Origin of the sequence: Pseudomonas nitroreducens, assembly GCF_024170165.1 — a bacterium.
GTDB classification, from domain to species: domain Bacteria; phylum Pseudomonadota; class Gammaproteobacteria; order Pseudomonadales; family Pseudomonadaceae; genus Pseudomonas; species Pseudomonas nitroreducens_C.
The window spans coordinates 1-109,559 of the sequence record NZ_JALJXP010000018.1; the positions used below are offsets into that span (position 1 = coordinate 1).

Annotated in this window: 110 protein-coding genes and 4 riboswitches; of the genes, 43 read left to right on the plus strand and 67 right to left on the minus strand. The window is 67.2% G+C overall.

Annotated elements, in window-relative coordinates; genetic code table 11:
- Positions 1-454: 454 nt before the first annotated feature.
- Positions 455-658, plus strand: coding sequence for a DUF2788 domain-containing protein (locus J2T47_RS26855; RefSeq protein WP_015475469.1), 204 nt, complete (start codon positions 455-457; stop codon positions 656-658).
- Between the two features lie 15 nt (positions 659-673).
- Here J2T47_RS26855 and J2T47_RS26860 read toward each other — a convergent pair whose 3' ends face one another.
- Positions 674-1,240: a pseudouridine synthase gene (locus J2T47_RS26860; protein WP_253453470.1), complete on the minus strand. Its 567-nt coding sequence runs from the start codon at positions 1,238-1,240 to the stop codon at positions 674-676.
- Between the two features lie 151 nt (positions 1,241-1,391).
- On the opposite strand from J2T47_RS26860, the gene J2T47_RS26865 reads away from it, so the two are divergent.
- Positions 1,392-2,444 carry an MBL fold metallo-hydrolase gene (locus J2T47_RS26865; RefSeq protein WP_253453472.1) on the plus strand — a complete coding sequence of 351 codons (1,053 nt, stop codon included), beginning with the start codon at positions 1,392-1,394 and terminating at the stop codon, positions 2,442-2,444.
- 230 nt (positions 2,445-2,674) lie between these two features.
- Here J2T47_RS26865 and J2T47_RS26870 read toward each other — a convergent pair whose 3' ends face one another.
- The 19 genes from J2T47_RS26870 to J2T47_RS26960 form a co-directional block, all read right to left on the minus strand.
- Positions 2,675-3,238, minus strand: a complete 564-nt coding sequence (locus J2T47_RS26870) for a hypothetical protein (RefSeq protein ID WP_253453474.1) — start codon at positions 3,236-3,238, stop codon at positions 2,675-2,677.
- A 116-nt stretch (positions 3,239-3,354) separates the two neighbouring features.
- On the minus strand, positions 3,355-4,131 hold the full coding sequence (gene deoC / locus J2T47_RS26875) for a deoxyribose-phosphate aldolase (protein ID WP_253453475.1): 777 nt from the start codon (positions 4,129-4,131) through the stop codon (positions 3,355-3,357).
- A gap of 176 nt (positions 4,132-4,307) precedes the next feature.
- On the minus strand, positions 4,308-5,783 hold the full coding sequence (amn, locus tag J2T47_RS26880) for an AMP nucleosidase (RefSeq protein ID WP_138212040.1): 1,476 nt from the start codon (positions 5,781-5,783) through the stop codon (positions 4,308-4,310).
- Positions 5,784-6,016: 233 nt separating this feature from the next.
- On the minus strand, positions 6,017-6,358 hold the full coding sequence (locus J2T47_RS26885) for a type II toxin-antitoxin system HicB family antitoxin (protein WP_253453477.1): 342 nt from the start codon (positions 6,356-6,358) through the stop codon (positions 6,017-6,019).
- A complete protein-coding gene (locus J2T47_RS26890; RefSeq protein ID WP_253453479.1) occupies positions 6,355-6,606 on the minus strand; it encodes a type II toxin-antitoxin system HicA family toxin in 252 nt (83 codons plus the stop codon). Before J2T47_RS26890 ends, J2T47_RS26885 begins: the two co-directional genes overlap by 4 nt.
- A gap of 183 nt (positions 6,607-6,789) precedes the next feature.
- Entirely contained in the window at positions 6,790-8,439 is a 1,650-nt protein-coding gene (locus J2T47_RS26895) for an acyl-CoA dehydrogenase family protein (protein ID WP_253453481.1), read from the minus strand.
- Complete coding sequence (locus J2T47_RS26900) at positions 8,436-9,119, minus strand: TetR/AcrR family transcriptional regulator (RefSeq protein ID WP_253453483.1); 684 nt, start codon at positions 9,117-9,119, stop codon at positions 8,436-8,438. The genes J2T47_RS26895 and J2T47_RS26900 overlap by 4 nt, the downstream gene beginning before the upstream one ends.
- A gap of 135 nt (positions 9,120-9,254) precedes the next feature.
- The gene (locus J2T47_RS26905) at positions 9,255-10,505 is read right to left on the minus strand and encodes an OprD family porin (protein WP_253453485.1); all 1,251 of its coding nucleotides are present in this window, start codon (positions 10,503-10,505) and stop codon (positions 9,255-9,257) included.
- Between the two features lie 248 nt (positions 10,506-10,753).
- Entirely contained in the window at positions 10,754-11,728 is a 975-nt protein-coding gene (locus J2T47_RS26910) for an NADH:ubiquinone reductase (RefSeq protein ID WP_253453487.1), read from the minus strand.
- A gap of 19 nt (positions 11,729-11,747) precedes the next feature.
- Complete coding sequence (locus tag J2T47_RS26915) at positions 11,748-12,665, minus strand: SDR family NAD(P)-dependent oxidoreductase (protein WP_253453489.1); 918 nt, start codon at positions 12,663-12,665, stop codon at positions 11,748-11,750.
- 49 nt (positions 12,666-12,714) lie between these two features.
- Positions 12,715-13,860, minus strand: a complete 1,146-nt coding sequence (locus tag J2T47_RS26920) for an acyl-CoA dehydrogenase family protein (RefSeq protein WP_253453492.1) — start codon at positions 13,858-13,860, stop codon at positions 12,715-12,717.
- Between the two features lie 16 nt (positions 13,861-13,876).
- Positions 13,877-14,632: an enoyl-CoA hydratase/isomerase family protein gene (locus J2T47_RS26925; protein WP_253453703.1), complete on the minus strand. Its 756-nt coding sequence runs from the start codon at positions 14,630-14,632 to the stop codon at positions 13,877-13,879.
- 8 nt (positions 14,633-14,640) lie between these two features.
- Positions 14,641-15,699 (minus strand): acyl-CoA dehydrogenase family protein, encoded by a 1,059-nt coding sequence (locus J2T47_RS26930; protein WP_253453495.1) that lies wholly within the window; start codon positions 15,697-15,699, stop codon positions 14,641-14,643.
- A gap of 4 nt (positions 15,700-15,703) precedes the next feature.
- Positions 15,704-16,108: a PaaI family thioesterase gene (locus J2T47_RS26935; protein ID WP_253453706.1), complete on the minus strand. Its 405-nt coding sequence runs from the start codon at positions 16,106-16,108 to the stop codon at positions 15,704-15,706.
- A 47-nt stretch (positions 16,109-16,155) separates the two neighbouring features.
- Complete coding sequence (locus tag J2T47_RS26940) at positions 16,156-17,514, minus strand: MFS transporter (protein ID WP_253453497.1); 1,359 nt, start codon at positions 17,512-17,514, stop codon at positions 16,156-16,158.
- Positions 17,515-17,553: 39 nt separating this feature from the next.
- Entirely contained in the window at positions 17,554-18,435 is an 882-nt protein-coding gene (locus tag J2T47_RS26945; protein ID WP_253453499.1) for a MaoC/PaaZ C-terminal domain-containing protein, read from the minus strand.
- The gene (locus J2T47_RS26950; RefSeq protein ID WP_253453502.1) at positions 18,419-20,554 is read right to left on the minus strand and encodes an acetate--CoA ligase family protein; all 2,136 of its coding nucleotides are present in this window, start codon (positions 20,552-20,554) and stop codon (positions 18,419-18,421) included. Before J2T47_RS26950 ends, J2T47_RS26945 begins: the two co-directional genes overlap by 17 nt.
- A gap of 111 nt (positions 20,555-20,665) precedes the next feature.
- Positions 20,666-21,817 carry a thiolase gene (locus tag J2T47_RS26955; RefSeq protein ID WP_253453504.1) on the minus strand — a complete coding sequence of 384 codons (1,152 nt, stop codon included), beginning with the start codon at positions 21,815-21,817 and terminating at the stop codon, positions 20,666-20,668.
- Complete coding sequence (locus tag J2T47_RS26960) at positions 21,814-22,200, minus strand: Zn-ribbon domain-containing OB-fold protein (RefSeq protein ID WP_253453506.1); 387 nt, start codon at positions 22,198-22,200, stop codon at positions 21,814-21,816. The genes J2T47_RS26955 and J2T47_RS26960 overlap by 4 nt, the downstream gene beginning before the upstream one ends.
- 141 nt (positions 22,201-22,341) lie before the next feature.
- Here J2T47_RS26960 and J2T47_RS26965 point away from each other — a divergent pair, with 141 nt between their 5' ends.
- Positions 22,342-23,157, plus strand: coding sequence for an IclR family transcriptional regulator (locus tag J2T47_RS26965; RefSeq protein ID WP_253453508.1), 816 nt, complete (start codon positions 22,342-22,344; stop codon positions 23,155-23,157).
- A gap of 373 nt (positions 23,158-23,530) precedes the next feature.
- The gene (locus tag J2T47_RS26970; protein ID WP_253453510.1) at positions 23,531-24,550 is read left to right on the plus strand and encodes a branched-chain amino acid aminotransferase; all 1,020 of its coding nucleotides are present in this window, start codon (positions 23,531-23,533) and stop codon (positions 24,548-24,550) included.
- A 258-nt stretch (positions 24,551-24,808) separates the two neighbouring features.
- Here J2T47_RS26970 and J2T47_RS26975 read toward each other — a convergent pair whose 3' ends face one another.
- Positions 24,809-27,199, minus strand: a complete 2,391-nt coding sequence (locus tag J2T47_RS26975; protein ID WP_253453512.1) for a hybrid sensor histidine kinase/response regulator — start codon at positions 27,197-27,199, stop codon at positions 24,809-24,811.
- A gap of 208 nt (positions 27,200-27,407) precedes the next feature.
- On the opposite strand from J2T47_RS26975, the gene J2T47_RS26980 reads away from it, so the two are divergent.
- From J2T47_RS26980 to J2T47_RS26995, 4 genes are all read left to right on the plus strand, one after another.
- Positions 27,408-28,205 (plus strand): hydroxymethylpyrimidine/phosphomethylpyrimidine kinase, encoded by a 798-nt coding sequence (locus tag J2T47_RS26980; protein ID WP_253453514.1) that lies wholly within the window; start codon positions 27,408-27,410, stop codon positions 28,203-28,205.
- Positions 28,206-28,250: 45 nt separating this feature from the next.
- Positions 28,251-28,880: a thiamine phosphate synthase gene (thiE, locus tag J2T47_RS26985; RefSeq protein ID WP_253453516.1), complete on the plus strand. Its 630-nt coding sequence runs from the start codon at positions 28,251-28,253 to the stop codon at positions 28,878-28,880.
- Positions 28,881-28,922: 42 nt separating this feature from the next.
- The gene (gene hemL / locus J2T47_RS26990) at positions 28,923-30,209 is read left to right on the plus strand and encodes a glutamate-1-semialdehyde 2,1-aminomutase (RefSeq protein ID WP_253453518.1); all 1,287 of its coding nucleotides are present in this window, start codon (positions 28,923-28,925) and stop codon (positions 30,207-30,209) included.
- A gap of 239 nt (positions 30,210-30,448) precedes the next feature.
- Entirely contained in the window at positions 30,449-30,991 is a 543-nt protein-coding gene (locus tag J2T47_RS26995; RefSeq protein WP_017521798.1) for a tetratricopeptide repeat protein, read from the plus strand.
- A gap of 116 nt (positions 30,992-31,107) precedes the next feature.
- On the opposite strand, the gene J2T47_RS27000 is transcribed toward J2T47_RS26995, so the two are convergent.
- Positions 31,108-31,440: a DUF1820 family protein gene (locus tag J2T47_RS27000; protein WP_138520119.1), complete on the minus strand. Its 333-nt coding sequence runs from the start codon at positions 31,438-31,440 to the stop codon at positions 31,108-31,110.
- 135 nt (positions 31,441-31,575) lie between these two features.
- Between J2T47_RS27000 and miaB the strand changes: the two genes are divergently transcribed.
- The 5 genes from miaB (at position 31,576) to lnt (ending at position 37,112) form a co-directional block, all read left to right on the plus strand.
- Positions 31,576-32,913, plus strand: a complete 1,338-nt coding sequence (miaB, locus tag J2T47_RS27005) for a tRNA (N6-isopentenyl adenosine(37)-C2)-methylthiotransferase MiaB (RefSeq protein ID WP_253453520.1) — start codon at positions 31,576-31,578, stop codon at positions 32,911-32,913.
- Positions 32,914-33,038: 125 nt separating this feature from the next.
- On the plus strand, positions 33,039-34,040 hold the full coding sequence (locus J2T47_RS27010) for a PhoH family protein (protein WP_253453522.1): 1,002 nt from the start codon (positions 33,039-33,041) through the stop codon (positions 34,038-34,040).
- A complete protein-coding gene (ybeY, locus tag J2T47_RS27015) occupies positions 34,033-34,494 on the plus strand; it encodes an rRNA maturation RNase YbeY (RefSeq protein ID WP_253453524.1) in 462 nt (153 codons plus the stop codon). Before J2T47_RS27010 ends, ybeY begins: the two co-directional genes overlap by 8 nt.
- Positions 34,495-34,515: 21 nt before the next feature.
- Positions 34,516-35,355 (plus strand): HlyC/CorC family transporter, encoded by an 840-nt coding sequence (locus tag J2T47_RS27020; RefSeq protein WP_253453526.1) that lies wholly within the window; start codon positions 34,516-34,518, stop codon positions 35,353-35,355.
- A gap of 224 nt (positions 35,356-35,579) precedes the next feature.
- Positions 35,580-37,112: an apolipoprotein N-acyltransferase gene (gene lnt, locus J2T47_RS27025; protein ID WP_253453528.1), complete on the plus strand. Its 1,533-nt coding sequence runs from the start codon at positions 35,580-35,582 to the stop codon at positions 37,110-37,112.
- Positions 37,113-37,266: 154 nt separating this feature from the next.
- On the opposite strand, the gene J2T47_RS27030 is transcribed toward lnt, so the two are convergent.
- Both J2T47_RS27030 and J2T47_RS27035 read right to left on the minus strand, forming a co-directional pair.
- The gene (locus tag J2T47_RS27030) at positions 37,267-38,028 is read right to left on the minus strand and encodes a YdcF family protein (protein ID WP_253453530.1); all 762 of its coding nucleotides are present in this window, start codon (positions 38,026-38,028) and stop codon (positions 37,267-37,269) included.
- Positions 38,029-38,074: 46 nt separating this feature from the next.
- Complete coding sequence (locus J2T47_RS27035) at positions 38,075-38,506, minus strand: hypothetical protein (RefSeq protein WP_253453532.1); 432 nt, start codon at positions 38,504-38,506, stop codon at positions 38,075-38,077.
- Positions 38,507-38,742: 236 nt separating this feature from the next.
- Here J2T47_RS27035 and leuS point away from each other — a divergent pair, with 236 nt between their 5' ends.
- From leuS to holA, 3 genes are all read left to right on the plus strand, one after another.
- Positions 38,743-41,364, plus strand: a complete 2,622-nt coding sequence (gene leuS / locus J2T47_RS27040; RefSeq protein ID WP_253453534.1) for a leucine--tRNA ligase — start codon at positions 38,743-38,745, stop codon at positions 41,362-41,364.
- An 80-nt stretch (positions 41,365-41,444) separates the two neighbouring features.
- Positions 41,445-42,059 (plus strand): LPS-assembly lipoprotein LptE, encoded by a 615-nt coding sequence (gene lptE, locus J2T47_RS27045; protein WP_253453536.1) that lies wholly within the window; start codon positions 41,445-41,447, stop codon positions 42,057-42,059.
- 37 nt (positions 42,060-42,096) lie between these two features.
- Complete coding sequence (holA, locus tag J2T47_RS27050) at positions 42,097-43,134, plus strand: DNA polymerase III subunit delta (RefSeq protein ID WP_253453538.1); 1,038 nt, start codon at positions 42,097-42,099, stop codon at positions 43,132-43,134.
- A gap of 133 nt (positions 43,135-43,267) precedes the next feature.
- On the opposite strand, the gene J2T47_RS27055 is transcribed toward holA, so the two are convergent.
- Entirely contained in the window at positions 43,268-43,618 is a 351-nt protein-coding gene (locus J2T47_RS27055) for a YciI family protein (RefSeq protein WP_253453540.1), read from the minus strand.
- Between the two features lie 178 nt (positions 43,619-43,796).
- Here J2T47_RS27055 and arfA point away from each other — a divergent pair, with 178 nt between their 5' ends.
- The 3 genes from arfA to J2T47_RS27070 all read left to right on the plus strand — a co-directional run bounded on the left by arfA (position 43,797) and on the right by J2T47_RS27070 (position 45,799).
- Entirely contained in the window at positions 43,797-43,949 is a 153-nt protein-coding gene (arfA, locus tag J2T47_RS27060; protein ID WP_253453709.1) for an alternative ribosome rescue factor ArfA, read from the plus strand.
- A 70-nt stretch (positions 43,950-44,019) separates the two neighbouring features.
- On the plus strand, positions 44,020-44,319 hold the full coding sequence (locus J2T47_RS27065; RefSeq protein ID WP_253453542.1) for a hypothetical protein: 300 nt from the start codon (positions 44,020-44,022) through the stop codon (positions 44,317-44,319).
- A 217-nt stretch (positions 44,320-44,536) separates the two neighbouring features.
- Complete coding sequence (locus J2T47_RS27070; protein WP_253453544.1) at positions 44,537-45,799, plus strand: lytic murein transglycosylase; 1,263 nt, start codon at positions 44,537-44,539, stop codon at positions 45,797-45,799.
- A gap of 54 nt (positions 45,800-45,853) precedes the next feature.
- Here J2T47_RS27070 and lipA read toward each other — a convergent pair whose 3' ends face one another.
- The 12 genes from lipA to J2T47_RS27130 form a co-directional block, all read right to left on the minus strand.
- Complete coding sequence (gene lipA, locus J2T47_RS27075) at positions 45,854-46,849, minus strand: lipoyl synthase (protein WP_084358015.1); 996 nt, start codon at positions 46,847-46,849, stop codon at positions 45,854-45,856.
- The gene (lipB, locus tag J2T47_RS27080) at positions 46,846-47,499 is read right to left on the minus strand and encodes a lipoyl(octanoyl) transferase LipB (RefSeq protein WP_045215121.1); all 654 of its coding nucleotides are present in this window, start codon (positions 47,497-47,499) and stop codon (positions 46,846-46,848) included. The genes lipA and lipB overlap by 4 nt, the downstream gene beginning before the upstream one ends.
- Positions 47,499-47,798 (minus strand): DUF493 domain-containing protein, encoded by a 300-nt coding sequence (locus J2T47_RS27085; protein ID WP_045215124.1) that lies wholly within the window; start codon positions 47,796-47,798, stop codon positions 47,499-47,501. Before J2T47_RS27085 ends, lipB begins: the two co-directional genes overlap by 1 nt.
- A gap of 189 nt (positions 47,799-47,987) precedes the next feature.
- Positions 47,988-49,145, minus strand: a complete 1,158-nt coding sequence (locus J2T47_RS27090; RefSeq protein ID WP_253453546.1) for a D-alanyl-D-alanine carboxypeptidase family protein — start codon at positions 49,143-49,145, stop codon at positions 47,988-47,990.
- 96 nt (positions 49,146-49,241) lie between these two features.
- Positions 49,242-50,264: a septal ring lytic transglycosylase RlpA family protein gene (locus J2T47_RS27095; protein ID WP_253453548.1), complete on the minus strand. Its 1,023-nt coding sequence runs from the start codon at positions 50,262-50,264 to the stop codon at positions 49,242-49,244.
- Entirely contained in the window at positions 50,261-51,283 is a 1,023-nt protein-coding gene (gene mltB, locus J2T47_RS27100; protein WP_138216917.1) for a lytic murein transglycosylase B, read from the minus strand. Before mltB ends, J2T47_RS27095 begins: the two co-directional genes overlap by 4 nt.
- A gap of 8 nt (positions 51,284-51,291) precedes the next feature.
- Positions 51,292-52,395: a rod shape-determining protein RodA gene (rodA, locus tag J2T47_RS27105; RefSeq protein WP_138216950.1), complete on the minus strand. Its 1,104-nt coding sequence runs from the start codon at positions 52,393-52,395 to the stop codon at positions 51,292-51,294.
- Positions 52,396-52,439: 44 nt separating this feature from the next.
- Entirely contained in the window at positions 52,440-54,329 is a 1,890-nt protein-coding gene (gene mrdA / locus J2T47_RS27110) for a penicillin-binding protein 2 (protein WP_253453550.1), read from the minus strand.
- A 15-nt stretch (positions 54,330-54,344) separates the two neighbouring features.
- Entirely contained in the window at positions 54,345-54,812 is a 468-nt protein-coding gene (gene rlmH / locus J2T47_RS27115) for a 23S rRNA (pseudouridine(1915)-N(3))-methyltransferase RlmH (RefSeq protein WP_015475414.1), read from the minus strand.
- A gap of 7 nt (positions 54,813-54,819) precedes the next feature.
- On the minus strand, positions 54,820-55,173 hold the full coding sequence (gene rsfS / locus J2T47_RS27120; protein WP_236172426.1) for a ribosome silencing factor: 354 nt from the start codon (positions 55,171-55,173) through the stop codon (positions 54,820-54,822).
- A 19-nt stretch (positions 55,174-55,192) separates the two neighbouring features.
- Positions 55,193-55,849 carry a nicotinate-nucleotide adenylyltransferase gene (nadD, locus tag J2T47_RS27125; protein WP_253453552.1) on the minus strand — a complete coding sequence of 219 codons (657 nt, stop codon included), beginning with the start codon at positions 55,847-55,849 and terminating at the stop codon, positions 55,193-55,195.
- Positions 55,849-57,114 carry a glutamate-5-semialdehyde dehydrogenase gene (locus J2T47_RS27130; RefSeq protein WP_253453554.1) on the minus strand — a complete coding sequence of 422 codons (1,266 nt, stop codon included), beginning with the start codon at positions 57,112-57,114 and terminating at the stop codon, positions 55,849-55,851. The genes nadD and J2T47_RS27130 overlap by 1 nt, the downstream gene beginning before the upstream one ends.
- Positions 57,115-57,460: 346 nt before the next feature.
- Between J2T47_RS27130 and J2T47_RS27135 the strand changes: the two genes are divergently transcribed.
- Positions 57,461-58,687 carry an alpha/beta fold hydrolase gene (locus J2T47_RS27135; protein ID WP_253453556.1) on the plus strand — a complete coding sequence of 409 codons (1,227 nt, stop codon included), beginning with the start codon at positions 57,461-57,463 and terminating at the stop codon, positions 58,685-58,687.
- Positions 58,688-58,984: 297 nt separating this feature from the next.
- On the opposite strand, the gene J2T47_RS27140 is transcribed toward J2T47_RS27135, so the two are convergent.
- Entirely contained in the window at positions 58,985-59,839 is an 855-nt protein-coding gene (locus tag J2T47_RS27140; protein ID WP_253453558.1) for a class I SAM-dependent methyltransferase, read from the minus strand.
- 63 nt (positions 59,840-59,902) lie between these two features.
- Between J2T47_RS27140 and J2T47_RS27145 the strand changes: the two genes are divergently transcribed.
- Both J2T47_RS27145 and J2T47_RS27150 read left to right on the plus strand, forming a co-directional pair.
- The gene (locus J2T47_RS27145) at positions 59,903-60,622 is read left to right on the plus strand and encodes a DNA-3-methyladenine glycosylase (protein ID WP_253453560.1); all 720 of its coding nucleotides are present in this window, start codon (positions 59,903-59,905) and stop codon (positions 60,620-60,622) included.
- Positions 60,619-61,935, plus strand: a complete 1,317-nt coding sequence (locus tag J2T47_RS27150; protein ID WP_253453562.1) for a bifunctional DedA family/phosphatase PAP2 family protein — start codon at positions 60,619-60,621, stop codon at positions 61,933-61,935. Before J2T47_RS27145 ends, J2T47_RS27150 begins: the two co-directional genes overlap by 4 nt.
- A 7-nt stretch (positions 61,936-61,942) precedes the next feature.
- Here the strand turns inward: J2T47_RS27150 and J2T47_RS27155 are convergent, their stop codons facing one another.
- Entirely contained in the window at positions 61,943-62,857 is a 915-nt protein-coding gene (locus tag J2T47_RS27155) for a LysR family transcriptional regulator (RefSeq protein WP_253453564.1), read from the minus strand.
- A gap of 111 nt (positions 62,858-62,968) precedes the next feature.
- Between J2T47_RS27155 and J2T47_RS27160 the strand changes: the two genes are divergently transcribed.
- Complete coding sequence (locus J2T47_RS27160; RefSeq protein WP_253453566.1) at positions 62,969-63,256, plus strand: putative quinol monooxygenase; 288 nt, start codon at positions 62,969-62,971, stop codon at positions 63,254-63,256.
- A 25-nt stretch (positions 63,257-63,281) separates the two neighbouring features.
- Positions 63,282-64,295 carry a zinc-binding alcohol dehydrogenase family protein gene (locus J2T47_RS27165; RefSeq protein WP_253453568.1) on the plus strand — a complete coding sequence of 338 codons (1,014 nt, stop codon included), beginning with the start codon at positions 63,282-63,284 and terminating at the stop codon, positions 64,293-64,295.
- Between the two features lie 102 nt (positions 64,296-64,397).
- Here J2T47_RS27165 and J2T47_RS27170 read toward each other — a convergent pair whose 3' ends face one another.
- The 13 genes from J2T47_RS27170 to nrdR form a co-directional block, all read right to left on the minus strand.
- Positions 64,398-65,198: a cobalamin-binding protein gene (locus tag J2T47_RS27170; protein ID WP_253453570.1), complete on the minus strand. Its 801-nt coding sequence runs from the start codon at positions 65,196-65,198 to the stop codon at positions 64,398-64,400.
- On the minus strand, positions 65,198-65,614 hold the full coding sequence (locus J2T47_RS27175; protein ID WP_253453572.1) for an MFS transporter: 417 nt from the start codon (positions 65,612-65,614) through the stop codon (positions 65,198-65,200). Before J2T47_RS27175 ends, J2T47_RS27170 begins: the two co-directional genes overlap by 1 nt.
- Complete coding sequence (gene ribA, locus J2T47_RS27180; RefSeq protein WP_081517131.1) at positions 65,611-66,240, minus strand: GTP cyclohydrolase II; 630 nt, start codon at positions 66,238-66,240, stop codon at positions 65,611-65,613. The genes J2T47_RS27175 and ribA overlap by 4 nt, the downstream gene beginning before the upstream one ends.
- 137 nt (positions 66,241-66,377) lie before the next feature.
- A complete protein-coding gene (locus J2T47_RS27185) occupies positions 66,378-67,022 on the minus strand; it encodes a retropepsin-like aspartic protease family protein (RefSeq protein WP_253453573.1) in 645 nt (214 codons plus the stop codon).
- Positions 67,023-67,027: 5 nt separating this feature from the next.
- A complete protein-coding gene (locus tag J2T47_RS27190; protein ID WP_253453576.1) occupies positions 67,028-67,813 on the minus strand; it encodes a substrate-binding periplasmic protein in 786 nt (261 codons plus the stop codon).
- A 9-nt stretch (positions 67,814-67,822) separates the two neighbouring features.
- Positions 67,823-68,338 (minus strand): phosphatidylglycerophosphatase A family protein, encoded by a 516-nt coding sequence (locus J2T47_RS27195; protein WP_081517128.1) that lies wholly within the window; start codon positions 68,336-68,338, stop codon positions 67,823-67,825.
- Between the two features lie 2 nt (positions 68,339-68,340).
- Complete coding sequence (gene thiL / locus J2T47_RS27200) at positions 68,341-69,300, minus strand: thiamine-phosphate kinase (RefSeq protein ID WP_253453579.1); 960 nt, start codon at positions 69,298-69,300, stop codon at positions 68,341-68,343.
- A gap of 3 nt (positions 69,301-69,303) precedes the next feature.
- Positions 69,304-69,786 carry a transcription antitermination factor NusB gene (gene nusB / locus J2T47_RS27205; protein WP_253453582.1) on the minus strand — a complete coding sequence of 161 codons (483 nt, stop codon included), beginning with the start codon at positions 69,784-69,786 and terminating at the stop codon, positions 69,304-69,306.
- A complete protein-coding gene (gene ribH, locus J2T47_RS27210; protein WP_015475395.1) occupies positions 69,783-70,259 on the minus strand; it encodes a 6,7-dimethyl-8-ribityllumazine synthase in 477 nt (158 codons plus the stop codon). The genes nusB and ribH overlap by 4 nt, the downstream gene beginning before the upstream one ends.
- A 97-nt stretch (positions 70,260-70,356) precedes the next feature.
- Positions 70,357-71,454: a bifunctional 3,4-dihydroxy-2-butanone-4-phosphate synthase/GTP cyclohydrolase II gene (ribBA, locus tag J2T47_RS27215; protein ID WP_253453585.1), complete on the minus strand. Its 1,098-nt coding sequence runs from the start codon at positions 71,452-71,454 to the stop codon at positions 70,357-70,359.
- A 16-nt stretch (positions 71,455-71,470) separates the two neighbouring features.
- Complete coding sequence (locus J2T47_RS27220) at positions 71,471-72,139, minus strand: riboflavin synthase (RefSeq protein WP_081517123.1); 669 nt, start codon at positions 72,137-72,139, stop codon at positions 71,471-71,473.
- A 154-nt stretch (positions 72,140-72,293) separates the two neighbouring features.
- A riboswitch (FMN riboswitch) is annotated at positions 72,294-72,456 on the minus strand.
- A gap of 122 nt (positions 72,457-72,578) precedes the next feature.
- On the minus strand, positions 72,579-73,679 hold the full coding sequence (ribD, locus tag J2T47_RS27225) for a bifunctional diaminohydroxyphosphoribosylaminopyrimidine deaminase/5-amino-6-(5-phosphoribosylamino)uracil reductase RibD (RefSeq protein WP_253453588.1): 1,101 nt from the start codon (positions 73,677-73,679) through the stop codon (positions 72,579-72,581).
- Positions 73,676-74,140: a transcriptional regulator NrdR gene (gene nrdR, locus J2T47_RS27230; protein WP_017521848.1), complete on the minus strand. Its 465-nt coding sequence runs from the start codon at positions 74,138-74,140 to the stop codon at positions 73,676-73,678. The genes ribD and nrdR overlap by 4 nt, the downstream gene beginning before the upstream one ends.
- Positions 74,141-74,269: 129 nt before the next feature.
- Here nrdR and J2T47_RS27235 point away from each other — a divergent pair, with 129 nt between their 5' ends.
- The 3 genes from J2T47_RS27235 to trxA all read left to right on the plus strand — a co-directional run bounded on the left by J2T47_RS27235 (position 74,270) and on the right by trxA (position 76,462).
- Complete coding sequence (locus J2T47_RS27235; protein WP_253453591.1) at positions 74,270-74,737, plus strand: YbaY family lipoprotein; 468 nt, start codon at positions 74,270-74,272, stop codon at positions 74,735-74,737.
- Positions 74,734-75,390: a class I SAM-dependent methyltransferase gene (locus J2T47_RS27240; RefSeq protein WP_253453594.1), complete on the plus strand. Its 657-nt coding sequence runs from the start codon at positions 74,734-74,736 to the stop codon at positions 75,388-75,390. Before J2T47_RS27235 ends, J2T47_RS27240 begins: the two co-directional genes overlap by 4 nt.
- Before the next feature lie 202 nt (positions 75,391-75,592).
- Complete coding sequence (gene trxA, locus J2T47_RS27245; RefSeq protein ID WP_253453597.1) at positions 75,593-76,462, plus strand: thioredoxin; 870 nt, start codon at positions 75,593-75,595, stop codon at positions 76,460-76,462.
- A gap of 81 nt (positions 76,463-76,543) precedes the next feature.
- Here trxA and J2T47_RS27250 read toward each other — a convergent pair whose 3' ends face one another.
- A complete protein-coding gene (locus J2T47_RS27250; protein ID WP_253453600.1) occupies positions 76,544-76,906 on the minus strand; it encodes a hypothetical protein in 363 nt (120 codons plus the stop codon).
- Positions 76,907-77,035: 129 nt separating this feature from the next.
- Between J2T47_RS27250 and J2T47_RS27255 the strand changes: the two genes are divergently transcribed.
- The 6 genes from J2T47_RS27255 (at position 77,036) to J2T47_RS27280 (ending at position 81,425) form a co-directional block, all read left to right on the plus strand.
- Complete coding sequence (locus J2T47_RS27255; RefSeq protein ID WP_253453603.1) at positions 77,036-77,620, plus strand: DUF2796 domain-containing protein; 585 nt, start codon at positions 77,036-77,038, stop codon at positions 77,618-77,620.
- A gap of 15 nt (positions 77,621-77,635) precedes the next feature.
- Entirely contained in the window at positions 77,636-78,343 is a 708-nt protein-coding gene (locus J2T47_RS27260; RefSeq protein WP_253453604.1) for an ABC transporter ATP-binding protein, read from the plus strand.
- Between the two features lie 2 nt (positions 78,344-78,345).
- The gene (locus tag J2T47_RS27265; RefSeq protein WP_253453607.1) at positions 78,346-79,611 is read left to right on the plus strand and encodes an ABC transporter permease; all 1,266 of its coding nucleotides are present in this window, start codon (positions 78,346-78,348) and stop codon (positions 79,609-79,611) included.
- A 9-nt stretch (positions 79,612-79,620) separates the two neighbouring features.
- The gene (locus tag J2T47_RS27270) at positions 79,621-80,154 is read left to right on the plus strand and encodes a DUF3299 domain-containing protein (protein WP_253453610.1); all 534 of its coding nucleotides are present in this window, start codon (positions 79,621-79,623) and stop codon (positions 80,152-80,154) included.
- A 137-nt stretch (positions 80,155-80,291) separates the two neighbouring features.
- Entirely contained in the window at positions 80,292-81,011 is a 720-nt protein-coding gene (locus tag J2T47_RS27275; RefSeq protein WP_253453614.1) for an OmpW/AlkL family protein, read from the plus strand.
- Positions 81,012-81,068: 57 nt separating this feature from the next.
- On the plus strand, positions 81,069-81,425 hold the full coding sequence (locus tag J2T47_RS27280) for a SirB2 family protein (RefSeq protein ID WP_253453617.1): 357 nt from the start codon (positions 81,069-81,071) through the stop codon (positions 81,423-81,425).
- Here J2T47_RS27280 and J2T47_RS27285 read toward each other — a convergent pair.
- The 4 genes from J2T47_RS27285 to J2T47_RS27300 all read right to left on the minus strand — a co-directional run bounded on the left by J2T47_RS27285 (position 81,406) and on the right by J2T47_RS27300 (position 85,520).
- Positions 81,406-82,353 (minus strand): NAD-dependent epimerase/dehydratase family protein, encoded by a 948-nt coding sequence (locus tag J2T47_RS27285; RefSeq protein WP_253453620.1) that lies wholly within the window; start codon positions 82,351-82,353, stop codon positions 81,406-81,408. The two genes, J2T47_RS27280 and J2T47_RS27285, sit on opposite strands and share 20 nt — an antisense overlap.
- Entirely contained in the window at positions 82,346-83,230 is an 885-nt protein-coding gene (locus tag J2T47_RS27290) for a sugar nucleotide-binding protein (RefSeq protein ID WP_253453623.1), read from the minus strand. Before J2T47_RS27290 ends, J2T47_RS27285 begins: the two co-directional genes overlap by 8 nt.
- Before the next feature lie 140 nt (positions 83,231-83,370).
- A complete protein-coding gene (locus tag J2T47_RS27295) occupies positions 83,371-83,859 on the minus strand; it encodes a DUF934 domain-containing protein (protein WP_253453626.1) in 489 nt (162 codons plus the stop codon).
- A complete protein-coding gene (locus J2T47_RS27300) occupies positions 83,856-85,520 on the minus strand; it encodes a nitrite/sulfite reductase (protein ID WP_253453629.1) in 1,665 nt (554 codons plus the stop codon). The genes J2T47_RS27295 and J2T47_RS27300 overlap by 4 nt, the downstream gene beginning before the upstream one ends.
- 345 nt (positions 85,521-85,865) lie before the next feature.
- Here J2T47_RS27300 and ccoG point away from each other — a divergent pair, with 345 nt between their 5' ends.
- Both ccoG and mapR read left to right on the plus strand, forming a co-directional pair.
- Positions 85,866-87,275: a cytochrome c oxidase accessory protein CcoG gene (gene ccoG / locus J2T47_RS27305; RefSeq protein WP_253453632.1), complete on the plus strand. Its 1,410-nt coding sequence runs from the start codon at positions 85,866-85,868 to the stop codon at positions 87,273-87,275.
- Between the two features lie 86 nt (positions 87,276-87,361).
- Positions 87,362-88,771, plus strand: coding sequence for a GntR family transcriptional regulator MpaR (mapR, locus tag J2T47_RS27310; protein WP_253453712.1), 1,410 nt, complete (start codon positions 87,362-87,364; stop codon positions 88,769-88,771).
- Between the two features lie 335 nt (positions 88,772-89,106).
- Here mapR and cobM read toward each other — a convergent pair whose 3' ends face one another.
- The 4 genes from cobM to J2T47_RS27330 form a co-directional block, all read right to left on the minus strand.
- Positions 89,107-89,853: a precorrin-4 C(11)-methyltransferase gene (gene cobM / locus J2T47_RS27315; RefSeq protein ID WP_253453635.1), complete on the minus strand. Its 747-nt coding sequence runs from the start codon at positions 89,851-89,853 to the stop codon at positions 89,107-89,109.
- Positions 89,850-90,266, minus strand: coding sequence for a cobalamin biosynthesis protein (locus J2T47_RS27320; RefSeq protein WP_253453638.1), 417 nt, complete (start codon positions 90,264-90,266; stop codon positions 89,850-89,852). Before J2T47_RS27320 ends, cobM begins: the two co-directional genes overlap by 4 nt.
- Before the next feature lie 76 nt (positions 90,267-90,342).
- Positions 90,343-91,053 (minus strand): CbtA family protein, encoded by a 711-nt coding sequence (locus J2T47_RS27325; RefSeq protein WP_253453642.1) that lies wholly within the window; start codon positions 91,051-91,053, stop codon positions 90,343-90,345.
- Positions 91,054-91,217: 164 nt separating this feature from the next.
- Positions 91,218-91,406: a CbtB domain-containing protein gene (locus J2T47_RS27330; RefSeq protein WP_138216880.1), complete on the minus strand. Its 189-nt coding sequence runs from the start codon at positions 91,404-91,406 to the stop codon at positions 91,218-91,220.
- A 100-nt stretch (positions 91,407-91,506) separates the two neighbouring features.
- A riboswitch (cobalamin riboswitch) is annotated at positions 91,507-91,725 on the minus strand.
- 71 nt (positions 91,726-91,796) lie between these two features.
- Positions 91,797-91,991, plus strand: a riboswitch (cobalamin riboswitch).
- Positions 91,992-92,226: 235 nt separating this feature from the next.
- Here J2T47_RS27330 and cobW point away from each other — a divergent pair.
- Entirely contained in the window at positions 92,227-93,279 is a 1,053-nt protein-coding gene (cobW, locus tag J2T47_RS27335; protein ID WP_253453645.1) for a cobalamin biosynthesis protein CobW, read from the plus strand.
- Between the two features lie 93 nt (positions 93,280-93,372).
- A complete protein-coding gene (gene cobN / locus J2T47_RS27340) occupies positions 93,373-97,119 on the plus strand; it encodes a cobaltochelatase subunit CobN (RefSeq protein WP_253453648.1) in 3,747 nt (1,248 codons plus the stop codon).
- Positions 97,120-97,319: 200 nt separating this feature from the next.
- Here the strand turns inward: cobN and J2T47_RS27345 are convergent, their stop codons facing one another.
- Together J2T47_RS27345 and J2T47_RS29290 are read right to left on the minus strand one after the other, a co-directional pair.
- Positions 97,320-98,417, minus strand: a complete 1,098-nt coding sequence (locus tag J2T47_RS27345; protein WP_253453651.1) for a 3-deoxy-7-phosphoheptulonate synthase — start codon at positions 98,415-98,417, stop codon at positions 97,320-97,322.
- Positions 98,418-98,728: 311 nt separating this feature from the next.
- The gene (locus J2T47_RS29290; RefSeq protein WP_301295705.1) at positions 98,729-98,863 is read right to left on the minus strand and encodes a hypothetical protein; all 135 of its coding nucleotides are present in this window, start codon (positions 98,861-98,863) and stop codon (positions 98,729-98,731) included.
- 143 nt (positions 98,864-99,006) lie between these two features.
- Between J2T47_RS29290 and J2T47_RS27350 the strand changes: the two genes are divergently transcribed.
- Entirely contained in the window at positions 99,007-100,014 is a 1,008-nt protein-coding gene (locus J2T47_RS27350; protein WP_253453654.1) for an ATP-binding protein, read from the plus strand.
- Positions 99,996-100,685 carry a vWA domain-containing protein gene (locus J2T47_RS27355; protein WP_253453715.1) on the plus strand — a complete coding sequence of 230 codons (690 nt, stop codon included), beginning with the start codon at positions 99,996-99,998 and terminating at the stop codon, positions 100,683-100,685. The genes J2T47_RS27350 and J2T47_RS27355 overlap by 19 nt, the downstream gene beginning before the upstream one ends.
- A 55-nt stretch (positions 100,686-100,740) precedes the next feature.
- Here the strand turns inward: J2T47_RS27355 and J2T47_RS27360 are convergent, their stop codons facing one another.
- From J2T47_RS27360 to cbiE, 4 genes are all read right to left on the minus strand, one after another.
- Positions 100,741-101,364, minus strand: coding sequence for a glutathione S-transferase family protein (locus tag J2T47_RS27360; RefSeq protein ID WP_253453657.1), 624 nt, complete (start codon positions 101,362-101,364; stop codon positions 100,741-100,743).
- 135 nt (positions 101,365-101,499) lie between these two features.
- Positions 101,500-102,228 carry a cobalt-precorrin-6A reductase gene (locus J2T47_RS27365; protein ID WP_253453660.1) on the minus strand — a complete coding sequence of 243 codons (729 nt, stop codon included), beginning with the start codon at positions 102,226-102,228 and terminating at the stop codon, positions 101,500-101,502.
- A complete protein-coding gene (locus J2T47_RS27370) occupies positions 102,225-103,322 on the minus strand; it encodes a cobalt-precorrin-5B (C(1))-methyltransferase (RefSeq protein ID WP_253453662.1) in 1,098 nt (365 codons plus the stop codon). Before J2T47_RS27370 ends, J2T47_RS27365 begins: the two co-directional genes overlap by 4 nt.
- Before the next feature lie 99 nt (positions 103,323-103,421).
- The gene (cbiE, locus tag J2T47_RS27375) at positions 103,422-104,624 is read right to left on the minus strand and encodes a precorrin-6y C5,15-methyltransferase (decarboxylating) subunit CbiE (RefSeq protein WP_253453665.1); all 1,203 of its coding nucleotides are present in this window, start codon (positions 104,622-104,624) and stop codon (positions 103,422-103,424) included.
- 67 nt (positions 104,625-104,691) lie between these two features.
- Positions 104,692-104,931, plus strand: a riboswitch (cobalamin riboswitch).
- Between the two features lie 78 nt (positions 104,932-105,009).
- Between cbiE and cobG the strand changes: the two genes are divergently transcribed.
- The 4 genes from cobG to cobJ are packed head-to-tail and all read left to right on the plus strand — an operon-like array spanning position 105,010 to position 109,373.
- Positions 105,010-106,365, plus strand: a complete 1,356-nt coding sequence (gene cobG, locus J2T47_RS27380) for a precorrin-3B synthase (protein WP_253453669.1) — start codon at positions 105,010-105,012, stop codon at positions 106,363-106,365.
- Positions 106,358-106,984: a precorrin-8X methylmutase gene (locus J2T47_RS27385; protein ID WP_253453672.1), complete on the plus strand. Its 627-nt coding sequence runs from the start codon at positions 106,358-106,360 to the stop codon at positions 106,982-106,984. Before cobG ends, J2T47_RS27385 begins: the two co-directional genes overlap by 8 nt.
- On the plus strand, positions 106,981-107,724 hold the full coding sequence (locus J2T47_RS27390) for a precorrin-2 C(20)-methyltransferase (protein WP_253453675.1): 744 nt from the start codon (positions 106,981-106,983) through the stop codon (positions 107,722-107,724). Before J2T47_RS27385 ends, J2T47_RS27390 begins: the two co-directional genes overlap by 4 nt.
- Positions 107,724-109,373 (plus strand): precorrin-3B C(17)-methyltransferase, encoded by a 1,650-nt coding sequence (cobJ, locus tag J2T47_RS27395; protein ID WP_253453678.1) that lies wholly within the window; start codon positions 107,724-107,726, stop codon positions 109,371-109,373. The genes J2T47_RS27390 and cobJ overlap by 1 nt, the downstream gene beginning before the upstream one ends.
- Positions 109,374-109,559 lie beyond the last annotated feature (186 nt).

Genomic DNA, 109,559 nt, shown 5'->3' on the forward strand with positions numbered 1-109,559 from the left:
CGTGAGGTGACCCCTGCAGGTTAGAAACTGTTACCCATGTGCCTGAACAAAACTGTCACCTATGTGGGTGAGTCGTACCGGGGCAAGACCTTTGCCTTCTTTGGGTCGTTTGCCAAAGAAGGTCGCCCGAGGGGGCGAAACAAAAAGTCTGCGCGCACGCCGAAGCGACGCAGTACACCCAGACAGAGCGCAGCCCCCGCTTTGGCGAAAACACCTCCTGCGACACAGCACCGCACCCTGCCTCCCGCCAAACGAAATCGATACCGCAGATTTCCCCCGCCAGCCGCCGCGCCACGGCAATTTCCGGGGCGATCCGTCCATCCCGCAGCAGGAACTGATCATTTTATGAACGGCTCTGAACGACACAGCGCCGCATGCGTATAATGCGCGCCTTCTTCACCACCACCGCGCCCCGGCGTCCCTCGGACACCCTCCGCACCGGGCAGGAGCTGTAATGAACGAAAGTTTCGAAGACTGGATGATGTATGGCCTGGTGACCGGCCTGATCCTGTTCATGGCCTTCATCGTCTGGGACCTCGCCAAGAAGTCCAAGGCCGGCCGCATGGGCACCATGGTGCTGTTCTTCGCACTGGGCCTGGGCGTCCTCGGCTTCCTGATCAAGTCCGTGGTCGTCGCCGGGCTCGAAGGCGGCTTCTGACACCTGCCCCGGGCCTCAGAGCTCGGGGCTGACTTCCCGCCACTGCCCCGGCTGCAACCCGTCCAGCTGCCACGGCCCGATGCGCACGCGCACCAGGCGCAGCGTGGGCAGGCCGACTGCCGCCGTCATCCGCCGCACCTGGCGGTTGCGACCCTCGCGGATCACCAGCTCCAGCCAGGCTGTCGGCACCGACTTGCGGAAGCGCACCGGCGGGTCGCGCTCCCACAGCTGCGGCTCCTCCAGCCGCCGCGCCTCGGCCGGCAGGGTCGGGCCGTCATTGAGCTGCACCCCCTTGCGCAGCTGGTCGAGCTGTTCGTCGCTCGGCTCACCCTCCACCTGCACCCAGTACGTCTTCGGCAGCTTGTGCTTCGGATCGGCGATGCGCGCCTGCAGGCGGCCGTCGTTGGTCAGCAGCAACAGGCCTTCACTGTCACGGTCCAGCCGACCGGCCGGGTAGACGCCGGGCACATCGACGAAATCCTTCAGCGTGGCGCGGCCGTCGCTGTCGTTGAACTGCGTCAGCACGTCGAACGGCTTGTTCAGCAGGATCAGCTTCGGTTGCGCCGGCGGCGCCTTGGCCACGCGGCGAGGCGCGGGACGAGAGGCGGGGCGGCGATTGGCAGGGCGCGGAGGACGGGGCATGGCGAAAAGACTGGTAACCGAGGGCTAGGGGTACGGCGAATCCCGGCATGCTAGGTTGTGCCGAGTACTCATCGCAAGAGCGCGCACGAGCATGCCCATGAGCCACCCCACCTGGCTGATCACCTTGCAGAACCTCAGCGGCCGCCTCGGCGCCCGCTACCGCGGCCCGCAGACTGCACACTTCGACGGCATCCGCTTCCACAACCTCGACCGCCAGCCGCACAACGGCCTGCGCGCCTTCCTCAAATGGCAGCGCGAGCGCGGCCGCCAGCCGGAGTGGCTGGCCCAGCCCGGCCCCGACTCCCGCCCGGAAACGCCGGCTCGCGTCGAAGGCGACGAACTGCGCATCACCTACATCAACCACGCCACCCTGCTCATCCAGCACCGCGGTCTGAACATCCTGACCGATCCGCTGTGGTGCGAGCGCACCAGTCCGTTCAGCTTCGTCGGCCCCAAGCGCGTGCATCCGCCGGGCCTGGCGCTGGACCAGCTGCCGCCGATCAACCTGATCCTGGTCAGCCACAACCACTACGACCACCTGGATATCCACAGCCTGCGCGAGCTGGCGCGGCGCTTCCCGTTGGCGAAGGTGGTGACCGGGCTGGGCAATGGCGAGCTGATCCGCGCCTGCGGCTTCACCGACATCGCCGAGCTGGACTGGTGGCAGAGCCTGCCGATGCCCGAAGGCATGCTGCTCACCGGGGTGCCGGCGCAGCACTGGTCGGCACGCTCGCGGCGCGACACCAACCGCACACTGTGGATGGGCTTCGTGCTGGAGTCGCCGGACGGCCCGCTGCTGTTCCCCGGCGATACCGGGCTGGGCGAGGAGTTCGGCCTGATGCATCAGCGCTTCGGCCCGATGCGCTTCGCCGCCCTGCCCATCGGTGCCTACGAGCCGCGCTGGTTCATGCGCCACCACCACATGAACCCCGACGACGCGGTGCAGGCGCACCAGCACCTCGACTCGCAGTGCAGCATGGCGATCCATTTCGGCACCTTCCGCCTGAGTGACGAAGGACAGTTCACCCCCGTCAGTGACCTGGCGGCGGCGCTGCAGCAGCGCGGCGTGGCAGCGGAGCGCTTCTGCGCGCCGAAGCCGGGGGAGCAATGGCTCGTTCCACCGATGCCGGACAGTTCCCTGTAGGAGCGCGCCCTGCGCGCGATCGCGGGCATGGCCCTACATGAAATCCTGCGCGTGGGCTTGCCCTCTCCCTAACCCTCTCCCTGAAGGGAGAGGGGACCGTTTGGTGCAGGTTGAAGCCGAAGTGTCAGCCTGCACGGACAGCTCCCTCTCCCTTCAGGGAGAGGGCGGGGGAGAGGGGAACCCAGGCACGGATTTTCAGAAGAAGACAGTTGCTCCTACAAGGGTAGGTATCAGTTCTCCCGCACCCGCTTGCTGCAGCAGTTGCGATAGCGCTTGCCGCTGTTGCACGGGCACGGCTTGTCGCCGCAGCCACCCAGCTCCAGCCAGCTTTCCAGGCGCTGGTGCATGGATTCGCGGACTTCCCGGCGTTCGTCGTCCAGCTGCGGTTTGCTCAGCTCGCGGCTGAGCCAGAGGTAATCCTCCAGCAGCTCGTCCCGTTCCAGCGCATGCAGTTGCTCGGCCAGCGGCACGCCTTCGTAGCGGCGCTTCGGGTCCGGCAGGAAGGCGATGGCTTCACCGCCCGGCAGTACGTTCCACAGGCGGCCCTGGGCGTCGCGCCAGCAGGCGCTGAAACGGGCGCGCAGGGCCAGGCCCGGCCACTCCTCCAGGCACCAGCCATCCACGCGCTCGCCGCCCAAGCCTGCCACCGCCTTGCCCACGGAGAACCAGGGCTCGCCGGCGATGCTGTCGGGCAGAGGGAGCGGCGCGGCCACTTCGGGCGTGCCGTTCTCCACCAGTCGGCGGGCGAAACGGCGCAGTGGGTTGGTGAGGTGCGAAGGGGCGCGGAACGGCATGGGATCACCAGCGAAAAAGGTCGGCGAGGGTCCGACCGGAGGGACGCGCCACGGTTCCCCGCTGCGCGAAAGGCGAGCATTCTAGGCTCGCCCTCGGCGGCGTCAACGCGGTGCGATCAATAGCTCCGCGTGGAGACCGGCTCCGCTGAGCCACTCAACTCGCGCAGCAGGTCATCGAGCAGCGCGGACGCACCAAAACGCAGGTGCTCCGGCTTGATCCAGGCGGCGCCGAAGCGCTCCTCCACCAGCTTCTGGTAGACCTGCGCATCAGCCAGCGTGCGCAGCCCGCCAGAGACTTTCAGACCGACCTTGCCGCCCTCCTCCGCGATGCTTTCGAGCATCACCCGCACGGCTTCGGGCGTGGCGTGCAGCGTCGCCTTGCCGGTGCTGGTCTTGAGGTAGTCGGCGCCGCCGGCGATGGCTTCGCGGCAGGCCGTGCGGATCAGTTCCGGGTCGGCCAGTTCGCCGGTCTCCAGAATCACCTTGAGCCGATGGTACGGCCCGCACAACGTCTTGCAGGCACGGATCAGCGCCACCGCACCGGTCTCCTGGCCGGCCTTGAGCTTGCGCCAGGGGTAGACCAGGTCGATTTCGTCGGCGCCCTCGGCGAGGGTCTTGCGCACCTCCTCCACCACGTCGGCCAGCGGCGCGTCGCCGGTGGGGAAGTTGCACACGCTGGCGACCCGCACATCGCGGCCGCCCAGGGTATTGAGCGTACGCCGGGCGACGTGCGTCAGCTTCGGCCACACGCACACCGCCGCCACTTCGCCGTAGGGCGTCAGCGCTCGGCGGCAGAGGTCCACGGTGCTTTGCAGGTCATCGCCGGCATTCAGCGAGGTCAGGTCCAGCAGGGCGAGCACACGGCCCGCCGGGGTCTTGCGAGGATCGGTCATCGGCAACGCTCTCCATCGGCTTTCTTCAGCAGCGTAGGGCGCATAACCTGGGACAGGTTATCCGCCGCAACCTCCACGGCGGATAACGCTGGCGCGTTATGCGCCCTGCGCTGCTTTCGTGATGCAGCTAAGACGACCACCATCTCCCTGGTGGCCGCTCCGCGCCCTGTCACAGATCAGCGGAACGGCGGCTCGTCGAAGCTGCGCAGCTTGCGCGAGTGCAGCGAGTTGAGCTGGGTGCGCAGCAGGTCGACGGCGGCAACGCCGATGGACAGGTGCTGGCTCACCGCGCGCTGGTAGAAGGCGGTGGCCGCGCCGGGCAGCTTGATCTCGCTGTGCAGTGGCTTGTCCGAGACGCACAACAGCGTGCCGTAAGGCACCCGCAGGCGGTAACCCTGCGCGGCGATGGTGCCGCTTTCCATGTCCACCGCGATGGCCCGCGCCAGGTTGATCAGCGGGCGCTCCTGGGCCCAGTGCAGCTCCCAGTTGCGGTCGTCGTAGGTGAGCACGGTGCCGGTGCGCAGACGACGCTTGAGCTGGTCACCGCGTTCGCCAGTGACCAGCGCCGCGGCTTCCTGCAGCGCCAGCTGCACTTCGGCCAGCGCCGGGATCGGAATATGCGGCGGCAGCACACGGTCGAGGATGCCATCGCGACGCATATAGGCGTGGGCCAGCACGTAGTCGCCGATGGTCTGCGACTGCCGCAGGCCGCCGCAGTGGCCGACCATCAGCCAGCAGTGCGGACGCAGCACAGCGAGGTGATCGGTGATGTTCTTCGCGTTGGAGGGGCCGACGCCGATGTTCACCAGGGTCACGCCGTCGCCGTCCTCGGCGATCAGGTGGTAGGCCGGCATCTGGAAGCGGTGCCATTCGACGCTGGCGACGATGGCGTTGGCCTCGCCCTCGTCCGTGCCGCGCTCGATGATCACGTTGCCCGGCAGGACCATGCGCACGAAGCGCGGGTCGTCGCGCAGGCGCTCCAGGCCCAGGTGGATGAACTGGTCGACGTAGCGGTGGTAGTTGGTCAGCAGAATCCACGGCTGCACGTGGCGCCAGTCGCTGCCGGTGTAATGCACCATGCGGCGCAGGGAAAAGTCGGTGCGCGCGGCATCGAACAGCGCCAGCGGCATCGGGTCGGCGTTCTCCCATTCGTACAGGCCATCCGCCACGCCATCAGACGTAGCTGACAGATCGGTACTGGGGAACACCCGCGCCAGCTCGGCAGCGGTCACGCCCGAACCACCCAGCTCGTCACCGCCCTCCACCACGTAGGGGTAAGGAATGTTCTGCGCACTGACGCCGACTTCCACGCGCACGGTGAAGTCTTCCATCAGCGGGCGCAGCTGCTCCAGCAGGTATTTGCGGAAGGCCTTGGGCTGGGTGATGGTCACCGCGTAGGTGCCGGGCACCTGGACCTTGGCGTAGGCGCGGGTGGTCGAGGGCACTTCGCCCTGGCACAGGTAGGTCACCCGCAGCAGCGGGTAGCGGAATTGTTCGCGCTGCTGCGCGTCGGGGACTTCGCGGTCCTTCAGGTACCGCTTGAGCGCCTGGTTCAGGGCGCCGGTGGCGCGCTCGTGGAGCACGGCCAGTCGATCGACGGCCTCTTCGGCGGTCTGCGCGACGAAGAACTCGTCGCCAGTCGTAAGACTCATGGTGGGCATCCTGTCTGAACGATCAGCTCCATCTTGCCTGCTTCCGTCACAGAAAGGGATGACAGATTCCGTGTCGGCAGGATGAGCGGAAGGGTTGAAGAAAGCCTATGACAGAATCCGCGACCGCGAGTGCGGATGACAGCCGAAAGGAATCGACTGCATTCCATTTTCGTACATCGCCTGTCGGGGCGTCCCAAGCGTGTGGCACGTCCTGCAAAACCTGCAAGTAACGGTCAGGCGTGCTGCTCGATGTACTCACTCAGCGCGCGGCGCGTCAGGTCGTTCAACGTGATGTTCTGCTGGATGGCGGCGATACTCGCCGCCATGTGCAGTTCGTGGCCCACGCGTACGTTGAAGGAGCCCTTGCAGGGAATCTCCGGATCAACACTGCGCGTAGCACAGCCCGCCAGGTAGTCGTCGACCGCAGCCCTGAACGAGCCAGCCAGCTCGGCGACGGTTTCGCCTTCGTAATTGACCAGGGCGCGGATGAACAGCAGTTTGCCAAAAAGGCAGTTGTCTTCCGGGCTGGCCTCGATGGACCCGTAGTAGCCCCGGTGCTGCAGCAGATTGTTCATCGGATCAGTCCTCCGCTTTTCAGGTGCTCGATCACCTGGCGCCTGGCATAGGCCTTCAATTCATTGCCTGGATGAGGTTTGTGCAGGTTGATCATCGCGCGAGGGTCGCCGTTGTCGAACTTGACCCGGCCTCCCTCACCTTCGAGCTTGCGATAACCCAGCCCGCACAGCAGCGCTACCAACTCCTGCCAGGTGAACACGACCTGCCTGTTCAGCAGTTTGGCCAGCAGCTTCTCGTGCTGAGACATTCCCCTCTCCCAGCTGCAACTAATTTTAGTTGCAGCCATAGACCAAGGCAATCTCAGCACTGAGCTGCCCGTACCGAAATGAAGACCTGCGAGGCTCATCCCGGCACCGGCGAAGAACACTCCTCCTGCAACCTATTGATCGGCTAGCGACGGTTCAACCCGAAAACTTCTACCGAAATTTCCTCACACCAGATGCGGCGTAGCCCGCGCCACCAGCGCTTCCACATCTACCCCGCGCGGCAGGGTGCCGTAGACGCGGCCGCCGTCGTCCAGGCGGCTGGCGATGAAGGCGTCGGAGACCACCGAATTGCCCGCTTCCAGCAGCAGCTTGGCCTGCAGGGCGATGGCGACGTTTTCGGTGAGCTGGCGGGCGCGGTACTGGATGTCCTGGGTGTCGGCGAAGGAAGCCTTGAGGTTGCCGATGAACGACGCCAGGCGCGCGTCGCCGTGGCCGTCGCCCAGTTCGCTGAACAGTGCGTCGAGTACGCCCGGCTCCTTCGACAGGGCACGCAGCACATCCAGGCACTGCACGTTGCCCGAGCCTTCCCAGGTGGAGTTGACCGGTGCTTCGCGGTACAGGCGCGGGAGGATGGTGTCCTCGACGTAGCCGGCGCCGCCCAGGCATTCGGCGGCCTCGTTGATCATCGCGGGAGCGCGTTTGCAGATCCAGTACTTGCCGACGGCGGTGACCAGGCGGGCGAACTTGTCTTCCTGTTCGTCGTGCAGATTGTCCAGCGCGCGGCCCATGCGCATGGTCAGGGCCAGCGCGGCTTCGCTTTCCAGGGCGAGGTCGGCCAGCACGTTCTGCATCAGCGGCTGCTCGGCCAGCACGCGGCCGCCAACCTGGCGGTAGGCGCAGTGGTGCGCGGCCTGGGTCAGCGCCTGGCGCATCAGCGAGCTGGAGCCGACCATGCAGTCGAAGCGGGTCATGGCGACCATCTCGATGATGGTGGGCACGCCTCGACCTTCCTCACCGACCATCCAGGCCAGCGCGCCGCGGTATTCCACTTCGCTGGAGGCGTTGGACCAGTTGCCCAGCTTGTTCTTCAGGCGCTGGATGTAGAACTCGTTGCGGCTGCCGTCCGGGCGGTGGCGCGGCAGCAGGAAGCAGGTCAGCCCCTTGTCGGTGTAGGCCAGGGTAAGGAAGGCGTCGCACATCGGCGCCGAGCAGAACCATTTGTGCCCGACCAGTTCGTAGGCCTGGCCCGGGCCGGGGATGCCCACCGGGTAGGCGCGGGTGGTGTTGGCGCGCACGTCGGTGCCGCCCTGCTTCTCGGTCATGGCCATGCCGATGGTGGCGCCGGTCTTCTGCTCGATGGGCAGGTTGCGCGGGTCGTACTCGGTGGAGAGGATCTTCGGCAGCCACTTCTCGGCGAGATCCGGCTGCAGGCGCAGGGCGGGCACGCTGGCGAAGGTCATGGTCAGCGGGCAGCCGCTGCCAGCCTCGGCCTGGCTGTGCAGGTAGCTCAGGCCGGCGCGGGCGACATGGGCGCCCGCGCGTGGGTCGGTCCAGGGCATGGACGGCAGGCCGGCCTCGATGGCCGCACGCATCAGCTCGTGGTAGGCCGGGTGGAACTCCACCAGGTCGACGCGGTGGCCGAAGCGGTCGTGGGACTTGAACACCGGCTTGTTCTCGTTGGCCAGGAAGCCCGCTGCCATCAGCGGTCCGCCGGCCAGCGCGCCATAGGCATCGAGCTTCTGCTCGGCCCAGCCGCCGCCGTAGCGGCGCACCCACTCCTGCAGCGGCACGTCGACGCGATAGAGGTTGGCGCCGTCCAGCGGCGGTACCTGGTTGGTCACTTCGTGGGTTTCGGCGAGTTGGTGCGGGATCATGGCTGGTCCTCCATAACAGGCGTGGGCGAGGCAGTGGTGGGCAAGGCTGGGGTGGACGCGCCGACGGCGCGCAGGCAGAAGCTGGCGAGGGCGTCGCTGACGTCCTCCAGGGAAACGCTGGACTGGCCGGCATCCCGCGCGGCGCGGGCAGGCGGCGAAAGCGGGCCGATCAGGGCTTCGGCGATGGCGCCGACCAGGCAGGCGGCGGTCAGCTGCACCGGCTGGGGCTGGAACTCGCCGGCGGCGATGCCCTGCTCCAGCAAGGTGACGAACAGTGCAGCGTAGGCTTCGCGGTAGATCAGGCGCTGCTCGTCGACCTCCGGATCGACCGGCTCGGCGATCAGCGCGAAGGCCAATTGCCGGCTGCCCCAGGCGCGCGCGGCAAACTGCTGCAGGCCAAGGTTCAGGCGTTCGGAGGCGTTACCGGGAGCTTTCAGCAGCTCGCCGAGGGTATCGACTTCGTGCTGGCTGGCGCGGGCGAACACTTCGGCGGCCAACGAACCCTTGCCGCTGAAATGCCGGTACAGGCTACCGGTGGCGATACCGGCGTCGTCCGCCAGGCCCTGCATGGTCAGGGCGGCGAAACCACCGTCGGCCACCCGCGCCAGCGCCAGTTCGAGGATGCGCTCACGCAGTTCGCCGTCTTTTTGCAGCCGCGCTGGGGAGTGTCGGTAAGCCATGATCTGAATCCGGATTCACTGCATGAAATTCAGTGAATCACGGTTCAGACCTTTGCCGAAAGGGACATTCCCGCCACGGACGGAGCGATTCTGGCCAAACCGCCACCCCCCGCACGATGCAATAACAGCGGCGGTTTACCAGAGCGGCATCTGGTAGCTGACGATCACCCGCGTCTCGTCGATGTCGTTGCCGAAGTCGCTGCGGAAGGCGCCGTTGCGTACCTTGAAGCCGAGGTTCTTCAGCGGGCCGTTCTGCACCACGTAGCCGATGTCGGTGTCGCGCTCCCATTCCTTGCCGCGCCCCTGGCCGTTCAGCAGGTCGATGTGGTCGCCCTGCAGGTAGCGGGTCATGAAGGTCAGGCCGGGCAGGCCGAGCCCGGCGAAGTCGTAGTCGTAGCGCGCCTGCCAGGAGCGTTCGTCCTTGTTGGCGAAGTCGCCGATCTGCACGAAGTTGGTCAGGTACGGGTCGGTGCCGCTGAGGTAGGCGAAGCCGGTGTCGCCGGACATGCGCTGGTAGCCGACGCCGAAGCCGCTGCCGCCGATGCGGTAGGTGAACAGCGCGTTGAGTGCGCGGTTGTCGACATTGCTGCCGCCGTCATCGGTGGAGCGCGCCCAGCGGATATCCGACTTGAGCGACTGGCCGTCGGCGATCGGCAGGGTGTGCACCACGCTCAGGTAGTGCTGGCGATAGAAGTTTTCCAGGCCGCCGTAGTGGTAGCTGGTGCTGAGGCTGTCGGTCCAGCGGTAGGTGCCGCCGGCGAGGTTGAAGCGGTCGCTGCTGGTGTGGCTGCCGAGCACGATGTTGCGCTTGTTGCCACGGGTCATCGACAGGTCTTCGTCGTTGGTCGAGTCGCGCTGTTTCACCTGGCGCAGCTGGCCGAGCTGCGCGCTGAGGCCGTCGATCTCGTTGACCTCGGCAAGGCCGCCCTGGAAGGTCTGCGGGGCCAGGCGGGTGTCGTTGTACTGCACCACCGGCAGCTTGGGCAGCAGGGTGCCGACCTTCAGCGTGCTCTTCGAGGCGCGCAGCTTGGCGGTCAGGCCGAGGGAGCTGTAGTCGTCGGCAGCGCGCTTGTCGCTGGCCGAGTACGGCAGCAGGCCGGAGCCGGTGCGGTCGGGGCTGGAGTCCAGCTTGATCCCCAGCAGGCCGAGGGCATCGACGCCCACCCCCACCGTGCCTTCGGTGTAGCCCGACTCGAAGCGCAGCAGGAAACCCTGCGCCCACTCCTCGGATTTCGACTGCGCCGCATTGCTCTGGCGGTAGTCGCGGTTGAAGTAGAAATTGCGCAGTTCCAGGTTGGCCTTGCTGTCCGCGATGAAGTCCGCGTGGGCGAACAGGGGCAGGCAGGCGATGCTCGAAACGAGCGCCCGTACGGGAAGATTTTTCATTGTTGTTGTCTCTTCGTCAGGTGAGGTGAAGGCGGCGGCGCTGTGCCTGAAAGTCTGCGCCTGGGCCTGCCCTCTCCCCCGCCCTCTCCCTGAAGGGAGAGGGAGCTGTCCGTGCCGGCTGATGCAGTGGTTTCAGCCTTCACCGAACGGTCCCCTCTCCCTTCAGGGAGAGGGCTAGGGAGAGGGAGAGCCGCGGCACAGTCCCCCAGAAGTTCGCGCTTGCTCCCACGCCGCCACATTGAGAATCACTAGGTGAGCAGCCCCTCCAGTCGCTGGCGGATCAGCTGGCGCGCCTGTTCGACGATGTCGCGCAGCAGCTCCTCGCAGCCGGGTTCGTCATCGATCAGGCCCTGAACCATGCCCGCCGACCAGATTCCCAGGTCGGTGTCGCCCTGTTCGTAGACGGTGCGCCCGCGCAGGCCGCTGACCAGCGTGGCGATGTCGGCGTAGGTGGCATTGCCGCGCGCCTCGATGGCCAGCACTTCCTGGCTGATGGCGTTGCGCGCGACCCGCGCGCTGTTGCGCAGCGAACGCATGATCACGTCCGTGGAGCGCTCGTCCGCCGCGCGGATGGCCGCCTTGACCTGCGGGTGGACCGGGCACTCGCGGGTGCTGAGGAAACGTGTGCCCATGTTGATCGCATCGGCCCCCAGCGCCAGCGCCGCCACCAGCCCGCGACCGTCGGCAAAGCCACCGGAAGCGATGATCGGCACGCGCAGCCGGTTGGCCGCCGCCGGCAGCAGGACCAGGCCGGGAATGTCATCCTCGCCCGGATGGCCGGCGCACTCGAAGCCGTCGATGGACACCGCGTCCACCCCCAGTTGCTCGGCCTTGAGCGCATGGCGCACGGCGGTGCATTTGTGGATCACCTTGATGCCGTGCTGGCGGAACTCGGCGATGTGCTCGCCGGGGTTGTTGCCAGCGGTTTCGACCACGCCGATACCGCCCTCGATGATCGCCGCGCGGTACTCCGCGTAGGGGATCGGCTTCTGCGTCGGCAGCAGCGTGAGGTTGACGCCGAAAGGCTTGTCGGTGAGCTCGCGACAACGCGCGATCTCGTCGGCCAGCGCCTGCGGGGTCGGCTGGGTCAGCGCCGAGAGCGTCGCCAGCCCGCCAGCGTTGGCCACTGCCGCGGTCATCTCGGCGCGCCCCACCCACTGCATGCCGCCCTGCATGATCGGGTGTTCGACGCCGAAGGTTTCGGTGAATCGGGTCTTGAACATGCGCCTGCCCTCCGCCGAGTCAGATCGGGTCCCAGGAGAACACGTCCGGGCTGCGCGCCAGGTCCATGAAGCTGCCGGTCAGCGCGGGCATGCCGTGCTCGGCGATGCTCTGCGCAGTCCAGCCGTTCTCGCTGTGCACACTGCGCAGCGGGCGGCTCTGGCTCATCAGGAAGATCTCGTGGTTGCGCGCGGCGAACACCTGGCCGTTGACCGCACAGGCGGCGTCGGAAGCGAGGTAGACGGCCAGCGGCGCGTTCTTGTCCGGGGTCATGCGCTGCAGCTTCTCCACCCGCGCCTTCTGCTCCGGCGTCTCGGCCGGGATCGAGTCGGTCATGCGGCTCCAGGCGAAGGGCGCGATGCAGTTGGAGCGCACGTTGTAGCGCTGCATGTCGAGGGCGATGGACTTGCTCAGGGCGACGATGCCGAGCTTGGCCGCCGAGTAGTTGGCCTGGCCGAAGTTGCCGATCAGCCCCGAGGTGCTGGTCATGTGCACGAAGGCGCCGCTGTTCTGCGCGCGGAAGTGCTCGGCGGCGGCGCGGCTGACGAAGAAGCTGCCGTTGAGGTGCACGTTGATCACCGACAGCCAGTCCTCGGCGCTCATCTTGTGGAAGATGGTGTCGCGCAGGATGCCGGCGTTGTTCACCACGATGTCGACGCGGCCGAAGGCGTCGATGGCGCTGGCGACGATGCGCCGGGCGCTGTCCCAGTCCGACACGCTGTCGGTGTTGATGGCGCCGTCGCCGCCGCGCTGGCGGATCAGCCCGAGGGTTTCCTCGGCCGGGGACGCCGAGCCGCCCTCGCCCTGCAGGGACACGCCGATATCGTTGATCAGTACCCGCGCGCCGCTGTCGGCCAGGGCCAGGGCGATCTCGCGGCCGATGCCGCCACCGGCGCCGGTGACGATCGCTACCTTGCCTTCGTTGAGTCGTTGGGTCATTGCTGATTCCTTACTGTTCGTTCGATCGGGGAGTTCGTTGCGCGCACGATCAGCTCGGCAGGCCGAGCACGGCCTTGGCCAGGATGTTGCGCTGGATTTCGTTGGTGCCGCCGTAGATGGTGGTCGGCCGCGACTGGATGAAGATGCCCGCCGGGTGCAGCTCGGCATCGTCGGCGAAGGGGTTGAGCAGCGCCGAATCCGCCCCGGCGATCTCCAGTCCCAGCTCGCTGATGCGCTGGTACAGCTCGGACTGGTGGATCTTCAGCAGGGAAACGTCCGCGCCGAGTTCCTCGCCGCGCCGCAGGCGTTCGGCGAAGCGCTCGTAGAGCGCCTTGTGGCAGTCCAGGTCCATGCTCAGTGCGGCGAAGCGCTGGGCGAACACCGGGTCGCCCCACAGGCCCTGGTGACGGGCCAGGCGCACCAGGCGCTCGAGGGCGAAGGTGGCCTGCTTTGGGGAGCCCAGGAAGATGCGCTCGAAGCCGAGCAGCGCCTTGGCCATGCCCCAGCCGTGGTTGACCGCGCCGACGAGGTTCTCTTCCGGCACGCGCACGTCGTTGAAGAACACCTCGCAGAACTCGCCCTGCAGTTCCAGGTTGAGGATCGGCCGCACCTCGACGCCCGGGCTGTCCATCGGCACCAGCAGGAAGCTGATGCCCTGCTGCGCCTTGGCGCTGCGCTCGGTGCGCGCCAGCACGAAGATCCAGTTGGCCTCGGTGCCCATGGTGGTCCAGGTCTTCTGGCCATTGATGACCCACTCGCCGTCGCGCAGCAGCGCCTCGGTGCGCAAGCTGGCGAGGTCGGAGCCGGCATTGGGTTCGCTGTAGCCCTGGCACCAGATGTCCTCGCCGCTGAGGATGCGCGGCAGGAAGCGCTCGCGCTGGGCATCGCTGCCGTAACGGATCAGCAGCGGGCCGAGCATGGTGATGCCGCTGTCGGGCAGGCGCGCGCAGCCGTAGTTTTCCATCTCCTCGATCATGATCAGCTGCTTGCCGGCGGCGAGGCCCATGCCACCGAACTGCACCGGCCAGCCGGGGCACAGCCAGCCCTGTTTCGACAGCGCCTGGTACCACTCCCAGGTGTCGTCGCGGCCCAGGCGGTGGGCCGGGTTGCGGATGCGCTGCGGGTAGTTGGCGGCGACCCAGTCGCGCACCTGAAGGCGGAATTCGTCGTCGCTCAGGGCGTTGTAATCGGTCATGTCACGGCTCTCTGGATTACTGGCCCCGAAAATTCGGGGAACGTTTGTCGAGGAAGGCCGCCTTGCCTTCGGCATGGTCGGCGCTGAGGAACAGCTGGCTCTGGAAATCGCCTTCGCGTTCGAGCAGCAGCTCCAGGCCATCGGCCAGCAGGGCCTTGGTCAGGGCCAGCGGCAGGGGCGCCTGCTGCTCCACCTTCGCGGCCAGCGCGAGGGCCGCGTCCAGCGCAGCGCCCGGTGCGCAGAGCTGGTCGACAAGACCGATGCGCAGCGCTTCCTCGGCCTCGATGACCTGGCCGAACATCAGCACCTGCCGCGCGCGGCCGACACCGATACGCGCCGGCAGGGTGTGCAGCTGGCCCAGGTCAGCGATCAGTCCGACCTTGCCGAACCCGGCTGCGAAGCGCGCCGTGCCACCGCATACCAGGCTGTCGCAGGCCAGCGCCACCGACAGCCCGGCGCCCACCGCCCAGCCTTCGATGGCGGCGATGATCGGCTTGCCCATGCGCAGCATCTGGCGGATCAGGTCGGCGTTTTTCTGCATGCGTACGCGGCCGGCGTTGAGGTCAGTGACGTGCATGTCACTGAGGTCGCCGCCAGCGCTGAAGACTTCCGCGGAACCGGTGAGGACCACGCTGCGCACGGCGGGATCGGCATCCGCTTCCCGTATCGCTTCGAGCAGCTCGGCGCGCAGCGCGGGGGACAGCGCATTGCGCCGCGTCGGATTGTTGAAGCGCAGCAGGCGCACCGAGCCGAGCGTTTCCTGCAAAAGCATCTCGCTCATCACGCCACCTCCCCGTGCAGCAGGCCGATATAGCGCGACCGGTGGAAGGCCAGCGAACCCTGGCTGTTGAGCAGCACCATGGCGCGGCGCAGGAACAGGCCGATGTCGGCCTCGTCGGTGTAACCGATGCCGCCGTGCAGCTGGATCGCCTGGCGGGTCACCAGCATGGCCGCTTCGGCGGCGCGCACCTTGGCGGTGGACACCAGGCGCTGCACCTGTGCGGCCGGCGCGCCTTCGTCCAGCGCGGTGGCCGCTTCGCCGACGATGGCGCGGGCCAGTTCGATCTGCAGTTTCAGGTCGACCATGCGGTGCTGCAGCGACTGGAAGCTGCCGATCTCGCGGCCGAACTGGCGGCGTACACCGAGGTAGTCGCGGGTCTGTTCGAAGGCTGCGTCCATCAGCCCGACCAGATAGGCCGCGCAAGCCAGTGCCGATTCGTCGAGGGCAGCGGGAGAGGCTTCGACCAGTTGCGCCGGCGAGCCGTCGAAGCGCAGGCGCGCCAGGTGGCCGCCGTCTTGAGTCGGCTCCTGGTGAACACTCAGGCCCTCGGCATTGCGCTGCACCAGGGCGAGGCCCGCATTGCATGCCACCAGCCAGGCATCAGCGGCAGCGCCCAGTGCCACATGAGCGATCTCGCCGCGCAGCTGGCCGTCATGCAGCACCGGCAAGGCAGCGCCAGCTTCATAGCCAATGCCAGCGGGCAGGATCAGCCGCTCGCCAGCCAGCAGCGCATCGCGCTCTTCAGCGGGCAGCAAGGGAGCGACCAGGCTCGCCTCGATCAGCGGTTCGGGCAGCAGGCCGCGGCCGAGTTCTTCCAGCAGCGCCGTGTACTCGCCCATGCCCAGCCCACTGCCGCCCAGCTCTTCGGCGAGGCGCAGGCCCGGCCAACCCATGGCGCAGACTTCGGCCCAGGCGTCGCGGTCGAGGCCCTGCTGCTGGAAGCGCAGGCGGCGCACCCGGCCCAGGTCGCCGCCACGCGGCACCAGGGAGGCGGCGCTGTCACGGATCATCCGCAGGCGCTCTTCGCGCTCCTCGGCCATCGCGGTGTTGTCGGTCATTTCGTCATTCCCGTGTCGGTTGAACAGTGCCGGCCGCAGCGGGCCGGTACTTGAAACTGCCGGTGGCGCTGGCAATCAGCTCGCCGGCCTCGTCGAAGATTTCCGCCGCGCAGAAGCACAGCGTGCGGGTCCGTCGCAGCACCCGGCCGACGGCGTTGATCTCGCCGCTGGTGCTGCCCATGAAATGGGTGGCCATGTCGATGGTGACCATCGAGCAACCCGGCATCTGCGCGCGGATCGCCCCGGCCATGGCGGCGTCGAGCACACTCATCAGCACCCCGCCGTGGAAGCTGCCGATGTAGTTCATCAGCTCCGGGCGGTGAGGCAGGCGCACCCGCACCACGTCGCCATCGATCCAGCGCTCCAGGCCAAGGAATTCCTGGAAGGTGAAGCGGTCGCTGGGGAACATCTCCAGTCCGCTCTCCACAGGTGGAGTGGCGGTGGCAGTCAGATCGGTCATCGAACGCTTTCCTCCGTGACGGGTTGGCCCAGAGGACGGGCGGCTCCCTGCACCGCCGTGCGCACCGGGGCGGCGGCGGGTTGCGGGCTGCGCGCCTCGCGGTTCGGGTCATACAGGCGGTTGGGGATCATCAGCGCGGGGATCAGGCCGGTGATGACGTAGGTGATGCCCATCACCAGGAAGCCCGCGCCGATGGACACGTGGGAGGCCAGCAGGCCGATGGCCGCCGGGGCCACCGCCGCGCCGATGCGGCCGAGGTTGTAGGAGGTGCCCACGGCGGCGCCGCGCACCTGGGTGGAGAAGCTCTCGGTCATGTAGGTGGCCAGCACACCCACCGGCACGCCGTAGATGAAGCCGAACAGCGCGAGGATCCAGACGATGTTGTCCGGCGTGTGCCAGAACACGATCACCGGCATGAAGATGGCGGTGCCGATGGCGCCGGCGGCGAAAGTGGCGCGGCGGCCGAAGCGGTCCGAGGCGATGCCGGCGAGCACCTTGCCGAGGATCATCGCGGTGTAGGTGCCGACCATGTAGCCGGTCATGGACTTGAAGTTCATGCCCAGCTCGCTCTCCAGGTACGAGGGCATCCAGTTGTTGGTGCCGTAGTAGCCGAACAGCAGGAAGCACGAGGTGATGCTCCAGAGCAGGAACATGCGCCGCGTCGACGGATCGACCAGCAGCTGGCGCATGCCGCCGCTGGGGGCACTCTGCTGGCGACTGCTGGCCTGCTTCGCCCGTTGCGCACGGGCCGCCAGCCAGGACGGCGACTCCGGCACCCAGGGGCGCAGCGCCAGGCAGATCAGCGCCGCGCCGATGGCGGTGAAGAACAGCGCGCGCCAGCCGTAGTCCGGGATGATCTGCCCGGCGAGGATGGTCGCCACCAGGTAACCCACGGTCCAGCCGGCCTGCATGGTCGCCAGGATGGTGGTGCGGTACTTGGCGGTGACGAACTCGGACATCAGGATGTTGCAGGCCACGAACAGCGAGCCCAGGCCCAGCGAGGAGACGAAGCGGATCAGCGCGAAGGCCCAGAAGTTGTGGGCCATCCCCAGCAGCGCGGTGCCCACGGAGAACACCAGGATGGTCCAGGTGACCACGCGCACCCGGCCGAAGCGGTCGCACGCCCAGCCGCCGTAGATACCGCCGATGGCCATGCCGGCCAGGGTGATGCTGCCCAGCGAACCGGCCTCGAAGTTGGACAGGCCGAACTCGGCCTTGAGGCTGTTCAGGCTGTAGGCGAGGAACATCAGGTCAGCGCCGTCGGCGAGCAGACCCAGGAAGCAGAAGAAGAAGGCGATCACCAGGGTCCGCCGCGGTATCGCGGCGCTCTGGGCCAAGCTGTCGGGTGCGTTCATTGTTGTTGTTCTCGCAGGTTGGTTGAGGTCGTCGTCGCGCTAGGCCCGCCCGGCTGGTTCTCCAATCTCCGGGGTCAGGCTGACGCGGCCGTTGTCCAGCACCACCACGTCGCGCTCGACGACGCGGGTGCGGAAGGAGCCGTCATTCCAGATTTCCGTACGCAGGGTTTCGCCCGGGAACACCGGCGCCGAGAAGCGCACCTGCAGGTGCGCGAAGCGCTCCGCGCGGTAGTCGGCGAAGCCGCGCAGCAGCGCGTGGAAGGCCACGCCGAGGGTGCACAGGCCATGCAGGATCGGCCGCGGGAAACCACCGCGAGCGGCCGCCGTCGGGCTGGCATGGATGGGGTTGTCGTCGCCGTTCAAGCGATAGTGCAACGCCTGTTCCGGACGGGTCGGCAGGTCGATGACCAGGTCCGGCGCCTGCTCGGGCAGGCGGTGCGGCTGGCTCAGCGACTGGCTGTCGCCGCCGAAGCCGCCGTCGCCGCGCAGGAAGGTGGTGCCGCGGGCAATCGCCAGCACCTCGCCGCTCTGCGCGTCGCTGACGACTTTCTCGCTGTAAAGCAGCGCGCCCTTGCCGGCGCCCTTGTCGACCAGGCCGGTGACGCGGGTGCGGCCAATCACTTCGCCCTCCACCGGCAGTGGCTTCAGCCACTCGATGCTCTGCTCGCCGTGGACCAGGCGCAGGGCGTCGACGCCGGTGTCCGGGTTGCCCAGCCAGAAGCCGGGATGGCCGAGCACCACAGCCATGCAGGGCAGCGCCTGGAGGTCGCGGTTGGCGTCGACGAAGGTCAGCTGGTGCTCGTCCATCGGGTCGGCGCCGAGGCCCACCGACAGCGCGTAGAAGGCGCTGTCGTGGCGGCTGAAACGCTGCCGCACTTCGGGGATCGGGTAGTTCAGCAGGTGCTCAGGATTCAGCGCCATGGGCCACCTCCTCCACTTCCAGCACCGCGTCGGCGGCCCACGCGCCCTGCCCCTCGGGCATGGCGAAGACCGGGTTGAGGTCCACCGAACGCAGGCGCGGGCCGGCCTCGGCAGCGAATTGCGAGAGCTGCGCGAGCACCCGCGACAGCGCCTTGATGTCGGTCACCGGACGACCACGGGCACCCAGCAGCAGCGGTGCCCCCTTGATGCTGCGGATCATCTGCTCGGCCTCGTCGACGCCGAACGGACAGCGGCGGAACACCACGTCCTTGAGTACTTCGACGAAGATGCCGCCGAGACCGAACACCGCCACCGGGCCGAACTGCGGGTCGCGCTGGATGCCCATGAAGCACTCGACGCCGCCCTGCAGCTGACGGGCCACCAGCACACCATCCAGACGGGCCTTCGGCGCATGGTCGGCCGCGCGTTGCAGCAGCAACTCATAGCCCTCGCGCACGGCCTGGGCACTGTCAACGTTGAGCAGCACGCCGCCGATTTCCGACTTGTGCAGGATGTCCGCCGAGGCGATTTTCAGCACCACCGGGAAGCCGATCTGCGCGGCGAAATCAGCAGCTTCCGCCGCGCTTTGCAGCACTCGCTCGGGCGCCGATTCGATACCTGCGCGCGCCAGCAACTGCTTGGCTTCGGCCTCACCGGGCGTGCTGGCCGGCAGCTCGACGCCGCCGGGTACGGGAATCTTGCGCAGCGGGCGAGCGAACGCCTCGCCCAGCTGACCCATGGCCTGGATCGCGCGCACCGCGCGAGTCGGGTCCTCGAACAGGGCGAAGCCGGCTTTCTGGTACGGCGCCAGCTCCTCGCCCTCGCCCATCACCGAGACGACGAACAGGCGGTCCGGGTGATCGGCCTTGATCCGCGCGAACTGCTCGGCCAGGCGCGGGCCGATGGAGGCGGCGGTGCCGGCCTGGGTGAAGAAGGCGATCAGCGAGCGGTAGCCGCCGTCCACCACCATGGATTCGGTGAAGTCGTGCACCAGGCTCAGGTCGTTGAGCGCCTGGGCGGTGCAGTCCACCGGGTTGAGCGGCGAGGCGTAGTGCAGGCGCTGCTTCAGGCGTACCTGGGCCGCTTCGGGCATCGGCGGCATGGCCAGGCCGACGTCCTCGGCGGCGTCGCTGACGATGATCCCGGCGCCGCCGCTGACGGTGATCATCCCCAGGCTGTTGTTCACCGGGTAGATGCGCTGGGTGGCGAGGTAGGCGATGTCCACCAGCTCCTCGGTGGTGCGCGCGCGGACCACCGCGTAGTCGGCCAGCACAGCGTCGAGCACCTTGTCATCGCCGGCCAGGGAAGCGGTGTGCGACATGGCCGCGCGACCGCCCAGCTCGCTGCGCCCGACCTTGTGCAGGATCACCGGCTTGCCAGCGCGATGGGCCGCTTCGAGGGCGGCGAGGAAGCTGTCGACGTTGCGGATGGATTCGGCGTAGGCCATCACCACGTCGATCTCCGGCGACTCCACCAGCCAGCCGATGGCATCGCCCAGGGTGACGTCGGCCTCGTTGCCGGTGGCGACGCAGATCGGCGTGCCCAGCCCGCGCTGCCGCGACAGGCCGAGCAGGTGCGCCCCGTAGGCGCCGGACTGGGTAGCGATGCCGACCCGCCCGGCCAGCGGAATGCCGCGCTCCAGGCTGGTGGAGAAGAAGGCGTAGTAGCCCAGGTTGGCGTTGAACACGCCCAGTGCGTTCGGCCCCAGCAGGCGCATGTTCGCCGCGCGGGCGGCTTCGACGATGGCGTCCTGCATGGCCACGCCTTCCTCGCCGACTTCGCTGAAGCCGGAGGAAAACACGATGGCGCTGCGCGCACCCTTGCGGCCCAGCGCCTGCACGGTCTCCAGCACCTGCGGCGCCGGCACAGCGATGATCGCCACATCCGGTGCCTCGGGCAGCGCGTCGACGCTGGCGAAGGCGGGCAGGCCCTGGATCTCGGTGCGGTTGGGGTTCACCGGCAGGATGCGCCCGGAAAAGCCGTTGCGCAGCATGTAGGCAATGGGCCGGCCGCCAATGCGGTGCGGGTCGCTGGAGGCGCCGACCACGGCCACCGAGCGCGGCTGCACCAGGGGGGTGAGGCTGGAGAAAACGGTGTGTTGCAAGTGACTCACTGACATGACGTTCCACCTGAACAAATTGCGGGTGCCGGGCGCTTGTGGCCGGCGCGAGGGCGAGCGCGTCCACGGCGGGCTGCGCGAAGCAGCCACCGGGAGCGTGGTGCCCGAATGTCAAAGCACCGCTTGGGTGCCGAGCAGTGCCGTAACCTGGCTGGACAAGGTGCCGCCGTTGCCGTGCAGCAGCGCCACGTCGGCCTTTTTCAACTGGCGATCACCGGCCTGGCGGCGCAACTGGGTGACTGCCTCGATGATCAGGAACATGCCGTACATGCCCGGATGCACGCAGGACAACCCGCCGCCGTTGGTGTTCACCGCCAGCTCGCCGCCGGGGGCGATGCGCCCGCCCTGGACGAAGCGGCCGCCCTCGCCCTTCGGGCAGAAGCCGAGGTCTTCGAGGAACAGGAGGGTGTTGATGGTGAAGGCGTCGTAGACCATCACCAGGTCGATGTCCGCGTGCGTCACACCGGCCATCTGCATGGCCCGCGGGCCACTCTCGGAAGCGGCGGTGACGGTGAGATCGGGCATCGCGACGATGGAGCGGTGCCACTGCGCGCCGGCGGCGCCGAGGAAGTAGATCGGCGCCTTGGGCAGGTCGCGCGCACGGTCGGCGCGGACCATCACGCAGGCGCCGCCGCCATCGGTGACCAGGCAGCAGTCGGCCTTGCTCAGCGGGTCGCTGACCATCCGTGCGGCGAGCACGTCATCGATGCTCAGCGGGCCACGGGCAAAGGCCTCGGGGTTGAGGTTGGCCCAGCCGCGCGCGGCCACGGCCACTTCGGCCAGGTGCTCGCGGGTGGTGCCGTACTGATGCATGTGGCGGCTGGCGGCGAGGGCGTAGGCGGTGATCGGGTGGCGCGGCTGGTAGGGCGTCTCGTGCCACTGCGGCTCGCTCATCGACACCAGCTTGCCGCCAGCGGTGCGCTGGTTGGAGCCATAGCAGATCAGCGCCGCGTCACACAGGCCGGCCTCCAGGGCCAGGGTCGCCTGCAGCAGGTGCAGCTCGAAGCTGGAGCCACCGACATTGGTGCCGTCGACGAACTTCGGCTTGATACCCAGGTATTCGCAGACCGAGAGGGTCGGGAAGGCATGAGAACTGGTGGCCGAGAACACCGCGTCGATGTCCGAGAGCTTCAGCCCGGCATCGGCGATGGCCTTCATCGAAGCCTGGCCGAGCAATTCCATGGCGCTGTAGCCGTGGGCTTCACCGATACCGGCGCTGCCGATGCCGACGATGGCGGTCCTGCCGCGCAGGACCTGGCTCATGACTGTGCCTCCGTCAGGGGCTCGAAGACGACGGCGGGGCCGCTGTCCTGCCGGGCGATGCGCGCCTTGACGCGGGTGCCGATGGGCAGGCTGAGGTGACCTTCGATGCGCGACATCATGCGCACGCCTTCGTCGAGGTCGATCAGGGCAATGTTGTAGTCACCGCTGCGGGCGCGGTTGACCGTCAGGGCATAAAGGGTGCCCAGGCCACTGGCGGGAACCCATTCCAGGTCCGTTTCGCCGCTGCCGGGCACCTGGGTGCGCGGGTAGAACACGTGCCGGCCGGTGGAGGCGCTGCGCTGCAACATGAAGCGGCCCTGGGCAAGGAAGGCGAGGTACTGCGCCTCTGGCCCTGGCATGTTGCGGTCGGGGAAATCCACCATCGAGGTTTCTCCTTTGTTCTTGTTCTGCCTTTGTTGCAAAGTGCGTTACCGCCCATGCCAAGCCAGCTTCACGGAAGCCGTTGCAGGCGTCGCAGGGTCAGAATACATTCACGATACTGAATGTCAATCAGAATACAGAATATGACCACTGAAAAGACCGTCGAAGAAGCCAGCAGCAAACGCACCGGCAGCGCCAAGGATGTCGGCGCCGTGGTGAACGCCATCCAGATCCTCCGCCACCTGGCCAACGCCGAAGGCCCCGAGGGCGCGACCGCCATCGCCCGCGCCACCGGCATCAGCCCGAGCACCACCTTCAATATCCTGCGCACGCTGAGCAACGAGCAGCTGACCTCATTCGACAACGAGACCAAGACCTACCGCCTGGGCCTGGGCCTGTCGGAGCTGGCGGTGAGCTTCATCGGCCGCAGTTACGCCGACCTGATCCAGCCGGAACTGGAGCGCCTGAGCACCAGCCATCACATCCTGATCAGCCTCTGGCAGGTCACCGACGATGCGCACATCCGCGTGATCGCCGTGTCCGCGCCGACCGTGGCGCATGTCAACGTCGCCGTGGGCTCGCGCCTGCCGGAGCTGGTAGGCGCCGCCGGGCGCTGCATCGCCGGGCTGCGCAACCTTCCCGAGGATGAACTGCGACGCCGCCTGACCCGCGTGCGCTGGGAGAATCCGCCGAGCTTCGAGGAGTACCGCCGCGACGCCGCCGCCACCCTGGAGCGCGGCTGGGCCATCGACCAGGACCACCTGTATCGCGGTGTCAGCATGGTTGCCAGCGCGATCATCGACCACGACCGCCAGCCACGCTTCATCATTTCCGGCATCGGCATCAGCGCCCAGCACGACCGCGAGAAGCTGGAGCAGATCGGGACCAGCCTGCATGAAACCGCGCGCTTCATCAGCCGCTCACTGTTCCCACAGAGCGCCACCAGCCCGGCGAAATAACCTGAAGATAATTCATCATATGAAATGACATTCATGTGAATGGATGATTTCAACGAAAACGGCAGCCCCGGCGCGAAACCGCACAGCGGCACCCCGCGCGCCGGCGCCCGTGTCGCTGCATTCCCGATGCGACTGATGGCAGCGATATTCGCCGGCAGGGGCCCACAGCCGCGCCTATCGCCGGTATCATGGCAAGTCTTGATGGAGTCCTGGCGGTGACCATCCCGCGGAGAACGATCGTTCCCGCCGCACGCCCGAATCCCTTTGCGATTCAGGCAGCCCGCCGCCAGAGCCCGCCAAACCTTCTGCCCGGATGTTCGCCGGCCTCGCAGGCTCGCGACAGCCGCAGGTAATCCCATTGAATGAGGCAACCATGGAACAGAAAGACATCGATTGGGCCACGCTCGGATTCGATTACATCAAGACCGACTTCCGCTACATCTCCCACTGGCGCGATGGTCTGTGGGACGACGGCAAGCTGACCGAAGACAACACCCTGCACATCAGCGAGGGCTCCTCCGCCCTGCACTACGGCCAGCAGTGCTTCGAAGGCCTGAAGGCCTACCGCTGCAAGGACGGCTCGATCAACCTGTTCCGCCCGGACCAGAACGCCGCGCGCATGGCCCGCAGCTGCGCCCGCGTGCTGATGCCGCAGGTGTCCGAAGAGCAGTTCATCGAAGCCTGCAAGCAGGTCGTGCGCGCCAACGAGCGCTTCATCCCCCCTTACGGCTCCGGCGGCGCGCTGTACCTGCGCCCGTTCGTGATCGGCGTGGGCGACAACATCGGCGTGCGCCCGGCTCCGGAATTCATCTTCTCGGTGTTCTGCATCCCGGTCGGCGCCTACTTCAAGGGCGGCATGAAGCCCCATGACTTCGTGATCTCCACCTACGACCGCGCCGCCCCCAACGGCACCGGCGCCGCCAAGGTCGGCGGCAACTACGCCGCCAGCCTGATGCCGGGCGCCCAGGCCAAGAAAGAAGGCTTCGCCGACTGCATCTACCTCGACCCGGCCACCCACAGCCGCATCGAGGAAGTGGGCTCGGCCAACTTCTTCGCCATCACCCACGACAACGAGTTCGTCACCCCGCGCTCCAGCTCCGTACTGCCGGGCATCACCCGCCTGTCGCTGATGCAGCTGGCCGAACAGCGCCTGGGTCTGAAAGTGGTCGAAGGCGACGTGCAGATCGACGACCTGGCCCGCTTCAAGGAAGCCGGCGCCTGCGGTACCGCAGCGGTGATCACCCCGATCGGCGGCATCCAGTACAAGGACAACCTGCACGTATTCTTCAGCCGCGAAGACGTCGGCCCGGTGACCCGTCGCCTCTACGAAGAGCTGACCGGCATCCAGAAGGGTGACGTGGAAGGCCCGCAAGGCTGGGTCGTCAAGGTCTGACCTGACAGCCCGCTAAAGAACAAACGCCGCGCTACCGGAAGGTAGCGCGGCGTTTTCATTTGGGCCGATAGAGGGGCTGCCCGCTACTACGGATACCTCTACGCTCGGGCAGGCCCTCTCCCCCACCCTCTCCCTGAAGGGAGAGGGAGCTATTCGGCGCAAAAGGATAGGACCGCGTCAGCCGGTGAATGCAGGACTATTCGCTCACTCCGAACTGTCCCCTCTCCCTTCAGGGAGAGGGGCTCTTGATCTGTCGCGTCAGGCGGGACTGGGCAGCGCCGGCTGGCACAGCAGCCAATCATGCAACAGCGCCTGCAGCTCCTCGAACTTCACCGGTTTTGCCATGTAGTCGCTCATTCCCGCGGCCAGGCAGCGTTCGCGGTCGCCGCTGTGGCTGTGGGCGGTGATTGCCAGCACCGGCAGGTCGGCGCAACGCGGCAGCGTGCGGATCGCCCGGCAGGTGGCGAAGCCGTCCATTACCGGCATCTGGCAATCCAGCAGCACGGTGTCGATGGCCTCCCGGCGAAGCAACTCGATGGCCTCGGCACCGTTGTCGGCCGTGCGCACGCGGTAGCCGAGCTTGAGCAGCATGCCGCGGATCACCAGCTGATTGATGGCGTTGTCCTCGACCACCAGCACGGTGCACTGGTCCGGACTGCGCAGCACCTGGCCACCCGCGCGACGCGGCGGCGGGGCGATGCCCTGCACCGGCTGGCCGACCTGCAGCTCCAGGGCAAAGCGGCTGCCCTGCCCCGGCTCTGATTCGTGGGTCAGCGCGCCACCCAGCAGCGCGACCAGCTTGCGGGTCAGCGCCAGGCCAATACCGAGGCCGCCGTACTCGCGGGTCAGCGACCCGTCGAGCTGGAAGAAGCGCTGGTACAGCGCGCCATCCGGCGGAGTGGAGAAACCGATGCCGCTGTCCTGCACTTCGATGCGCAGCGCCAGGCCTTCATTGTTCGGCGCACCACCCACCCGCAGGTGCACACCACCCTGGTGGGTGAACTTGATGGCATTGTCGATCAGGTAGCCCAGCGCCTGGGTCAGCTTGCCGGCATCGCCCTCGAGGGTATCGGGCAGGCTCTCGTCCAGTTGCAGGACGAAGCGCAGCCCGCGCTCTTCGGCGCGCGGCGCGTACTGCGCGCGCAGGCCATCGCACAGGCCGCGCAGGCTGAACGGCTCGCGGCGCGGGTAGAGCTTGCCGGCCTGCAGCTCGATCAGCGCGAGAATGTCGTTGACCATCCGCATCATGTCGCGCGCCGAGCCGGTGGCGGTCTTGTGGTACTGCGCCAGCTCGATGTCCATGGGCACCGTCTGCATCAGCTCCAGCGAACCGATTACCCCGCTCATCGGCGTACGCAGTTCGTGGGTGACGGTGGCGAGGAATTCGTCCTTGAGGCGGTTGCTGCTGGCCAGCTCCAGGTTCAGCTGCTCCAGTTTGCGGCTGGTTTCCTGAAGGATGCGCGTGCGCTCCTCCTTCATGGCGTTGATGCGATCCGCCAGCGCCAGCGACAGCAGGCCGACCTCCAGCGCCGAGCCGATCTGGCTGGCGTACATGGTGAGGAAGATGTTCGGCAGGAAGCCCAGCACCATCAGCGTGTTGATGACCCCGCCCAGCAGGAAGGCGCTCCAGGCGAAGATGAAGTAACGCGCCACGCGCATGCCGCGCAGCCAGGCGACGATGCCGGCGGTGAAGATCACCACGGTAAAGGCCAGCGCCAGGTAGGTGGCCAGGCGCAGGGCGATGGCGTAGCTGACGGTCAGCGCCAGCACCATCACCAGTGCGCCAACCCCCATCAGCACGCGCAGGATGCGGTCGATCCACAGGCTGTGCTCGCGGGTATGCAGGAAGCTGCGGGCGAACTGGCAGCCGAACAGGCCCGCCGAACCGATCAGGAACGGCGTGGCGGCGTTGGCCCACCAGGGATTATCGGGCCAGAAGTACTCGATGCCCGCGCCGTTGACCGAGACCTGGTAGAAGCCGAACGAGGCTATATAAAGGATGTAGTAGAGGTAGCTGGTGTCACGGACGCTGAGGAAGATGAACAGGTTGTAGATCAGCATCACCAGCAATACGCCATAGATGATGCCCAGCACGTAGATGCGCCCCGGCTGTTCTTCCAGGTAGGCCTTGGACGACCAGAGCGTCAGCGGCGCCTGGATCGAGCCCTGGCTTTCCAGGCGCAGGTAGACGCGCAGCGGCTTGCCCGGCTCCAGCTTGAGGTCGAACAGGTAGTTGTTCTGGCGGATCGGCCGACTGTCGAACGGCAGGGTATCGCCGGTACGCTGGGCCAGCTTGAAGCCGCCCTGGCCGTCGGGCAGGTAGAGGTCGAGCTTGTCCAGCGGCGGATAGGCCAGTTCCAGCAGCCAGTTGGCCGGGTCGTGCGAGGCCTGCGGCTGGTAGTCCAGATCCAGGCGCAGCCAGAACACCGAGCGCGAATAACCGGCATTGAGCACATCGCGCTCATGGTGGCGGAAACTGGCGGCCAGCGCCGGCGAACTGATCTCGGCGATATCGGCCGTGCCGCGCACGTCCTCGAAGACATCCATCGCCCGCCCCAGGGGCAGTTGCCCGACATGCTCGTCAAAGCTGATGGCGCTCGCCACTGGCGAGAGGATGAGAAGGATCAGGAAGATCAGCCAGTGCCGCATGGTGCCCCGCAGTGCCACCGACAGCCGCGCCGGAGATCCCCATCTCCCGCTTTGGCGCCCTGTGATGGCGTTGTGTTGGAATCGGCGAACTCTAGCACAGGCCTTGTGGCCCGTGGCATTCGACCATTCGGGCAGGGCGCGGCCGGGCGATGCGCATTGGACCGTTCGGTCAGCTCAGCACAGTGATTTGGTGATAAGCTCCCGCGCCATGAAAACACCTGCATCCCGTCCCGTAGTGCTCTGCCTGTCCGGCCACGACCCCAGTGGCGGTGCCGGCCTGCAGGCCGATATCGAAGCCCTGATCGCCCAAGGCTGCCACGCGGCGCCCACCGTCACCGCGCTGACCGTTCAGGATACCGTCAACGTTTCCGACTTCCGCGTGCTCGACCGCGAGTGGGTGCTGGCCCAGGCCAACGCCGTGATCGCCGACCTGCCGGTGGCCGCGGTCAAGCTGGGCATGCTCGGCTCGGTGCAGATGGTCGACACGGTCGTCGAGATCATGCAGGCCCTGCCGGGCATCCCGCTGGTCTGCGACCCGGTGCTGCGCGCCGGTGGCGGCGGCTCGCTGGGCAAGGACGACGTCGGCTTCGCCATGCGCGAACGCCTGCTGCCGATTGCCGCCGTGGCCACGCCGAACCTGCCCGAAGCACGCATTCTCGCCGAACTGCCCGAGGGCACCGCGGACGAGTGCGCCGACAAGCTGCTGCCTTATATCCAGAACCTGCTGATCACCGGCGGCCATGGCGACGAGTCCGAGGTGCACAATCGCCTGTACACCCGCGACGGCCAGCGCCACACCTTCACCTGCCAGCGCCTGCCCGGCAGCTACCACGGCTCGGGCTGCACCCTGGCGAGCACCCTCGCCGGCCGCCTGGCCCTGGGCGAGGAACTGGTGAGCGCGGTGCGCAGTGCACTGGACTACACCTGGCGCACCCTGCGCGACGCGGAAGCGCCCGGTCACGGCCAGTACGTGCCGCGCCGCCTGCCGCTGGACTTCTGCTCTTAATACGCAAGGCGCCCGCCGCAGCGGGCGCGTGAAATCGAGGTAGTGATGAAACTGCGCGGACTCTACGCCATCACCGACAGCCAGCTGCTCGACGGCGGCCGCCTGCTGCCCTACGTCGAAGCCGCCCTGAAGGGCGGCGCCAGACTGCTGCAGTACCGCGACAAGTCCGACGACGCCTCGCGCCGCCTGCGCGAAGCCGAGGCCCTGCGCGACCTCTGCGCTCGCCATGGCGCCACGCTGCTGATCAACGACGACGCCGAACTGGCCGCACGCCTGGGCGTCAGCGTGCACCTGGGGCAGACCGACGGCTCGCTGGCCGCCGCCCGCGCCCTGCTCGGCCGCGACGCAGTCATCGGCGGCACCTGCCACGCCAGCCTCGAGATGGCCGAGAAAGCCATCGCCGAGGGCGCCAGCTACGTCGCCTTCGGCCGCTTCTTCGCCTCCCGGACCAAACCCGGTGCCTCCGCCGCCAGCGTTGAACTGCTGGAACAGGCCAAGGCCCGCTTCAACGTGCCGCTGGTGGCCATCGGCGGCGTGACCCTGGATAACGCGCCGGAGCTGATCGCCCGCGGCGCCGACATGATCGCCGTGATCCACGCCCTGTTCGCCGCCGACTCACCGGCCGAAGTCGAGCAGCGCGCACGCGCCTTCAGCCAACTCTTCGAAACCCGCTGAGCGCCCACGCGCCCGGCCCTTCACAGCTTCGCGAGGTACAGCATGTCCCGTTCCGAAACGCTTTTCGCCAATGCCCAGAAACACATCCCCGGTGGCGTGAACTCGCCGGTGCGCGCGTTCAAGAGCGTCGGCGGCACCCCGCTGTTCTTCAAGCACGCGGAAGGCGCCTACGTGGTGGACGAAGATGACAAGCGCTACGTCGACTACGTCGGCTCCTGGGGCCCGATGATCCTCGGCCACAGCCACCCGGACGTTCTCGATGCCGTGCGCAAGCAGCTCGATCACGGCCTGTCCTACGGCGCACCGACCGCGCTGGAAGTGGAAATGGCCGACCTGGTCTGCTCGCTGGTGCCCTCCATGGACATGGTGCGCATGGTCAGCTCCGGCACCGAAGCCACCATGAGCGCCATCCGCCTGGCCCGCGGCTACACCGGCCGCGACAGCATCATCAAGTTCGAAGGCTGCTACCACGGCCACTCCGACAGCCTGCTGGTGAAAGCCGGCTCCGGCGCCCTGACCTTCGGCGTACCGAACTCCCCGGGCGTGCCGGCGGCCTTCGCCAAGCACACCCTGACCCTGCCCTACAACGACATCGCCGCGGTGGAGAAGACCCTGGCCGAAGTCGGCAAGGACGTGGCCTGCATCATCGTCGAGCCGGTCGCCGGCAACATGAACTGCGTGCCGCCGGCACCGGGCTTCCTCGAAGGCCTGCGCAGCCTGTGCGACAAGCACGGCGTGGTGCTGATCTTCGACGAAGTGATGACCGGCTTCCGCGTGGCCCTGGGCGGCGCCCAGGCGCACTACGGCATCACCCCGGACCTGTCGACCTTCGGCAAGATCATCGGCGGTGGCATGCCGGTGGGCGCCTTCGGCGGCAAGCGCCAGATCATGGAGCAGATTTCCCCGCTCGGCCCGGTCTACCAGGCCGGCACCCTGTCGGGCAACCCGCTGGCCATGGCCGCCGGCCTGACCACCCTGCGCCTGATCAGTCGTCCCGGCTTCCACGACGAGCTGACCACCTACACCACCCGCATGCTGCAGGGCCTGCAGGAGCGCGCCGACGCCGCCGGCATTCCCTTCGTGACCACCCAGGCGGGTGCCGCGATGTTCGGCCTGTACTTCACCGGCGCCGATGCCATCGTCACCTTCGACGACGTGATGACCAGCGACGCGGAACGCTTCAAGCGCTTCTTCCACCTGATGCTGGACGCCGGCATCTACCTGGCCCCGAGTGCCTTCGAGGCCGGCTTCACCTCCATCGCCCACGGCGAAACCGAGCTGAAGCTGACCCTGGACGCCGCCGAGCGCGCCTTCGCCGCCCTCAAGTAAGCTGCTTCAGGCAGTCCCTCGCGAAGGCGCCCAGCCGGGCGCCTTCCGCTCTGCCCCGATGCTTTCAGGGCTTTATCCCCGCGTTACGCCCACCCCGACCAACTTGCCATTTCCAGTAAAAAAACAGAAAAGAAGGTAAAGACTTTGTAAGGAAGCGCCCGCTTATTTCATAATGTGAAGGCTGGCGCATTTCGCTGGCCGGGTTTTACCCGCCCCGATCCTGGAGGCCGTTTCTCCCCATGTACCGTTCCGGTCGCACCCTGCTGGGCTGCCTGTTGCTCGCACTGCCCCTGTTCACTCAGGCGGGCGGCAACTCGCTGCTGATTCCAGCCACCGGACGCTGCACCCTGAACACCGTGCCCGAGCAGCTGCAACAGGCCCTGGCCAGCTGCCAGCAGGCCGCCAACGCCGGCGACGCCCAGGCACAGTTCGAACTGGGGGAATTCTTCTATACCGGCGAACGCGCCCCGCGCGACTTCCAGGCCGCCCTGCACTGGTACGAGAAGGCTTCGCTGCAAGGCCACGCCGACGCACAACTGCGCCTGGGCACCATGTTCTTCCGCGGCGAAGGCGTGAAGGCCAACAACGTGCAGGCCTACATCGTGCTGAAGATGGCCGCGGTGAATGGCGCCGAAGACGCCATGGACAGCGCCGACCTGGTCGCCGAGCAGATGAACAAGGACGAACTGGACATCGCCACCAAGGTGCTTGGGCAGATCTTCCGCAACTACCTGATCGAACTGCAGACCGCCGGCAACTCGCCGTTCTCGCCGCTACCCTGATCTACTCCCCGCGCCCATGTGCTGTAGGAGCGAGCTTGCTCGCGAACAGGGCTAGCCGGCTGACGTCAGTGCTGGGCGGCTCGCGAGCAAGCTCGCTCCTGCAGAAAAGCCGAGCGTCAGTTGTCCTTGCTCGGCATCGGCATGGGGAACGGCATCACGTTACCGCTGGGCTTGGCCTCGCTGATCTTCGCGGTGCCCAGGCGCTCCACTTCGTCGATGCGGATGATCGAATGCAGCGGCACGAAGCTGCGGATGACGCCGTCGAACTGCGCCTTGAGCTTCTCCTCGCTGGGGTCCACCACCACCTGGGTGCGCTCGCCGAAGACGAACTCCTCGATCTCCAGGAAACCCCACAGATCGCTCTGGTAGATCTGCTTGGCATACATCTCGTACACCTGGCCCTGGTTGAGGAAGACCACCTTGTAGATCGGGTTCTCGCGCTTGCTCATGAACGAAGGATGACAGCTTTGCAAAAAGGGCACGCAGCATAGCACAGACAGCCGCCCTCAAGCCCGCCGCTGGTAGATGTCTGCCCCGGGGCTTATAATGCCCGGTCATTTTTTAACCAGAACAAGACAGGTTCCATGGCCAAGAAGCTTTTCATCCAGACCCACGGCTGCCAGATGAACGAGTACGACAGCTCGCGCATGGCCGACCTGCTGGGTGAACACCAGGCCCTGGAAATCACCGAAAAGGCCGAAGACGCCGACGTCATCCTCCTCAATACCTGCTCGATCCGCGAAAAGGCCCAGGAGAAGGTGTTCTCCGAACTGGGCGCCTGGCGCACGCTGAAGCAGCAGAACCCCGACCTGGTGATCGGCGTCGGCGGCTGCGTGGCCAGCCAGGAAGGTGCGGCGATCCGCGAGCGTGCGCCCTACGTCGACGTGGTGTTCGGCCCGCAGACTTTGCACCGCCTGCCGGAAATGATCGACGCCGCCCGCACCACCCGCAAACCGCAGGTGGACGTGTCCTTCCCGGAAATCGAGAAGTTCGACCGCCTGCCCGAGCCCCGCGTCGACGGTCCCACCGCCTTCGTCTCGGTGATGGAAGGCTGCAGCAAGTACTGCACCTTCTGCGTGGTGCCCTACACCCGCGGCGAGGAAGTCAGCCGCCCGTTCGACGACGTGCTCGCCGAGGTGATCCACCTGGCCGAGAACGGCGTGAAGGAAGTCACCCTGCTGGGCCAGAACGTCAACGGCTACCGCGGCCCGACCCATGACGGGCGCATCGCCGACTTCGCCGAGCTGATCCGCGTGGTCGCCGAGGTCGATGGCATCGAGCGCATCCGCTACACCACCTCGCACCCGCTGGAATTCTCCGACTCGCTGATCGCCGCCCACGCCGAAGTGCCGCAGTTGGTGAAGTTCGTCCACCTGCCGGTGCAGGCCGGCTCCGACCGCATCCTCGCGGCCATGAAGCGCAACCATACCGCGCTGGAGTTCAAGTCGCGCATCCGCAAGCTGAAGGCCGCGGTGCCGGACATCTGCATCAGCTCGGATTTCATCATCGGCTTCCCCGGCGAGACCGAGAAGGACTTCGAGCAGACCCTGAAGCTGGTGGAGGACGTCGGCTTCGATTACTCCTTCTCCTTCATCTACAGCTCGCGCCCGGGCACCCCGGCCGCCGACCTGGTCGACGACACCCCGGACGAAGTGAAGAAGCAACGCCTGCTGACGCTTAACAGCCGCCTCAACCACCAGGGTTTCGAGATCAGCCGACGGATGGTCGGCAGCATCCAGCGCATCCTCGTCACCGACTACGCCAAGCGCGACCCCGGCCAGTTGCAGGGGCGCACCGAGAACAACCGCGTGGTCAACTTCCGCTGCGACAATCCGCGCCTGATCGGCCAGTTCGTCGACGTGGAAATCTACGAAGCGCTGCCCAACTCCCTGCGCGCCACCCTGGTGGAAGCCCGCCACTGACAGTGGAAGCAGGACACTGACAAACGACCGTTGAAGACCCCGATGGCGACTGAACTTTCGTCCTCGGTCGCGTGGGGTTATTCTTCGACCATCTCCCTTTGAAGCACGGCGACTTAGACAACACCTTGAACGCCCCCCTGGATATTCATCGTTTCATGCTCGAGCCCTTCGAGGCCCGCAGCTTCGCCAACCTGTGCGGCCAGTTCGACGAACACCTGCACCAGATCGAGAAGCGCCTCGGCATCGAGATCCGCAACCGCGGCAATCAGTTCGAACTGGTCGGCGACCCCGAGCGCACCCAGGCGGCCGAAAACCTCCTGCAACGCCTCTACCGCGAAGTACAGAACGGCACCGAGATGACCCCCGACCTGGTCCACCTGTTCCTGCAGGAGTCCGGCCTGGAAGAACTCTCCGTCGAGCCCGCCGCCCCGCTGGTCACGCTCAAGACCCGCCAGGCGCACATCCGCCCGCGCGGCGCCAACCAGCAGCGCTACGTGAAGGCGATCCTCGACCACGACATCAACTTCGGCATCGGCCCGGCCGGCACCGGCAAGACCTACCTCGCCGTGGCCTGCGCCGTGGACGCCCTGGAGCGCGAGCAGATCCGCCGCATCCTGCTGGTGCGCCCGGCGGTCGAGGCCGGCGAGAAGCTCGGCTTCCTGCCCGGCGACCTGTCGCAGAAGATCGACCCCTACCTGCGCCCGCTGTACGACGCACTGTACGAAATGCTCGGCTTCGAGACCGTGGCCAAGCTGATCGAGCGCCAGGTGATCGAAGTCGCGCCGCTGGCCTACATGCGCGGCCGCACGCTGAGCAACAGCTTCATCATCCTCGACGAAAGCCAGAACACCACGATGGAACAGATGAAGATGTTCCTCACCCGGATCGGCTTCGGCTCCACCGCGGTGATCACCGGCGACGTCACCCAGGTCGACCTGCCCAAGGGCACCCGTTCGGGCCTCAAGCACGTGATGGAAGTGCTGCGCGACGTCCCCGGCATCAGCTTCACCCACTTCAAGTCCAAGGACGTCGTGCGCCACCCGCTGGTGCAGCGCATCGTCGATGCCTACGACGCCTATGAGAACCGCCTCACCGGCGTAGAAGGCCAGGGCAACAAGCATGCTTGAACTGGACCTGCAGGTCGCTTGCGAAGCGGCCGGCCTGCCGAGCGAAGCGCAATTCCGCCACTGGTGCGAACTGGCCCTGCGCCAGCGCCAGAATGATTCGGAACTCACCCTTCGCCTGGTGGACGAAACCGAAGGGCGCGAACTGAACAAGACTTGGCGACACAAGGACTACGCGACCAACGTTCTGTCCTTCCCCGCCGATGTTCCCGATGAGTTGCTGGACATCCCGCTGCTCGGCGACCTGGTGATCTGCGCCCCCGTAGTCACCCGCGAGGCCGCCGAACAGGGCAAGTCCGCCGAGGCCCACTGGGCCCACCTGGTCATCCATGGCTGCCTCCACCTGCTCGGCTACGATCACATCGAAGACGAAGAAGCCGAGGAAATGGAAAGCCTGGAACGCGAATTGCTGGCTGAACTGGGTCACCCGGACCCGTATGCGGCCGACGAAGAATAAAAGCCACCGAGCAAGGAAAAGATGAGCGAAGACCGATCGAGCAATGGGCACAAGTCGTGGTTGGACAAGATCACCCAGGCTTTTGCCCATGAGCCGAGAAACCGCCAGGAGCTGCTTGAGCTGCTGCGCGAAGCCCACGACAACAAGCTGCTGGACAGCGAAGCGTTGTCGATCGTCGAAGGCGCGATCCAGGTGGCGGACCTCCAGGTCCGCGACATCATGATCCCGCGTTCGCAGATGATCTCCATCAAGTCGACGCAGAAGCCTGTCGACTTCCTCCCGGCCATCATCGATGCCGCGCACTCGCGCTACCCGGTGATCGGCGAGAGCCTGGACGACATCATGGGCGTCCTGCTGGCCAAGGACCTGCTGCCGCTGATCCTTCATGACCAGAACCACGCCTTCAACATCAAGGACCTGCTGCGTCCGGCCACCTTCGTGCCCGAGTCCAAGCGCCTGAACGTGCTGCTGCGCGAGTTCCGCGCCAACCGCAACCACATGGCCATCGTCATCGACGAATACGGCGGCGTGGCAGGGCTGGTGACCATCGAGGACGTGCTGGAGCAGATCGTCGGCGACATCGAGGACGAGCACGACGTCGAGGAAGACAGCTACATCAAGCCGCTGCCCAGCGGTGACTTCATCGTCAAGGCGCTGACCCCGGTGGAAGCCTTCAACGACTTCTTCGGCGCGGAATTCTCCGATGAGGAATTCGATACCGTCGGCGGCGTGGTGATGAGCGCCTTCGGCCACCTGCCCAAGCGCAATGAAACCACCGAACTGGGCGGCTTCCGCTTCCGCGTGCTCAACGCGGACAGCCGCCGGCTGCACCTGCTGCGCCTCACCCCGCTGCAGGACTGAGCCACGACGCACCCTGTAGGAGCGGGCCATGCCCGCGATCGCGGACAAAGTCCGCTCCTACAGGTACGCACAAAACACCCCTCGCTGAATTCCTACAGAAAAACCCTCCGCGTCCTGCAACATCCCGCCGCAGTCAGCTCATGGCTTTTGGCTTTCATCCCCATAGCCTACCGTTCGTCTCTCCATTACTCTTGCGCATCGCTTAACCGCAACAAGGATTTCCGATGCGCTGGATCACCCGCCCCGGCCTGCCAGGCCACCTGCTCGCCCTGGCCGCCGGCGCGCTCACCCCGCTGACCCTGGCCCCGTTCGGCTACTGGCCGCTGGCGGTGCTCTCGCTGGCCCTGTTCTACCTCGGCCTGCGCGGCACCACTGCGGGCTCGGCGCTCTGGCGCGGCTGGTGGTACGGCTTCGGCGCCTTCATCGCCGGCACCAGCTGGATCTACTTCAGCATCCACAACTTCGGCGGCGCGTCCGGGCCGCTGGCCGGCTTCCTGGTCGGCGGCTTCAGTGCCGGCGTGGCGTTCTTCTTCGCCCTGCCAGCCTGGGTGTGGGCGAAGTTCTTCCGGCGCAACAATGCGCCGGTCAGCGACGCGCTGGCCTTCGCCGCGCTATGGGTGGTGCTGGAACTGTTCCGCAGCTGGTTCCTCACCGGCTTCCCCTGGCTCTACGCCGGCTACAGCCAGCTGGACGGCCCGCTGGCCGGCCTCGCCCCGCTGGGCGGCGTCTGGCTGGCGTCCTTCGCCATCGCCCTGAGCGGCGCGCTGATCATCAATATCCCGGCCCTGACCCGTCGCCCGGCGCGCCTGGTCACCGGCCTGATCCTGCTGATCGCGCCCTGGGCCGTCGGCCTGGGCTACAAGGGCCACGCCTGGACCACCCCGGCCGGCGCACCGCTGAAGGTCGCCGCGCTGCAGGGCAACATCGCCCAGGAAATGAAGTGGGACCCCAAGGCCATCACCCACCAGCTGGAGCTGTACCGCGACCTGACCGCCGAGCAGAACGACGTCGACCTGATCGTCTGGCCGGAAACCGCCGTGCCGGTGCTCAAGGACCAGGCCACCGGCTACCTGGAGATGATCAACGGCGTCGCCACTGCCAAGAAGGCCGCGCTGATCACCGGGGTACCGGTGCGCGAGAAGAGCACCGAGGGCATTCGCTACTACAACGGCATCACCGTGGTCGGCGACGGCAGCGGCAACTACCTCAAGCAGAAACTGGTGCCCTTCGGTGAATACGTTCCGCTGCAGGACCTGCTGCGCGGCCTGATCACCTTCTTCGACCTGCCCATGTCCGACTTCGCCCGCGGCCCGGCCGACCAGCCGCTGCTCAAGGCCAAGGGTTACTCCGTGGCGCCGTACATCTGCTACGAAGTGGTCTACCCGGAATTCGCCGCCGAACTCGCAGCGCAGAGCCAGCTGCTGCTGACCATCAGCAACGACGCCTGGTTCGGCACCTCCATCGGGCCGCTGCAGCACCTGCAGATGGCGCAGATGCGCGCCCTGGAAGCCGGCCGCTGGATGGTGCGTGGCACCAACAACGGCGTTACCGCGCTGATCGACCCGTTCGGCAAGCTGGCGGTGCAGATTCCCCAGTTCCAGCAAGGCGTGCTGCGCGGCGAAGTGGTGCCGATGCAGGGCCTGACGCCGTACCTGAAGTGGCGCGTCTGGCCGCTGGCGATCCTCAGCGCCGTGCTGCTGGTGTGGGCGCTGGTACGCCGCCGTACGCACCCGGAAGAGCGCCGACTGTTCGGCTGATTCCAACGAAAAGGGCCTCATTGCGAGGCCCTTTTTCATTCTGGGTGCTGGAGTTTCCGTAGGAGCGGACTCTGTCCGCGATAGGTCCGCATCGCGCCGGATGCCATCGCGGACGGAGTTCCCTCCTACAAGAGCCCGCTCCTGCAAAAGCCCGCTAGCGGTAAAACAACCGATACCCCACCAACCCGATCCCCTCGTTGAGCAACTGCCCGCTCTGCCAGATCGCCCGCCCTTCCGGCAGCCAGCCGCCCATGGGCACTACATCGTCCGTACCGATATAGCCCGAGGGGGCCGGCAGCACTTCCAGTCCGACCTTCTCGAAGCTCCAGATCGAGCGCGGCATGTGAATGGCGCTGGTGACCAGCACCACCCGTCTGACACCCGCCTCGCGCAGCATGTCGGCGCTGAACTGCGCATTTTCCCAGGTCGTGCGGCTGCGCCCTTCTTCCCAGCGCGCTGGCACGCCGTAATCGTCCAGCAGGCTCTGCGCCATGATCCGTGCCTCGGAAGGTGGCGTGCCGTAGTGCAGACCTCCGGAGGTCAGCACCGGCAGGCCGCTGGCCCTGGCCAGGCGTGCGGCATAGCGAATACGCTCGCGGGCCATCAGGCCGGGCTGGTCCTCATCCCAGGCGCGATCGCCGCGTACCCGGCCGGCGCCGAGCACCACGATGGCCTCGGCGCGCTGCGCCAGCCCCGCCCACTCCGACTGTTGCAGCGCTTGCTGCGGCTCCAGCTGGCGCGCGCCCCACTCCACCGTCACCGGCAGACTCATCACCAGCAGGCCGAGGAAACCGGAAAAGAAGCAGCACACCGACAAGCGCGGATAACGCCGGCGCAGTACGAAGCCCAGCAGGAGCAACAGCAGCAGCACTCCCGGCGGCATGAAAATCTGTTTGAGGATGAAGCGGACAGGCATTGGCGACTCCTTGTCGAGGCGCCAAGCCTAACGGATCGAAGGGATATCAGCGTGCTTTGGCGTTGCGGAACAACTGCGAACCGCAGGACGTGCAGGGCAACACGCCCTGATTGCGACTCCAGGCCACCGGCGAGCCGCACAAGGCGCATTGCAGCTGCTGCGGGCGCGCCACCAGGCGCGGGCGGCTGGGCGGCGCCGGTTGGCGCACATGCCGCGGCACACGGGCCGGGGCACGCTCCAGCAGCGCAAGCTCCTCCGCTGCGGCATGCCAGCCACGCAGCCAGTTCACATCCTGATCAAGATACGCCCGGATCAACTCCATCTCTGCACTGCTCAGACCGCGCAACTCCAGTTCCACGGGGCATTCATCACGTAGTCGCTCTGCGGTATCAGCCTCATCCAGGGCCAGCGCGAGCCGTTGCAACAACCGTTCATACAGACCGGAACCCGAAGCACTTGCGCGATGCAGCTCAGCCATCAGTCACCTCAAGACAGGCGGAAACCTCCCGCCCTCAGGCAAAGCTTAGCGGCCCACCCCGTGCCACACCGAGCGCGCGACAAACGGCGCGGGCTACCGGCTCGGGTGGGGGTCATGTATGCTACGAGGCTTTCTGTAGCCGCCTGCCCCGTGTCTTCCCAGGGGTCGGTTCAGCGCAAGGGCCACTCGACCTTCCTGGCTGCACAATTCTTTTCCGTACAGGTTCAAATCGCGCCATGCACGAGCAATATCAGCCTCTCGAGATCGAATCCCAGGCCCAGAACTTCTGGAACGAACACAACTCCTTCCGCGTCGACGAAGTCGCCGGCAAGGAGAAGTTCTACTGCCTGTCGATGTTCCCGTATCCGAGCGGCAAGCTACACATGGGGCACGTGCGCAACTACACCATCGGTGACGTGATCAGCCGCTACCACCGCATGCAGGGCAAGAACGTCCTGCAGCCGATGGGCTGGGACGCCTTCGGCATGCCGGCGGAAAACGCCGCGATGAAGAACAACGTCGCACCGGCGGCCTGGACCTACGACAACATCGCCTACATGAAGTCCCAGCTCAACAGCCTGGGCCTGGCGATCGACTGGTCCCGCGAAGTCACCACCTGCAAGCCGGACTACTACCGCTGGGAGCAGTGGCTGTTCACCCGCCTGTTCGAGAAGGGCGTGATCTACCGCAAGAACGGCACCGTGAACTGGGACCCGGCGGACCAGACCGTACTGGCCAACGAGCAGGTCATCGACGGCCGTGGCTGGCGTTCGGGCGCGCTGATCGAGAAGCGCGAAATCCCGATGTACTACTTCAAGATCACCGCCTACGCCGAAGAGCTGCTGTCCAGCCTCGACGACCTGCCGGGCTGGCCGGAACAGGTCAAGACCATGCAGCGCAACTGGATCGGCAAGTCCCGCGGCATGGAGATCGCCTTCCCCTACGACCAGGCTTCCATCGGCGAAGCCGGCCAGCTGAAGGTCTTCACCACCCGTCCTGACACCCTGATGGGCGCCACCTACGTCGCCGTGGCCGCCGAGCACCCGCTGGCCACCCTGGCCGCCGAGCGCGATCCGTCGCTGCAGGCGTTCATCGACGAGTGCAAGCGCGGCGGCGTCGCCGAAGCCGACATCGCCACCCAGGAGAAGAAAGGCGTCGCCACTTCCCTGTTCGTCGAGCACCCGCTGACCGGCGACAAACTGCCGGTATGGATCGCCAACTACGTCCTGATGACCTACGGCGAAGGCGCCGTGATGGCCGTGCCGGGTCACGACGAGCGCGATTTCGAGTTCGCCAACAAATACGCCCTGCCGATCCAGCAAGTGATCGCCCAGGTCGGTGCCGACAACGACTTCGAGCCGACCGTCTGGAAAGAGTGGTACGGCCTGAAGGACGAGAGCGTCATCACCGTTAACTCCGGCAAGTACGACGGCCTCGGCTACCAGGCCGCGTTCGACGCCATCGGCGCCGACCTCGACGCCAAGGGCCTCGGCCAGCAGCGCACCCAGTTCCGCCTGCGCGACTGGGGCATCAGCCGCCAGCGCTACTGGGGCTGCCCGATCCCGATCATCCATTGCGACACCTGCGGCGACGTGCCGGTCCCGGCCGACCAGCTGCCGGTGGTCCTGCCCGAAGACGTGGTGCCGGACGGCGCCGGTTCGCCGCTGGCCAAACTGCCGTCGTTCTACGAGTGCAGCTGCCCGAAATGCGGCCAGCCGGCCAAACGCGAAACCGACACCATGGACACCTTCGTCGAGTCGTCCTGGTACTTCGCCCGCTACGCCTGCCCGCAGTTCGAAGACGGCATGCTGGACAAGAAGGCCGCCAACTACTGGCTGCCGGTCGACCAGTACATCGGCGGCATCGAGCACGCCATCCTCCACCTGCTCTACGCGCGCTTCTTCCACAAGCTGATGCGCGACGAAGGCCTGATCGACTCCGACGAGCCGTTCAAGAACCTGCTGACCCAGGGCATGGTGGTTGCCGAGACCTACTACCGCGTCGCCGCCAACGGTGGCAAGGAATGGTTCAACCCGGCCGACGTGGAAGTCGAGCGTGATGCCAAGGCCAAGGTCATCGGCGCACGCCTGAAGACCGACGGCCTGCCGGTGGAAATCGGCGGCACCGAGAAGATGTCCAAGTCCAAGAACAACGGCGTGGACCCCCAGGCCATGATCGACGCCTACGGCGCCGACACCTGCCGCCTGTTCATGATGTTCGCCTCGCCGCCGGACATGAGCTGCGAATGGTCCGACTCCGGCATCGAGGGCGCCAACCGATTCCTGCGCCGCGTCTGGCGTCTGGCCCAGGCCCACGTCAACGCAGGCCCCGCCGGCGCCGTGGACAAGTCCGCGCTGGACGACGCACAGAAGGCCATTCACCGCGCCATCCACCTGGCCATCCGCCAGGCCAGCCAGGACGTAGGCCAGCACCACAAGTTCAACACCGCCATCGCCGCCGTGATGACCCTGATGAACGTGCTGGAGAAGGCCCCGGCCGAATCCGCCGCTGACCGCGCCCTGCTGCAGGAAGGCCTGGAAACCGTCACCCTGCTGCTCGCCCCGATCACCCCACACATCTGCCACGTGGTCTGGCAGGAGCTGGGCAAGGACGGCGCCGTCATCGACGCCAGCTGGCCGCAGGTCGACGAAGCCGCCCTGGTGCAGGACAGCCTGCAGCTGGTGGTACAGGTCAACGGCAAGCTGCGCGGTCACATCGAAATGCCCGCCAGCGCCAGCCGCGAGGACGTCGAAGCGGCCGCCCGCGCCAACGAAAACGTGCTGCGCTTCACCGACGGCCTGACCATCCGCAAGGTCATCGTGGTGCCTGGCAAGCTGGTCAATATCGTCGCCAACTAAAAGCAACGCTGGAAAAGACCCATTCGCCCGTGGCACCTTCGCCACGGGCATACCGGATCAACAGGAGTGAGGGAAGCTTGATGAAACGTATCCTGACCAGCCTCGCGCTGATCGGCCTGGCCAGCGTGCTGAGCGCCTGCGGTTTCCAACTGCGTGGCCTGGGCGATACGAACTTTGCGCTCAAGGAAATCGACGTGAGTGCGCGCAACGCCTATGGGGAAACCGTTACCCAGCTCAAGCAGCTGCTTGAAGGCAGTGGCGTGAAAGTCATCTCGCGTGCGCCGTACCACCTGATTCTCGCCCGCGAAGATGTGACCCAGCGTAGCGTCAGCTACACCAGCTCGGCGCGCAGTGCGGAAAACGAACTGACCAACACCCTGGACTACGAGATCCGTGGTACCGACAACCTGCTGCTGCTCGCCAGCCAGGTTCAGGTGCGCAAGGTTTATGTGCAGGACGAGAACAACCTGATCGGCTCCGATCAGGAAGCCGCGCAGATTCGTGAAGAGATGCGTCGTGATCTGGTCCGGCAGATGGCCATGCGCCTGCAAATGATCACCCCGGCCCAGCTCAACGACCTGCAGGCCAAGGCCGAAGCCAAGGCCAAGGCCGAAGCCGACGCGATGAAGGCCGCGGACGAGGCTGCGAAGTCTCAGCCGCAGCAATCCCCGATCGAATTCCCGAAAGCGCAGTAAGCGACAAGGGGCCGGCCAAACCGGCCCCTTTCTCATCATGAAGCTCAATCCCGGACAACTCGCCAAGCAGCTGCAAGGCAACCTCGCGCCCGTCTACGTGGTCAGCGGCGACGAACCGTTGCTCTGCCAGGAAGCCTGCGACGCCATCCGTGCCGCCTGCCGCCAGCGCGATTTCGGCGAACGCCAGGTGTTCAACGCCGAAGCCAACTTCGACTGGGGTCAGCTGCTCGAAGCCGGCGCCAGCCTCTCGCTGTTCGCCGAAAAGCGCCTGATCGAGCTGCGCCTGCCTTCCGGCAAACCCGGAGACAAGGGCGCGGCGATCCTCCAGGAATACCTGCAGCGCCCGCCGGAAGACACTGTCCTGCTGGTCAGCCTGCCCAAGCTCGACGGCAGCACGCAGAAGACCAAATGGGCCAAGGCCCTGATCGACGGCGATGCTGCCCAGTTCATCCAGATCTGGCCGATCGACGTGCACCAGCTACCGCAGTGGATTCGCCAGCGCCTGTCCCAGGCCGGCCTCGCTGCCAGCCAGGAAGCCGTTGACCTGATCGCTGCGCGCGTCGAAGGCAACCTGCTGGCCGCCGCCCAGGAAATCGAAAAGCTCAAGTTGCTCGCCGACGGCCAGCAGATCGACGCCGACACCGTACAGGCCGCCGTGGCGGACAGCGCGCGCTTCGACGTCTTCGGCCTGATCGACGCCGCCCTCAACGGCGAAGCCGCCCACTGCCTGCGCATGCTCGAAGGCCTGCGCGGCGAAGGCGTGGAGCCACCGGTGATCCTCTGGGCCCTGGCCCGGGAAGTCCGCGTGCTCGCCAGCCTCGCCCAGCAATTCAATCAGGGCGTCCCGCTGGACAAGGCCTTCAGCCAGGCCCGCCCGCCCATCTGGGACAAGCGCCGCCCATTGATGAGCAAGGCCCTGCAGCGACACACCGCGCAGCGCTGGAACCAGATGCTGCAGGATGCCCAACTGATCGACGCACAGATCAAGGGCCAGGCCCCCGGCAACGTCTGGAACAGCCTCGCCCGCCTCGCCCTGCTGGTCGCCGGGCAGCGCATCAGCCTGCCTTCGGCCTGACAGCCATTCCCCTGTAGGAGCGGGCCATGCCCGCGATCGTGCGCATCGCGCGCTCCTGCAGGTCAGCTCGCCATTCCTCTTACGCGTAGGAAGCAAGCCTGCTCACGAACCGCGCCACCCCCTGAGCGCCAGCTCACTCCCACTTGCGCACCTGGCGCACCTCCACGCAGCCCAGCCGCCCCGGCGGAATCTTCGCGGCGATGCGCTCAGCCTCCTCCAGGCTCTGCGCCTCGATCAGGTAGAAGCCGCCCAGTTGCTCGCGCGTCTCGGCAAAGGGCCCGTCGGTCACCGCCAGCTTGTCGCCCTGCCCGCGCAGCGTACGCCCGGTAGGCGTCGGCAGCAGAGCATTGGCGGCAATGTAGTTGCCGCTGCGACGCAGTTGTTCGCTGTAGGTCATGCACTCGTCGACGATGCCGCGCAGCTCGGCCTCCGGCAGCTCGGCTGCCTTGCGCTCGTCGAAGTAGATCATGCAGAGAAATTTCATCGCCCTTGTCCTCGTTCTTGTCCGTATTGTCAGAAAGGTCCGTCGCCCAGATTAGCCCCGAAAGGCCACCCCACGCCTTGGCCCGCTCGCCGACTGACCAAAGGCATTGGACACTCGCGCCAGATGGGCGGAAGATGCGCGCGCCGGCAACGGCGCCGGTCTCAACGAGGAAAGACAGATGGCGAAGAAAACCAAACGGCCGAACAAGGCCAAGTCCCTGGTCGCACAACCGCTGTTCCGCAGCCGCCAGGAACAGCCGCTCAAAGGCAAAGGCAGCTACCGCCGCGAAGCCTCCCGAAATTGGGAGGCTTCTTCGCTTCTGGCGGCCTGAAATCCGCAGAAAACCTGAACCACCCCCGCCTTTCGCTTTCAACCGGACAGCCAAGCCCTGGAGGTCCACCATGAAAGCGTCCCTGCTAGTCGCCATCCTCGCCCTCCCTTTCAGCCTGTCCGCCCACGCGTTCTGCTCCGACCAGGAAGCCGAAGCCAAGGGCAAGCAAGTCGCCGCCAAGGTCACCGAAGTCACCCGCAGCGATCCCCAGCGTGCGCAGAAGCTCAACGAAAAGCTCGCCGAGATGAAGAAGTCCCGCTCCAGCGAACAGCGCCCGGACGACTGCGCCGCCTATGACGATATGCTCAAGGAACTGAACCAGAGCGCGCCGAAGGTCGATCAGGAAACGGGCAACAAGCCCAGGCAGTAGCTGCTGCTCCCTGCAGGAGCAGGCCGCTGTTCAGAAGCGCATGAGGCGCGCCTGCACAGGACAGCATGCCGCACCACCCGACGGCTGCCCTGCTGTCCGGGGAATTTTCGCGTACTCGCGTCATCGAATCTGCACACCCGCCGCTTCTGTCCAACGCAGACGCGTCACAGTGACCATGTTAAGGTGGCCCCTCTGCTGCCAGTTCCCGAGGAGAGCAATGCGCAAGCCTGTTTCACCTGTTGTCGGCCAACGCTGCCTGCTCGTCGCCGCCCTGTCCCTGGCCAGCTTCGGCCTGCTGACCTCCTGCACCGAGCCGCCGCCCAAGGGCGCCGCCGTTGAACATGCACAACCCACGCAGAGCTTCGCCCAGTGGCGCGACGGCTTCCGCGCGCAGGCGCTGGCCGCCGGCATCAACGCGCAGACCTTCGACACTGCCTTCGAAGGTATCGAACCAGACGACTCGGTCGTCACCGCCGACCGCAGCCAGCCTGAGTTCAGCCGCCCAGTCTGGCAGTACCTGGAAAGCGCTGTGTCCCCCGCACGGGTACGCAATGGCCAGGACCGACTGCTACAGAATGTCGAGGTGCTGCAACGCATCGACAGCGCTTACGGCGTGGACCGCGAAGCCGTCGTGGCGATCTGGGGCATGGAGAGTAATTTCGGCCAGCAGATGGGCAGCAAGAACGTCATTCGCTCCCTCGCCACCCTGGCTTATGAAGGCCGCCGCCCGGACTTTGGCCGAGACCAGCTGATCGCCGCACTGCAGATCCTCCAGCACGGCGACGTGCCGGCCAGCAACATGATTGGCTCCTGGGCAGGCGCCATGGGCCAGACCCAGTTCATCCCGACCACCTACAACCAATATGCCGTGGACTTCGACGGTGACGGCCGGCGCGACATCTGGGGCTCATCTCCCGACGCCCTGGCCTCCACCGCCAACTACCTGAAGACGTCCGGCTGGCAACGCGGGCAGACCTGGGGCTTCGAGGTACGCCTGCCGCAGGGCTTCGACTACGCCCTGGCGGAAATGAGCATCCGCAAACCCATGGCCGAATGGCTGCGCCTGGGCGTGCGACCCGCCAGCGGCACCCTGCCCTCGGACCCGCAGGCCAGTGTCTCGCTGGTGCTTCCAGCAGGCTATCGAGGCCCTGCATTCCTGGTAACGGACAACTTCCGCGCCATCCTCAAGTACAACAATTCCACCTCCTACGCCCTGGCCGTGGGCCTGCTGGCCGACAGCTTCAAGGGTGGCGGCCAACTGGCCGGGCGATGGCCGGTGGAAGACGCCCCGCTGAGCCGCAGCGAGCGCATTGAGCTCCAGCAGCTACTGACTGACCGGGGGCTGGCCCCCGGCACCGTAGACGGCATCATTGGCGCCAACACACGCAAGGCCATCCGAGCCTTCCAACAGTCCACCGGCCAGCCAGCCGATGGCTACCCCACCGCACCTCTGCTGCTGCAGTTGCGCAACTCGCACTGACCCATCGAAACGAAAAAAGGCGCCCTAGGGCGCCTTTTCTCAGAGAGCGTCTGCTCAGCCGATCTTGGTACCGTGCGCCTGCTGGTCGGCGTGGTACGAGGAGCGTACCAGCGGGCCGGAAGCGACGTTCTTGAAGCCCATCTTCTCGCCTTCCTCGGCGAACCAGGCGAAGGTGTCCGGGTGGACGAAGCGCTGCACCGGCAGGTGGTTGCGCGAGGGCTGCAGGTACTGGCCGAGGGTCAGCATGTCGATGTCGTGCTCGCGCATGCGCTGCATGACTTCGATGACTTCCTCGTCGGTCTCGCCCAGGCCGAGCATCAGGCCGGACTTGGTCGGTACGTGGGGGACCATCTGCTTGAACTTCTGCAGCAGGTCGAGCGACCACTCGAAGTCGGAGCCCGGACGGGACGACTTGTACAGGCGCGGCACGGTTTCCAGGTTGTGGTTGAACACATCCGGCGGCTCGTTGGCGGTGATCTCCAGAGCGATGTCCATCCGCCCGCGGTAGTCCGGGACCAGGGTTTCCAGCTGCACGCCGGGGGACAGCTTGCGGATTTCGCGCAGGCAGTCGGCGAAGTGCTGGGCACCGCCGTCGCGCAGGTCGTCGCGGTCCACCGAGGTGATCACCACGTACTTCAGACGCAGGTCAGCGATGGCGATGGCGAGGTTGGTCGGCTCATCGACATCCAGCGGCTTCGGACGGCCGTGGCCGACGTCGCAGAACGGGCAACGACGGGTGCAGATGTCGCCCATGATCATGAAGGTCGCGGTGCCGCCGGAGAAGCACTCGCCCAGGTTCGGGCAGGAGGCCTCTTCGCAGACGCTGTGCAGCTTGTGCTTGCGCAGCAGTTGCTTGATGCGGTCGACCTCGGGGGAAACGGGGATGCGCACGCGAATCCAGTCGGGCTTCTTCGGCAGTTCGTCGGTGGGAATGATCTTCACCGGAATGCGCGCGACCTTCTCGGCGCCGCGCAGCTTGACGCCGACTTCCACCTTGCCCGGCTTGGCGGCCGGAGCAGCCTGGCCGGAATTCTCCACAACAGTGCTCATCTAGGTTGGATCCCGCCCGTTAGGGTCTTCTGTGCCGCGTAGCCAAGGCGTTCGACGAGTTCGCCACGCAGGCGCTCGCGCACATCGGCCAATGCGATGGGGCCGGCCAGCTGACTCAGCTGGGTCATGGCCATGCCTGCGTAACCGCAGGGATTGATGCGTCGAAAGGGTTCCAGGTCCATGTCCACGTTGAGGGCCAGGCCATGGAAGGAACGGCCGTTGCGGATACGCAGGCCGAGGGATGCGATCTTCGCGCCGTCCACATAGACGCCCGGAGCGTCGGGTTTGGACACAGCGGTGACGCCGTAACTGTCCAGCAGGCCGATGAGGCTCTGCTCGATGCGCGAAACCAGGTCGCGCACGCCAATGCCGGAGCGGCGCACGTCGAGCATCAGGTAAGCGACCAGCTGGCCGGGGCCGTGGTAGGTCACCTGGCCGCCGCGGTCGACCTGGACGACCGGGATGTCGCCGGGGAACAGCACGTGCTCGGCCTTGCCGGCCTGGCCCTGGGTGAACACCCGCTCGTGTTCGAGCAGCCAGACTTCATCGGGCGTGACGGGCTCGCGCTCGGCGGTGAAGCGCTGCATGGCGTGCCAGGTCGGCTCGTAAGGAAGGATTCCCAGCTCACGAAAGCCCAGCGTTTCGCCCATCAGAGCACCATGTGGACGCGGCCGGTGGCGCGCAGGTCTTTATGGATGTTCTGCAATTGGTCGACGCCGGTGGCGGTGATCAGCACCTGTACGGAGAGGAAGCGGCCGTTGCGGCTGTCACGGGTGACCAGGGTAGTGATGTCGAGGTCCGGAGCATGACGCTGGATGACTTCGACGACCAGGTCGGGGAAGCCTTCGCCGGCGTCGCCGATGACCTTGATCGGGTAGCGTTCGCAGGGGAACTCGATCTTCGGTGCGGGCTGTTCGCTGGTGTCGACGGAATCAGGGGTATCAGTCATGGCTCTCGCGGGCGTGTGGCCCGCCTCCGCATGAGCGTCCGGGATGGGGGCGCTCCGGGTGGATCGGACGACGGCCGCCGGGCCACAGGGGACCAGGCAGTCGCAGGCGGGCATTTTACCCGAGTTTGCGACTGCGCGGGCGGGTCAATCCCGGTCTTGTATACAAAAGTACAAGACCGGGACGGGCGGTCAGTTGAACAGGCCGTAGAAGAACAGGCGGATGCTGTCCCAGATACGGCGGAAGAAGCCGCCTTCTTCCACGGCATTCAGCGCGACCAGGTCGGAGGTACGGACGACCTTGTCACCCAGCTTGACCTCGACCTTGCCGATCACCTGGCCCTGCTGGATCGGTGCCATCAGGTTCGGCTCGACCACCATGTTGGCCTGCAGCTGCTTGAGCTGGCCGCGCGGCACGGTCATGGTCAGGTCTTCGGACAGGCCGGCTTTGACTTCGTGCTCGGAGCCTTTCCAGACCATGGCCTTGGTCAGCTCGGCGCCCTTCTTGTAGAAGGTCTGCGATTCGAAGAAACGGAAGCCGTAGGTCAGCAGCTTCTGGGTCTCGGCGGCGCGGGCCTGTTCGCTGTTGGTGCCGAACACCACGGCGATCATGCGCTGGCCGTCGCGCACCGCGGAAGCCACCAGGCAGTAGCCGGCTTCGTCGGTGTGGCCGGTCTTCAGGCCATCGACGGTCTTGTCGCGCCACAACAGCAGGTTGCGGTTGGGCTGCTTGATGTTGTTCCAGAAGAACTCTTTCTGCGCGTAGATGGCGTAGTGGGTCGGCTCGCCGTAGATGATGGCGCGGGCCAGGGTGGCCATGTCCTTGGCGGACGAGTAGTGGTCCGGGTTGGGCAGGCCGGTGGCGTCCATGAAGTGGGAGTTGGTCATGCCCAGCTTCTGCGCGGTGGTGTTCATCATGTCGGCGAAGGCGTCTTCGCTGCCGGCGATGTGCTCGGCCAGGGCGACGGAGGCGTCGTTGCCCGACTGGATGATGATGCCGTGCAGCAGGTCGCTCACCGAAACCTGGGAGCCGACCTTGATGAACATGCGCGAGCCGCCGGTGCGCCAGGCGTGTTCGCTGACGGTGACCAGGTCGGACTCGGCGATGCGGCCGCCTTCGATTTCCTTGGTGGCGATGTAGGCGGTCATCAGCTTGGTCAGGCTGGCGGGCGGCAGGCGCTCGTCACCGGCGTTCTCGACCAGGATGTTGCCGCTGGCGCCGTCCATCAGCACCCAGGCCTTGGCGGCGAGCTGCGGGGCGGCGGGAACGACTTCCGCTGCCCAGCTGGCCACGGGGGCGCTGAACAACACGAGCAAGGACAGGCGTTTGGCGAAGTTGAAGATGTTCATCCGTCTCTCTGGGGTTCACTAATGGTCAAACAATCCCCTGGGGGGACACTCGTTGCCGCGGCCTCTGCGTGCCGCTGCGGCCCGTGCGGTGGAATCTCAGTCCAGGCGCACGAGCTTGGGTTGGCCAAGGTTGGCCACGCGGATGCTGTCCTGCATCCGGCTTGCTTCATCCTGCGTTCCGATCGGTCCCAGGCGCACTCGGTACAAGGTCTGCTGGTTGACCACGACCGAGCTGATAAAGGATTTCGCCCCCGTCAGGCCGCCGACCTTCTCCTTGAGAAGCTCCGCAGCGTCCGGGTTGGCGAAGGCACCCACCTGGAGATACAGGCCATCGGCTGGTAATGAAGCGTTTTTTTTTGAGTCGATCTGGACCGGTGCCACAGGCGCGGCGTGCTGCGCCGGCGGCGGGGTGTAGGTTTCGATGGGCTGGGCCATGGCGACCGCCTGCGGCTGCGCGGCAGGCTGCGAAGCCATCTTCGGCAGGGCCATGATCATCGGCGGCTGCTTGCCCTGGGAGGCCCACCAGCGGTCGGGATCGATGCCCTCGACCTTCACGTGGGCGGTGCCGGTCTCGGCGTAGCCGAGCTTCTTGGCGGCGGCGAAGGACAGGTCGATCACCCGGTCGGAATAGAACGGGCCTCGGTCGTTGACGCGGACGATGACGCTCTTGCCGTTGTCCAGGTTGGTCACGCGGACGTAGCTGGGCAGCGGCAGGGTCTTGTGCGCGGCGGTCATGCCGTACAGATCGTACTGCTCGCCGTTGGCGGTGGCCTGGCCGTGGAACTTGGTGCCGTACCAGGACGCGGTGCCGACCACGCTGTAGGTATTCGCGTTGTTCAGCGGATAGTAGGTCTTGCCCAGCACGGTGTAGGGGTTGTTCTTGAACGGCCCGTTGTGCGGCATCGGCACGGCATCGGGGATGCGCGAGACGTCGACGTCCCACCAGGGCGCACCGTCGCGGTGCGGGCGGTTGTAATCATAAGGACCGGAGATGCCGCTGCTGGCCACCGGCTGCTGCTGGGGCGCACGGTTGCCGGTACAGCTGGCGAGGAACACGGTGCTCAGGCCAACGCAGGCGGCCAGCGACCAGAGGCCGGGACTTGCGATTCGCTTGCTCAATGGACACCTCGTGCCTTGGCGATCTCGCCGGCCAGCTGATGGACCGCCATGGCGTACATGGCGCTGCGGTTGTAACGGGTGATCACGTAGAAGTTCGGCAGGCCGACCCAGTACTCGGTGCCCTGTGCGCCTTCCAGGCGCATGGCGGTCACCATCAGGTCGTCGCGGATCACGTCATGGGTTCGCCAGCCCTGAGAGCGTAGCTGACCGAGGTTCATCTGCGGCTCCAGGCCCTGGGTGAGCGCGTCTTCGGCGGTGGAGGTGCCGATTTCCGCCTGCGACACCACCGGCTCTCCGGTATGCCAGCCGTGCTGCTTGAAGTAGTTGGCGACGCTGCCGATGGCATCGGTGGGGTCGCTCCAGATATTGATGTGGCCGTCGCCGTCGAAGTCCACGGCATAGGCGCGGAAGCTGCTCGGCATGAACTGCGGCAGGCCCATGGCGCCGGCATAGGAGCCGGTCAGGCTGAGCGGGTCGACCTGCTGTTCGCGGGCCAGCAGCAGGAACTGCTTGAGCTCCTTGCGGAAGAAGTCGGCGCGCGGCGGGTAGTCGAAGCCCAGGGTGGACAGTGCGTCCATCACCTTGAAGTTGCCGGTATTGCGGCCGAAGAAAGTCTCCACGCCAATGATGGAGACGATGTACTGGGCCGGCACGCCGTATTCCTGCTCGGCGCGGGCCAGGGCCTCGGCGTTCTGGTTCCAGAAGTCCACGCCGCGGTTGATGCGCGCGTCGGTGACGAAGATCGGGCGGTATTCCTTCCAGGTCTTCACCCGTTCGGCGGGGCGCGAGATGGCGTCGAGGATGGACTGCTTGCGCTCCACGTCGTGGAAGAGGCCCATGAGCTGCTCGCCGGCGAAGCCGTAGTCACGGGTCATTTCGCTGACGAACTCGGCGACCTGGGGCGAACCATCGTAGTCGCCCGCGCCAGCAGCGCCGGACATGCCGATCGCCCCCGCGATTCCGACCCAATGCACCCCCCTGGCAGCCCAGGCGCGCAGTACTTGCATTCCTTTCTTCACTCTTGTCATCAAACCTGGGCGATCCACTTCCGGTGGGTGTGAATCGACATCAAAACGCCGAACCCTGACATCAGGGTCACCAGCGAAGTTCCGCCGTAACTGATAAAGGGCAGCGGTACCCCCACCACTGGCAACAGTCCGCTGACCATACCAATGTTGACGAACACATACACGAAGAAGGTCATGGTGATACTGCCGGCAAGCAGCTTGCCGAACAGCGTCTGTGCCTGCGCCGTGATCACCAGCCCCCGGTAGATCACCAGCAGGTACAGCACCAGCAGGAGGCAGACACCAACCAGGCCGAACTCTTCGCCGAGCACGGCAATGATAAAGTCCGTGTGGCTTTCGGGCAAAAAATCCAGATGGGACTGCGTGCCCAGCAGCCAGCCCTTGCCGAATACGCCGCCCGAACCGATTGCCGCTTTGGACTGGATGATGTTCCAGCCGGTGCCCAGCGGATCGCTTTCCGGGTCGAGGAAGGTCAGCACGCGCTGCTTCTGGTAGTCGTGCATGACGAAGTACCACATGCCCACGGCGACCGGCACCGCAGCCGACACGGCCATGATGATCCAGCGCCAGCGCAGCCCGCCGACGAACAGCACGAAGGAGCCGGAGGCCAGCACCAGCATGGCGGTACCCAGGTCCGGCTGCTTGAGGATCAGCACGAAGGGCACGACGATCAGCGCCAGGCCCACCACGCTGTGCTTGAAGCCCGGCGGCAGCGAGCGCTTGGACAGGTACCAGGCGATGGTCATGGGCATCAGCAGCTTCATGAATTCCGCCGGCTGGAAGCGGATCACCCCTGGAATGTTGATCCAGCGGGTCGCGCCCATGGCGTTGTGGCCCATCACGTCCACCACCACCAGCAGCGCCACGCCGATCAGGTAGCCCAGCGGCACCCAGCGGGCGAGGAAGCGCGGCTCGATCTGCGCCAGCACGAACATCGCGCCCAGGCCCAGGCCGAACGACGAGGCCTGCTTGATCAGCAGGTCCCAGCTCTTGCCGCTTGCGGAATAGAGGACGAACAGGCCGACCGAGCCGAGGGTCACCAGCAGCAGGAGCAGCAGGCCGTCGATATGCAGGCGCTGCAACAGGCTGGAGCGCCGCTTCATCACGTCTTCGCTGGACAGCGTGCGGTCGAAATTTCCGTTCATGGTCATGGTTTGGGCGCCTCCGCCGTGGTCTGCGGTGCGTATTCGGCCTTGAGCTTGCCGGTCTCGTCGAGCAACCAGGCGTCGGTCACGGCCTTGAGTACGGGGGCAGCAACGCCGGAGCCGGACTCGCCGTTCTCCACCATTACCGCCACGGCGATCTGCGGGTTGTCTGCCGGCGCGAAGCCGACGAACAAGGCATGGTCGCGGTGGCGCTCGAGCAGCTTGGAGCGGTTGTACTTCTCGCCCTGCTTGATCGCGACGACCTGCGCGGTACCGGACTTGCCGGCGATGCGGTAGACGGACGTGGCGCCGACCTTGTGCGCGGTGCCGCGAGCCCCATGGACTACCTGCTGCATACCGTAGTCCACCAGGTTCCAGTTGTTCGGGTCCTTGAGCTTGATATCCGGCATCGGGTCCTCGTCGACCGGCGGCTTGCCGTCGATGGTCCTGGCCAGGTGCGGACGGATCCATTTGCCCTTGTTGGCCAGCAGCGCGGTCATCTGCGCCAGCTGCAGCGGGGTGGCCTGCATGTAGCCTTGGCCGATGCCGAGAATCAGGGTTTCACCGGGGAACCAGGCCTGTCGGCGCAGCGCGCGCTTCCACTGGCGCGACGGCATCAGGCCTTCCGCTTCGCCGTACATGTCCAGGGCGACCCGCTGGCCGAAGCCGAACTCGCTCATGTAGTCGTGCAGGCGGTCGATCCCCAGCTTATGCGCGAGGTCGTAGAAGTAGGTGTCGTTGGAGCGCATGATCGCGGTCTCCAGGGTCACCCAGCCGTCGCCCATGCGGTTCCAGTTGCGGTACTTGTGGTCGTAGTTCGGCAGTTGGTAATAGCCGGGGTCGAACACTCGGCTGGTGGGCGTCACGACGCCTGCATCGAGGCCGGCGATGGCCACCGCCGGCTTTACCGTCGAGCCCGGCGGGTACAGGCCGCGTAGCACGCGGTTGTACAACGGGCGGTCCTCGGAATCGCGCAGCGCCGCATAGTCCTTGAAGCTGATGCCGGTGACGAACAGGTTGGGGTCATAGGCGGGCTGGCTGACCATGGCCAGCACTTCGCCAGTGGATGGCTGGATCGCCACGATGGCGCCGCGCCGGCCGGCCAGTGCGGTTTCCGCGGCGGCCTGCAGCTTGCTGTCGATGCTCAGCACGATATCGCGGCCGGAGACCGGCTCGGTGCGCTTGAGCACGCGCAGGACGCGGCCGCGGGCGTTGGTCTCGACTTCCTCGTAGCCCACCGTGCCGTGCAGTGCGTCCTCGTAGAATTTTTCCACGCCGGTCTTGCCGATGTGGTGGGTGCCCGAATAGGCCACCGGGTCGAGCTTCTTCAGTTCCGCCTCGTTGATCCGCCCGACATAGCCGACCGAGTGGGCGAAGTGCTCGCCCAACGGGTAGTGGCGGACGAACTGCGCGGCCACGTCGACGCCGTTGAGGCGATACTGGTTCACCGCGATGCGGGCGATCTGCTCCTCGGACAGCTCGAACATGATCGGCACCGGCTCGAACGGCCGGCGCCCCTGTTTCATGCGCTTCTCGAAGATCGCCTTGTCCTCCTCGGTGAGGCCGAGGATCTCCACCAGGGTCTTGAGCGTGTCCTGCAGGTTCTCGGTGCGCTCGCGGGTGATGGTCAGGCTGAAGCTGGGACGGTTGTCGGCGATGATCACCCCGTTGCGGTCGAAGATCAGCCCGCGATTGGGCGGAATCGGCTGCACGTGGACGCGGTTGTTCTCCGACAGCGTCGAGTGATAGTCGTACTGCGTCACCTGCAGGTGATACATGCGCGCCACCAGCACCAGCGCGAGCAGGAAGATCGCCACCCCGCCGACGATGACGCGGGCGCGGACCAGACGGGCGTCCTTCTCGTGGTCCTTGAGCTGTATCGGCTGCGGCATCGAAAACGGCTACGACTACTTGTGGTAGGGGTGCCCGGACAGAACCGTCCAGGCGCGGTAGATCTGCTCGCCGACCAGGATCCGCACCAGCGGGTGCGGCAGGGTCAGCGGCGACAGCGACCAGCGCTGCTCGCTGCGCGCGCAGACCTCCGGCGCCAGGCCTTCCGGCCCGCCGACCATGAGGTTGACGGTGCGCGCGTCGAGGCGCCAGCGGTCGAGTTCCTGCGCCAGCTGGGGGGTGCTCCAGGGCTTGCCTTCGACTTCCAGGGTGACGATGCGTTCCCCGGGCTGGACCTTGCTCAGCATGGCCTCGCCTTCCTGGCGGATCAGCCGCGCCACGTCGGCATTCTTGCCACGCGTGTTGAGCGGAATTTCCACCAGTTCCAGGGACAGCTCCGAGGGCAGGCGCTTGACGTACTCCGCCCAGCCCTCTTCCACCCAGCGCGGCATGCGCGAGCCGACCGCGATCAGACGCAGACGCACGACAGGCTTACTCGGCGCTGTGTTGTGCGCGGCTCTGCTCGGCGCCCTGCCACAGGCGTTCCAGGTCATAGAACTGGCGGGTAGCCGGCTGCATGACGTGGACCACGACGTTGGCGAGGTCGATCAGGACCCACTCGCCGCCTTCCTGGCCTTCGCTGCCGATCGGGCGCACGCCCTGCTCCTTGACCTTTTCCAGGACGTTGTCGGCCAACGACTTGACCTGACGGCTGGAGGCGCCGGTGGCGATGACCATGACGTCGGTGATGCTGGTCTTCTCGCGCACGTCGATGACGGTGATGTCCTGCGCCTTGAGATCTTCCAGGGCGGCGATGGTCAGTTCGACCAGTTGTTCGGTTTGCATGTATGACTCTCTAGCTTGATCAGTGAGACGCCTGGTACAGGCCGTGCGCCTCGATATAGTTCAATACCGCGTCCGGCACCAGGTAGCGCACCGAGCGCCCCTGCGACAGGAGTTGGCGGATCTGGGTGGCGGATACTGCCAGCGGCGTCTGCCAGACGAAGGTGATCTGCCCGGCGGGGCCGGTCATCGCCTTCGGGTCGGCAACACTGCGCGCCGCCAGCAGGTCGCGCAGGTCTTCCGGCGGCTCGCTGTCGGCATCCGGGCGCTGCAGCACGACGATATGACAGTGCTCCAGCAACTCTTCCCAGCGATGCCAGGTCGGCAGGCCGCAGAATGCGTCCCAGCCGACCAGCAGGAACAACTGGTCCTGCTCATCCAGCTCCCCACGCAGCGACTCCAGGGTGTCGATGGTGTAGGAGGGTTTGTCACGCTTCAGCTCGCGGTCATCGACCACCAGCGGGGCCACGCCGGCTACCGCCAGCTCGACCATCGCCAGCCGCTGCTCCGGTTTCACCTGGGGGGTGTCGCGGTGCGGCGGGCGGAAGTTGGGGATCAGGCGCAACTCGTCGAATTCGAACTGCTCGGCCATCTCCAGCGCACTGCGCAGGTGACCGATGTGCACCGGGTCGAAGGTGCCACCGAACAGACCGACCCGACGGGAACGCGCCTTGTTCATCAGGTCCGCACGTGTCCGTCGCCGAACACCACGTATTTCTCGCTGGTCAGGCCTTCCAGGCCGACCGGGCCGCGGGCGTGCAGCTTGTCGGTGGAAATGCCGATCTCCGCGCCCAGGCCGTACTCGAAGCCATCGGCGAAGCGGGTCGAGGCATTGACCATGACCGAGGCCGAATCCACTTCGGTGAGGAAGCGGCGGGCATCGGTGAAGTTCTCGGTGACGATCGCGTCGGTGTGCTGCGAGCCGTAGGTGTTGATGTGCTCGATGGCCGCGTCCAGGCCGTCGACGATGCGGATCGACAGGATCGGCGCGTTGTACTCGGTGCGCCAGTCTTCCTCGGTGGCTTCCAGCACGTCGGCGCCCAGCAGCGCGCGAGTGGCGGCGTCGCCACGCAGCTCCACACCCTTGTCGCGGTAGATGGCGGCCAGCGGCGGCAGCACGCGGTCGGCGATGCCGGCGTGCACCAGCAGCGTCTCCATGGCGTTGCACGGCGCGTAGCGATGGGTCTTGGCGTTGTCGGCGACGCGGATGGCCTTGTCGAGGTCGGCGGCGACGTCGATGTAGACGTGGCAGATGCCGTCCAGGTGCTTGATCACCGGCACCTTGGCGTCACGGCTGATGCGCTCGATCAGGCCCTTGCCGCCGCGCGGAACGATGACGTCGACGTACTCGGGCATGGTGATCAGCGCGCCCACGGCGGCGCGGTCGGTGGTTTCCACCACCTGCACGACGCTGGCCGGCAGGCCCGCTTCGGCCAGGCCGGTCTGGATGCACGCAGCGATGGCCTGGTTGGAGTGGATCGCCTCCGAACCACCGCGCAGGATGGTCGCGTTGCCCGACTTCAGGCACAGGCTGGCGGCGTCGATGGTCACGTTCGGACGGGACTCGTAGATGATCCCCACCACGCCCAGGGGCACGCGCATCTTGCCCAGCTGGATGCCGGACGGCACGTAGCGCATGTCGCGGATCTCACCGATGGGGTCCGGCAGCGAAGCGACCTGGCGCAGGCCCTCGATCATGTCGTCGATGCGCGCCGGAGTCAGGGCCAGGCGGTCGAGCATGGCTGGCTCCAGACCGTTGGCACGGCCATTGGCCAGATCCTGTTCGTTGGCTTCGGTCAGTTGGGCGCGGGCGGCGTCCAGGGCATCGGCGGCGGCCAGCAGGGCTTTGTTCTTCTGCGCGGTCGTGGCGCGCGCGATAACGCGCGACGCTTCACGGGCGGCGCGGCCCAGGCGGCTCATATAGTCGAGAACGGACTCGGTCATGATCTAACGCGTCTGCGTGAGGGAAATGCGCAAGTATAACGGGACCACGCCCCCAGCGGCCAGCCACAGCAGCCGGCCGGTCGGAGACGTGCTTCGCGTAACGCCTCCGCCCGCCATCCCCCGCCCGCCGGTTACATCCGCCGCTCCCCGCCCCTCCCTGCCGCCCGAAGGTTGGGTAAACAAATTCGTATCCGCTGTTTACCTTGCTCGGGGGCCGTTGCCACTTTTCCTTGGCCATGAATAAAGGGCAACGGACCACGCGGCTAGTTGCCCCCGCCGTGCTCGCATGCCAGGGAATCAGGCCAGGGAAGAACAACAAGAGGCGGTCCACCGCCGGAGAACTGCCATGCGCTATCGCACCGATTACAGCGCCCAGTCCCTGACCGCCGCCCCGGCGGTACTGGAACTGGACGGTTGGCAACTGCACTACCAGGCCTTCTCTTCGCAAGAGGATGACCCCCGCCCGCCGGTCCTGCTGCTTGGCGGCGCGTTCCAGAGCTTCCGCTCCTTCGCCAGCGAGGTCTCGGAGCTGCTCGCCGGGCATCCGGTGATCCTGCTCGACCTGCCCAGCCAGGGCGGCAACCTGCAACTGGCACCGCAGCTGAGCCTGGAGGACCTGGCCGACCTGATCGCCGCCTTCGCCGAAACCCTGCAACTGCCACCACTGATGCCCATCGGGCTGTCCTACGGCTCGGCGCTGGCCGCGCTGTTCGCCGCCCGCCACCCGGCGCGCTGCGGCCGCCTGCTGCTGGCCGGCATCACCGCCTTCGGCCGACCCGGCGCCCGCGCGCTGCTGGTGGAAGCCCTGGCGCGCCTGGAACTGGGCGAGCAGACGCCTTTCGCCCACGGCGTGCTGACCGGGCTGATCAACCCGCTGCGCCTGGCCGATACCGGGGTTTCCCCGGTGTTCCGCAAGGCGCTGCTGCGCCAGCTGCAGCGCCTGACCCCGGCGGAAATCGAGCGCTACCGGCAGAACAGCCAGCGCCTGCTGGCCTTCGGCGGCTTCGACCGCCACCCGCAGTGCCCGACCCTGGTGCTGGCTGGCGAGTACGACCACTTCACCCAGCCCTGGGAGCACGCCGAATTCGCCCACGCCTGCGCGGACGCCGAGTTCGCGCTGATCCACAACGCCGACCACCTGGCCCAGTTCGAGCGCCGCGAGGCCTGTGCGCGGCTGTACAACCCCTTCCTGCGCGGCGAACCGCTGCCGCGCAGCGCCGCCGGCAGCACGCGCTTCCAGCGCCAGCAACTGCTGCACCTGGAGCGCCGCTTCGAGGCGCGCCTGGCGCCAGCCGACACCCGCGCCGTGCTGCGCAATGGCGAGGGTGGCGAATGGCGCTGCGAGCTGGCGGAGCTGGGGTATTTCGGCGGCTTGATCCGCGTCGAGCTACCGGCCGGCCGGCCGGCGCGCGGCTGGAAGTTGGCTGCCGCCGGCCTGCCGGAACTGGATATCCTGCCGCTGCGCTACAGCGGCGACGGCCTGGCCTTCATCTTCGCCCACGGCGACCCGCAGGCCAGCGCAGAGCTGGCGGCGATGGTGGTGCCGATGCAGCAGGGGGCCTTCGCAGCCTGACAAGTAATCCCCGTAGGGCGCATAACGCCTCGGGCGTTATCCGCCAATGGCCGGGTCAACCGCAGAGAAATGGCGGATAAAGCGTTCCGCTTTATGCGCCCTACGACCTAACCCTGGCTGCGCGCCCCGTTCTGAAGAGAGAGGGCTGGGGTGAGGGGACGCGCTGGCACTGGCGTCAGGTAATGGCACTGTTCGCGAGCAAGCTCGCTCCTACAAAAAGCAGCTCCAGCGTATCCGGCAACCTGCAGGACCGAGGGGGACGCCTAGTCCTTGCTCGCGAACCGCCCGGCTCAGAATCTAGATACGCGCCTCGATCACCCGCACCAGGCTAGGCATCCGCCCCCTGGGCAAGCCCAGCCCCGCACCATCCACCTGCGGATCGAGCACGGCCACCTGCCCGAACCCGCAGCCGCTGAAGGCCTGCTCGATCTCGGCCGTGCTTCGGTAATGCAGCGGATAGCCGCCACGGGTCAGCCGGCCGATCAGCCCGACACCCCAGCGTATCTGCCGGTAGCGCGGGTGTTCACGCAGGTCGGGGTACAACTCGGTCAGGTACGTCGCCTCCGGGAACACCCGCAGGGCAGCGGCCAGGCGGCGCCAGAAGCCCTCGATCACCGGGCGCTGGAAGTAGTTCACCAGCCCCTCGGTGATTACCGCCACGGGGCGATCCGGGTCCAGTTCGGAGAACAGCGTTGCCAGGCTCTGCTCGCCCTGTTCGGCGAGGATATCCACGGTCCGCACACGGTGCCTGCCGTCCAGCCAGCCCTGCTCCTGCAGCAGCGCCGACTTGCGCGCAGCCATCGGCGGCAGGTCGGCCTCGAGATAGGTCAGCTGGGGATAGCGTTCACGGAAGCGCCGGCCACGGGGCGACAGCCCGCAGGCGATCTCCACCACCTGCGTAACGCCACGCAATTCGATGGCCTGGGTCAGCCGGGCATCGATCAGCAGGTGACGTTGTAACAGGAAGTCTTCGATATTCAGCCCGAACCCAATCCGCGCGCCCCAGTTGATCGGCGCCACGCAGCCGTGCACCCAGCGGCCGAAAGCCGTGGCGAAGGCCGGGTCGGCCAGTTGGTGGCGATACCAGACGTAACCGGTGTAGTGCGCGCTGGGGGTGATGTGGGCGCTGTCGGCCCGGATCCGTTCAGCCATGCTTAAGAATCTTGTTGTTATGATCCCCCAGCCTAAGACCGGCCCGAGAACCGCGACAATCCGATGCCCGCCGAACCCAACCTTAGTTTGCCCTGGTCCGATGCGAACCCGCTGCCGGACGCCTTCTTCGACCGCGACGCACTCACCGTCGCCCGCGAGCTGCTGGGCAAGGTGATCCGCCACCGGGTCGGCGAGCTGTGGCTGTCGGCGCGGATCATCGAGACCGAGGCCTATTACCTGGACGAGAAAGGCAGCCACGCCTCGCTGGGCTACACCGAGAAGCGCAAGGCGCTGTTCCTCGATGGCGGCCACATCTACATGTATTACGCCCGCGGCGGCGACTCGCTGAACTTCAGCGCCGGCGGCGCGGGCAATGCGGTGCTGATCAAATCCGGCTACCCCTGGCTGGACCGCATCTCCGGCGACGCCGCCCTGGCCTGCATGCGCCAGCTCAACCCCGCCGCCGACGGCAGCGAACGCCCACTGGGCAAACTGTGCTCGGGCCAGACCCTGCTCTGCCGCTCGATGGGCCTGAAGGTGCCGGACTGGGACGCCCAGCGCTTCGACCCGCAGCGGCTGTTCGTCGACGACATTGATGAGACGCCCTCGCTGGTCATCCAGGCCGCGCGCCTGGGCATTCCCCACGGCCGCGACGAACACCTGCAATACCGCTTCGTCGATGCCGCCTTCGCCAGTTTCTGCACACGCAACCCTTTGCGTCGCGGACAGGTCGAAGGCCACGACTACCACCTGCTCGGAACCCAGGACGCCACCTTCCGATGATCGATCTCGCCGCCTTCAACACCTGGATGGCCACCCATCCGCAATGGCTCGCCCTGGTCCTGTTCCTGGTCGCCTTCCTCGAATGCGCCGCCGTCATCGGCATCATCCTGCCCGGCGTGGTGATGCTCTTCGCCATCGCCGTGCTGGCCGGCAGCGGCGCCCTGGGGCTGGGGGAAACCCTGGCGCTGGCGTTCTTCGGCGGCCTGCTCGGCGATCTGTCGTCGTACTGGATCGGCCGCCACTTCCACCAGGATATCCGCCGCCTGCCGGTGCTGCGCCACCATCCGGAGTGGATGGCCAGCGCCGAAGGCTTCTTCCACCGCTATGGCGTCGCCAGCCTGCTGGTGGGCCGCTTCATCGGCGCGCTAAGGCCGTTCCTGCCGATGATCGCCGGCATGCTCGACATGCCTTTCGGGCGCTTCCTGGCGGTGTCCGTCATCGCCGCGGCCGGCTGGTCCATCGCCTACCTGGTGCCCGGCTGGGCCACCGGTGCGGCCATGCGCCTGCCACTGCCGGACGGCTTCTGGCCGGAGGCCGGGGTGGTCGCCGCCTGTATCGCCGCGGTATTCGCCCTGATCATCCACGCCGAGCTGCGCAAGGAGCGCAACGCCGCACTGATCGGCGCCATTGGCTGCTTCGTCCTGTTGATCGCCATGCTGATCGGCTGGCCCCATCTGGATGCCCTGGACAAGGGCCTGATGGCACTGGTGCAGGAACACCGCCACGCCTGGCTGGACCACGTGATGGTGGCCGTTACCCGCGTCGGCGACTTCCGCACCCAGTTCATCGCCGGCGCCCTGCTGGCGGTGTTGCTGGCCACGCTGCGGCTGTGGCGCCATGCGTTCTTCGCCGCTGGCACCATGGTCGGCACCGCGCTGCTCAATACCACGCTCAAGCACCTGTTCAGCCGCGCACGCCCGGAAGTGATTGCCGACCCGCTGTCCGCCTTCAGCATGCCCAGCGGCCACAGCTCGGCCTCGTTCGCCTTCTTCCTGGTGCTCGGCGTGCTGGCCAGCAGGGAGAAATCCCCGCGCGTGCGGCTGGCCTGGATGCTGCTGGCGGTGATCCCCGCCGCCAGCATCGCGATGTCCCGCGTGTACCTGGGCGCGCACTGGCCAAGCGACATCATCGCCGGCGCCCTGCTCGGCGCCTCGGTGTGCGCTGCCAGCCTGTGGATAAGCCAGCGCCGCAGCGAGCTGCCGGCCCTGGCCCCGCGCATCTGGTGGAGCCTGCTGCCCACCGCCATGGTACTGCTGGCCATCGCCAGCGCCTGGGGCCTGCACGCGGCGATCCATCGCTACACGCCGCTCTGAGCGGAATTCAGGACCAGGGGCGCTCGCGCATCAGTTCGGCGCAGCGCAACTGGACGAACTCGCGCAGCTGGGTCACCGCCCGGCTGAGCTGGGCGCGGTGGGTACAGAACAGGTTCATCGGCGTGGCTTCGCCCAGGTAGTCCGTCAGCGCCACTTCCAGCCGGCCGGCACGCACGTCAGCCGCGACGTCCAGCCAGGACTTGTAGACCAGCCCCTGCCCCGCCGCGGCCCAGCGCCGCACCACATCGGCATCGTCGCAGAGGCGGTCGCCGCGCACCGTCACCACGTGCCGCTTGCGGCTGTCGCTGAAACTCCAGCGCTCGTGGGCGCGCCCGCCGAGCATGTAGAGCAGGCAATTGTGCTTCTGGAGCTCGTCCGGATGCGTCGGTTTGCCATGGCGAGCGAAGTACTCCGGCGCGGCGCAGAGCACGCGGCGGTTGTCCGGAGCCAGCGGCAGCGCCACCAGGTTCGAATCGCCTGGCAGGCCGAGACGGAAGGCCACATCCACCGGCTGCCGGTAGAGATCAGCCTGGCGGTCGCTGATCAGCAGGCGCAGGTTCATCCGCGGGTGCAGCGCCTGGAATTCGTCGAGCCAGGGCAGCAGCACGTTGCGACCGAAATCCGAAGGCGCCGAGACCTGGAAGTTGCCGGCGATCTCGCTCTTGCCGCCGGCCAGCAGTTGGCGGCCGTCGTCCAGGCTCTGCAACGCGGCGCGCGCGTGGGCGAGGTACAACTCGCCCTCGGCGGTCAGGCGCAGGCTGCGGGTGGAGCGGGCGAACAGGCGCACGTCGAGCTCGCTCTCCAGGCGCTTGAGCGCCGCGCTGGCCACTGCCGGCGACAGCTCCAGCTCGCGGGCGGCCGCCGAGAGGCTGCCGCGCTCGGCAGTGCGGACGAAGATCTGCAGGTCGTCGAAACGCAGCATTTTCAAAAATCCTTTGAAAGAGACTCTCTACTTACGCGGTTTTTCTTCCCGGCGAAAGAGAGCAGCATGCCCTCAGCTTTCTCGCCCTGCCCCTTACCTGGAGACACCCGGATGAGCCTGACCCTGATCGCCATCATTCGCGCCAAGCCCGGCCGCGCCGACAGCCTGCAGGAGCGCCTGCACGGCATGCTCGCGCCGTCGCGCGCCGAGGCCGGCTGCCTGCAGTACGACCTGCACCGCGACCTCAAGGACGCCGAACTGATCTACATGATCGAGCAGTGGCGCGATGAGGAAGCCCTGGCCGAGCACGAGGCCAGCCCGCACTTCCAGGCCTTCGTCAAGGCCGCCCAACCCGACCTGGCGGAACTCGATATCCGCCTGATGAACCGCATCGACTGATCGTTCAAAGCGCAAAGGAATTCCCATGAAAGCCATCGGATACACCCAGAGCCTGCCCAGCAGCGACGCCAATTCCCTGCTCGACATCCAGCTGCCCGAGCCGACGCCCGGCCCGCGCGACCTGCTGGTGGAAGTGCACGCCATCTCCGTCAACCCGGTGGACACCAAGGTGCGCCAGCGCGCCCAGCCCGCCGAAGGCCAGCACAAGGTGCTCGGCTGGGACGCCGCCGGCGTGGTTCGCGCGGTGGGCAGCGAGGTCAGCCTGTTCAAGCCGGGCGACAAGGTCTGGTACGCCGGCGACCTGACCCGCCCGGGCAGCAACGCGGAACTGCAACTGGTGGACGAGCGCATCGTCGGCCCGATGCCGCAGAGCCTGGACTTCGCCCACGCAGCCGCCCTTCCGCTGACCACCATCACCGCCTGGGAACTGCTGTTCGACCGCCTGCAGGTGGCCGAGGGCAAGGCCAGTGCCGGGCAGAGCCTGCTGATCGTCGGCGCTGCCGGCGGCGTCGGCTCGATCCTCACCCAGCTGGCGCGCCAGCTCACCGGCATGACCGTGATCGGCACCGCTTCGCGTCCGGAAACCCAGGAGTGGGTGCGCAACCTCGGCGCGCACCACGTGATCGACCACCGCCAGCCGCTGAGCGAAGAACTCAAGCGCATCGGCGTCGGCGAAGTCACCCACGTGGCCAGCCTCAACCAGACCGAGGAGCACCTCGCCGAAATCGTCGCCAGCCTGCGTCCGCAGGGCCGCCTGGCGCTGATCGACGACCCGCAGAACCTCGACGTGCGCCTGCTCAAGCAGAAGAGCCTGTCGCTGCACTGGGAGTTCATGTACACCCGCTCGATGTTCCAGACCGACGACATGATCGAGCAGCACAAGCTGCTGCAGCGCGTGGCCGGGCTGATCGACAGCGGCGTGCTGAAGACCACCCTGGGCGAGCATTTCGGTCGCATCGACGCCGCCAACCTGCGTCGTGCCCATGCGCTGCTGGAAAGCAATACGGCCAAGGGCAAGATCGTGCTGGAAGGCTTCTGATCGAGTCAGCTACCGGCCTGGCTTCAACCAGGTCGTGGCGAAACAGCTCCCTGTAGGAGCGCCCCGTGGGCGCGATCGCGGGCATGGCCCGCTCCTGCAGGGTTACTCTTTCGCCTTGGCGAGCAATCGACAGAGCTTCTCGGTGGCGTCGAGCATCGCGAAGCTCGGCTTCTCCAGGTTGCGATCCGGCACCAGCCAGAGCTGCCCGAGCCGCGTGGCACTCATCTGCTGCATGCCGGCCCAGCTGCGCAGCTGGTCTTCGCTGGCCGCCAGGATCACCTGCGGATCGCGCGCCAGCACGGACTCCAGGCCGACCTGCGGCGCCGGCAGGTCGAGGTCGGCAAACAGGTTGCGCCCCCCACAGACCTCCAGCGCCTCGCTGATGATCTGCCGACCGCCAACGGTATAGAGCGGGCGGTCCGACACCTGATAGAACACCCGTAGTGGCTGCTCGCGGCGGTACTGCGCGCGCAGTTGCACCATGCGCGCATCGAACGCTTGCGCCAGCTCACGCCCCTTCTCCGCACGCCCCAGGCGCTCGCCCAGCTCACGGAGCTGCCGGGAGATATCCTCCAGCCGGTGCGGATCAGCCACATAAACCGGAATGCCCACGGCCTTCAGGCGTCGCAGCTGCGCTTCGGGCACGGCGCCGGGCCAGACCAGCAGCAGGTCGGGTTGCAGGGCGAGAATCTGTTCGAGGTTGACCTGGCCGTAGCGGCCGACGGACGGCAGGCGGTTCAGGGATTCCGGACGCGGCCCGCCATCGAGCAGGCCAGCCAGCCGGTCGGCGGCGCCCAGTTCGAGGACCATGTCGGTCAGCGACGGCGCCAGGCTGACCACCCGCTCCGCCGCCGCGACGGGCAGACCGGCAAGCAGCAGGAGAAGGCAGAGGAAACGGCGCATCAGGCCAACTGGCGTGGCAGACGGTACAGCCAGAGGATGACCAGACTGGCGAAGCCCAGCAGCAGGACAGGCACGCCATGCAGGTCGACCAGCACCGCCAGGGCACCGATCCACGCCGGCAGGCTGCCGACCAGTGCGCCACGGCGCTGTGCGGCGCCCAGCGCCTGCCAGGCGGCGGGCTCACCCGCGCCGTCGCGGGACTTGCCGGAGGCAATCAGCGCATGCTTGTAGCGGCGGAACAGCGGCAGCGTGAGGAACATCGACAGCAGGCCGACGACGAACACCGGCGTGGCCAGGGATTCCGGCCCGGGCGCATCGCCCACCAGCGCCAGCATCAGGTGCTGCGGCGCCAGCGCGAGCGCCAGCAGCAACCACCAGAGCAGATTCAGCCGGCGCCGGGCAGCGGCGCGATTCACGAAGCGGATGCCTCGGCCTCGGCTTCGCCCTGGTGCATGTTGCCCAGCATGTGGCCCAGCTTGCCTGCCTTGGTCTGCAGGTAGCGCTTGTTGTGCGGGTTCAGGCCCTTCTGCAGCGGCACGCGCTCGGCAACGGTCAGGCCGTAGCCTTCCAGCGCCTTCACCTTGCGCGGGTTGTTGGTCATCAGCCGCAGCGAGCAGACGCCCAGGTGCTTGAGCATCGGCAGGCACATGGCGTAATCACGCTGGTCGGCGCCAAAGCCCAGGGCCAGGTTGGCTTCCACGGTATCGGCGCCTTCATCCTGCAGGGCGTAGGCGCGGATCTTGTTGAGCAGGCCAATGCCACGGCCTTCCTGGCGCAGGTACAGCAGGACGCCGCGGCCTTCCTTGGCGATGGCCGACAGTGCGCCCTCGAGCTGGAAACCGCAGTCGCAACGCAGGCTGAACAGCGCATCGCCGGTGAGGCACTCGGAATGCAGACGCCCCAGCGCCGGCTGGCCGTCGTCGAGCTTGCCCATGGTCAGGGCGACGTGTTCCTTGCCGGTTTCCTCGTCGAGGAAGCCATGCATGGTGAATTCGCCGAAGGGGGTGGGCAGCTTGGAGGCGGCGACGAAAACGACAGACACCGGAAACTCCTGAAAGATTTATCTAAGGAAGGAGGACCGGGATTGTAACAGCTGCGCCGGCCGCACCGTCATTGCGAATTCTGCAAGATAAGCATCGATGCTGTTGATAGAAGTCACGGGGACTGCAGACTGGCGGCTCAGTGCTTGGCCTGGATGTACATCATGCCCTGGTCTTCGCGCCAGCCGACGCGGTTGAGGTAGCTCATGCCCAGCAGGATGTCGGTGGGGAAGTCGCCTTCGAGGACCACCGCTTCGACCCCCAGCACCTCGACGCCGCCGAGCTTCACGCTATTGAGAGTCACCCGCCAGCCCTTGGCCGTGCCGCTGGCGGTGGAGGCCATCATCGGCGTACCGCCGGCGCGGTAATCCAGTCCCAGGCGCCGGGCCTGACCTTCGTTCATGGCGATCGAGGTCGCGCCGGTGTCCACCAGGAACTGCGCATTCTGGTTGTTGATCGTGCCAGCCACCCAGTAATGGCCGCCGGTACCGCGGGCGATGCTGGTCTCGGTGCGCGCGGCCGGCGCGGCATAGCCGGCCGTGTTGTACTCGCGGCTCAACTCATAGGTCTGCTCGACGCCCCCCACGCGCAGTACCGCCTTGTGGCTGTCGGCACTGACCACCTGCACGCCTTCCGGGCCGGTCTGGCCGACCTTCACCAGCTTGCGCTGGCCGTCGATGCTGAGCACTGCCGCGCCAGGGAACAACCCCACCACCTGCACCTGCGGCGCTGCCAGCGCGGCGAAGGAGCAGAGGGACAGGCAGATCAGGGCGGACAGGCGCATGGCGGTCACTCCTTGGGCGGCAGCAGCGGTTTCAGCGGGGCGTAGGGCCAGTGCCAGCGGGCGAAGATGCGTTCCAGCTCACCGCTGCGGTAGAGCACCTGCATGCGTGAATCATAGAGTCTCGCCAATGCCCGCCCACGGTCATTGTTGGCGAAGCCAAGATACAGCGGAATCGAACCGACATCGGTGATGTGGTAGACGCTGGCATCAACGCCCCTGGCCTCGACCATCTCTTCCAGTTCGGGCCGCGCGTCGATGAAGTAATCGATACGGTGGCCGTCGAGCATCGGCAGGGCGGAGCTGCGCCGTTGCAGCTCGTTGCGTTGCTTGAGGTGGTCCAGGTAGCGGTCGAAGGCATAGCCGCGCATCCAGGCCAGGCGATAGCCGTCCAGCGTGGCAAGGGTCGGCTGGGGCGAAGTCTTCAGGCCCAGCGCACCGATGGGATCGACGTCATAGGGCCAGTGCGGATAGATGATGTGGTCGATTTCGTTGCGGTAGGAGCCGACCCAGGCGTCCGCCTCGCCGCGCTGCACCAGCCCGACCGAGCGCACGTAGGGCTCGCTGCGCAGGCTCAGGCGCACGCCCTCGGGCTCGTAGATGGCCCGCAGCAGATCCCAGGCCAGGCCACGGCCGTCGGCCTGGCTGTAGTTGACCCAGACCTCGCTGACCACCCGGACTTCCGTGGGCAGTCCGGCGGGCACTTCGGTGGTCTTGTCAGCGGCCAGAGCCGAAGCCGGGGAGATCGCCGGCAGCCAGCACAGGCAGAGAAGCAGGCACAGCAGTCGGCGCATCGATCTTCCTCAGATCAGCCAGTGGGCCCAACCCCATGTCAGGCCTTGCATCACCAGCCAGGCGAAAACGCCGGCCAGCACATCATCCAGCATGATGCCGACGCCGCCGTGGACGTTGCGGTCGATCCAGCTGATCGGCCAGGGCTTGGAAATATCGACGATGCGGAACACCACGAAACCGACCAGCAACCACCACCAGCCTTCCGGCACCAGCCAGAGGGTGATCCACATGCCGACCATCTCGTCCCAGACGATCCCTTCGTGATCATGGACCCGCAGGTCGTCGGCGACCTTGCCGCACAGCCAGAAGCCGAACAGCATGGTGACGCCCAGCATCAGCCAGTAACCCCAGTCCGGCAGCATCTGCCAGAGTGGTATGAAGGGTAGCGCAACCAGCGAACCCCAGGTGCCCGGCGCCTTGGGCAGGGTGCCCGAGCCGAAGCCGAAGGCCAGGAAGTGCCAGGGATTGCTCCATACCGAATGGGGTACGGGTTGGGCCGGGGCCTGGTTGGGGTGTTCTGTCACGGTCACTCCATGAAATGCAGGTAGCCGCCCTGACGCGGCGTGATGTCGGCACCACTGCCATCGAGCACGCGCACGCCCGATCCGGCTTCCACCCTACCGACCACGCGCAGGGCCGGCCAGTTCGCCGAAAGTGCCGGCAGATGCTCCGCTGGCAGCGTGAAGGCGAGCACGTAGTCGTCGCCGGCGCCCAGCTTGAGCTGCTGGGCGCGCTCGGCACCCAGCAGGGCTTCCAGCGCGGGGCTCTCGGGCAGTTTGTCGGCTTCGACGATGAGCGCCACGCCCGAGGCGCGGGCAATGTGCCCGCAGTCGGCGAGCAGCCCGTCGGAAATATCCAGCGCCGCCGTGGCCTTGCCGCGCAGCGCCTGGCCGAAGTCCAGTTGCGGCTGCGGCGACCAGTAGCGCGCCAGCAGCGGCTCGGCGACGGACGGTTCGGCAGTCATCTCGCCCAACACCAGCGGCAGCGCGCCGCCCGCCTCACCCAGCGGACCACCGACACAGAGCAGATCGCCCGGCCGCGCACCGGCGCGGGTCAGCGCCTGCCCGGCGGGCACGCCGCCGAACACGGTGACGGTCATCGCCAGCGGGCCACGGGTGGTATCGCCGCCGATCAGCGCCAGCGCGCATTCCTGCGCCTTCTGGTTCAGGCCACGGGCGAAACCTTCCAGCCAGGCCGGATCGGCTTCGGGCAGGGTCAGGGCAAGGGTGAAGCCGATGGGCGCGGCGCCCATGGCTGCCAGGTCGCTGGCGGACACCGCCAGGGCACGCTGGCCGAGCAGGAAGGGATCGCAGGCGGCGGGGAAATGCACGCCGACGACCAGGGTATCGGTGGAGATCGCCAGCTGTTCGCCGGCTTTGGGCGCAAGCAGCGCACAGTCGTCGCCGATCCCCAATGCCACTGCCTCGCCGCCGGCCGCACAGGCGGCCGAGGCGAAGTAGCGACGGATCAGCTCGAACTCACCCATGCCTCAGCGCTTGGCGCCACGCAGTTCGGCGGCGCGCAGGCGCGGAGCGAGCTTGTCCAGCACGCCGTTGACGAACTTGTGCCCGTCGGTGGCGCCGAAGGTCTTGGCCAGCTCGATGCCTTCGTTGATGACGACCTTGTACGGTACGTCCAGGCGGTTGCGCAGCTCGTAGGTAGCCAGGCGCAGGATGGCCAGCTCCACCGGGTCGACCTCTTCCAGGGCGCGGTCCAGGCAGGGAGTGAACTCCTCGTCCAGATCGGTCTTCAGGCGCGGTACGCCGTGCAGGATCTCGTGGAAGTAGGCGCCGTCGACATCGCTGAAATCGTTCTCGGTGCGGAACGACGCCTCGATCTCGTTGAGCGGCTGGCCAGCCATCTGCCAGGAGTACAGGGCCTGCACCGCAAGGCTGCGGGCCTTGCGACGCATGGCGATCTTGTTCGGCTTGGCGGGCTTGGCCGGGGTGTTGCTGCCGTCCTGGGTGCTCACTTGGCCTCCAGCTGCGACAGCAGGCTCACCATTTCCAGGGCGGACAGGGCAGCTTCGGCGCCTTTGTTGCCGGCCTTGGTGCCGGAGCGCTCGATGGCTTGTTCGATGGAGTCGACCGTCAGCACGCCGAAGGCGACCGGCACGCCGAACTGCAGGGAAACCTGTGCCAGGCCCTTGGTGCATTCGCCCGCTACGTATTCGAAGTGCGGGGTGCCGCCACGGATCACCGCGCCGAGGGCGATGATGGCGTCGAACTCACCGCGCTGGGCGACTTTCTGCGCTACCAGCGGGATTTCGAAGGCGCCCGGAGCGCGGATCACGGTGATGTCGCTCTGGGCGACGCCGTGGCGCACCAGCGCGTCGATGGCGCCTTCCACCAGGCTTTCCACCACGAAGCTGTTGAAGCGGCCAACCACCAGGGCGAAGCGGCCTTTGGGGGCGATGAAGGTACCTTCGATGGTCTTCAGGGTCATGGACAAGTCTCACTGTTAAAGAGCCGGAGCGTCACAGTGGCGCTCCGCAAATAGGGTAGAAGAACGGCACCGCCGTGCCAGGGCACGGCGGCGAGGTTCATTCAGCGGGCAGGTATTCTACAACTTCCAGGTCGAAACCGGATATCGCGTTGAAGCGCATCGGCGCCGACATCAGGCGCATCTTGCGCACGCCCAGGTCGCGCAGGATCTGCGAACCGGCACCCACGGTGCTGTAAGTGGTGGTCGGCTTCTGCACCGGCGCCGGGGTGTTGGTGATCTCGCGCACATGCGCCAGCAGGTCATCGCCGCCAACCTGGTGGCCCAGCAGCAGGACCACGCCGGTGCCGGCCTCGGCCACCTTGGCCATGGCCGCGCGCAGGCTCCAGCGGCCCGCCTGGTTGACCATCAGCAGGTCGCGCAGCGGGTCGGGGTTGTGCACGCGCACCAGGGTCGGCTCTTCCGGGCAGACGTTGCCCAGGGTCAGCGCCAGGTGCACGTCGCCTTCCACGGAGTCGCGGTAGGTGATCAGCTTGAACTGGCCCAGTTCGGTATCCAGCGGCTGCTCGGCGAGGCGCTCGACGGTGCGCTCGTGGATCAGGCGGTAGTGGATCAGGTCGGCGATGGTGCCGATCTTGATGCCGTGCTGCTGGGCGAATTCTTCCAGCTCCGGGCGACGGGCCATGGTGCCGTCGTCGTTCATGATCTCGCAGATCACCCCGGACGGCTCGAAGCCGGCCATGCGCGCCAGGTCGCAGGCCGCTTCGGTGTGACCGGCGCGAGCCAGCACGCCGCCGGGTTGCGACATCAGCGGGAAGATGTGGCCGGGGCTGACGATGTCGGCGGCTACGGCGTTCTTCGCCGCGGCGGCCTGCACGGTGCGGGCGCGGTCAGCGGCGGAGATGCCGGTGGTGACGCCTTCGGCGGCCTCGATGGAGACGGTGAACTTGGTGCCGAAGCCGGAACCGTTGCGCTGCACCATCAGCGGGAGCCCTAAGCGCTCGCAGCGCTCGCGGGTCATCGGCATGCAGATCAGGCCGCGGGCGAAGCGGGCCATGAAGTTGATGTCTTCGGTGCGGACGCACTCGGAGGCGATGATCAGGTCGCCTTCGTTCTCGCGGTCCTCGTCATCCATGAGGATGACCATCTTGCCCTGACGCATGTCGTCGAGCAGTTCTTCAATGCTGTTGAGTGCCATACGGGGAAGAGCCTTATCAGTGTTTCATGAAGCCGTTTTCGGCCAGGAATGCTTCGGTGATGCCGCCAGCGCCGGCGGCGGGGTCCGCTGCCTTGTCGCCGAGCAGCAGACGCTCCAGGTAGCGCGCCAGCAGGTCGACTTCGAGGTTGACCAGGCGACCGCCGCGGTAGTCGGCCATGATGGTCTCCTGCACGGTGTGCGGGACGATGGTCAGCTCGAACTCGGCGCCGTTGACCGCGTTCACCGTCAGGCTGGTGCCGTCGACGGTGATCGAGCCCTTGAGCGCGATGTACTTGGCCAGCTCACGCGGTGCGCGCACGGTGAACTGGATGGCGCGGGCGTTTTCCTCGCGCTTGACGATCTCGCCGACGCCGTCGACGTGGCCGCTGACCAGGTGGCCGCCCAGGCGGGTGGTCGGGGTCAGGGCCTTCTCCAGGTTCACCCGGCTGCCGATCTTGAGCTGGGCGAAGGCGGTGCGCGCCAGGGTCTCGCGGCTGACGTCGGCCCAGAAGCCGTCGCCGGGCAACTCCACCGCGGTCAGGCAGATGCCGTTGACCGCGATGCTGTCGCCGAGCTTGACGTCGGCGAGGTCGAGCTTGCCGGTCTTCACGTACAGGCGCACGTCACCGCCTTTCGGGGTGATGGATGCGATGGTGCCGATGGATTCGATTATGCCGGTGAACATGAGGCCTCCCGCACGGCGAAGGCCGCTGGCCGGCAAGGCCGCGTAGCCAACTGGGAAAGATGATGCATGTGGCGAACTCCTGTTTTGGTTAAAAAACAGGGCGTATCGATCGAAGGGATTTCTCGGGCGCGCGCAGGCACGCCCCGATGGCTCATCCCGTTCTCTCTTCATCCGGACTATGACCGTCGGCCCCGGGATCACACCGGGTCTGCTGACCCTGGCCATCCGGCGAACCGGTCTGGACAGGCGCTCGCGGGCTAGACGCATTGCGCGCCATTACCGCCGGTGGGGACTTGCACCCCGCCCTGAGAACGTCAATCGCGGTCGTTACAGCATCGACCGCGTGTGGCGTTTTACCACAGGCCGGGGCAACTCGGAAGCTTCCTATTGATCGCTCCGCGCCCGGCGACAAGCCGAAGTCAGTGGCGCCAGCGCGGCATCACAGCGGTCTGGCCGTGACCAGCCAGTCGTCTCCCACCGCGCGGATGTCGACGATCTTCAGCTCGCGGGATTCGCTCATGCGCTCCAGCGGCAGCTCCAGCAGCGGGCGCGCCGAGGAGCCGAGCAGCTTGGGCGCCATGAAGATGCTGTATTCATCCACCAGCCCGAGGCGGGCGAAAGCGCCGGCCAGGCGCGGGCCGGCTTCCACCAGCACCTCGTTGATGCCACGGCGGCCGAGTTCGCTCAGCAGCGCCAGCAGGTCGACCTGGCCGTCGAGGCCGGCGAGGTTCAGCAGTTCATGGCCGACCACCGCGTAGTTCGGGTCGTCCCGGGTGCTCACCACCAGCGCGGGACCGGCCTGGAAGAAGGTGGCCGTCAACGGCACGCGCAGGCGCCCGTCGATCAGCACGCGCTGCGGCTGGCGCTGGGCGGCCAGGTCGGTCTGTTCGGCGTCCAGGCCCAGTTCGTCCGGGCGCACGGTCAGGCGGGCGTCGTCGGTCAGCACGGTATCGGCGCCGGAGAGCACCACGCTGGACTGCGCGCGCAGTCGCTGCACGGCACGGCGCGCCGCCGGGCCGGTGATCCACTGGCTCTCGCCGCTGGCCATGGCGGTGCGGCCGTCCAGGCTCATCGCCAGCTTCACGCGGACGAAGGGCAGGCCGGTTTCCATACGCTTGAGGAAACCCGGGTTCAGCGCGCGGGCTTCGTTTTCCAGCACGCCGGAGCGCACTTCGATACCCGCTTCGGCGATACGCCGCAAGCCGCTGCCGGCGACTTGCGGGTTCGGGTCCTGCATGGCGGCGACGACGCGGGCGAGGCCGGCGCCGATCAGAGCGTCGGCGCAGGGCGGTGTGCGGCCGAAGTGGCTGCAGGGTTCCAGGGTGACGTAGGCGGTGGCGCCACGGGCCTTGTCGCCGGCCTGGCGCAGGGCGTGGACTTCCGCGTGGGGCTCGCCGGCGCGCAGGTGCCAGCCTTCGCCGACCACCTCGCCATCGCGGACGATGACGCAGCCGACACGCGGGTTGGGATGGGTGGTGTACCAGCCCTTGCGCGCCAGCTCGATGGCGCGGGCCATCCACAGCTCATCCATGCCACTCATTCCTTCGACGGCTCGCGGGCCAGGCGCTCGATTTCCTCGCGGAATTCGTTGAGGTCCTGGAAGCGGCGATAGACCGAGGCGAAGCGGATATAGGCGACTTCATCGAGCTTCTGCAGCTCGGCCATCACCAGCTCGCCCAGCACCCGCGACTTGATCTCGCGCTCGCCGGTGGCGCGCAGCTTGTGCTTGATGTGCGCCATCGCCTCCTCGAGCCGCTCGATGCTCACCGGACGCTTTTCCAGCGCACGCTGCATGCCGGCGCGCAGCTTGTCCTCGTCGAAGGGCTGGCGGCTGCCGTCCTGCTTGATCAGGCGCGGCATGACCAGCTCGGCGGTCTCGAAGGTGGTGAAGCGCTCGCCGCAGGCCAGGCACTCACGGCGCCGGCGGACCTGGTCGCCCTCGGCGACCAGGCGCGAATCGATGACTTTGGTGTCGTGGGCGCCGCAGAAAGGACAGTGCATGGCGAGTCTTGGGCAGTCAGAAAAGGTAAGAGGCTCATGGTAGCGCATCGACTGGCCGAATAAACCCCGCTCCCACGAGACAGGCCGCAGGCATTAGGCTATACAGGCGCCCGCCTGGAATCTGTTGCGATGGAGCCCGCCATGTTCGCCCGCCTGCTCTGCCTGTCCCTTACCGTCCTGCTGGCCGCCTGCGCCAGCGAGAAGCCCGCGCCGGTCACCCAGCCGGCCGCCGTCACGAAGCAATCGACCTCCCCGCTGGAGGAGCCCGTGCCAGCCAACCTGCGCGCCCTCAGCGGCCAGCTCAGCAGCTCCCAGGGCTTCCTGCCGGCCGGCAGCGAAGTGGAGCTGGCGCTGCTGGTGATCGACCAGCGGGACCGCCCGCAGCAGTTGCTCTCCAGCGAGAAGATGATCGCCACCGGCCAGGCCCTGCCGTTCCGCGTGGTGTTCAACCCGGAAGCCTTCCCCGCCGGCGCCCGCGTCGAACTGCACGGCCGCGTCTCGCAGTCCGGCCAGTTGGCCTGGCGCCTGCCGCCGGTGCGCATCACCCAGCCGGAAACCCGCGCCCTCGGCGAACTGCGCCTGGAGCGCGCGCCGTGACGCCACCGCTGTCCCTGCAGACAGCCCTCGGTGAACTGCTCGGCGACGCGCGCCTGTCCGCCGAAACCTTGCCCGGCACCGACATCCGCCTCTGGCTGATCGACGCGCAGAACATGGACCGCGAGTTCAGCCCCGACGAAACCCGGCGCATCCTCGAAGAACCGCCTTACTGGTGCTTCTGCTGGGCCAGCGGCCTGGTGCTGGCGCACTGGCTGGCGGAAAAGCCTGACTGGGTGCGCGGCAAGCGCGTGCTGGATTTCGGCGCGGGCTCGGGCATCGCCGCCATTGCCGCGGCCAAGGCCGGTGCCGCCGAAGTGGTGGCCTGCGACCTCGACCCGCTGGCGCTCGACGCCTGTCGCGCCAACGCCGAGCTGAACGGCGTGGAGCTGACCTACTCGGCGGACTTCTTCCAGGAGGAGGACCGCTACGACCTGATCATCGTCGCCGACGTGCTCTACGACCGCGCCAACCTGCCGCTGCTGGACGAATTCCTCAGCCGTGGCCGCGAAGCCCTGGTGGCCGACTCGCGGGTGCGCGACTTCAGTCATCCGCTGTATGAGCGCCTGGGGATTCTCGACGGCTGCACCTGGCCGGACCTGGCCGAGCCGGCCGAATTCCGCCATGTGAGCCTTTATCACGCGCGGCGCGGGTGACATCGCCCCTTCGGGCGGGACGATCGCGGACGGAGTCCGCTCCTACGCTCATTGCGTGAGCGGTTCACCCCTGCAGGAGCGGGCCCCTGGGGCGCTCCTGCAGGGATCACCGAAGCCCGGCCGTGTGGGTTGTTTCCGTTCCAGAGCGCCCCCACTTATAGTGGCAACCACCTTCATCGCCCCACTCGATTCGAGATTCCCCATGAGCGATACGCCCTACATCTTCGACGCCAGCATCGCCAACTTCGATCAGGTCGTCATCGAGAACTCCTTCCACAAGCCGGTCCTGGTGGACTTCTGGGCCGACTGGTGCGCCCCGTGCAAGGCCCTGATGCCGCTGCTGGCGCAGATCACCGAGTCCTACCAGGGCGAACTGCTGCTGGCCAAGGTCAATTGCGACGTCGAGCAGGACATCGTGATGCGTTTCGGCATTCGCAGCCTGCCCACCGTGGTGCTGTTCAAGGACGGCCAGCCGGTGGACGGCTTCGCCGGCGCGCAGCCCGAATCGGCGATCCGCCAGATGCTCGAACAGCACGTACAGCCGCCCGCTCCGGCCGCCGGCAACCCGCTGGAGCTGGCGCAGACTGCCTTCAACGAAGGCCGCTTCGCCGAAGCCGAGGCGCAACTCAAGGCGCTGCTGGGCGAAGACAACACCAACGCCGCTGCGCTGATCCTCTACGCCCGTTGCCTCGCCGAGCGCGGCGAGCTGGGGGAAGCCGAGACCGTGCTCGACGCGGTGAAGAGCGACGACCACAAGCAGGCACTGGCCGCCGCCAAGGCCCAGCTGACCTTCCTGCGCCAGGCGGCTGACCTGCCCGACGCCGCCACGCTGAAGACCCGTCTGGCCGCCGACGCCAACGACGACGAAGCCACCTACCAGCTGGCCGTGCAGCAACTGGCCCGTCAGCAGTACGAGGCGGCGCTGGACGCCCTGCTCAAGCTGTTCGTGCGCAACCGCGGCTACGGCGAGGACCTGCCGCGCAAGACGCTGGTCCAGGTGTTCGACCTGCTGGGCAACGACCACCCGCTGGTGCTCGCCTACCGGCGCAAGCTGGCGAACGTTCTCTACTGATCGCTTCGCGGTACTTTTTCACCTGTAGGAGCGCCCCATGGGCGCGATCGCGGGCATGGCCCGCTCCTACAGGCAGATTCGTTATTCCCCGTCGATCCAGTTGAAGACCTGCACACCCTCGCGCACCTCGATCTTCACCTTCGGGCTGTGCCGCAGACGCACCAGCAATCCCTTCGCTGCCCCGGAACTGCCCGCCAGCGCCGCCAGCTCATCCAGCAGTTGCGGCCCTTCGCTGCTGCCACTGCGGCGCAGCAGGTCCTGCGCCGCCAGCCACAGCTGATCCACCGGCGCGCCCGCTGCCGGCGCCGGTGCGGCTGCGGCCACCGGCGCCACAGCGGCAGCGGCGGCCGGCAGGTTCTGCGCCAGCCGCGCCCAGTCGGCGGCGTCCATCTCCACGGTGAGGTCCACCGGCCAGTCGCCGATGGTGCCCTTGATTCTCAGCATCGCCCTTCTCCTCGCGGCCTTTCGCGCATGCTCCCACGGCGCGGCCCTCGCGCCAAACGCACGCTAAGCTGGCGTTAATAATTCATCTGTTATAACGTAACAAAATCATTCAACGAACCGGAGTTCCCCATGCGCCCCCTGCTCCTCGCTGTCGCCCTGCTGCCCCTCGCCGCCCAAGCCCACGACGAACATGAACATGGCAGCCTCGGCAAGCATGAGCATGGCGTCGCCCAGCTCAACGTCGCCCTCGACGGCAAGACCCTGGAACTGGAAATGGACAGCCCGGCGATGAACTTCGTCGGCTTCGAGCACGCCGCCACCAGTGAAGCCGACAAGGCCACGGTGGCCGCCGTGCAGGCCCAGCTCAAGCAGCCGCTGCAACTGCTCGCCCTGCCCGCCTCGGCCCAGTGCAGCGTGCAGTCGGTGGAGCTTTCCAGCCCGCTGTTCGGCGATGCGCCAAAGGCCGACGACGATCATGAGCACGATCACGAGCATGCTGATGGCGACCACGATGAACACGAAGGCCACCACCACGCCGACATCGACGCCCACTACCAGCTGACCTGCGCCCAGCCGCAGGACCTGGCCACCCTCGATTTCGCACCGCTGTTCAAGCGATTCCCGGCGACCCAGAAGATTCAGGTACAACTGATCGGCCCGAGCGGCCAGCAAGGTGCAGAATTGACCGCCGCCAACCCGTCCCTGAACTTCTGATACCGACCCGTTGAAATGACCGCACTGCTCGAACTCAACAACCTCGGCTTCGCCTGGCCCGGCCAGGCGGAGCTGCTGGACATCCCCGCCTTTGCGCTGGCCCGTGGCGAGACCCTGTTCCTCAAGGGTCCGTCCGGCAGCGGCAAGACCACCCTGCTCGGCCTGCTCGGCGGCGTGCAGCGCCCCCAGCGCGGCAGCGTGAAGCTGCTGGGCGAGGACATCGCGCAGATGAAGTCGGCGCGTCGCGATCATTTTCGCGTCGATCACACCGGCTACATCTTCCAGCAGTTCAACCTGCTGCCGTTCCTCTCGGTGCGGGAGAACGTCGAGCTGCCCTGTCATTTCTCCCACAGCCGTGCCGAGCGCGCGACCCTGCGCCACGGCAGCGTGGCCAAGGCCGCCGAGGCGCTGCTGGGGCACCTGGGGCTGGGCGATGCGGCGCTGATCGAGCGCCGCGCCGACAGCCTGTCGATCGGCCAGCAGCAGCGCGTTGCCGCCGCCCGCGCGCTGATCGGCCAGCCGGAGCTGGTGATCGCTGACGAGCCGACCTCGGCGCTGGACGCCGACGCCCGCGAAGCCTTCCTCCAGCTGCTGTTCGCCGAATGCCGCGAGGCCGGCGCCAGCCTGCTGTTCGTCAGCCATGACCAGAGCCTGGCTGCCCTGTTCGATCGCAGCCTGTCGCTGACCGACCTCAACCGCGCCGCCCGCGCTCCGGGAATCTGAGCATGTACCTGTTGCGCCTGGCGCTCGCCAGCCTGTCCAACCGCCGCTTCACCGCGCTGCTGACCATCTTCGCCATCGCCCTCTCCGCCTGCCTGCTGCTGGCGGTGGAGCGCGTGCGCACCGAGGCCAAGGCCAGCTTCGCCAGCACCATCTCCGGCACCGACCTGATCGTCGGCGCCCGCTCCGGCTCGGTGAACCTGCTGCTCTACTCGGTGTTCCGCATCGGCAACGCCACCAACAACATCCGCTGGGAAAGCTACGAGACGGTGACCCACAGCCCGCTGGTGAAGTGGGCCATCCCGATTTCCCTGGGCGACTCGCACCGCGGCTACCGCGTCATGGGCACCGACACCGGCTACTTCGAGCACTACCGCTTCGGCCGCGGGCAGACGCTGGAGCTCGCCGAGGGCAAACCGTTCGGCCAGGACCTGTTCGACGTGGTGCTCGGCGCGGAAGTCGCGCAGGCCCTGCATTACAAGCTGGGCGACAGGATCGTCCTGGCCCACGGCGTCAGCACCATCAGCCTGGTCAAGCACGACGACAAGCCGTTCACCGTGGTCGGCATCCTCAAGCGCACCGGCACGCCGGTGGACCGCACCCTGCACATCTCGCTGCAAGGCATGGAGGCATTGCACGTCGACTGGAAGAACGGCGTACCGGCACGCGGCGCCGATCGCATCAGCGAGGACCAGGCCCGCGGCATGGACCTGCAGCCCAAGGCAATCACTGCCTTCCTGCTGGGCCTGAAGAGCAAGGTGGCGACCTTCACCCTGCAGCGGCAGATCAATGAATACGACGGCGAGCCGCTGATGGCTATCCTCCCGGGTGTGGCGCTTCAGGAGCTCTGGGGACTGATGGGCACGGCGGAGAAAGCGCTGTTCGTGGTCTCGCTGTTCGTGGTGCTGACCGGTCTGATCGGCATGCTCACCGCCATCCTCACCAGCCTCAACGAACGCCGCCGCGAGATGGCCATCCTGCGCTCGGTGGGCGCGCGGCCCTGGCACATCTTCAGCCTGCTGGTGGCGGAAGCCTTCGCCCTGGCGCTGGCGGGCGTGGCACTGGGCGTCGGGCTGCTCTACGCGGGCATCGCCGGCAGCCAGGCGTACGTACAGGCGAACTACGGCATCTTCCTGCCATTGGCGCTGCCCAGCGCCTATGAATGGTCACTGCTGGGCGGCATACTCCTGGCCGCGCTGCTGATCGGCTGTGTGCCGGCGTGGCGTGCCTATCGGCAATCGCTGGCCGATGGCCTGTCGATTCGCCTCTGAGCCTGCCCCATGAAAGAAAGCCCCCTGCGCCGCCTGCTGTTCCTCCTGCTCCTCGCCACCAGCGCCACCGTCTGGGCGGCGCCGCGTGAGCTGAGCTGGCCCGAGCTGATCCCCGAGGGCGCGCCGCCGCCCCCGCCGCCGGTGCCGCTGCACGATATGTCCAAGCTTTCCGATGTACTCAATTCGGAGAGTGGCCCGGCGGTGAAGCAGCAGATACCCAACGCACCCGTGGTACAGCAGCTGGATGGCGAGGAAGTGAAGATGCCGGGCTACATCGTGCCGCTGGAAGTGGAGGAAGACGGCCAGACCGTGCGTGACTTCCTGCTGGTGCCCTACTACGGCGCCTGCATCCACGTACCGGCGCCGCCGTCCAACCAGATCGTCTATGTTCGAGGCGGCAAGGGCGTAAAAGTCGACGAGCTTTACCAGCCGTTCTGGATCATCGGCAGGATGAGCGTGAAGGCGGTGGAAAGCGACCTCGCCGAGGCCGGCTACCAGATGCAGGCCAGCAGCATCGAACCCTACGAATACACCGGCCAGTGAGTGGGCGCGGCGCTTTGCCGCACCCTCGATTCCTACAAAGCTTGTGGGCTTTATTGAGCCAGGTCAAAAGTACGCTTTTAGCGCTGTCTACTATTCTGGGCACCAACACTTATACCAAAGAGATATTGGAGCTCATCATGCGTAAGTCCTGGCTAACCACTTCGCTTCTCTCACTTGCCGTCGCAGCGCCGGTCGCAGCCCAGGCCGCCGACATTCGCGGCCACCAGGCCGGCGACTTCCTGGTACGTGGTGGTTTTGCCACCGTGGCGCCCGATGACAGCAGCTCCAACGTCAAGCTCGACGGCACCAAGGTCAGTGGCACCAAGGCCACCGTCGACAGTGACACCCAGCTGGGCCTGACCTTCGCCTACCTGCTCACCGACAAGATCGGTATCGAGCTGGTCGCCGCCACTCCGTTCAAGCACCAGGTCGACGTGAAGGGCCTGAACAAGGCCACCGGCCTGAGCGGTCTGGACGGCAAGCTGGCCGACATCAAGCAGCTGCCGCCGACCGTACTGCTGCAGTACTACCCCATGGGTGGTACGAGCTCCGCCTTCCAGCCGTATGGCGGTCTGGGTATCAACTACACCACCTTCTTCGACGAAGACCTGACCAGCTCCCGCAAGGACCAAGGCTTCAGCAACCTGAAGCTGCAGGATTCCTGGGGCCTGGCCGCCGAACTGGGCATGGACTACATGCTCAACGAACACGCCTTCGTCAACGCCGCGGTCTGGTACATGGACATCGACACCAAGGCCAGCGTCGACGGGCCGTCCGCGCTGGGCGTACAGAAAACCAAGGTCGATGTTGACGTCGACCCCTGGGTTTACATGGTCGGTTTCGGCTACCGTTTCTGACGGAGCACACATGAAAAAGGCGCCCAAGGGCGCCTTTTTCACTTTCAGGGAACCGCTATGTACCTCGAACTCAAAGCACTGCACGTCAGCCTGGCGATCCTCAGCACCTTGCTCTTCCTGCTACGCCTGGGGCTGAGCTGGTGGGGCAGGCGCCCGTCGGGCTGGCAGCGCGGACTGCCCCATCTGATCGACACCCTGCTGCTGCTCAGCGCCCTGGGCCTGGTGCACCTGGCGATGCCCTGGCCGCTGCCGGTGTGGCTGCAGGTGAAGCTCGGCCTGCTGGTGCTCTACATCGTGCTGGCGGCCTTCGCTCTGCGCAGCACGTCGAAGCCAGCCAAGGCGCTGCTCAGCGTTCTCGCACTGGGCTCGCTGGCCGGCATCTTCTACCTGGCGGTCAACAAACCCTGGTGGTGATCAACTGGGCCAGGCCTTCCGCCAGCGGCGTGGGCGCGTCCAGGCGGTAGCGCTGCAGCAGGCGGCGGTTGTCGGCGCGGGAATGGCGGATATCGCCGTGGCGCGCCGGCAGGTAGGTAATCTCCGGCAGCCCGCCGGTGAGCTTGCCGATCTCGGCCAGCAACTGATTGAGGCTGGTGGATTGGTCGAGCCCGACGTTGATCGCCGACTCGGCCACGTCGTCGGCCAGCAGCGCAGTCATCAGCAGCTTCACCAGATCACCGACGTAGATGAAATCACGGGTCTGCTCGCCATCGCCGAACACGGTGATCGGCAGGCCCTGCTCGGCGCGCCGGGCAAAGATGCTGATCACTCCGGAATAGGGCGAGGACGGATCCTGGCGCGGGCCGTAGACGTTGAAGAAGCGGAAGATCGCCGGCTCCAGGCCGTGCTCGCGACGGTAGAAGTCCAGGTAGTACTCGCTGGCCAGCTTGTCTGCCGCGTAGGGCGTCAGCGGCGCCTTCACCACGTCCTCGTCGATGGCGGAGCCTTCGCCGTTCTGCCCGTAGACCGCCGCGCTGGAAGCGAACAGCACCCGGTGGATGCCTTCCTGGCGCATGGCCTCGCAGAGGTTCAGGGTGCCGATGAAGTTGGCGCGGTGGGTGCCCACCGGGTCTTCCACCGAAGCCTGCACCGAAGCGATGGCCGCCAGGTGCACGACGCCCTGGCAGCCGCTCAGTGCGCCACGCAGGGCGGCTTCATCGGCGACGTTGCCGACGATCAGGTCGACGCGGCTGTCGAGGTTCTCGCGCTTGCCGGTGGACAGGTCGTCCAGCACACGCACGGCAAAGCCCTGCGCCAGCAGCGCGTCCGCCAGGTGGGAACCGATGAACCCCGCGCCGCCGGTGATGAGGATGGGCTGCGCGGAGGGGGAAAGACGATCAGACATGGCGGTAATAGCGATCCAGCAGGGCGGGCAGGCCGGCGCGCCAGGCGCGCGGCTTGATACCGAAGGTATGGAGGATTTTCTTGCAGGCGAGCACCGCATGCTGCGGTTCGTCGCCGGCGTCCGGGCGCGCGGCGTGGGCCTGCGGGCTCGGTTCCTGGACGGCCAGGGTATGGAAGGCGCGGGCCTCGCCGAGTACCACCTGGCCCAGGGACAGGGTGGTCGTGGCTTCCAGGCCGCCATAGTGGTAGGTGCCCCACAGCGGCGCCTGGCAGTCGAGCTGCTTGAGCACCGAGAGGATCACCCGCGCGGCGTCGTCCACCGGGGTCGGGTTGCCGCGGCGGTCGTCGGCGAGGAACAGCACCTGCTCCTTCTCGGCACGCCCGAGGAAGCGGCCGAGCACGCCGTCGGCGCTGTCGTCCAGCAACCAGCCGAAACGCAGCAGCACATGCCGCGGACAGGTCGCCCGCACCCACTGCTCCATGCGCCACAGCGCCTGGCCACGCGGGCCCAGGGGCAGCGGCTCGTCCTTCTCGCTGTAGGCGGTGGCGCGGGCGCCATCGAACACGCGGTAGCTGGACGGCTGGATCAGCAGGATCTCGTGGTGCTGGCAGAGTTCGGACAGACGCTCCACCGCGCGCTCCTGGCTGGCCAGGCGGGCGGCGTCGACAGCCTCGGCCTGGAACCAGTCGAAGTAGTAGGCGAGGTTGATCACCGCGTCGGGGCGGGTCTCGTCCAGCAGGACGGTGAGGCTGGAAGCGTCCCAGCCCTGTTCGGGCGGCCGGGGGGCGAGGAAGCCGATGTCTTCCTCGGCACCAAGGCGGATCAGCGCCTGTCCAAGGGCATTACCGCCACCCAACAGCATCAGGCGCATGCGCATATTCTGGGGGTCACTCGAATCCGTGGGTTACCGCCGGCACGCACGGCGCCGGGGATGATGCCCGCATTTTTCCTGTGCCCCGGCACAGCGTCAAGCTTGGCCGACCCGCTGCAGACTCGGCCGCACGTGGCGGCGCTGCTCTAGGAGCGGCGGCGGAACAACGGGCGCGGCTCGATCACCGAGCGGCCGTAGAGCACGCTCAGGCCCGCCAGGCCCTTCAGCGCATCTTCCACGGGCTTGTCCTCGCGCACGGCAAAGGCATCGAAACCGCACTGGCGCATATGCGCCAACTGGTCACGCAGCACATCGCCGACGGCGCGCAGTTCGCCGCGCCAGCCCAGACGGCTGCGCAGCAGATAGGCCAGGCTGTAGCCGCGACCATCGCGGAAGCTGGGGAAGTCGATGGCGATCAGCGCCGGCTCCTTCAGGCGCCAGATCAGTTCCTCGGGGTCGTCCTCCGGTGCCAGCCAGACGCCGTGTCCGGAGCCGGACTCCAGCGCCAGCCAGTCCTTCAGCGGCAGGATCAGTCGGCCCTCGGGCAATACTTCCGGCAGTTCGCGCAGCAAGGTCCAGGGATCGCCCGGCGCCACTTCCGCCACGCCATCGCGCAGACGAATCAGGTTCTTCATGCCGGCACCTCCGCCTGGCGGTAGACCCGCGCCTTGAACGGCTCCAGGCCGATGCGCTCGACCGTTTCGACGAAGCGCTCGCCGGCGCCGCGCTGCTCGACATAGGTGTGTACCAGCGCTTCGATCACATCCGGCACCTCGGCAGCGCTGAACGACGGGCCGATCACCTTGCCCAGCGCGCTCTTCACACCCTGCGCGCCGCCCAGGGTGATCTGGTACCACTCGCTGCCGTTCTTATCGACGCCGAGGATGCCGATGTTGCCAATGTGGTGATGGCCGCAGGCGTTCATGCAGCCGGAAATGTTCAGGCTGAGGTCGCCCAGGTCGTGCAGGTAGTCGAGGTCCTCGAAGCGCTGCTGGATGCCCTGGGCGATGGGGATCGACTTGGCGTTGGCCAGCGCGCAGAAGTCGCCGCCGGGGCAGGCGATGATGTCGGTCAGCAGCCCCTGGTTCGGCGTACCCAGGCCAGCCCCGCGGGCTTCCTGCCAGAGCGCGTGGAGGTCGGACTTGCGCACGTCCGGCAGGACCAGGTTCTGTTCGTGGGCGACGCGGATTTCGCCGAAGCCGAAGCGCTCGGCCCAGTCGGCCACCAGCTCCATCTGTCCGGCGGTGGCATCCCCCGGCGGCGCCTCGGCGCCCGGCTTGGTGGACAGCACCACGCTGGCATAGCCCGGTACGCGGTGCGGACGCACATTGCGCGAGGCCCAGCGGGCGAAGTCGGCATCGGCGGCCAGAGCCGTGCCGTAGGCCAGTTCGTCGGCAGACGCGTAGACCGGCGGATCGAATGCCGCCGCAACGCGCTGGTACTCATCGAGGGTCAGTTGTGCCTCGCCATCGCGCAGGTGCTGCCACTCTTCCTCCACCTCGCGGGAGAACGCCTCGATGCCCAGCGCCTTCACCAGGATCTTGATCCGCGCCTTGTACTTGTTGTCGCGGCGGCCATGGCGGTTGTACACGCGAAGGACAGCCTCGACGTAGGACAGCAGGTGCCACCAGGGCAGGTCCTCGCGGATGACCTGGCCGAGCATCGGCGTGCGCCCCAGCCCGCCGCCGACCAAAACCTTCAGGCGCAGTTCGCCGTCTTCGGCGCGGCGCAGGTAGAGGCCGATGTCGTGCATCATCACCGCCGCGCGGTCCTCCTCGGCGGCGCAGATCGCGATCTTGAACTTGCGCGGCAGGAAGAGGAATTCGGGGTTCACCGTCGACCACTGGCGGAGGATTTCCGCCAGTGGGCGCGGGTCGAGGAACTCGTCCGCGGCGACACCGGCGAAGGCCTCGGTGGTGATGTTGCGCACGCAGTTGCCGGAGGTCTGGATGGCATGCATCTCGACCTCCGCCAGGCGCTCGAGGATGTCCGGCACCCGCGCCAGCTCGACCCAGTTGAACTGGATGTTCTGCCGCGTGGTGAAGTGGCCGTAGCCGCGGTCGTGCTCGCGGGCGATCCAGGCCAGGGTGCGCATCTGCTCGCTGGACAGCGTGCCGTAGGGAATCGCCACCCGCAGCATGTAGGCGTGCTTCTGCAGGTACAGGCCGTTCTGCAGGCGCAGCGGCAGGAATTCCTCTTCGCTCAGTTCGTCGCTCAGGCGCCGCTGCACCTGGTCGCGGAACTGCGCCACCCGTTCGCGCACCAGGGCGCGGTCGTAATCATCGTATCGGTACATCGCCAGGCCACCTTGGGGACGTTGCGTAGCGGCCTGCTTCTGTCGTCGAGCGCGCTACTTCAGGGATGACCGAATAGTGGCCGGCGCCTGCTGCGCAAAACAGCGGCAGATCGCGCGGGAAAAACCGGATCAGATGCGCCCGGCGCCTGCCCCTGCGGGCCTGCGACCGGTTGCCGCAACAGGCCCGATCAGCCGCCCCATCGCGCAGCACGCCAGGCCGCCAGCAGCGCGGGCCGGAGCGTTCTGCGCCATCTGATATGGTTTTTTCCGGCGAACCTGAATCTGTTTCGGGTGCAGACCGATTCGTACAGTCGCGGCGCCTCTTCTGCCTGATGGGCCACGACAATGAGCGAAAGAATCCAAGCGAAGATCATCGAGATCGACGCACCGCAACGTTTCACCCCGCCGCCCAAACCGCTGTCGGCGGTGACCCCGACGGTCTACACCAAGCGCTTCGCCGGACGCTTCCGCGACCTGCGGCGCCTGGGCGGCGGCCTGCTGTTCCTGCTGTTCTTCGGCACCCTGTGGCTGCAATGGAACGGCCGCCAGGCGGTGCTCTGGGACCTGCCCGAGCGCAAGTTCTACATCTTCGGCGCGACCTTCTGGCCGCAGGATTTCATCCTGCTCTCGGCGATCCTGATCATCGCCGCCTTCGGCCTGTTCTTCATCACGGTGTTCGCCGGCCGCGTCTGGTGCGGCTACACCTGCCCGCAGAGCGTGTGGACCTGGGTCTTCATGTGGGCCGAGCAGGTCACCGAGGGCGACCGCAATCAGCGCATCAAGCGCGACCAGGGCCCGGTGAATGCGGAGAAAGTCCTGCGCAAGGGCGCCAAGCACGGCCTCTGGCTGCTGATCAGCCTGGTCACGGCGATCACCTTCATCGGCTACTTCACGCCGGTGCGGCCACTGGTGGCGGACCTGTTCACCCTCAGGCTCGACCTGGAAAGCACCTTCTGGGTCGCCTTCTTCGCCGCCGCCACCTACGCCAACGCCGGCTGGCTGCGCGAGCAGGTGTGCATCCACATGTGCCCGTACTCGCGCTTCCAGAGCGTGATGTTCGACAAGGACACCCTGATCATTTCCTACGACGCGGCGCGTGGCGAATCCCGCGGCGCACGCAAGAAGGACGCCGATCCCAAGGCCCTCGGCCTGGGTGACTGCATCGACTGCCAGCAGTGCGTGCAGGTCTGCCCCACCGGCATCGACATCCGCGACGGCCTGCAGATCGCCTGCATCGGCTGTGCCGCCTGCATCGACGCCTGCGACTCGGTGATGGACAAGATGGGCTACGACCGTGGCCTGGTGCGCTACACCTCGGAAAGCGCGCTGGAGGGCGGCCAGACCCACCTGCTGCGCCCACGCCTGATCGGCTACGCGGCGGTGCTGCTGGTGATGATCGGCGCCTTCGTCTGGGCCCTGGAAGCGCGGCCGCTGATCAACCTCGACGTGGCCCGCGACCGCGGCCTGTTCCGCGAGAACGCCGTCGGTGAGATCGAGAACATCTACAACCTCAAGCTGATCAACAAGACCCAGCAGCCGCAGCACTACCAGTTGAGCCTTGCCGATGGCGCCGGCTACCGCCTGCAGGGCGTGCCGGAGCTGATGCTGCAGCCGGGCGAGATCCGCGACTTCGCCGTCTCGGTGGCCAGCCTGGCGCAGAGCAGCGCCGGTGGTTCGGTGCCGCTGCACTTCAAGGTCAGCGATGGCAACGAGTCCATCGACGCCGCCAGCACCTTCGTCTCGCCGAGGCGCTGAGCATGGCTCGGGAGCTTGGCGTGACCTCGGCGCAGCGCCTAGAGTGGGCGGATTCTTCCGCCCCCCAGGCCGCCGTGCAGGACAAGATGAAGCGCTACGAGAAATTCGCCGACGAGATCGCCGGCCTGATCCGCAGCGGCGTGCTCGCCCCCGGCCAGAAAGTCCCCTCGGTGCGGCACGCCAGCCGCACCTACGGGGTCAGCGCCTCCACGGTGTTCCAGGCCTATTACCTGCTGGAGGACCGCGGGCTGATCGTCGCCCGTGCGCGCTCGGGCTATTTCGTCCGCGAGCACGTGCAGCGCGCGCTGGCCGAGCCGGAAATCGCCCGCCACGACGCGCAGACCACCGAGGTGGACGTCAGCGAACTGGTGTTCTCGGTGCTCAGCTCGATCAAGGACCCGGATACCGTGCCCTTCGGCTCGGCCTTCCCGGCGCCGGAACTGTTTCCCCTGCCGCGCCTGGCACGCTCCATGGCCCACGCCGTGCGCGACATGGACCCGCGCTCGGTGGTCGCCGACCTCGCCCCCGGCAGCCACGCGCTGCGCCGGCAGATCGCCCTGCGCTACATGGTCGGCGGCATGCCGCTGCCGGTGGAAGAACTGGTGGTCACCAACGGCGCGCTGGAAGCGCTGAACCTGTGCCTGCAGGTGGTCACCCAGCCGGGCGACCTGGTCGCCATCGAGGCGCCGGCCTTCTACGCCAGCCTGCAGGTGCTCGAACGCCTCAAGCTCAAGGCGGTGGAAATCCCCGTACACCCGCGCGAGGGCATCGACCTGGACGTGCTCGCCGACAGCCTGGCGCGCCTGCCGATCAAGGCCTGCTGGTTCATGAGCAACTTCCAGAACCCGCTGGGCGCGAGCATGGCCGAAGACAAGAAGCGCGCCCTCGCCGCGCTGCTGGCCCGGCATCAGGTGCCGCTGATCGAGGACGACGTCTACGCCGAACTGTACTTCGCCGCCCAGGCGCCCAAACCGGTGAAGGCCTTCGACAGCGAAGGGCTGGTGATGCACTGCAGCTCCTTCTCCAAGAGCCTCGCGCCGGGCTACCGGGTCGGCTGGGTCGCCGGCGGGCGCTACGCCGAGCAGATCGAGCGGCTCAAGCTGATGACCAGCCTGTCGGCCTCGGTGCCGGCCCAGGCGGCCATCGCCGACTACCTGCAGCACGGCGGCTACGACCGCCACCTGCGCAAACTGCGCCATGCGCTGGAAAGCCAGCAGCACGCGATGCTCGCCGCCGTGGCCCGGCACTTCCCCGCCGCCACCCGCGTCACCCGGCCCAGCGGCGGCTACTTCCTGTGGCTGGAGCTGCCCGAGCACATCGACGCGCTCAAGCTGTTCCAGCTCGCCCATGCCCAGGGCATCAGCCTCGCTCCGGGGCCGATCTTCTCGGCGACGCGGCGCTTCGGCCACTGCCTGCGCCTGAACTATGGCCACCCGTGGACCACCGCCAGCGAACAGGCCATGGAAACCCTCGGGCGGATCATTCACTCGCTGTAGAGCGGCAGCCGGACTGATCCGCACATTCGGAAACGATCTGTACCTGTGCGGCGCTTTGTCGCAGGCCTACCCTGTCAGGCAGGAAACCCGGACGAGGGAAGCTGTCATGGAAGCGGAAGGCCTGATGATCCTGCTCACAGTGAGCGCCGCGCTCGGCGTGCACCTGTGGGTGCGCTGGTACCTGCGACGCGGGATGCTGCCACGCGGCGATCAATGGCTGGCCTGAGCGGCTCTTCGCAGGAGCGAGCTTGCTCGCGAACGGCCCAGCCCTGGTCCCTCCAGGAAGCTCTGTTCGCGAGCAAGCTCGCTCCTACAGGAAGCAAAAAGCCCGCGCTCTAGGGGCGATACAGGTGCGCATGCCCCGCGCTGTACAACGACGAATCGGCAAAACCCTCCGCCCCCAGCACCTTGCCCACCAGGATCAGCGCCGTGCGCTTGAAGCCCTTGGCCTCTGCCCTGGGCAGGATGTCACCGAGGGTGCCGGTGACCTGGTCCTGGTCCGGCCAGCTGGCGCGATGGATCACCGCGATGGGGCAGTCCGCGCCGTAGTGCGGCAACAGTTCGGCGACGATACTCGCCAGCTGACCGACGCCCAGGTGAATGGCCAGGGTCGCGCGGTGCTGCGCCAGTTCCGCCAGCGACTCGCCTTCGGGCATACGTGTTCTGCTCGCATAGCGGGTCAGGATCAGCGTCTGGGAAATATCCGGCAGGGTCAGTTCGCAGCCGAGAATCGCCGCGCAGGCGGAAGTCGCGGTGACGCCGGGGACGATCTCGTAGGCGATGCCCCGTTCGCGCAAGTGGCGGATCTGCTCGCCGATGGCGCCGTAAAGCGAGGGATCGCCGGAGTGCACCCGCGCGACGTCCTTGCCCTCCGCGTGGGCCTGCGCCAGCAGCGCGACGATCTCGTCCAGGTTCAGTTCGGCGGTATTCACCACGCGCTCGGCGCTATGCCCTTCCAGCACGGCCGGCGGTACCAGCGAACCGGCGTAGAGAATGACCGGGCAGGTACGGATCAGCCGCTGGCCCTTGACCGTGATGAGTTCGGGATCGCCGGGACCGGCGCCAATGAAATAGACCGTCATGACGGCTCCTGTGCGGATTCGACGGGAATGAAGGCGAGTGCGCAGGTAGCTTGATCGCTGCGTCGTTTGCCCACCAGCAGGCGTGACGGCGCACCACCTTGCACCTCGGCCTGCAGCAATGCGGCGGCTTCGGCCACGCTCGCGCTGCCGGTGGCCGCGCGCACGGTTTCGGAAGGGTCACCCAGGCGCTTCTCGCAGGTCGCCAGCTGTTGCGGCGTGAACAGCGCCAGCGGCAGATCGAGGGCGGCGGCCAGGGCGGTCAACCCCTCTTCGTCAGCCTTCAGCGTGGCGCTGGCCAGCGCGGTGAGGCTCGACTCGTCGAGCCCTGCTTCGGCCAAGGTAGCTCGCAGCAGCGCGCGCAATTCCTCCAGAGGGCAGCCCCGGCGGCAACCGAGGCCGGCAACCAGCGTCATGCTCGCTCTCCTTGCAGATCAAAATAAAAACCCCGCAGGCGGCCGGGCCGGCTGCGGGGTCGAGCATAGCGGCGAATCAGGTCGACGGCGCGAAGCGGCGGAACAGCCAGGCGGCGACCAGGCCCAGGGCTGCCCAGAACACGGCATTGGTGACCAGCGAGGCGACGATGAACTCGTGGGCGATGCTTTCCGGCGCCAGGCTGGAATGCACTTCCGGCTGCGGCGCGCCGATCACGTGGGGCACGACCAGCAGTGCCAGGCCGACGATGCGCAGCGCCCAGTGGCGGCCGAACACCAGCAGCGCGAGGCCGGCGGCGGTGGCGGCAGCGGTGCCGATCCACCAGGTCTGCCGCAGGCTCAGGTCGGCGGCAGCGGTGCCGGGGACTTCCGGCGGCAGGCCGAGGGATGGCGCGAGGGTGAACACGGCGAAACCGGCCAGGCCCCAGAGCAGGCCTTCGGACGTCCTGCCCGGCTCGCGCAGGGTGAACAGGCCGGCCAGCATCAGCGCGAAGCCCACCGCGACCACCAGGTTGCCGCCGGTGGTGGAGAGGATGCGCTGCCAGCCGTCTTCCGGCTCCCAGGCTTGCGCATCATGGTGATGGCCGGCGGCGGCGCCATCGGCATGCTCGTGGGCGTGCTCCTCGACCAGCGCGACGGCCGGCTCGGCCTTCTCGTAGGTTTCCGCTTTCAGAATCAGCGGGGAAACCCACAGCAGCTGGACCACGGTCAGCACCAGCGCGGCAATCAGACCGGCGAAACCGGCGGTCTGGGCAATACGTTTGATCATGAGTTCTTTCCTTTTCCTTCTCCGAGCCATCGAATCGAGCGAGCTAGAGCCAGGCAAGGCGGAGGATCGCCAGGGACGCGGAGTGGACTGCTGTCCATGAGCAGTCCACGGCGATTCTCCAACGCAGCCTGGCCGACGCGCAGCCGATCGAACTCAGAACCGCATCAGTGGCAGGGGAAGCCTGCGCTATGGCGAGTATCGTGGGCGGCGTTGTGCACCGCGTCGATGTGCGAGAAGCCGGCGAAATACACCAGCAGCGCACCGAGCAGGCTGGCGCCGACGGCCAGGCTGATGCGCTTGGAAAGGGGGATGGAGGTGCTCGACGCCTGTTGCGTCAGGATGCTGCTGGACATGAACGTTCCCTCTGAAAAGAGTGAGAACGCAGAGGTTGAACGCATTCGAACGCGCCGGATCGGTCGCGCCACGGCCTGCGCCCGCCCACCGCGGGTTGCCAAAATGTGAGGATTCCAGGCCGGTCTCCGGGCTTGCGACGCCGGCGAGAGACTCTCGCCGGACGGGTCAGCCTTCCCATGCCTTGGCACAGTGGCTACTGACGACCCTCGATGCGCTTACCGTTGCGGGGGCAGCGCCGGACTGGTCCTTGCGGACGCACCGGCTTCCCGTTTCACCTCGCGCGCGTCGGCGCGAGACACCTGAAACCGCGCTAGCTGACCACGGTCGTCCCGCAGCGTCAACTGTGCAGCAACCGATCCCCGGCGATTGACCGCCCCGGCCACGCTGCGTAGCCTTCCCCCCTTCGAGGTTCTCCGGCGCTGGCCGGAGCTAAGAGGGAACGTGGAAATCTTCGGATGCGCCACGGCTGCCCCCGCAACTGTGAACAGCCTGTCTCTTCACGCGCCACTGCCGATTCGGGCGGGAAGGCGAAGAGACGATAGAGGGCTGTGAGCCAGGAGACCTGCCTCGTGACGGGTTTTCGATCTGCTGCGCGTCGGCCATGCTGCGTTGGAGGATCGCCGTGGACTGCTCATTGACTACAGTCAACTCCGCGTCCCCAGCGACCCTCCGCCTTGCCTGGCTCTAGCTCGCGAGATCCAGAACTGGTTCGTTATCAACAGACAACCGGGCGGGGTGATCCGGTGGCGACCTTCGTTGCGCGGCGAACCCGCGCGCGCGCCCTTCATCCGCCCTCCCAATTTCGCTTGCGAGGCGCGCATGAAAACCCTGGCCAAACTCCCCGTCACCATCGTCACCGGCTTCCTCGGTGCCGGCAAGACCACCCTGCTCCGCCACATGCTCGATAACGCCGAAGGCCGCCGCATCGCGGTGATCGTCAACGAGTTCGGTGAGCTGGGCATCGACGGCGAAATCCTCAAGCAGTGCTCCATCGGTTGCAGCGAAGAAGAAGCGGTCGGCCGCGTCTTCGAGCTGGCCAACGGCTGCCTGTGCTGCACCGTGCAGGAAGAGTTCTTCCCGGTGATGCGCGAGCTGGTGGCGCGCCGTGGCGACCTCGACCAGATCCTCATCGAGACTTCCGGTCTGGCCCTGCCCAAGCCGCTGGTGCAGGCCTTCCAGTGGCCGGAAATCCGCAACGCCTGCACCGTCGACGCGGTGATCACCGTAGTCGACAGCCCGGCCGTGGCCGCCGGCACCTTCGCCGCCCACCCCGAGCAGGTGGACGAGCAGCGCAAGCAGGACCCGAACCTGGACCACGAATCGCCGCTGCACGAACTCTTCGAAGACCAGCTGGCCAGTGCCGACCTGGTGGTGCTGAACAAGGCCGACCTGCTCGACGCCGAAGCGCTGGCCCGCGTGCGCGCGGAAGTTGCCGAGGAGCTGCCGCCAGCGGTGAAGATCGTCGAAGCCAACTCCGGCCAGCTGCCGCTCTCGGTGCTGCTGGGGCTGAACGCCGAGGCCGAACTGCACATCGACAGCCGCCCGACCCACCACGACCACGAAGGCCATGAAGATCATGACCACGACGAATTCGACTCCTTCCATGTCGACCTGCCGGAAGTGGAAGAGCGCGCCCTGCTCGATGCACTGAACGCGCTGGTCGAGCGCCACGCCGTGCTGCGCATCAAGGGCTTCGTCGCCATCCCCGGCAAGCCCATGCGCCTGCTGGTACAGGGCGTCGGCAAGCGCTTCGACAAACACTTCGACCGCGCCTGGCGCAGCGACGAAACCCGCGGCACCCGCCTGGTGGTGATCGGTCAGGAACTGGACCAGGCCACCATCGCCAACGAGCTGCGTACCGCCCTGGCGTAACGCAACGCTACCCGCAAACGCCGAACTGCCCCCTCTCCCTTCAGGGAGAGGGCTGGGGAGAGGGTGTTACCACCGAGCGACAAGGCCCGATCCATGCACCTGCTGCGCACCCAACCCGGCGGCTTCGTCCCCGACGACGGCATCGCCCACCTGGCCCAGACGCCCGCCGAACTGGTGATCCTCTGCAGCGGCGATTCACACCTGGCGCTGCTCGCCGAGGCCGCCCGCGAGCTGCCGGAGGACTACCCGAGCCTGCGCCTGGCCAACCCCATGCAGCTGCAGAACCACGCCTCGGTGGACCTCTACGTCGACGAGGTGCTGCAGCACGCCAAGGTCATCCTGATCTCGGTGCACGGCGGCGTCGGTTACTGGCGCTACGGCATGGAGCAACTGGCGGCGCTGGCCGAGCGCGGCGTCACGCTGATCGCGGTACCCGGTGACGACAAGCCCGACCCCGAACTCGCCGCCCTGTGCAGCGTCCCCCCGCAGGATGCCGAGCGCCTCTGGCAGTACCTGCGCCAGGGCGGCATGGACAACGCCCGGCAGTTCTTCGCCTGCCTGGCCAACCGTCATCTGCAACGCGACTACGCCTGGAGTGAACCCCGCACGCTGCCGCGCGTGGCGGTCTATCACCCCCTGCTTGGTAGTTGCGGGCTCGGCAGTTGCGACCTCGCCCGCTGGCAGGCCGACTGGAACCCCGAGTGCCCGGTCGCCGCGCTGCTGTTCTATCGCACCCACCTGCAGGCGGCGAACACCGGTTTCATCGACACCTTCTGCGAACGCCTGCAGGCCCTGGGCATCAACCCTTTGCCCATCGCCGTGGCCAGTCTCAAGGAAGCCACCTGCCTGGAGGCAGTGGAAAGCCTGCTGGATAGCGCCGACGCCGAGCTGATCATCAACACCACCGGCTTCGCCCAGTCGAACCCCGAAGCACCGCAGGAGCGGCCCTTCAGACGCGACGTGCCGGTGCTGCAAGCCATCTGCTCGCTGGACAACTTCGACCTCTGGCGCGCCAACCCGCAGGGCCTCGGCCCACGCGACCTGGCCATGCACATCGCGCTGCCGGAGCTGGACGGCCGCATCATCACCCGGCCGATCAGCTTCAAGGGCCTGGCCTGGCGCAGCGAGCGCAGCCAGAGCGACGTGGTCTGCTACCTGCCGCACCTGCCGGGGATGGACTTCATCGCCGAGCTGGCGCGACGCTGGATGCTGCTCGCGCGCAAGGCCAACGCCGACAAGCGCGTGGCGCTGATCCTGGCCAATTACCCGACCCGCGACGGGCGCATCGGCAACGGTGTCGGTCTCGACACGCCGGCGGCCGCGCTGAACATCCTGCGCGCGCTGGAGAGTCAGGGTTATCCCGTCGCCGGCCTGCCCGAATCCGGCACCACGCTGATCCAGCAACTGCTCGGCGGCGTCAGCAACGACCTCGACAGCCTCGACCTGCGCCCCTGCGCGCAGAGCCTGGCGCTGGACGACTACCTCGCCTGCTTCGCGCGCCTGCCCGAAGCCAACCAGCAAGCCGTGCGCGAACGCTGGGGCGAGCCACAACAGGACCCGATGTTCCGCAGCGGCCGCCTGATGGTCGCCGGCCTGCGCCTGGGCCTCGGCTTCGTCGGCATCCAGCCGGCGCGCGGCTACCAGCTCGACGCCGCGGCGATCTACCACGACCCGTCGCTGGTGCCGCCCCACGGCTACCTCGCCTTCTACTTCTGGCTGCGCGAGGTGTTCGGCGCCGACGCGGTGATCCACGTCGGCAAGCACGGCAACCTCGAATGGCTGCCAGGCAAGGGCGTCGGGCTCTCCGAGGAGTGCTGGCCGGACGCGATCCTCGGCGCGCTGCCGAACCTCTACCCGTTCATCGTCAACGACCCCGGCGAAGGTGCGCAGGCCAAGCGCCGGGCCCAGGCGGTGATCATCGACCACCTGATGCCGCCGCTGACCCGTGCGGAAAACTACGGCCCGCTGCGCGACCTCGAACGCCTGGCCGACGAGTACTACGACGCCTCCCTGCTCGACCCGCGCCGCGCCACCGAGCTGCGCGGCGACATCCTCGCGCTGGTGCGCGAAACCTCGCTGGACCGCGAGCTGGGTCTGCAACTGAGCGACGATGCGGAGAGCTGGCTGCCGCAACTGGACGCCTACCTCTGCGACCTCAAGGAATCGCAGATTCGCGACGGCCTGCATGTGTTCGGCGAGTCGCCCGCAGGCGAGTTGCGCCGCGACACGCTGCTGTCATTGGTGCGCCTTCCGCGTGGAGATGGTCGTGGTGGCAACGCCAGCCTGCTGCGCGCGCTGAGCGAGGACCTGCAGCTGGGGCGCGACCCGCTCGACGAAGCCTTCGCCGAGGCCTGGGAAGGTCCGCGTCCGGACGCGCTGCTCGCGGTGAGCGACGAGCCCTGGCGCAGCAACGGCGACACCCGCGAGCGCCTGGAGCTGTTTGCCCTGCGCCTGATCGACGGCTCGGTCAGCGCCCCCGGCAGCGCCAGCGCGGCGGTCCTCGCGCAACTGCACCAGCAGATCGCCCCGACCCTGGACGCCTGTGGCGCCAGCGAAATCGCTCACCTGCTCGCCAGTCTCGACGGCCGCTTCGTCCCGCCCGGCCCCAGCGGCGCGCCCAGTCGCGGGCGGGTCGACGTGCTGCCCACCGGGCGCAACTTCTTCACCGTGGATGTGCGCAACCTGCCCACGCCCACCGCCTTCCGCCTGGGGTTCCAGTCGGCCAGCCGGTTGCTCGAACGCCACCTGCAGGACCACGGCGACCACCTGCGCCAGCTCGGCCTGTCGGTGTGGGGCACCGCGACCATGCGCACCGGCGGCGACGACATCGCCCAGGCCCTGGCGCTGCTCGGCGTGCGCCCGGTGTGGCAGGCCGGCAGCCAGCGCGTGGAAGATTTCGAGATCCTGCCAATCACCCTGCTCGACCGCCCGCGGGTCGACGTCACGCTGCGCGTCTCGGGCTTCTTCCGCGATGCCTTCGCCAACCTGATCCGGCTGTTCGACGCCGCCGTGCAGGCGATTGCCGCGCTGGACGAGCCGGACGACCTGAACCCGCTGGCCGCACGCGTGCGGGCCGACCAATCACGTTTGCAATCCGAGGGACTGGAACTGGATGAAGCCCGCCGCCAGGCCGGCTGGCGCATCTTCGGCGCCCAGCCCGGTGCGTACGGCGCCGGCGTGCAGGGCGTGATCGAATCACGCCAGTGGGACAGCCGCGCCGATCTTGCCGAGGCCTACCTGAACTGGGGCGGCTACGCCTACGGCGCCAGCGACGACGGTACCCCGGCGCGCGCACGCTTCGCCCAGCGCCTGTCCGGCCTGCAGGCAGTGCTGCACAACCAGGACAACCGCGAGCACGACATCCTCGATTCCAACGACTACTACCAGTTCCAGGGCGGCATGCTCGCCGCCGCCGAGGTCATCCAGGGCCAATCGCTGGCCAGCTACCACGGCGACCACAGCCAGCCGGACAACCCGCGCATCCGCACCCTGAAGGAAGAACTCGGCCGCGTGGTGCGCGCCCGCGCGGTGAACCCGAAATGGATCGCCGGCATGAAGCGCCACGGCTACAAGGGCGCCTTCGAACTGGCCGCGACGGTGGACTACCTGTTCGCCTTCGACGCCACCAGCGAGCTGGTGGACGACCACCAGTACCGCCTGCTGGCAGACGCCTACCTGCTGGACGACGACACCCGCGAATTCATCCGCCAGCACAACCCCGAAGCCCTGCGCGACATCGCCGAACGCCTGGTGGAAGCCCAGCAACGCGGGTTGTGGGAAGAGCCGGGGGAATACCGCGAGGCGCTGGAGAATCTGCTGGTGAACAGCGAGGAGCAGTGAGGTATTTCCAACTTGCGTAGGAGCGGACTTCGTCCGCGATGGTGTCCAGCTCGATGCAGACCTATCGCGGACAGAGTCCGCTCCTGCGTCTCCATCGAATACGGTGTGACGGGTTTGCGTGTAGGAGCGAGCTTGCTCGCGAACATTGCCCCGCAGCGGAGGCGGGTTCGCGAGCAAGCTCGCTCCTACGAAAGGCAGGCTCAGCCCCGACGCAGCCGCTCCGCCGCATTCAGCAGCAGCGCCTCGGTGCCGCTCCAGCCCAGGCAGCCGTCGGTGATCGAGACGCCGTAGCGCAGCTCGCCGGACAACGGCTGGCAGCCGTCGAACAGATGACTCTCCAGCATCACGCCGCGCAGCGAAGCGTCGCCGGCCAGGCGCTGGTCGAGGACGCTGTCCAGCACTGCCGGCTGGCGCAGCGGGTCCTTGCCGCTGTTGGCGTGGCTGCAGTCCACCATGATGCTCGGCTCGAGGCCGAGCTTCTCCAGCCCCTGGCGAATCTGCTGCACGCTGGCCGCGTCGAAGTTCGGGCCGGCATGGCCGCCGCGCAGCACCAGGTGGCTGTCCGGGTTGCCCTGGGTCTGCACCAGCGACGGGCGACCCAGCGCATCGATGCCGAAGTGCTGGTGCGGGTGTGCCGCCGAACGCATGGCGTCGGTGGCGATGCCGATGCTGCCGTCGGTGCCGTTCTTGAAACCCACTGGCAGATCGAGGCCACTGACCATCTCGCGGTGCACCTGGGATTCGCTGGTGCGCGCACCGATGGCGGCCCAGCCCAGCAGGTCGTCGAAGTAGCCGGCCACCAGCGGTTGCAGCAGTTCGGTGGCAATCGGCAGGCCACGCTCGAGCATGCCCAGCATCAGCCGGCGCGACAGTTCCAGGCCGCCGGCCATGTCGCCAGTGCCATCCAGCTGCGGGTCGTAGACCAGGCCTTTCCAGCCGATAGTGGTGCGCGGCTTCTCGACGTAGGCGCGCATCACCAGCAGCAGCTGGTCGCTCACCTGCGGCGCCAGTTCGGCGAGGCGGTCGGCGTATTCGAGGGCGGCGAGGGGGTCGTGCAGCGAGCACGGGCCGATGACGACCAGCAGGCGCGGATCGCGGCCATCGAGGACAGCGCGGATCGCCTCGCGGCCTTCGCGGACGCGGTGGGCCATGGCGGCGGACAGCGGCAGGTGCTGGCGCAGTTCGGCGGGGCTCGGCAGCGGTTGTTCGCGGCGGCGGGCAGAGGGCAGCGGCAGGTCGAGGACTTCGGCGGAGGCTGCGTGTTCGGGGCGGATCAGGGCGGAGGTGGAAGCATTCATCTGACTGGCATCCTTGGCCGGCGCGGTAGTCTTTCCGCGCTCGGCGCTCTATCTAGGTGTTCGTGGCAAGGCTCGTTGGGTGGCACGCAGCGCGCTGCTAAATCGCCAGTCGGAGTTGCGGTAATAGCGGTAATCAGTGGTGTAGGCGGTCATGTCTGGATCCTCTGTCCGGGCGTGTTGGCCCGATTCAATTCGTTGGCAATGTGTTGGCCTTGTGGGCCGGAAAAACAAAAACCCCGGTCGGGTTGCCGACCGGGGTTTTGGGAAACTGTCTGGTTGGCGACCCTGCTTGCTAGGGCGCCTGTGGGGTATCAGGCGCGCCTTTGGCTAAACCAATACCCATAGAAGAAATAGCCGGCAGCAGCGGCCAGAACCTGCGCGCGAGCATCTACGGAGCCAATGGCACCGAGGCGGGCGAGGGACTGGATGGACAGGCTGGACGGCATGATGTTCTCCGTGGAAGTGGAGCCAAGGTACTGCATCGCGCAGCGTCGATCAATGACTTGAGTCTATCGATCCGATGGACATTGGTCGCACCTCCTTCGTCCGGTTCGCTACCATGCACGGACGAAATCCGCAGGAAATCCCCATGAGCGCCCTTCCCCATTTCCCACTGGCAGCCGTCGTCGGCGCCGATGAGCTGAAACTGGCCCTGTGCCTGGCAGCCATCGACCCGGCCATCGGCGGCGTGCTGATCGAAGGGCCGCGTGGCATGGCCAAGTCCACCCTGGCGCGCGGCGTGGCCGATGTGCTGGACGGCGGGCGCTTCGTCACCCTGCCGCTGGGCGCCAGCGAGGAACGCATCGTCGGCACCCTCGACCTGGACGCCGCGCTGGGCGAAGGCCGTGCGCAGTTCTCCCCCGGTGTGCTGGCCCACGCCCACGGCGGCGTACTCTATGTGGATGAAGTGAACCTGCTGCCCGACCACCTCGTCGACCTGCTGCTCGACGTGGCCGCCAGCGGGGTCAACCTGATCGAACGCGACGGACTGTCCCACAGCCACCCGGCGCGCTTCGTGCTGATCGGCACGATGAACCCCGAGGAAGGCGAGCTGCGCCCGCAACTGCTGGACCGCTTCGGCCTCAAGGTGCAGCTGGAAGGTGCTCCGGCACCGAGCGAGCGCGCCGAGATCGTCCGCCGTCGACTTGCCTTCGATGCCGACCCGCAGGCGTTCCTCGCGCACTGGCAAGGCGCGCAGCAAGCCCTGCAACAACGCTGCGGCGATGCCCGCCAGCAACTGACTGCAATTCCCCTGGATGATGCCGCGCTGGAGACCATCGCCGAACGCTGCCATGCCGCCGGCGTCGACGGTCTGCGCGCCGACCTCGTCTGGCTGCGTGCTGCCCGCGCCCATGCCGCCTGGCGCGGTGCCAACGCGATCGGGGCGCAGGACATCGATGCAGTCGAGCACTTCGCCCTCGCCCATCGCCGTCGCCACGCGCCGCCGCAATCGCACACGCCGCCGCAGTCTTCTTCCAGCCAGCCGCAGGCGCCATCCGATGCTTCCAACGGCGAAGGCCAGTGGGGCGAATTGCCCGCCCAGAGCGTCGCCATGGGCGAACGCCGGCAACTGACGGGCTGGCCAAAAAAGCCCTGAGCATCCGCCCGCGCCCGGCCCCAGGCGCGGATGCCAACCCCCGACCCGGCCAACTCGCCGGCGGCCGCAGCGGCGCCCGCCAGAACGGCGCGCACGGCCGAATCGACTGGCCCGCCAGCCTGCGCAACGGCCGCCCGCAACGCCGCGCCGACCTGGTGCTGCGCGCCCGCAGCCGCAAGCCCGGCGAACTCTGGATGGTGATAGTCGACGCCTCCGCCAGTACCCGCCGCCACGGCGCGCTCGCCCGCGCAAAGGGCCTGCTCGCCGACACCTTCGAACAGGCCTACCGGCAACGCGCGCGCCTCGCCGTGCTGCACGCTACCGGCACCCAACCGCGCTGGTTGTGGCAGGGCCAGAAGGCGTCGGCACAATTGCAGGAATGGCTGGAACACCTCGGAGCCGGTGGCGGCACCCCACTGATCGAGGCGCTGCAGCAAGCCCGCGAATGGCTGGACCAGCGTCAGCGACAGAAACCGGATGAGCGCCAGCGCCTGCTGGTGCTGACCGACGGCCGCCTGCGCGACTGGCCGGCGCTGCAGCCGCTGAACTGCCCGACGCTGCTGGTGGATACCGAAGGCGGTAGCGTGCGACTGGGCAGGGCCAGGAAACTGGCGGAAGAGCTCGACGCCGAATACCGGCCGATCGGCGATCTTTCAGCGCTCGGCCGTTAAGGGCCCTCGCCCCAAACCTGGCTGGGGGGCGATCCGCGACGCCAAATGCCCCCGTTCAAGGCTCCCCGTTGCGCCCGAGCTGCAGGAACCCCGGCCGCTCGCTCAGCCGTTCGTAGTAGGCCGCCACAGCCGGCAGTTCCGGGCGCTGCATCGGTGTCAGGTACCAGCGGTTCACCGCCAGGCCGAGCACGATATCGGCCAGGCTGAAGCAGGCGCCGGTGACGAACGCCCCCGTGCGCGCCAGCTGGCGGTCCAGCAGGGCCATGCCGTGGTTCCACTGCGCCTCGCTCAGGGCAATGGCGGATTCATCGGTGTGGCTGGGACTATTGCGCACCCTGGCCATGAACACGTAGCGCCAGGCGTTGTTCAGCTCGGTGGCCTGCCAGCCCATCCACTGCTCCACCAAGGCCCGCTCGCGGGGCGACGTGGGCAGAAGCTCGTCCAGCGGATAGCGGGTGGCGAGGTAGCTGCAGATCGCGTTGGATTCCCAGAGCACGAAGTCGCCGTCGACCAGGACCGGCACCATGGCGTTGGGGTTGAGCGCAATGAACTCCGCCGAGGCGGTGGAGCGAAAACCCGTGCCCCAGTCTTCCCGTTCGTAGGGCAGGTTCAGTTCGGCGCAGGTCCAGAGCACCTTGCGCACGTTGATCGATGAAGCGCGGCCGAGTATTCGCAGCATGGTGTCACTCCCTGTGAAAACCGGGGCCCAGCATAGAGGCTGGCGGAACGGCGGAGAAGCCCGGTCTTGACGCCATACCGAGCTTGCCCGCGAACCGCTACGAAGCTGTGAACACGCGCTGCACGGGACGTTCCTTCAATCGGCCGCGAGGGGCTCCAGCGCCTGCCAGAGCGACTCGACGCTGGCGAACTCCCGGTCCACTGCCGGCAGCTCCGGCCGCGCCAGGATCAGCACCGGCACACCGCGCTCGCGGGCGACTTGCAGCTTCGGTTCGGTGGCCTGGCTGCCGCTGTTCTTGCTGACCAGCACGTCGGTGCCCAGACGGGTGAACAGCTCGCGCTCGTCCTCCAGTGTGAACGGCCCGCGCGCGCCGAGCACTTCGGCGCGCACGTTGCCGGGCAGGCTCTGCAGGCAGCGCACGGTCCAGTGCTGGTGGGCGGGGATTTCTTCGAGATGTTCCAGCGGCTCACGGCCCATCGTGAACAGCGGGCGCCTGAACACTTCCAGCGCCGCGATCAGCGCCGGCCAGCCGGCCACCTCGCGCCAGTCGTCATCCGCACCGGCCTGCCAACCGGGACGACGCAGCGCCCAACAGGGTACGCCAGCCAATTGCGCGGCGCGGGCAGCGTTGACGCTGATCTGCGCAGCGTAGGGGTGGGTGGCATCGAGCAACAGGTCGAAGCCGCGCTCGCGGATGAAATCGGCAAGGCCTTCGGCGCCGCCGTAACCGCCCACCCGCACTTCGCAGGCGAGGTCATCCGGCACCTTGCCGAGGCCGGCGAGGCTGTACAGGTGTGACCGCCCCAGACGCCGCGCAATGGCCAGCGCTTCGCCAATCCCCCCCAGCAGCAGGACACGTATCATCGCACCTCCAGCGCCTCGCCCACCAGGTTGCCCTGGCGGTCGATGGCAAAGACTTCCAGCGTCACTTCAAGGGGCACGATACGCCGGGCGAAGGCCAGCGCGCGGGCACAAACGGCATCGCCGAGGGCAATGCCCTCGGCGCGGCACAGCGCCAGTGCCTGCTGGCTGGTATTGGCCTCGCGCATGCGTTGTTGCAGCTCCGCCGACGCGCCGATCTGCGCCGCCCACTCGGCGAGCTGCGGCAGGTCGATGCTGGAGTGGCGGCTGTGCAGATCCATGTGACCGGCGGCGAGCTTGCTGATCTTGCCGAAGCCGCCGCAGACGCTGAAGCGTTCCACCGGCACCTTGCGCAAGTGCTTGAGCGCCGCGCCGGCGAAGTCGCCCATCTCGATCAGCGCGGTGTCGTCGAAGCCGTAGCGACGGCGCATGGCATCCTCGCTGGCGTTGCCGGTACAGGCAGCCAGGTGGCGGAAGCCGTTGGCGCGGGCGACGTCGATGCCCTGCTGGATCGAGGCGATGTACGCCGAGCAGGAGAACGGTCGGACGATGCCGGTGGTGCCGAGGATCGACAGACCGCCGAGGATGCCCAGGCGCGGGTTCATGGTCTTGAGCGCCAGCTCGGCGCCGCCCTCGATATTGATCGTGACCTCGAAGCCACCGGCATAGCCGCACTCGGCCGCCAACGCAGCGAGGTTGCCCTGCATCATCTGCCGCGGCACCGGGTTGATCGCCGGCTCGCCCACCGCCAGCACCAACCCCGGCCTGGTGACGGTGCCGACGCCTTCTCCCGCACGGAAACGCACACCGGGCTCAGTGCTCAGCGCGACGCGGGCGAAGACCAGCGCACCGTGGGTCACGTCCGGGTCGTCGCCGGCATCCTTCAGCGTGCCGGCTTCGGCGCCCTCGGCGGTGAGCCGGCAGAACTCCAGGCGCAGGGTCGCGCTGCGCTCTTTCGGCAGGGCGATCTGCGCCGCATCCAGCGCCTCACCGGTGAGCAGCAGGCGCGCTGCCGCCAGACTGGTGGCGGTGGCGCAGCTGCCGGTGGTGTAGCCGCTGCGCAACGGGCGGGGTTCTTCGGAGGTCTCGTCACGCATGGCGAAGCGCATCGTAGGATGGGTGGAGCGGAGCGATACCCATGCTGTTCCGGTTGGCCAGGCCCCATTGCGCCCTGACGATCGGACGAACAGAACAGGTCATTCCTTCCACACTTCCAGCAGGGTGATCGGCAACGCCGCGCGCCAGGTATCGAAGCCGCCGAGCGGCTGGGCCTGGGACACCGACAGGCGGGTCAGCTCGCCGCCGATGCGGGCGCGCCAGCTCAGCAGCATCGACTCGCTCTGCAGGGTGACGGCGTTGGCGATCAGCCGGCCGCCGGGCTTGAGTTGCTCCCAGCACTGCTCGAATACGCCGGGCAGGGTCACGCCGCCGCCGATGAAGATCGCGTCGGGGCGCTCCAGCCCCTGCAACGCATCCGGCGCGGCGCCGCAGACCAGCTGCAGCGCCGGCACACCGAGGGCGTCACGGTTGAAACGGATGTGCTCCTGGCGCCCATCGTTGGCCTCGATGGCCAGCGTGCGACAGCTTGGATGGGCGCGCATCCATTCGATGCCGATAGAGCCGCATCCGGCGCCGACATCCCACAGCAGCTCACCCGGCTTGGGCGCCAATCGCGCCAGGGTCACGGCACGCACGTCACGCTTGGTCAGCTGGCCGTCGTGGCGATAGGCGTCGTCCGGCAGGCCGCTGGTCAATGGCAGGCGAACCGCGTCGGCGCCAGCCCCGCAATGCACCGCGACGATATTCAGCGCAGCGGTCTGGCTCGGCGACCAGTCACTGGCGAGCCCGTCGATGCGGCGCTCAGCCTCGCCGCCCAGGTGCTCCAGCACACTGAGGCGACTCGCGCCGAAACCCCGCTCGCGCAGCAGCGCGGCAATGGCCGCCGGGCTGTCGCCGTCATTGCTGAGGATCAGCAGCTTCACGCCGTCATGGATCTGCGCATGAAGTGCGGCCAATGGGCGCGCCACCAGCGACAACAGCGCGCAGTCCTGCAATGCCCAGCCCATCCGCGCCGCCGCGAGAGAGGCGGAGGAAGGTGCGGAAAGCACGAGCATTTCCTCGGACGGAATCTGACGGGCGAGGCTCGCGCCGACGCCGAACAGCATCGGATCGCCGCTGGCCAGTACGCAGGTCGGTTCGCCGCGGCGGCGCAACACCGGTTCCAGGCTGAACGGGCTCGGCCAGGCCCGGCGCCGGGCGCCCAGGCAATGCGGCAGCAACTCCAGCTGGCGCGGCGCGCCAATCACTTCGCTGGCGGCGAGCAGGGCGCGGCGCGCAGCCTTGCCGAGGCCGGCATAGCCGTCCTCGCCGATGCCGACGATGGTCAGCCAGGGCGTCATGAAATGTCCTCAGGGGTGCGACGATCGATCCGACGGGCAGGCTTTTCCTGACCTCGGGCAAAGCAGGCATAATACCCGCTTCGTCGGTGCTCGTAGGACGCTTCGCCTTTACGGTGAGGTTTCTCAGAGCCGAAGAGGGAACACGGTTAAGCCGTGGCTGCCCCCGCAACTGTAAGCAGCGAGTCCGCGCAATGCGGCGACACGAGAACGAGGTTCCGTGGCGCCGGCCAGGCCACTGGGCAACCGGGAAGGCCGCGCTGGATGAGGACCTGCCAGCCAGGAGACCTGCCGACGAAACCAGTCGCGCGTGCAGACATCGAGCGGGGTGTATCGGTGTCGTGAAGTCCCCTGTGGGGGATTCGCAGGTCACCGCGACCCAGCCCTGGTGACCACCGTGCAAGACCCTTCAGCCCTGCCCGTCCGTCCGCATGCCTGCCCCGGCCTGCTGCGCATCGTCGCCTCCCGCGATGGCGGCATCTGCCGCATCAAGCTGCCTTGTGGGCAGCTCGACGCCAGCGCCGCGCGCGCTATCGCGATGGCTGCCGAACGGCATGCCGACGGCGTGCTGGAAGCGACCAACCGCGCCAACCTGCAGATTCGCGGCGTGCCTGCCGGCGCCGAAAATGCGCTGAGCCGCGAACTGCTGGCCGCCGGCCTCGGCCCGCGTGAGCTGGCGTCGGACGACGTGCGCAACCTGCTGGTCAGCCCGGCAATGGGCCTGGGCACTGGCCGTGCTGTCGATGCGAGCCCGCTGGCCCGTCAGTTGCTCGACCTGCTGGAGCGCACCCCGCGCTTCCACGGCCTGTCACCCAAGTTCGGCATCCAACTGGACGCCGGCGAAGCGCTGGCGATGCTGGAGCACCCCAACGATCTCTGGCTGTCGGCCATGTCCGACGATGCGGCGCCGTTGTTCGCCTTCGGCCTGGCCGGCTATCCGCCGCAGCGCGAGAGTGATCGCCCCGCCCTCGCCGCTGTATCCGCCGAGCAGGTGCCGGCGCTGGTGGAAACCCTTTTGCACCTGTTCCTCGATCTCGCCGGCGACGGCCAGACGCGCATGCGCCACCTGCGCGAGATGCTCCGCGACGAAGTGCTGCTGGAGCGCCTGCAGCAACGCCTGCCCTTCCCGCTGCAACTCGGGCCGGCTGTGGATAACTGGCGACGGCCTGCACCGACGGCTTTCGGCCATCTCGGAATTCGTTCTCAGCGCCAGCCGGAACACGTCATGGTGGGTGCCGGATTCGTCCTCGGACGCCTGGACAGCACGACGCTGTTCGGCCTCGCCGATCTGGCCGAGCGCTTCAGCGGCGGACAGATTCGTCTGACGCCCTGGCAAAGTCTGATCCTCCCTGACGTGGCACAAACCGACGCCGTCGTCGTGCTCGGCGCGCTGGCCAACCTCGGCCTGGTGATCGACGCCGCGCAGCCGCTGTCGCGCCTCGTCGCCTGCAGCGGTTCCAGCGGTTGCGCCCGCGGGCTGGCCGATACCAAGGCCGATGCCCTGCGCCTGGCCGAACGTCTGCGCCACGCGCCGCCGGCCGGCGTGCACCTGTGCGGCTGCCCGCGCTCCTGCGCCGCCGCCCACATCGCCCCCTACACCCTGCTGGCCGTCGCCGACGGCCGCTACGACCTGTTCCGTCGCGCCGATGGCGTGGCCGGCTTCGGCCAGCCGCTGGCGCGCAACCTTTCCCTCGATGCCGCCGGCGACCTGCTGGCCGCACCCGGAGCCCTCACCGATGCTTGATTACATTCGCGACGGCCAGGCGATCTACCGCCAGTCCTTCGCCACCATTCGTGCCGAAGCCGACCTCTCCGGCATCCCTGCCGACCTCGAGAAACTCGCCGTGCGGGTGATCCACGCCTGCGGCATGGTCGACGTCGTGCAGGACCTGCGCTTCTCCGCCGGCGCCGGCGCCATCGGCCGTGCCGCACTGGCCGCCGGCGCGCCGATCCTCTGCGATGCGCGGATGGTCGCCGAGGGCATCACCCGCGCGCGCCTGCCGGCACACAACGAGGTGATCTGCACCCTCAACAATGCGGACGTGCCCGACCTCGCCCGCGAGCGGGGCAACACCCGCTCGGCGGTGGCGCTGGAGCACTGGCGCGAGCACCTGGAAGGCAGCGTGGTGGTGATCGGCAACGCGCCGACCGCGCTCTTCTACCTGCTGGAAATGCTCGATGCCGGCGCACCGAGGCCGGCGCTGATCCTCGGCTTCCCGGTGGGTTTCGTCGGCGCCATGGAATCCAAGGACGCCCTCGCCGCCGACAGTCGCGGCGTGCCCTACGTGATCGTCCGCGGTCGTCGCGGTGGCAGCGCGATGGCCGCCGCCGCGGTGAACGCCCTGGCCACGGAGGTGGAATGATGAGCGGCCGCCTGATCGGCCTGGGCGTCGGCCCTGGCGACCCGGAACTGCTGACCCTCAAGGCCCTGCGCCTGCTGCGCGCCGCCCCGGTGATCGGTTACTTCGTGGCCAAGGCCAAGCACCATGCCGGCCAGGGCGGCAACGCCTTCGCCATCATCGAGCAGCACCTGCTCGACGAGCAGCAGCGCCTGCCGCTGGTCTACCCGGTGACCACCGAGAAGCTGGAGCCGCCGCTGACCTACGAAGGCGTGATCAGTGACTTCTATGACACCGCCGCCGAGCAGGTGGCGACGCACCTGGATGCCGGCCGCGACGTGGCGGTGATCTGCGAGGGCGATCCGTTCTTCTATGGCTCCTACATGTACCTGCATGACCGTCTTGCGGACCGCTACGACACCGAAGTCGTACCCGGCGTCTGCTCGATGCTCGGCAGCGCAGCGGTGCTCGGCGTGCCGCTGGTGTATCGCAACCAGAGCCTGTCGGTACTCTCCGGCGTGCTGCCGGAGGACGAACTCAAGCGCCGCCTGGCCGACGCCGATGCGGCAGTGGTGATGAAGCTCGGCCGCAACTTCGACAAGGTCCGCCGCGTGCTGCGCGAACTGGGCCGCGACGGCGGCGCCCACTATGTCGAGCGGGCGACGATGCGCGAGCAGCGCATCGTTGCGCTGGACGACGTCGACCCGATGGCCTCGCCGTACTTCTCGATGATCGTCATCCCCGGCCAGCGGTGGAACGGCTGATGCGCGCTGCCATTGTCATTCTCGGCCAGGGCGCGCTGACCACAGCCCGACGCCTGCAGGGCACTTATCCACAGGCGCGTGTGCTGGGCCTGAAGGACCGTGTCGAAGGCGCCGATGAGTCCTACGCGAACTTCGGCGATACCCTGCGCCAGCTCTACCGCGACGACACCCCGATCATCGCCCTGTGCGCGGCCGGCATCGTCATCCGCACCCTCGCCCCGCTGCTGCTCGAGAAAGGTGCGGAGCCGCCGGTACTGGTCGTCGCCGAAGACGGCAGCGCCGTGGTGCCGCTGCTCGGCGGGCTCGGTGGGGTAAACCGCATGGCCCGCGAGCTGGCCGTCGCGCTGGAAGTGGCGCCGGCCATCACTACCAGCGGCGAGCTGCGCTTCGGCGCCTGCCTGCTCGACCCGCCGCCGGGCTATGTGCTGGCGGACATCGAGCAGGGCAAGCGCTTCGTCTCCGACCTGCTGGGCGGCGACACCCTGCGCATCGAAGGCGATGCGCCCTGGCTGGACGAACTGGACCTGCCGCTGGCCGACGATGCCGCGCACACCCTGCGCATCGACGTCCGCGCCGAGGGCGTCGCGCAGAACGAGCTGCGCATCCATCCGCGCGTCGTCCTCGCCCATGTTTCGCTGGTCGATTCGCAGCTGCCCGAACGTATCCGCCAGGGCCTGGCGCAGGCCGGGCTGGCCGAGGCATCGCTGGGCGCGCTGGTCGCACCGCGCTGCCGCATGGCCGATCCGGCGCTGACCGAGGCTGCCCGCGAGCTGGGCGTGCCACTGCGGTTTATCCACAGCGATGACGAGCTGCCGCCGGCGGTGCTGCATGGCGACTCCTTCCACCTGCACCGCGCCGCCAAGCCAGCTGAAGCCGAAGGTATTGGCCAGCCGCGCGGACGACTCAGCGTGATCGGCCTTGGCCCCGGCGCCAGCGACTTCATGATCCCCGCCGTGCGTCGTGCGCTGGACGAAGCCCAGGACCTGCTCGGCTACGAGACCTACGTGAAGATGGCCGAGCCACTGCGCGACGACCAGGTGCGCCACTGCACCGACAACCGCGAGGAAATGCAGCGTGCCCGCCACGCCTTCGAACTGGCCGCCAGCGGTCGGCGCGTGGTGGTGATTTCCTCCGGCGACCCCGGCGTCTTCGCCATGGCTGCCGCAGTGATGGAAGCCCTGCACGAGAGCAGCGATCCGCACTGGCATGGCGTGGAGCTGGAGGTACTGCCGGGGGTGTCTGCCGCGCTGGCTGCTGCCGCCAAGGCCGGCGCGCCGCTGGGGCATGACTTCTGTCTGATTTCCCTGTCGGACAACCTCAAGCCCTGGGACACCATCGAGAAACGCCTGGACCATGCCGGCGCTGCCGACCTGGCCACGGCGTTCTACAACCCGATCTCCAGGGCCCGCCCCTGGCAGCTGGGGCGCGCGCTGGAAATCGTCCGCCGCCACCGCACGCCGGAAACGCTGGTGGTGCTCGGTCGCGACATCGGCCGCCCGGCGGAAGCCCTGCGCGTCGTCACCCTTGGCGAGCTGGTGCCGGAGATGGTCGACATGCGCACGCTGGTAATCATCGGTTCCTCCCTGACCCGACGCTTCCCCCGCGCTGACGGCGGCGACTGGGTGTATACGCCGCGCTGGTATCGCTGACGGCCCTGCCTCTCACACCGAAATCGCCCGTTGACGTCCACGTAGGATGGCGTGGAGCGAAGCGATACCCATCGCTGGCCTGGCAGTCAGGCTGATGGGTATCGCAAGCTCCACCCATCCTACGAACCGAGCGACCTGTGGGAACGCCCCACGGGCATGGCCCGCTCCTACAGAGAACGCCGGGAG

What these genes read in the sequence shown, in the direction of transcription:
- J2T47_RS27320 (WP_253453638.1), bottom strand. Translation starts at nt 90,266, where the DNA reads ATGACGCTGGTTGCCGGCCTCGGTTGCCGCCGGGGCTGCCCTCTGGAG.
- cbiE (WP_253453665.1), bottom strand. Translation starts at nt 104,624, where the DNA reads ATGACGCCCTGGCTGACCATCGTCGGCATCGGCGAGGACGGCTATGCC.
- J2T47_RS27325 (WP_253453642.1), bottom strand. Translation starts at nt 91,053, where the DNA reads ATGATCAAACGTATTGCCCAGACCGCCGGTTTCGCCGGTCTGATTGCC.
- J2T47_RS26885 (WP_253453477.1), bottom strand. Translation starts at nt 6,358, where the DNA reads ATGAACAATCTGCTGCAGCACCGGGGCTACTACGGGTCCATCGAGGCC.
- J2T47_RS27030 (WP_253453530.1), bottom strand. Translation starts at nt 38,028, where the DNA reads ATGCCTGTCCGCTTCATCCTCAAACAGATTTTCATGCCGCCGGGAGTG.
- holA (WP_253453538.1), top strand. Translation starts at nt 42,097, where the DNA reads ATGAAGCTCAATCCCGGACAACTCGCCAAGCAGCTGCAAGGCAACCTC.
- J2T47_RS26855 (WP_015475469.1), top strand. Translation starts at nt 455, where the DNA reads ATGAACGAAAGTTTCGAAGACTGGATGATGTATGGCCTGGTGACCGGC.
- J2T47_RS27300 (WP_253453629.1), bottom strand. Translation starts at nt 85,520, where the DNA reads ATGTACCGATACGATGATTACGACCGCGCCCTGGTGCGCGAACGGGTG.
- J2T47_RS27130 (WP_253453554.1), bottom strand. Translation starts at nt 57,114, where the DNA reads ATGACCGAGTCCGTTCTCGACTATATGAGCCGCCTGGGCCGCGCCGCC.
- rsfS (WP_236172426.1), bottom strand. Translation starts at nt 55,173, where the DNA reads ATGCAAACCGAACAACTGGTCGAACTGACCATCGCCGCCCTGGAAGAT.
- J2T47_RS27350 (WP_253453654.1), top strand. Translation starts at nt 99,007, where the DNA reads ATGAGCGCCCTTCCCCATTTCCCACTGGCAGCCGTCGTCGGCGCCGAT.
- cobJ (WP_253453678.1), top strand. Translation starts at nt 107,724, where the DNA reads ATGCGCGCTGCCATTGTCATTCTCGGCCAGGGCGCGCTGACCACAGCC.
- ribH (WP_015475395.1), bottom strand. Translation starts at nt 70,259, where the DNA reads ATGACCCTGAAGACCATCGAAGGTACCTTCATCGCCCCCAAAGGCCGC.
- J2T47_RS27000 (WP_138520119.1), bottom strand. Translation starts at nt 31,440, where the DNA reads ATGAGCAAGCGCGAGAACCCGATCTACAAGGTGGTCTTCCTCAACCAG.
- mrdA (WP_253453550.1), bottom strand. Translation starts at nt 54,329, where the DNA reads ATGCCGCAGCCGATACAGCTCAAGGACCACGAGAAGGACGCCCGTCTG.
- J2T47_RS27275 (WP_253453614.1), top strand. Translation starts at nt 80,292, where the DNA reads ATGCGTAAGTCCTGGCTAACCACTTCGCTTCTCTCACTTGCCGTCGCA.
- J2T47_RS26980 (WP_253453514.1), top strand. Translation starts at nt 27,408, where the DNA reads ATGAAAACACCTGCATCCCGTCCCGTAGTGCTCTGCCTGTCCGGCCAC.
- J2T47_RS27280 (WP_253453617.1), top strand. Translation starts at nt 81,069, where the DNA reads ATGTACCTCGAACTCAAAGCACTGCACGTCAGCCTGGCGATCCTCAGC.
- J2T47_RS27070 (WP_253453544.1), top strand. Translation starts at nt 44,537, where the DNA reads ATGCGCAAGCCTGTTTCACCTGTTGTCGGCCAACGCTGCCTGCTCGTC.
- trxA (WP_253453597.1), top strand. Translation starts at nt 75,593, where the DNA reads ATGAGCGATACGCCCTACATCTTCGACGCCAGCATCGCCAACTTCGAT.
- ribBA (WP_253453585.1), bottom strand. Translation starts at nt 71,454, where the DNA reads ATGGCACTCAACAGCATTGAAGAACTGCTCGACGACATGCGTCAGGGC.
- J2T47_RS26950 (WP_253453502.1), bottom strand. Translation starts at nt 20,554, where the DNA reads ATGTCAGTGAGTCACTTGCAACACACCGTTTTCTCCAGCCTCACCCCC.
- cobN (WP_253453648.1), top strand. Translation starts at nt 93,373, where the DNA reads ATGCACCTGCTGCGCACCCAACCCGGCGGCTTCGTCCCCGACGACGGC.
- J2T47_RS26870 (WP_253453474.1), bottom strand. Translation starts at nt 3,238, where the DNA reads ATGCCGTTCCGCGCCCCTTCGCACCTCACCAACCCACTGCGCCGTTTC.
- J2T47_RS26995 (WP_017521798.1), top strand. Translation starts at nt 30,449, where the DNA reads ATGTACCGTTCCGGTCGCACCCTGCTGGGCTGCCTGTTGCTCGCACTG.
- J2T47_RS26970 (WP_253453510.1), top strand. Translation starts at nt 23,531, where the DNA reads ATGGAACAGAAAGACATCGATTGGGCCACGCTCGGATTCGATTACATC.
- deoC (WP_253453475.1), bottom strand. Translation starts at nt 4,131, where the DNA reads ATGACCGATCCTCGCAAGACCCCGGCGGGCCGTGTGCTCGCCCTGCTG.
- J2T47_RS27190 (WP_253453576.1), bottom strand. Translation starts at nt 67,813, where the DNA reads ATGCGCCGACTGCTGTGCCTGCTTCTCTGCCTGTGCTGGCTGCCGGCG.
- hemL (WP_253453518.1), top strand. Translation starts at nt 28,923, where the DNA reads ATGTCCCGTTCCGAAACGCTTTTCGCCAATGCCCAGAAACACATCCCC.
- ybeY (WP_253453524.1), top strand. Translation starts at nt 34,033, where the DNA reads ATGCTTGAACTGGACCTGCAGGTCGCTTGCGAAGCGGCCGGCCTGCCG.
- ribD (WP_253453588.1), bottom strand. Translation starts at nt 73,679, where the DNA reads ATGAGTGGCATGGATGAGCTGTGGATGGCCCGCGCCATCGAGCTGGCG.
- J2T47_RS27055 (WP_253453540.1), bottom strand. Translation starts at nt 43,618, where the DNA reads ATGAAATTTCTCTGCATGATCTACTTCGACGAGCGCAAGGCAGCCGAG.
- arfA (WP_253453709.1), top strand. Translation starts at nt 43,797, where the DNA reads ATGGCGAAGAAAACCAAACGGCCGAACAAGGCCAAGTCCCTGGTCGCA.
- J2T47_RS27365 (WP_253453660.1), bottom strand. Translation starts at nt 102,228, where the DNA reads ATGATACGTGTCCTGCTGCTGGGGGGGATTGGCGAAGCGCTGGCCATT.
- J2T47_RS27265 (WP_253453607.1), top strand. Translation starts at nt 78,346, where the DNA reads ATGTACCTGTTGCGCCTGGCGCTCGCCAGCCTGTCCAACCGCCGCTTC.
- J2T47_RS27065 (WP_253453542.1), top strand. Translation starts at nt 44,020, where the DNA reads ATGAAAGCGTCCCTGCTAGTCGCCATCCTCGCCCTCCCTTTCAGCCTG.
- rodA (WP_138216950.1), bottom strand. Translation starts at nt 52,395, where the DNA reads ATGAAGCGGCGCTCCAGCCTGTTGCAGCGCCTGCATATCGACGGCCTG.
- J2T47_RS27170 (WP_253453570.1), bottom strand. Translation starts at nt 65,198, where the DNA reads ATGCGCCGTTTCCTCTGCCTTCTCCTGCTGCTTGCCGGTCTGCCCGTC.
- J2T47_RS27160 (WP_253453566.1), top strand. Translation starts at nt 62,969, where the DNA reads ATGAGCCTGACCCTGATCGCCATCATTCGCGCCAAGCCCGGCCGCGCC.
- nrdR (WP_017521848.1), bottom strand. Translation starts at nt 74,140, where the DNA reads ATGCACTGTCCTTTCTGCGGCGCCCACGACACCAAAGTCATCGATTCG.
- J2T47_RS27345 (WP_253453651.1), bottom strand. Translation starts at nt 98,417, where the DNA reads ATGAATGCTTCCACCTCCGCCCTGATCCGCCCCGAACACGCAGCCTCC.
- thiL (WP_253453579.1), bottom strand. Translation starts at nt 69,300, where the DNA reads ATGGGTGAGTTCGAGCTGATCCGTCGCTACTTCGCCTCGGCCGCCTGT.
- J2T47_RS27135 (WP_253453556.1), top strand. Translation starts at nt 57,461, where the DNA reads ATGCGCTATCGCACCGATTACAGCGCCCAGTCCCTGACCGCCGCCCCG.
- J2T47_RS27185 (WP_253453573.1), bottom strand. Translation starts at nt 67,022, where the DNA reads ATGCGCCTGTCCGCCCTGATCTGCCTGTCCCTCTGCTCCTTCGCCGCG.
- J2T47_RS27035 (WP_253453532.1), bottom strand. Translation starts at nt 38,506, where the DNA reads ATGGCTGAGCTGCATCGCGCAAGTGCTTCGGGTTCCGGTCTGTATGAA.
- J2T47_RS27290 (WP_253453623.1), bottom strand. Translation starts at nt 83,230, where the DNA reads ATGCGCATGCGCCTGATGCTGTTGGGTGGCGGTAATGCCCTTGGACAG.
- J2T47_RS27085 (WP_045215124.1), bottom strand. Translation starts at nt 47,798, where the DNA reads ATGACTGATACCCCTGATTCCGTCGACACCAGCGAACAGCCCGCACCG.
- lnt (WP_253453528.1), top strand. Translation starts at nt 35,580, where the DNA reads ATGCGCTGGATCACCCGCCCCGGCCTGCCAGGCCACCTGCTCGCCCTG.
- ccoG (WP_253453632.1), top strand. Translation starts at nt 85,866, where the DNA reads ATGAGCGAAAGAATCCAAGCGAAGATCATCGAGATCGACGCACCGCAA.
- J2T47_RS27270 (WP_253453610.1), top strand. Translation starts at nt 79,621, where the DNA reads ATGAAAGAAAGCCCCCTGCGCCGCCTGCTGTTCCTCCTGCTCCTCGCC.
- J2T47_RS29290 (WP_301295705.1), bottom strand. Translation starts at nt 98,863, where the DNA reads ATGCCGTCCAGCCTGTCCATCCAGTCCCTCGCCCGCCTCGGTGCCATT.
- J2T47_RS26960 (WP_253453506.1), bottom strand. Translation starts at nt 22,200, where the DNA reads ATGGTGGATTTCCCCGACCGCAACATGCCAGGGCCAGAGGCGCAGTAC.
- J2T47_RS27390 (WP_253453675.1), top strand. Translation starts at nt 106,981, where the DNA reads ATGATGAGCGGCCGCCTGATCGGCCTGGGCGTCGGCCCTGGCGACCCG.
- J2T47_RS27360 (WP_253453657.1), bottom strand. Translation starts at nt 101,364, where the DNA reads ATGCTGCGAATACTCGGCCGCGCTTCATCGATCAACGTGCGCAAGGTG.
- J2T47_RS26935 (WP_253453706.1), bottom strand. Translation starts at nt 16,108, where the DNA reads ATGTTCCCCAGCGACCGCTTCACCTTCCAGGAATTCCTTGGCCTGGAG.
- J2T47_RS26925 (WP_253453703.1), bottom strand. Translation starts at nt 14,632, where the DNA reads ATGCTTTTGCAGGAAACGCTCGGCTCGGTGCGCCTGCTGCGCTTCAAC.
- J2T47_RS26905 (WP_253453485.1), bottom strand. Translation starts at nt 10,505, where the DNA reads ATGAAAAATCTTCCCGTACGGGCGCTCGTTTCGAGCATCGCCTGCCTG.
- J2T47_RS27255 (WP_253453603.1), top strand. Translation starts at nt 77,036, where the DNA reads ATGCGCCCCCTGCTCCTCGCTGTCGCCCTGCTGCCCCTCGCCGCCCAA.
- J2T47_RS27295 (WP_253453626.1), bottom strand. Translation starts at nt 83,859, where the DNA reads ATGAAGAACCTGATTCGTCTGCGCGATGGCGTGGCGGAAGTGGCGCCG.
- J2T47_RS26965 (WP_253453508.1), top strand. Translation starts at nt 22,342, where the DNA reads ATGACCACTGAAAAGACCGTCGAAGAAGCCAGCAGCAAACGCACCGGC.
- J2T47_RS27090 (WP_253453546.1), bottom strand. Translation starts at nt 49,145, where the DNA reads ATGAACATCTTCAACTTCGCCAAACGCCTGTCCTTGCTCGTGTTGTTC.
- J2T47_RS27140 (WP_253453558.1), bottom strand. Translation starts at nt 59,839, where the DNA reads ATGGCTGAACGGATCCGGGCCGACAGCGCCCACATCACCCCCAGCGCG.
- J2T47_RS26910 (WP_253453487.1), bottom strand. Translation starts at nt 11,728, where the DNA reads ATGTTCAAGACCCGATTCACCGAAACCTTCGGCGTCGAACACCCGATC.
- J2T47_RS27155 (WP_253453564.1), bottom strand. Translation starts at nt 62,857, where the DNA reads ATGCTGCGTTTCGACGACCTGCAGATCTTCGTCCGCACTGCCGAGCGC.
- J2T47_RS26930 (WP_253453495.1), bottom strand. Translation starts at nt 15,699, where the DNA reads ATGACCGACAACACCGCGATGGCCGAGGAGCGCGAAGAGCGCCTGCGG.
- J2T47_RS26940 (WP_253453497.1), bottom strand. Translation starts at nt 17,514, where the DNA reads ATGAACGCACCCGACAGCTTGGCCCAGAGCGCCGCGATACCGCGGCGG.
- lipA (WP_084358015.1), bottom strand. Translation starts at nt 46,849, where the DNA reads ATGAGCACTGTTGTGGAGAATTCCGGCCAGGCTGCTCCGGCCGCCAAG.
- J2T47_RS27285 (WP_253453620.1), bottom strand. Translation starts at nt 82,353, where the DNA reads ATGTCTGATCGTCTTTCCCCCTCCGCGCAGCCCATCCTCATCACCGGC.
- J2T47_RS27385 (WP_253453672.1), top strand. Translation starts at nt 106,358, where the DNA reads ATGCTTGATTACATTCGCGACGGCCAGGCGATCTACCGCCAGTCCTTC.
- J2T47_RS27150 (WP_253453562.1), top strand. Translation starts at nt 60,619, where the DNA reads ATGATCGATCTCGCCGCCTTCAACACCTGGATGGCCACCCATCCGCAA.
- J2T47_RS27165 (WP_253453568.1), top strand. Translation starts at nt 63,282, where the DNA reads ATGAAAGCCATCGGATACACCCAGAGCCTGCCCAGCAGCGACGCCAAT.
- J2T47_RS26975 (WP_253453512.1), bottom strand. Translation starts at nt 27,199, where the DNA reads ATGCGGCACTGGCTGATCTTCCTGATCCTTCTCATCCTCTCGCCAGTG.
- leuS (WP_253453534.1), top strand. Translation starts at nt 38,743, where the DNA reads ATGCACGAGCAATATCAGCCTCTCGAGATCGAATCCCAGGCCCAGAAC.
- J2T47_RS26920 (WP_253453492.1), bottom strand. Translation starts at nt 13,860, where the DNA reads ATGACCGATTACAACGCCCTGAGCGACGACGAATTCCGCCTTCAGGTG.
- J2T47_RS27370 (WP_253453662.1), bottom strand. Translation starts at nt 103,322, where the DNA reads ATGCGTGACGAGACCTCCGAAGAACCCCGCCCGTTGCGCAGCGGCTAC.
- J2T47_RS26915 (WP_253453489.1), bottom strand. Translation starts at nt 12,665, where the DNA reads ATGACCCAACGACTCAACGAAGGCAAGGTAGCGATCGTCACCGGCGCC.
- J2T47_RS26955 (WP_253453504.1), bottom strand. Translation starts at nt 21,817, where the DNA reads ATGAGCCAGGTCCTGCGCGGCAGGACCGCCATCGTCGGCATCGGCAGC.
- thiE (WP_253453516.1), top strand. Translation starts at nt 28,251, where the DNA reads ATGAAACTGCGCGGACTCTACGCCATCACCGACAGCCAGCTGCTCGAC.
- lptE (WP_253453536.1), top strand. Translation starts at nt 41,445, where the DNA reads ATGAAACGTATCCTGACCAGCCTCGCGCTGATCGGCCTGGCCAGCGTG.
- miaB (WP_253453520.1), top strand. Translation starts at nt 31,576, where the DNA reads ATGGCCAAGAAGCTTTTCATCCAGACCCACGGCTGCCAGATGAACGAG.
- mapR (WP_253453712.1), top strand. Translation starts at nt 87,362, where the DNA reads ATGAAGCGCTACGAGAAATTCGCCGACGAGATCGCCGGCCTGATCCGC.
- J2T47_RS27020 (WP_253453526.1), top strand. Translation starts at nt 34,516, where the DNA reads ATGAGCGAAGACCGATCGAGCAATGGGCACAAGTCGTGGTTGGACAAG.
- J2T47_RS27260 (WP_253453604.1), top strand. Translation starts at nt 77,636, where the DNA reads ATGACCGCACTGCTCGAACTCAACAACCTCGGCTTCGCCTGGCCCGGC.
- J2T47_RS27220 (WP_081517123.1), bottom strand. Translation starts at nt 72,139, where the DNA reads ATGTTCACCGGCATAATCGAATCCATCGGCACCATCGCATCCATCACC.
- J2T47_RS27145 (WP_253453560.1), top strand. Translation starts at nt 59,903, where the DNA reads ATGCCCGCCGAACCCAACCTTAGTTTGCCCTGGTCCGATGCGAACCCG.
- amn (WP_138212040.1), bottom strand. Translation starts at nt 5,783, where the DNA reads ATGAGTCTTACGACTGGCGACGAGTTCTTCGTCGCGCAGACCGCCGAA.
- J2T47_RS26895 (WP_253453481.1), bottom strand. Translation starts at nt 8,439, where the DNA reads ATGATCCCGCACCAACTCGCCGAAACCCACGAAGTGACCAACCAGGTA.
- lipB (WP_045215121.1), bottom strand. Translation starts at nt 47,499, where the DNA reads ATGGGCGAAACGCTGGGCTTTCGTGAGCTGGGAATCCTTCCTTACGAG.
- cobM (WP_253453635.1), bottom strand. Translation starts at nt 89,853, where the DNA reads ATGACGGTCTATTTCATTGGCGCCGGTCCCGGCGATCCCGAACTCATC.
- cobW (WP_253453645.1), top strand. Translation starts at nt 92,227, where the DNA reads ATGAAAACCCTGGCCAAACTCCCCGTCACCATCGTCACCGGCTTCCTC.
- J2T47_RS27235 (WP_253453591.1), top strand. Translation starts at nt 74,270, where the DNA reads ATGGAGCCCGCCATGTTCGCCCGCCTGCTCTGCCTGTCCCTTACCGTC.
- J2T47_RS27330 (WP_138216880.1), bottom strand. Translation starts at nt 91,406, where the DNA reads ATGTCCAGCAGCATCCTGACGCAACAGGCGTCGAGCACCTCCATCCCC.
- J2T47_RS27250 (WP_253453600.1), bottom strand. Translation starts at nt 76,906, where the DNA reads ATGCTGAGAATCAAGGGCACCATCGGCGACTGGCCGGTGGACCTCACC.
- J2T47_RS26865 (WP_253453472.1), top strand. Translation starts at nt 1,392, where the DNA reads ATGCCCATGAGCCACCCCACCTGGCTGATCACCTTGCAGAACCTCAGC.
- nadD (WP_253453552.1), bottom strand. Translation starts at nt 55,849, where the DNA reads ATGAACAAGGCGCGTTCCCGTCGGGTCGGTCTGTTCGGTGGCACCTTC.
- J2T47_RS26945 (WP_253453499.1), bottom strand. Translation starts at nt 18,435, where the DNA reads ATGGCGCTGAATCCTGAGCACCTGCTGAACTACCCGATCCCCGAAGTG.
- J2T47_RS26890 (WP_253453479.1), bottom strand. Translation starts at nt 6,606, where the DNA reads ATGTCTCAGCACGAGAAGCTGCTGGCCAAACTGCTGAACAGGCAGGTC.
- J2T47_RS26900 (WP_253453483.1), bottom strand. Translation starts at nt 9,119, where the DNA reads ATGGCTTACCGACACTCCCCAGCGCGGCTGCAAAAAGACGGCGAACTG.